120 protein-coding genes, 4 pseudogenes, 1 riboswitch and 1 other annotated feature (2 of these 126 cut by a window edge) are annotated in these 115343 nt (G+C 34.6%); of the genes and pseudogenes, 81 read left to right on the forward strand and 43 right to left on the reverse strand.

From position 1 onward, the window contains the following. On the forward strand, positions 1–1827 hold the 3' portion of the coding sequence (locus tag BAMA_RS09065) for a S9 family peptidase (protein WP_034638473.1). Its footprint begins 147 nt before the window's first position; 1827 of the gene's 1974 nt are visible here — the last part of the coding sequence; its start codon lies off the left edge, out of view; it ends in the stop codon at positions 1825–1827. Positions 1828–2217: 390 nt separating this feature from the next. Here BAMA_RS09065 and BAMA_RS09070 read toward each other — a convergent pair whose 3' ends face one another. Then, complete coding sequence (locus BAMA_RS09070; protein ID WP_034638474.1) at positions 2218–3129, reverse strand: DNA glycosylase; 912 nt, start codon at positions 3127–3129, stop codon at positions 2218–2220. Between the two features lie 207 nt (positions 3130–3336). On the opposite strand from BAMA_RS09070, the gene BAMA_RS09075 reads away from it, so the two are divergent. From BAMA_RS09075 to BAMA_RS09115, 9 genes are all read left to right on the forward strand, one after another. Next, positions 3337–4050: a 2OG-Fe(II) oxygenase gene (locus BAMA_RS09075; RefSeq protein WP_034638476.1), complete on the forward strand. Its 714-nt coding sequence runs from the start codon at positions 3337–3339 to the stop codon at positions 4048–4050. Positions 4051–4138: 88 nt separating this feature from the next. Continuing rightward, a complete protein-coding gene (locus tag BAMA_RS09080; RefSeq protein WP_034638477.1) occupies positions 4139–4759 on the forward strand; it encodes a bifunctional transcriptional activator/DNA repair enzyme AdaA in 621 nt (206 codons plus the stop codon). 1 nt (position 4760) lies between these two features. Further along, complete coding sequence (gene adaB / locus BAMA_RS09085; protein ID WP_034638478.1) at positions 4761–5300, forward strand: methylated-DNA--[protein]-cysteine S-methyltransferase; 540 nt, start codon at positions 4761–4763, stop codon at positions 5298–5300. A gap of 29 nt (positions 5301–5329) precedes the next feature. Then, a complete protein-coding gene (locus BAMA_RS09090) occupies positions 5330–6049 on the forward strand; it encodes a MerR family transcriptional regulator (RefSeq protein ID WP_034638479.1) in 720 nt (239 codons plus the stop codon). A 32-nt stretch (positions 6050–6081) separates the two neighbouring features. After that, entirely contained in the window at positions 6082–6939 is an 858-nt protein-coding gene (locus BAMA_RS09095; RefSeq protein ID WP_415782915.1) for an AAC(3) family N-acetyltransferase, read from the forward strand. A gap of 26 nt (positions 6940–6965) precedes the next feature. Further along, positions 6966–7649, forward strand: coding sequence for a phosphopantothenoylcysteine decarboxylase domain-containing protein (locus BAMA_RS09100; RefSeq protein ID WP_034638619.1), 684 nt, complete (start codon positions 6966–6968; stop codon positions 7647–7649). A gap of 24 nt (positions 7650–7673) precedes the next feature. Next, positions 7674–8147: a tetratricopeptide repeat protein gene (locus tag BAMA_RS09105; protein WP_034638481.1), complete on the forward strand. Its 474-nt coding sequence runs from the start codon at positions 7674–7676 to the stop codon at positions 8145–8147. Positions 8148–8157: 10 nt separating this feature from the next. Continuing rightward, positions 8158–9207, forward strand: coding sequence for a YdbT family protein (locus BAMA_RS09110; protein WP_034638483.1), 1050 nt, complete (start codon positions 8158–8160; stop codon positions 9205–9207). A gap of 337 nt (positions 9208–9544) precedes the next feature. Beyond that, positions 9545–10096, forward strand: a complete 552-nt coding sequence (locus BAMA_RS09115) for a GNAT family N-acetyltransferase (RefSeq protein WP_034638484.1) — start codon at positions 9545–9547, stop codon at positions 10094–10096. A gap of 181 nt (positions 10097–10277) precedes the next feature. On the opposite strand, the gene BAMA_RS09120 is transcribed toward BAMA_RS09115, so the two are convergent. Continuing rightward, positions 10278–11198: a VanZ family protein gene (locus tag BAMA_RS09120; RefSeq protein ID WP_034638485.1), complete on the reverse strand. Its 921-nt coding sequence runs from the start codon at positions 11196–11198 to the stop codon at positions 10278–10280. Between the two features lie 181 nt (positions 11199–11379). Further along, positions 11380–12162, reverse strand: coding sequence for a TrmB family transcriptional regulator (locus tag BAMA_RS09125; protein WP_034638486.1), 783 nt, complete (start codon positions 12160–12162; stop codon positions 11380–11382). 157 nt (positions 12163–12319) lie between these two features. On the opposite strand from BAMA_RS09125, the gene BAMA_RS09130 reads away from it, so the two are divergent. Both BAMA_RS09130 and lysS read left to right on the forward strand, forming a co-directional pair. Next, a complete protein-coding gene (locus BAMA_RS09130) occupies positions 12320–13096 on the forward strand; it encodes a sulfite exporter TauE/SafE family protein (protein WP_415782914.1) in 777 nt (258 codons plus the stop codon). A gap of 53 nt (positions 13097–13149) precedes the next feature. Then, positions 13150–13410 (forward strand) — a binding site (T-box leader). Between the two features lie 74 nt (positions 13411–13484). Beyond that, entirely contained in the window at positions 13485–15047 is a 1563-nt protein-coding gene (gene lysS / locus BAMA_RS09135; RefSeq protein WP_034638489.1) for a lysine--tRNA ligase, read from the forward strand. A 93-nt stretch (positions 15048–15140) separates the two neighbouring features. Here the strand turns inward: lysS and BAMA_RS09140 are convergent, their stop codons facing one another. The 4 genes from BAMA_RS09140 to BAMA_RS09155 all read right to left on the reverse strand — a co-directional run bounded on the left by BAMA_RS09140 (position 15141) and on the right by BAMA_RS09155 (position 18732). Continuing rightward, complete coding sequence (locus BAMA_RS09140) at positions 15141–16382, reverse strand: HAD-IIA family hydrolase (protein ID WP_034638490.1); 1242 nt, start codon at positions 16380–16382, stop codon at positions 15141–15143. Positions 16383–16427: 45 nt separating this feature from the next. Further along, the gene (locus BAMA_RS09145; RefSeq protein ID WP_034638491.1) at positions 16428–17195 is read right to left on the reverse strand and encodes a class I SAM-dependent methyltransferase; all 768 of its coding nucleotides are present in this window, start codon (positions 17193–17195) and stop codon (positions 16428–16430) included. Between the two features lie 74 nt (positions 17196–17269). After that, positions 17270–18265, reverse strand: coding sequence for a thymidylate synthase (locus BAMA_RS09150; RefSeq protein WP_157405977.1), 996 nt, complete (start codon positions 18263–18265; stop codon positions 17270–17272). Between the two features lie 11 nt (positions 18266–18276). Further along, positions 18277–18732 (reverse strand): nucleoside 2-deoxyribosyltransferase, encoded by a 456-nt coding sequence (locus tag BAMA_RS09155; RefSeq protein ID WP_034638494.1) that lies wholly within the window; start codon positions 18730–18732, stop codon positions 18277–18279. Positions 18733–18825: 93 nt separating this feature from the next. Continuing rightward, positions 18826–18936, reverse strand: a riboswitch (TPP riboswitch). 237 nt (positions 18937–19173) lie between these two features. On the opposite strand from BAMA_RS09155, the gene BAMA_RS09160 reads away from it, so the two are divergent. The 3 genes from BAMA_RS09160 (at position 19174) to BAMA_RS25160 (ending at position 20730) form a co-directional block, all read left to right on the forward strand. Further along, positions 19174–19827, forward strand: a complete 654-nt coding sequence (locus tag BAMA_RS09160) for a YdeI/OmpD-associated family protein (RefSeq protein ID WP_034638495.1) — start codon at positions 19174–19176, stop codon at positions 19825–19827. 26 nt (positions 19828–19853) lie between these two features. Then, positions 19854–20426, forward strand: coding sequence for a GNAT family N-acetyltransferase (locus BAMA_RS09165; protein ID WP_235184439.1), 573 nt, complete (start codon positions 19854–19856; stop codon positions 20424–20426). Between the two features lie 211 nt (positions 20427–20637). Then, positions 20638–20730 carry a putative holin-like toxin gene (locus tag BAMA_RS25160; protein ID WP_157405978.1) on the forward strand — a complete coding sequence of 31 codons (93 nt, stop codon included), beginning with the start codon at positions 20638–20640 and terminating at the stop codon, positions 20728–20730. 239 nt (positions 20731–20969) lie between these two features. Here BAMA_RS25160 and BAMA_RS09170 read toward each other — a convergent pair whose 3' ends face one another. After that, positions 20970–21797: an HNH endonuclease gene (locus BAMA_RS09170; RefSeq protein WP_034638498.1), complete on the reverse strand. Its 828-nt coding sequence runs from the start codon at positions 21795–21797 to the stop codon at positions 20970–20972. Positions 21798–21971: 174 nt separating this feature from the next. Here BAMA_RS09170 and BAMA_RS09175 point away from each other — a divergent pair, with 174 nt between their 5' ends. From BAMA_RS09175 to BAMA_RS09180, 3 genes are all read left to right on the forward strand, one after another. After that, positions 21972–23057, forward strand: a complete 1086-nt coding sequence (locus BAMA_RS09175; protein WP_034638499.1) for an AI-2E family transporter — start codon at positions 21972–21974, stop codon at positions 23055–23057. 71 nt (positions 23058–23128) lie between these two features. Next, positions 23129–23299, forward strand: a complete 171-nt coding sequence (locus tag BAMA_RS25165; protein WP_235184440.1) for a hypothetical protein — start codon at positions 23129–23131, stop codon at positions 23297–23299. Then, complete coding sequence (locus BAMA_RS09180) at positions 23287–23679, forward strand: ribonuclease FAU-1 family protein (RefSeq protein WP_235184441.1); 393 nt, start codon at positions 23287–23289, stop codon at positions 23677–23679. The genes BAMA_RS25165 and BAMA_RS09180 overlap by 13 nt, the downstream gene beginning before the upstream one ends. Positions 23680–23688: 9 nt before the next feature. On the opposite strand, the gene BAMA_RS09185 is transcribed toward BAMA_RS09180, so the two are convergent. The 9 genes from BAMA_RS09185 to BAMA_RS09190 all read right to left on the reverse strand — a co-directional run bounded on the left by BAMA_RS09185 (position 23689) and on the right by BAMA_RS09190 (position 25771). Then, positions 23689–24255 carry a GNAT family N-acetyltransferase gene (locus BAMA_RS09185; RefSeq protein ID WP_157405979.1) on the reverse strand — a complete coding sequence of 189 codons (567 nt, stop codon included), beginning with the start codon at positions 24253–24255 and terminating at the stop codon, positions 23689–23691. 178 nt (positions 24256–24433) lie between these two features. After that, a complete protein-coding gene (locus BAMA_RS23925; RefSeq protein WP_084157946.1) occupies positions 24434–24577 on the reverse strand; it encodes a YrzI family small protein in 144 nt (47 codons plus the stop codon). Between the two features lie 29 nt (positions 24578–24606). After that, positions 24607–24747, reverse strand: coding sequence for a YrzI family small protein (locus BAMA_RS23930; protein WP_084157947.1), 141 nt, complete (start codon positions 24745–24747; stop codon positions 24607–24609). Positions 24748–24778: 31 nt separating this feature from the next. Continuing rightward, a complete protein-coding gene (locus BAMA_RS23935; RefSeq protein ID WP_084157948.1) occupies positions 24779–24919 on the reverse strand; it encodes a YrzI family small protein in 141 nt (46 codons plus the stop codon). Positions 24920–24950: 31 nt separating this feature from the next. Then, positions 24951–25091: a YrzI family small protein gene (locus BAMA_RS23940; protein WP_084157948.1), complete on the reverse strand. Its 141-nt coding sequence runs from the start codon at positions 25089–25091 to the stop codon at positions 24951–24953. A gap of 31 nt (positions 25092–25122) precedes the next feature. Next, positions 25123–25263, reverse strand: coding sequence for a YrzI family small protein (locus BAMA_RS23945; protein WP_084157948.1), 141 nt, complete (start codon positions 25261–25263; stop codon positions 25123–25125). A 31-nt stretch (positions 25264–25294) separates the two neighbouring features. Next, complete coding sequence (locus BAMA_RS23950; RefSeq protein ID WP_084157948.1) at positions 25295–25435, reverse strand: YrzI family small protein; 141 nt, start codon at positions 25433–25435, stop codon at positions 25295–25297. Between the two features lie 31 nt (positions 25436–25466). Next, the gene (locus tag BAMA_RS23955) at positions 25467–25607 is read right to left on the reverse strand and encodes a YrzI family small protein (protein ID WP_084157949.1); all 141 of its coding nucleotides are present in this window, start codon (positions 25605–25607) and stop codon (positions 25467–25469) included. Positions 25608–25630: 23 nt separating this feature from the next. After that, complete coding sequence (locus BAMA_RS09190) at positions 25631–25771, reverse strand: YrzI family small protein (protein WP_034638500.1); 141 nt, start codon at positions 25769–25771, stop codon at positions 25631–25633. Between the two features lie 423 nt (positions 25772–26194). Here BAMA_RS09190 and BAMA_RS09195 point away from each other — a divergent pair, with 423 nt between their 5' ends. Then, on the forward strand, positions 26195–28270 hold the full coding sequence (locus BAMA_RS09195) for a hypothetical protein (RefSeq protein ID WP_034638502.1): 2076 nt from the start codon (positions 26195–26197) through the stop codon (positions 28268–28270). Between the two features lie 52 nt (positions 28271–28322). Here BAMA_RS09195 and BAMA_RS09200 read toward each other — a convergent pair whose 3' ends face one another. Further along, positions 28323–29531: an MFS transporter gene (locus tag BAMA_RS09200; RefSeq protein ID WP_034638503.1), complete on the reverse strand. Its 1209-nt coding sequence runs from the start codon at positions 29529–29531 to the stop codon at positions 28323–28325. Positions 29532–29785: 254 nt separating this feature from the next. On the opposite strand from BAMA_RS09200, the gene BAMA_RS09205 reads away from it, so the two are divergent. The 5 genes from BAMA_RS09205 to BAMA_RS09225 all read left to right on the forward strand — a co-directional run bounded on the left by BAMA_RS09205 (position 29786) and on the right by BAMA_RS09225 (position 34277). After that, positions 29786–30727, forward strand: coding sequence for an alpha/beta fold hydrolase (locus BAMA_RS09205; protein WP_034638504.1), 942 nt, complete (start codon positions 29786–29788; stop codon positions 30725–30727). 188 nt (positions 30728–30915) lie between these two features. Continuing rightward, on the forward strand, positions 30916–31974 hold the full coding sequence (locus BAMA_RS09210; RefSeq protein WP_034638505.1) for a DmpA family aminopeptidase: 1059 nt from the start codon (positions 30916–30918) through the stop codon (positions 31972–31974). Between the two features lie 26 nt (positions 31975–32000). Then, positions 32001–32516, forward strand: coding sequence for a 2'-5' RNA ligase family protein (locus BAMA_RS09215; protein ID WP_034638506.1), 516 nt, complete (start codon positions 32001–32003; stop codon positions 32514–32516). Positions 32517–32638: 122 nt separating this feature from the next. Then, positions 32639–33298, forward strand: coding sequence for a GntR family transcriptional regulator (locus BAMA_RS09220; protein ID WP_034638622.1), 660 nt, complete (start codon positions 32639–32641; stop codon positions 33296–33298). Between the two features lie 10 nt (positions 33299–33308). After that, positions 33309–34277, forward strand: a complete 969-nt coding sequence (locus BAMA_RS09225; RefSeq protein ID WP_034638507.1) for a DMT family transporter — start codon at positions 33309–33311, stop codon at positions 34275–34277. Positions 34278–34350: 73 nt separating this feature from the next. Here BAMA_RS09225 and BAMA_RS24495 read toward each other — a convergent pair. Continuing rightward, a pseudogene (locus BAMA_RS24495) lies at positions 34351–34523 on the reverse strand (IS3-like element ISBt2 family transposase); the annotation flags it as partial. 80 nt (positions 34524–34603) lie between these two features. Between BAMA_RS24495 and BAMA_RS09230 the strand changes: the two are divergent. Continuing rightward, the gene (locus BAMA_RS09230) at positions 34604–34831 is read left to right on the forward strand and encodes a hypothetical protein (RefSeq protein ID WP_034638508.1); all 228 of its coding nucleotides are present in this window, start codon (positions 34604–34606) and stop codon (positions 34829–34831) included. Positions 34832–35172: 341 nt separating this feature from the next. On the opposite strand, the gene BAMA_RS09235 is transcribed toward BAMA_RS09230, so the two are convergent. After that, positions 35173–36336 carry a DUF418 domain-containing protein gene (locus BAMA_RS09235; RefSeq protein ID WP_051758908.1) on the reverse strand — a complete coding sequence of 388 codons (1164 nt, stop codon included), beginning with the start codon at positions 36334–36336 and terminating at the stop codon, positions 35173–35175. Positions 36337–36595: 259 nt separating this feature from the next. Between BAMA_RS09235 and BAMA_RS23465 the strand changes: the two genes are divergently transcribed. The 3 genes from BAMA_RS23465 (at position 36596) to BAMA_RS09245 (ending at position 38746) form a co-directional block, all read left to right on the forward strand. After that, complete coding sequence (locus BAMA_RS23465) at positions 36596–37033, forward strand: potassium channel family protein (RefSeq protein ID WP_265182711.1); 438 nt, start codon at positions 36596–36598, stop codon at positions 37031–37033. Further along, positions 36991–37269, forward strand: a complete 279-nt coding sequence (locus tag BAMA_RS23470; RefSeq protein ID WP_162176059.1) for a TrkA-related ion transporter — start codon at positions 36991–36993, stop codon at positions 37267–37269. The genes BAMA_RS23465 and BAMA_RS23470 overlap by 43 nt, the downstream gene beginning before the upstream one ends. A 265-nt stretch (positions 37270–37534) precedes the next feature. Next, complete coding sequence (locus tag BAMA_RS09245) at positions 37535–38746, forward strand: MFS transporter (RefSeq protein ID WP_084157951.1); 1212 nt, start codon at positions 37535–37537, stop codon at positions 38744–38746. A gap of 53 nt (positions 38747–38799) precedes the next feature. Here BAMA_RS09245 and BAMA_RS09250 read toward each other — a convergent pair whose 3' ends face one another. Beyond that, on the reverse strand, positions 38800–39231 hold the full coding sequence (locus BAMA_RS09250; protein ID WP_034638509.1) for a VOC family protein: 432 nt from the start codon (positions 39229–39231) through the stop codon (positions 38800–38802). A 346-nt stretch (positions 39232–39577) separates the two neighbouring features. Here BAMA_RS09250 and BAMA_RS09255 point away from each other — a divergent pair, with 346 nt between their 5' ends. After that, positions 39578–40039: a hypothetical protein gene (locus BAMA_RS09255; RefSeq protein WP_034638510.1), complete on the forward strand. Its 462-nt coding sequence runs from the start codon at positions 39578–39580 to the stop codon at positions 40037–40039. Between the two features lie 176 nt (positions 40040–40215). Continuing rightward, positions 40216–40785 (forward strand): phosphate propanoyltransferase, encoded by a 570-nt coding sequence (gene pduL, locus BAMA_RS09260; RefSeq protein ID WP_034638511.1) that lies wholly within the window; start codon positions 40216–40218, stop codon positions 40783–40785. Between the two features lie 535 nt (positions 40786–41320). Here the strand turns inward: pduL and BAMA_RS09265 are convergent. Then, positions 41321–42196 (reverse strand): LysR family transcriptional regulator, encoded by an 876-nt coding sequence (locus BAMA_RS09265; RefSeq protein ID WP_034638512.1) that lies wholly within the window; start codon positions 42194–42196, stop codon positions 41321–41323. Between the two features lie 159 nt (positions 42197–42355). Here BAMA_RS09265 and BAMA_RS09270 point away from each other — a divergent pair, with 159 nt between their 5' ends. After that, a complete protein-coding gene (locus tag BAMA_RS09270; protein WP_034638513.1) occupies positions 42356–43399 on the forward strand; it encodes an aspartate-semialdehyde dehydrogenase in 1044 nt (347 codons plus the stop codon). A 228-nt stretch (positions 43400–43627) separates the two neighbouring features. Here BAMA_RS09270 and BAMA_RS09275 read toward each other — a convergent pair whose 3' ends face one another. Beyond that, on the reverse strand, positions 43628–44830 hold the full coding sequence (locus BAMA_RS09275; RefSeq protein ID WP_034638514.1) for an MFS transporter: 1203 nt from the start codon (positions 44828–44830) through the stop codon (positions 43628–43630). 230 nt (positions 44831–45060) lie between these two features. Here BAMA_RS09275 and BAMA_RS09280 point away from each other — a divergent pair, with 230 nt between their 5' ends. Both BAMA_RS09280 and BAMA_RS09285 read left to right on the forward strand, forming a co-directional pair. Further along, the gene (locus tag BAMA_RS09280; RefSeq protein WP_034638515.1) at positions 45061–45915 is read left to right on the forward strand and encodes a protein kinase family protein; all 855 of its coding nucleotides are present in this window, start codon (positions 45061–45063) and stop codon (positions 45913–45915) included. An 81-nt stretch (positions 45916–45996) separates the two neighbouring features. Beyond that, positions 45997–46785, forward strand: a complete 789-nt coding sequence (locus tag BAMA_RS09285) for a class I SAM-dependent methyltransferase (RefSeq protein ID WP_034638516.1) — start codon at positions 45997–45999, stop codon at positions 46783–46785. A 554-nt stretch (positions 46786–47339) separates the two neighbouring features. On the opposite strand, the gene BAMA_RS09295 is transcribed toward BAMA_RS09285, so the two are convergent. Beyond that, the gene (locus tag BAMA_RS09295; protein ID WP_034638518.1) at positions 47340–47717 is read right to left on the reverse strand and encodes a glyoxalase superfamily protein; all 378 of its coding nucleotides are present in this window, start codon (positions 47715–47717) and stop codon (positions 47340–47342) included. 185 nt (positions 47718–47902) lie between these two features. Here BAMA_RS09295 and BAMA_RS09300 point away from each other — a divergent pair, with 185 nt between their 5' ends. After that, the gene (locus BAMA_RS09300) at positions 47903–48412 is read left to right on the forward strand and encodes a GNAT family N-acetyltransferase (RefSeq protein WP_034638519.1); all 510 of its coding nucleotides are present in this window, start codon (positions 47903–47905) and stop codon (positions 48410–48412) included. Here BAMA_RS09300 and pdxR read toward each other — a convergent pair. Next, the gene (gene pdxR, locus BAMA_RS09305) at positions 48404–49852 is read right to left on the reverse strand and encodes a MocR-like pyridoxine biosynthesis transcription factor PdxR (RefSeq protein ID WP_034638520.1); all 1449 of its coding nucleotides are present in this window, start codon (positions 49850–49852) and stop codon (positions 48404–48406) included. The genes BAMA_RS09300 and pdxR overlap by 9 nt on opposite strands. 131 nt (positions 49853–49983) lie before the next feature. Here pdxR and BAMA_RS09310 point away from each other — a divergent pair, with 131 nt between their 5' ends. From BAMA_RS09310 to BAMA_RS09345, 9 genes and pseudogenes are all read left to right on the forward strand, one after another. After that, a complete protein-coding gene (locus BAMA_RS09310; protein ID WP_034638521.1) occupies positions 49984–50607 on the forward strand; it encodes a LysE/ArgO family amino acid transporter in 624 nt (207 codons plus the stop codon). 121 nt (positions 50608–50728) lie between these two features. Further along, a complete protein-coding gene (locus tag BAMA_RS09315; RefSeq protein WP_034638522.1) occupies positions 50729–51019 on the forward strand; it encodes a hypothetical protein in 291 nt (96 codons plus the stop codon). Between the two features lie 336 nt (positions 51020–51355). Beyond that, positions 51356–52348: pseudogene (locus tag BAMA_RS09320) on the forward strand (chitinase); the annotation flags it as partial. Then, positions 52343–52804: a carbohydrate-binding protein gene (locus tag BAMA_RS25530; RefSeq protein ID WP_338022286.1), complete on the forward strand. Its 462-nt coding sequence runs from the start codon at positions 52343–52345 to the stop codon at positions 52802–52804. The pseudogene BAMA_RS09320 and the gene BAMA_RS25530, both read left to right, overlap by 6 nt. A 124-nt stretch (positions 52805–52928) precedes the next feature. Next, a complete protein-coding gene (locus BAMA_RS09325) occupies positions 52929–53948 on the forward strand; it encodes a C45 family autoproteolytic acyltransferase/hydrolase (RefSeq protein WP_034638523.1) in 1020 nt (339 codons plus the stop codon). 16 nt (positions 53949–53964) lie between these two features. Beyond that, positions 53965–55085: pseudogene (locus BAMA_RS09330) on the forward strand (MerR family transcriptional regulator). Positions 55086–55202: 117 nt separating this feature from the next. Beyond that, a pseudogene (locus BAMA_RS09335) lies at positions 55203–56497 on the forward strand (MFS transporter). A gap of 387 nt (positions 56498–56884) precedes the next feature. Then, on the forward strand, positions 56885–58780 hold the full coding sequence (locus tag BAMA_RS09340; RefSeq protein ID WP_034638630.1) for a metallophosphoesterase family protein: 1896 nt from the start codon (positions 56885–56887) through the stop codon (positions 58778–58780). Between the two features lie 51 nt (positions 58781–58831). After that, a complete protein-coding gene (locus BAMA_RS09345) occupies positions 58832–59263 on the forward strand; it encodes a GNAT family N-acetyltransferase (RefSeq protein WP_034638524.1) in 432 nt (143 codons plus the stop codon). Between the two features lie 116 nt (positions 59264–59379). Here the strand turns inward: BAMA_RS09345 and hemL are convergent, their stop codons facing one another. Beyond that, the gene (hemL, locus tag BAMA_RS09350; protein WP_034638525.1) at positions 59380–60666 is read right to left on the reverse strand and encodes a glutamate-1-semialdehyde 2,1-aminomutase; all 1287 of its coding nucleotides are present in this window, start codon (positions 60664–60666) and stop codon (positions 59380–59382) included. A 303-nt stretch (positions 60667–60969) separates the two neighbouring features. Continuing rightward, positions 60970–61857, reverse strand: coding sequence for a LysR family transcriptional regulator (locus BAMA_RS09355; RefSeq protein ID WP_034638526.1), 888 nt, complete (start codon positions 61855–61857; stop codon positions 60970–60972). A 152-nt stretch (positions 61858–62009) separates the two neighbouring features. Between BAMA_RS09355 and BAMA_RS09360 the strand changes: the two genes are divergently transcribed. Next, positions 62010–62681 (forward strand): MOSC domain-containing protein, encoded by a 672-nt coding sequence (locus BAMA_RS09360; RefSeq protein ID WP_034638527.1) that lies wholly within the window; start codon positions 62010–62012, stop codon positions 62679–62681. Between the two features lie 205 nt (positions 62682–62886). Here BAMA_RS09360 and BAMA_RS09365 read toward each other — a convergent pair whose 3' ends face one another. Continuing rightward, the gene (locus tag BAMA_RS09365) at positions 62887–64035 is read right to left on the reverse strand and encodes a GNAT family N-acetyltransferase (protein WP_034638528.1); all 1149 of its coding nucleotides are present in this window, start codon (positions 64033–64035) and stop codon (positions 62887–62889) included. 833 nt (positions 64036–64868) lie between these two features. On the opposite strand from BAMA_RS09365, the gene BAMA_RS09370 reads away from it, so the two are divergent. Both BAMA_RS09370 and BAMA_RS09375 read left to right on the forward strand, forming a co-directional pair. After that, positions 64869–65633, forward strand: a complete 765-nt coding sequence (locus tag BAMA_RS09370) for a DeoR/GlpR family DNA-binding transcription regulator (protein ID WP_034638529.1) — start codon at positions 64869–64871, stop codon at positions 65631–65633. Between the two features lie 18 nt (positions 65634–65651). Next, entirely contained in the window at positions 65652–66275 is a 624-nt protein-coding gene (locus tag BAMA_RS09375; protein WP_034638530.1) for an HAD family hydrolase, read from the forward strand. 390 nt (positions 66276–66665) lie between these two features. Here the strand turns inward: BAMA_RS09375 and BAMA_RS09380 are convergent, their stop codons facing one another. Continuing rightward, positions 66666–67121, reverse strand: a complete 456-nt coding sequence (locus tag BAMA_RS09380) for a GNAT family N-acetyltransferase (protein WP_034638531.1) — start codon at positions 67119–67121, stop codon at positions 66666–66668. A gap of 247 nt (positions 67122–67368) precedes the next feature. Between BAMA_RS09380 and BAMA_RS09385 the strand changes: the two genes are divergently transcribed. Genes BAMA_RS09385 through BAMA_RS09400 form a run of 4 tightly spaced genes read left to right on the forward strand, consistent with a single transcriptional unit; the run spans position 67369 to position 70299 of the window. Beyond that, positions 67369–67707 (forward strand): PadR family transcriptional regulator, encoded by a 339-nt coding sequence (locus BAMA_RS09385; protein WP_034638532.1) that lies wholly within the window; start codon positions 67369–67371, stop codon positions 67705–67707. Next, entirely contained in the window at positions 67708–68226 is a 519-nt protein-coding gene (locus tag BAMA_RS09390) for a hypothetical protein (protein WP_034638533.1), read from the forward strand. A gap of 1 nt (position 68227) precedes the next feature. Further along, positions 68228–69691, forward strand: coding sequence for a serine hydrolase domain-containing protein (locus BAMA_RS09395; protein ID WP_034638534.1), 1464 nt, complete (start codon positions 68228–68230; stop codon positions 69689–69691). A gap of 17 nt (positions 69692–69708) precedes the next feature. Then, positions 69709–70299: an HD domain-containing protein gene (locus tag BAMA_RS09400; RefSeq protein ID WP_162176060.1), complete on the forward strand. Its 591-nt coding sequence runs from the start codon at positions 69709–69711 to the stop codon at positions 70297–70299. A gap of 209 nt (positions 70300–70508) precedes the next feature. Here the strand turns inward: BAMA_RS09400 and BAMA_RS09405 are convergent, their stop codons facing one another. After that, positions 70509–70964 carry a VOC family protein gene (locus BAMA_RS09405; RefSeq protein ID WP_034638536.1) on the reverse strand — a complete coding sequence of 152 codons (456 nt, stop codon included), beginning with the start codon at positions 70962–70964 and terminating at the stop codon, positions 70509–70511. Between the two features lie 198 nt (positions 70965–71162). Between BAMA_RS09405 and BAMA_RS09410 the strand changes: the two genes are divergently transcribed. The 9 genes from BAMA_RS09410 to BAMA_RS09450 all read left to right on the forward strand — a co-directional run bounded on the left by BAMA_RS09410 (position 71163) and on the right by BAMA_RS09450 (position 80405). Next, complete coding sequence (locus BAMA_RS09410; protein WP_034638537.1) at positions 71163–71342, forward strand: DUF3970 family protein; 180 nt, start codon at positions 71163–71165, stop codon at positions 71340–71342. Positions 71343–71552: 210 nt separating this feature from the next. Continuing rightward, entirely contained in the window at positions 71553–73145 is a 1593-nt protein-coding gene (locus tag BAMA_RS09415; RefSeq protein WP_051758911.1) for a serine hydrolase domain-containing protein, read from the forward strand. Then, complete coding sequence (locus BAMA_RS09420) at positions 73142–73735, forward strand: GNAT family N-acetyltransferase (RefSeq protein ID WP_034638538.1); 594 nt, start codon at positions 73142–73144, stop codon at positions 73733–73735. The genes BAMA_RS09415 and BAMA_RS09420 overlap by 4 nt, the downstream gene beginning before the upstream one ends. Positions 73736–73887: 152 nt before the next feature. Beyond that, positions 73888–74136 (forward strand): GlsB/YeaQ/YmgE family stress response membrane protein, encoded by a 249-nt coding sequence (locus BAMA_RS09425; protein ID WP_034638539.1) that lies wholly within the window; start codon positions 73888–73890, stop codon positions 74134–74136. A 111-nt stretch (positions 74137–74247) separates the two neighbouring features. Beyond that, positions 74248–74643 (forward strand): hypothetical protein, encoded by a 396-nt coding sequence (locus BAMA_RS09430; RefSeq protein WP_034638540.1) that lies wholly within the window; start codon positions 74248–74250, stop codon positions 74641–74643. A gap of 836 nt (positions 74644–75479) precedes the next feature. Further along, the gene (locus BAMA_RS09435) at positions 75480–76535 is read left to right on the forward strand and encodes a TauD/TfdA family dioxygenase (RefSeq protein ID WP_034638541.1); all 1056 of its coding nucleotides are present in this window, start codon (positions 75480–75482) and stop codon (positions 76533–76535) included. A gap of 191 nt (positions 76536–76726) precedes the next feature. Then, entirely contained in the window at positions 76727–77959 is a 1233-nt protein-coding gene (locus BAMA_RS09440) for an MFS transporter (RefSeq protein WP_235184442.1), read from the forward strand. A 300-nt stretch (positions 77960–78259) separates the two neighbouring features. Then, positions 78260–79258: a TauD/TfdA family dioxygenase gene (locus BAMA_RS09445; RefSeq protein WP_034638543.1), complete on the forward strand. Its 999-nt coding sequence runs from the start codon at positions 78260–78262 to the stop codon at positions 79256–79258. Positions 79259–79457: 199 nt separating this feature from the next. Further along, positions 79458–80405 (forward strand): alpha/beta hydrolase, encoded by a 948-nt coding sequence (locus BAMA_RS09450; protein WP_034638544.1) that lies wholly within the window; start codon positions 79458–79460, stop codon positions 80403–80405. Positions 80406–80533: 128 nt separating this feature from the next. Here BAMA_RS09450 and BAMA_RS09455 read toward each other — a convergent pair whose 3' ends face one another. Beyond that, on the reverse strand, positions 80534–81307 hold the full coding sequence (locus BAMA_RS09455; RefSeq protein WP_034638545.1) for an SDR family NAD(P)-dependent oxidoreductase: 774 nt from the start codon (positions 81305–81307) through the stop codon (positions 80534–80536). Positions 81308–82176: 869 nt separating this feature from the next. Between BAMA_RS09455 and BAMA_RS09465 the strand changes: the two genes are divergently transcribed. The 4 genes from BAMA_RS09465 (at position 82177) to BAMA_RS09475 (ending at position 85371) form a co-directional block, all read left to right on the forward strand. Then, a complete protein-coding gene (locus tag BAMA_RS09465) occupies positions 82177–83412 on the forward strand; it encodes an MFS transporter (RefSeq protein WP_235184443.1) in 1236 nt (411 codons plus the stop codon). A 57-nt stretch (positions 83413–83469) separates the two neighbouring features. Then, positions 83470–83604: a hypothetical protein gene (locus tag BAMA_RS25385; protein WP_265182710.1), complete on the forward strand. Its 135-nt coding sequence runs from the start codon at positions 83470–83472 to the stop codon at positions 83602–83604. 293 nt (positions 83605–83897) lie between these two features. Then, positions 83898–84686 (forward strand): SDR family NAD(P)-dependent oxidoreductase, encoded by a 789-nt coding sequence (locus BAMA_RS09470; RefSeq protein WP_034638548.1) that lies wholly within the window; start codon positions 83898–83900, stop codon positions 84684–84686. 208 nt (positions 84687–84894) lie between these two features. Beyond that, complete coding sequence (locus tag BAMA_RS09475) at positions 84895–85371, forward strand: 2,4'-dihydroxyacetophenone dioxygenase family protein (protein ID WP_051758912.1); 477 nt, start codon at positions 84895–84897, stop codon at positions 85369–85371. A 62-nt stretch (positions 85372–85433) separates the two neighbouring features. Here the strand turns inward: BAMA_RS09475 and BAMA_RS09480 are convergent, their stop codons facing one another. Further along, a complete protein-coding gene (locus tag BAMA_RS09480) occupies positions 85434–86339 on the reverse strand; it encodes a LysR family transcriptional regulator (RefSeq protein ID WP_034638549.1) in 906 nt (301 codons plus the stop codon). 434 nt (positions 86340–86773) lie between these two features. On the opposite strand from BAMA_RS09480, the gene BAMA_RS09490 reads away from it, so the two are divergent. The 6 genes from BAMA_RS09490 (at position 86774) to BAMA_RS09515 (ending at position 92854) form a co-directional block, all read left to right on the forward strand. Beyond that, positions 86774–87556, forward strand: a complete 783-nt coding sequence (locus BAMA_RS09490) for an SDR family NAD(P)-dependent oxidoreductase (RefSeq protein WP_034638551.1) — start codon at positions 86774–86776, stop codon at positions 87554–87556. A gap of 140 nt (positions 87557–87696) precedes the next feature. Beyond that, complete coding sequence (locus BAMA_RS09495) at positions 87697–88131, forward strand: Rrf2 family transcriptional regulator (RefSeq protein ID WP_034638637.1); 435 nt, start codon at positions 87697–87699, stop codon at positions 88129–88131. Positions 88132–88222: 91 nt separating this feature from the next. Beyond that, positions 88223–88876, forward strand: coding sequence for a DsbA family oxidoreductase (locus tag BAMA_RS09500; RefSeq protein WP_034638552.1), 654 nt, complete (start codon positions 88223–88225; stop codon positions 88874–88876). A 421-nt stretch (positions 88877–89297) separates the two neighbouring features. Beyond that, positions 89298–90899, forward strand: coding sequence for an SH3 domain-containing protein (locus BAMA_RS09505; RefSeq protein ID WP_034638553.1), 1602 nt, complete (start codon positions 89298–89300; stop codon positions 90897–90899). 256 nt (positions 90900–91155) lie between these two features. Further along, positions 91156–91557, forward strand: a complete 402-nt coding sequence (locus BAMA_RS09510; RefSeq protein ID WP_034638554.1) for an Rrf2 family transcriptional regulator — start codon at positions 91156–91158, stop codon at positions 91555–91557. 349 nt (positions 91558–91906) lie between these two features. Continuing rightward, positions 91907–92854 carry a nucleoside hydrolase gene (locus BAMA_RS09515; protein WP_034638555.1) on the forward strand — a complete coding sequence of 316 codons (948 nt, stop codon included), beginning with the start codon at positions 91907–91909 and terminating at the stop codon, positions 92852–92854. A gap of 103 nt (positions 92855–92957) precedes the next feature. On the opposite strand, the gene BAMA_RS09520 is transcribed toward BAMA_RS09515, so the two are convergent. Continuing rightward, positions 92958–94169 carry an MDR family MFS transporter gene (locus tag BAMA_RS09520; protein WP_034638556.1) on the reverse strand — a complete coding sequence of 404 codons (1212 nt, stop codon included), beginning with the start codon at positions 94167–94169 and terminating at the stop codon, positions 92958–92960. A 62-nt stretch (positions 94170–94231) separates the two neighbouring features. Here BAMA_RS09520 and BAMA_RS09525 point away from each other — a divergent pair, with 62 nt between their 5' ends. Further along, a complete protein-coding gene (locus BAMA_RS09525) occupies positions 94232–96004 on the forward strand; it encodes an SgrR family transcriptional regulator (RefSeq protein ID WP_051758913.1) in 1773 nt (590 codons plus the stop codon). Positions 96005–96487: 483 nt separating this feature from the next. Here BAMA_RS09525 and BAMA_RS09535 read toward each other — a convergent pair whose 3' ends face one another. After that, positions 96488–96808, reverse strand: coding sequence for a hypothetical protein (locus BAMA_RS09535; protein ID WP_034638559.1), 321 nt, complete (start codon positions 96806–96808; stop codon positions 96488–96490). Between the two features lie 154 nt (positions 96809–96962). On the opposite strand from BAMA_RS09535, the gene BAMA_RS09540 reads away from it, so the two are divergent. Further along, a complete protein-coding gene (locus BAMA_RS09540; RefSeq protein WP_034638560.1) occupies positions 96963–97823 on the forward strand; it encodes a DegV family protein in 861 nt (286 codons plus the stop codon). Positions 97824–97849: 26 nt separating this feature from the next. Here BAMA_RS09540 and BAMA_RS09545 read toward each other — a convergent pair whose 3' ends face one another. Both BAMA_RS09545 and BAMA_RS09550 read right to left on the reverse strand, forming a co-directional pair. After that, positions 97850–98266 carry a hypothetical protein gene (locus BAMA_RS09545; RefSeq protein ID WP_034638561.1) on the reverse strand — a complete coding sequence of 139 codons (417 nt, stop codon included), beginning with the start codon at positions 98264–98266 and terminating at the stop codon, positions 97850–97852. Positions 98267–98441: 175 nt separating this feature from the next. After that, the gene (locus tag BAMA_RS09550) at positions 98442–99413 is read right to left on the reverse strand and encodes an MBL fold metallo-hydrolase (RefSeq protein ID WP_034638562.1); all 972 of its coding nucleotides are present in this window, start codon (positions 99411–99413) and stop codon (positions 98442–98444) included. A gap of 213 nt (positions 99414–99626) precedes the next feature. Here BAMA_RS09550 and BAMA_RS09555 point away from each other — a divergent pair, with 213 nt between their 5' ends. Then, positions 99627–99860, forward strand: a complete 234-nt coding sequence (locus BAMA_RS09555) for a hypothetical protein (protein ID WP_034638563.1) — start codon at positions 99627–99629, stop codon at positions 99858–99860. Between the two features lie 51 nt (positions 99861–99911). On the opposite strand, the gene BAMA_RS09560 is transcribed toward BAMA_RS09555, so the two are convergent. Then, the gene (locus BAMA_RS09560; RefSeq protein WP_034638564.1) at positions 99912–101072 is read right to left on the reverse strand and encodes a tyrosine-type recombinase/integrase; all 1161 of its coding nucleotides are present in this window, start codon (positions 101070–101072) and stop codon (positions 99912–99914) included. A gap of 359 nt (positions 101073–101431) precedes the next feature. Here BAMA_RS09560 and BAMA_RS09565 point away from each other — a divergent pair, with 359 nt between their 5' ends. Next, positions 101432–102406, forward strand: coding sequence for a hypothetical protein (locus tag BAMA_RS09565; RefSeq protein WP_034638565.1), 975 nt, complete (start codon positions 101432–101434; stop codon positions 102404–102406). Positions 102407–103271: 865 nt separating this feature from the next. On the opposite strand, the gene BAMA_RS09570 is transcribed toward BAMA_RS09565, so the two are convergent. Further along, positions 103272–103523: a hypothetical protein gene (locus tag BAMA_RS09570; protein WP_034638566.1), complete on the reverse strand. Its 252-nt coding sequence runs from the start codon at positions 103521–103523 to the stop codon at positions 103272–103274. Between the two features lie 132 nt (positions 103524–103655). Here BAMA_RS09570 and BAMA_RS09575 point away from each other — a divergent pair, with 132 nt between their 5' ends. Continuing rightward, complete coding sequence (locus tag BAMA_RS09575; protein ID WP_034638567.1) at positions 103656–104792, forward strand: HD domain-containing protein; 1137 nt, start codon at positions 103656–103658, stop codon at positions 104790–104792. Positions 104793–104807: 15 nt separating this feature from the next. Here the strand turns inward: BAMA_RS09575 and BAMA_RS09580 are convergent, their stop codons facing one another. Continuing rightward, positions 104808–105569: a DUF1836 domain-containing protein gene (locus BAMA_RS09580; RefSeq protein ID WP_034638568.1), complete on the reverse strand. Its 762-nt coding sequence runs from the start codon at positions 105567–105569 to the stop codon at positions 104808–104810. A 244-nt stretch (positions 105570–105813) separates the two neighbouring features. Between BAMA_RS09580 and BAMA_RS09585 the strand changes: the two genes are divergently transcribed. Both BAMA_RS09585 and BAMA_RS09590 read left to right on the forward strand, forming a co-directional pair. Further along, complete coding sequence (locus BAMA_RS09585; protein ID WP_034638569.1) at positions 105814–106269, forward strand: hypothetical protein; 456 nt, start codon at positions 105814–105816, stop codon at positions 106267–106269. Beyond that, entirely contained in the window at positions 106257–106562 is a 306-nt protein-coding gene (locus tag BAMA_RS09590; protein ID WP_034638570.1) for a YxcD family protein, read from the forward strand. Before BAMA_RS09585 ends, BAMA_RS09590 begins: the two co-directional genes overlap by 13 nt. A gap of 47 nt (positions 106563–106609) precedes the next feature. On the opposite strand, the gene BAMA_RS09595 is transcribed toward BAMA_RS09590, so the two are convergent. From BAMA_RS09595 to BAMA_RS09610, 4 genes are all read right to left on the reverse strand, one after another. Then, positions 106610–107842, reverse strand: a complete 1233-nt coding sequence (locus tag BAMA_RS09595; RefSeq protein WP_034638571.1) for an NAD(P)/FAD-dependent oxidoreductase — start codon at positions 107840–107842, stop codon at positions 106610–106612. Continuing rightward, the gene (locus BAMA_RS09600; RefSeq protein ID WP_034638572.1) at positions 107839–108171 is read right to left on the reverse strand and encodes a (2Fe-2S)-binding protein; all 333 of its coding nucleotides are present in this window, start codon (positions 108169–108171) and stop codon (positions 107839–107841) included. Before BAMA_RS09600 ends, BAMA_RS09595 begins: the two co-directional genes overlap by 4 nt. Continuing rightward, entirely contained in the window at positions 108168–108440 is a 273-nt protein-coding gene (locus tag BAMA_RS09605; protein WP_034638573.1) for a (2Fe-2S)-binding protein, read from the reverse strand. Before BAMA_RS09605 ends, BAMA_RS09600 begins: the two co-directional genes overlap by 4 nt. Positions 108441–108510: 70 nt before the next feature. Continuing rightward, positions 108511–110148, reverse strand: coding sequence for a sigma-54 interaction domain-containing protein (locus tag BAMA_RS09610; RefSeq protein WP_034638574.1), 1638 nt, complete (start codon positions 110146–110148; stop codon positions 108511–108513). Positions 110149–110430: 282 nt separating this feature from the next. Here BAMA_RS09610 and BAMA_RS09615 point away from each other — a divergent pair, with 282 nt between their 5' ends. The 5 genes in view from BAMA_RS09615 to BAMA_RS09635 are tightly spaced (at most 28 nt apart) and all read left to right on the forward strand, a layout consistent with a single transcriptional unit that may run on beyond the window. After that, on the forward strand, positions 110431–111603 hold the full coding sequence (locus BAMA_RS09615) for an NAD(P)/FAD-dependent oxidoreductase (RefSeq protein WP_034638639.1): 1173 nt from the start codon (positions 110431–110433) through the stop codon (positions 111601–111603). Next, the gene (locus BAMA_RS09620; RefSeq protein WP_034638575.1) at positions 111603–112640 is read left to right on the forward strand and encodes a proline racemase family protein; all 1038 of its coding nucleotides are present in this window, start codon (positions 111603–111605) and stop codon (positions 112638–112640) included. The genes BAMA_RS09615 and BAMA_RS09620 overlap by 1 nt, the downstream gene beginning before the upstream one ends. Continuing rightward, positions 112637–113563: a proline racemase family protein gene (locus tag BAMA_RS09625; RefSeq protein ID WP_034638576.1), complete on the forward strand. Its 927-nt coding sequence runs from the start codon at positions 112637–112639 to the stop codon at positions 113561–113563. The genes BAMA_RS09620 and BAMA_RS09625 overlap by 4 nt, the downstream gene beginning before the upstream one ends. A gap of 28 nt (positions 113564–113591) precedes the next feature. Then, positions 113592–114488 (forward strand): 4-hydroxy-tetrahydrodipicolinate synthase, encoded by an 897-nt coding sequence (dapA, locus tag BAMA_RS09630; protein ID WP_034638577.1) that lies wholly within the window; start codon positions 113592–113594, stop codon positions 114486–114488. Positions 114489–114502: 14 nt separating this feature from the next. Next, a protein-coding gene (locus BAMA_RS09635; RefSeq protein WP_034638578.1) for an aldehyde dehydrogenase family protein crosses the window boundary here: on the forward strand, positions 114503–115343 show its 5' portion. 644 nt of this gene lie beyond the right edge of the window; only the first 841 of its 1485 coding nucleotides appear in the window; the start codon lies at positions 114503–114505; its stop codon lies beyond the right edge, outside the window.

Consider the following 115343-nt stretch of genomic DNA (forward strand, 5'->3'; position numbering starts at 1 on the left):
GTATGGATATATGAAAAAGATAAGGGGCAGAGTTACCCATTAACAACTGGGGATATAGATAGTACATACCCATTATGGTCTCCAGATTCTAGGAATATCGCATACCTTAGCCCAGTTGGTGACGGGGATAATAAGAAAAATCAGATCTTTGTTAAGTCAATAGATGGTTATAGTGAGGTTCAAATTACTGATGAGAAAGAAGGGGTCAGTAAATTTAAATGGGAGTCTACTGGAAAGGGTTTTTATTATGTTGCACAGTCAAAAGAATCTGAGGTGATAAAGAAACGTAAGGAACTATATGGGGATTTTCATCATATAGGTAAGGAATACGAGAATAGTTGTTTATATTACATTGAAGTAGAAAAAGTGATACAAAATGATAAAAATGAACACGAAAATAGCGTTGTGTATCAACTAACTGATGGGAAGGCTTTTCATATCCATGAATTTGATATTTCAAATGATGGGAAAAAGGTTGTATTTATGGCTACACCAAACCCAAATATGGGAGATTATATGAATGGAGATCTATACATACTAGATATTAAAGCTGGAGAGCTACAAAAGATGAATATAGATAAGTTGTTGGGAGGGAGCGTTTGCTTTTCTCCTGAAGGCAGCAAAATATGTTACTCAGCAAGCATAAGGGAAAAGGATTACTATAAGACCCACATACAAGACAATACATTAGAGATATATGATATTAATAATGGAGAGCTAATTCAACCTTTAACAGATTTTGATAGTACGGTTATTCCATTACGGTGGACAGATAAGGGGATTTTAATTAGATGGCAGAATAAAACTAATTATCTTATTGGGTTGCTATCTGAGGACGGCACTGTGGAAATGTTAAGCGAAAAAGTAGATGGCTTTATAATGGATGCTTCTATAACAAGGGATGGAAATCATATATCCTATAATAAGGCTATAACAAATGAAACCTTTGAAATCTATTTAGACGATAAAAAAATAACGAATGAAAATAGTTTTTTCAAAGGAAAGCTTAAAAGTAATAGGGAAATAATCTCATGGAAAAGTAGTGATGGTCTTGAAATAGAGGGTGTTTTATCAACCCCAGTAGAGTTTGACACAAATAAAAAATATCCCTTATTAGTGGTAATCCATGGTGGTCCGGCTTGGGCATCCTTTCCAATATTTTCAGACTGTTTTAATGAGAAATATCCTATTGAACAGTTTATCGAAAAAGGCTTTATAGTTTTAGAACCAAACTACAGGGGAAGTTCTGGTTATGGTAATGAATTCTTAAAAGCAAACTATAGAAAACTGGGAATTGCTAACTATGATGATGTTATATCTGGAGTGGATAAACTAGTTGACAAGGGGATTGCAGATAAAGATAGAGTAGGGGTTATGGGATGGAGCAACGGGGGATATATATCAGCTTTCTGTTCTACATTTAGTAGTAGATTTAAAGCTATTTCAGTTGGAGGTGGAATTACTAATTGGAGTACCTATTATGTAAATACAGATATACCTTACTTTATTAGGATGTATTTAGGAAATAATCCATGGAATGATCCAGAGATATATACGAAAACATCACCAATGACATATATTAAATCAGCCCGTACTCCCACTTTAATCCAACATGGTGAAAAGGATGCAAGAGTTCCAACTCCAAATGCATATGAGCTATATCAAGGATTAAGGGATATGGAAGTTGATACAGAATTAATTATATTTAAAGGAATGGCATATAGTTCTGACCAGCCAGGAATTAATGTGGCTATTATGAAGCAGAATTTGATGTGGTTTTCACACTATATTCTTGGGGAAAGTATGAAAGATTTTAAGGTTTTATAAAGGAAGCTTTTTTTCATATTTAGCCTGTGATTGTAGCTCTATGATTTTCGTGTGAATTTCTACTGTATAATACTCTGGTAACTACATTGACTTACAATTGTATAGCAACGTTATGACATTAAAATCCCTGTACCTTTGTAGGGGTACGGAAACGATTCGTGTAAAAACTTGCAATAGGATAAAAACGTGGCTCACATATGGGAAATTACATATTTGCCACGTTTTCTTCTTATAAAAGATTAATTAGACCTAGAAGACAAAGTAGATATAAAAAATGGATACTTCAGTACAACTGATTTATCTACGGGACAAAAAGGATATATGAAATAAAATGATCAAACTTTATTCTAAAGCTACAATTGAGTACATTCCGGTTTAAGTTGTAATTATTCAGTAAAGGACACGCCATAAATAAAAGGTAGCGTATGATTCCCAGTTTTTCCATGGAAACGATATTTCTAAGATTTCAGCTTTCGTAGGCTTTCGGTTCATATTACGTAATATTTTTATCGAATTAATAAGACCCACATCATCGATTGGAAAAGCTGTCTGGAACCTGAGGCAGCGCATTAGAACATAATTGGCTGTCCAAGGACCGATTCCTCGTATTTTAATTAAGTTTTTTTCAGCATCTTTAAAGTTCATTTTCATTAAATTTCCCCTCGATAATTCTCCATTTTCCATTAATTTGGCAATTCCAATGATATATTCACTTTTTTTTACCGTCATTTTAATATATGCTAGGTCGGTAGGTGTTAACTGTGCAATTCGTTCGTACGGTGGGAACACCCAATACTTTTTACCATTCCATTCGATGGAATCGCCAAATCCTTCTACAAATTGCTTCTTTAAGGAATATGCAAAGGTTAAGTTAATTTGTTGCCCTAAAACTCCCCAACATAAAGCTTCAAATAAATCGGGAATGCCGATAACTCGTAATCCATAGAATTTTCGGGCAGGCATTTTAAGTAATGGGTCTGCTTTTGCCATTTCATAAAATGGTGTTAAATCGTTATCAAGATCAAACCATTCATGAATATATTTTACAATCTCTTCCCGTTGCCACTTTTCAATAGGTCTAGAATCATTTAGGAATTGAACAACCATTTGTTTATTATTGATTACGCTTACCTGTACTAAGGACCGAATTTCCCCAATGGCTATAACTTTTGTAATTATATCGTTCTCTATTTCATACATGCATTCATTTTTTTCCCTTGTTAGATAGTCTAGGTTAGCATTCATGTCGAAACTTTCAGGTAATGTAATTACAATAACATCATTGACTTCATGCCATTTCACTTTTTCATTCTCCTCATCTTATTACGATTTTCTATACTATTTACAAAATAATTATAAGAAAACTCATACTGATTGAAATTTTACTTTATCACATAATAATCTTTAATAATTTTGTTATCTTGCTATTACATTCTAAATACCTTATTTTTTTCTATTTATGAGGTTATAGTGTTAGTTATCAAGAATGCTAAATAGGAGAGGATAAAAATGGTCCAAGATATAAAAACACGGGTTAAAAGCTTAAATTGGGATTCAATTCAAAATGAATTAGATGAGCGAGGATTTGCAAAGCTTCCAGTAATATTAACAAAAGAGGAATGCGACTTCTTCATAGAACTTTATAGTGAGGAGAATTCATACAGAACGACAATCAATATGACAAGGTACCGCTTTGGGGATGGGGAGTATAAATATTTTTCCTATCCATTACCTGAAATCATCCAAAGTTTAAGAGAGTCCTTTTATCCAGAGTTGGCCAAAACAGCAAATCGATGGTTGGATTACTTAAAGAAACGAGAACAGTTTTCAGATCATCTTCAAGATTTTTTGAAAACATGTGAAGAATATGAACAAATTAGACCGACACCCCTAATCTTAAAATATGAAACAGGTGGGTTTAACTGTTTGCACCAAGATTTATATGGAGATGTACTTTTCCCATTTCAAGTAGTATTTGTATTAAATCAACGAGATAAGGACTATACGGGTGGAGAATCCCTATTAGTGGAACAAATTCCTCGCGCTCAGAGTAGAGGGCATGTGATTACATTGGAACAAGGCAGTGCGCTTATCTTTCCTACTAATCATAGACCTGTTCTTGGTAAAAAAGGATATTACAAAAATGCGGTTCGTCACGGAGTAAGCACGGTTACTTCCGGAGAACGATACGGTCTTGGAATCATTTTTCATGATTCAAAGTAAATTTTAGATTTCAATATCTTGCTATTACACCTCTAGAATCATCCATTCTGAATTTATAGGGGATATAATGTAAGGAGAGGTGAAGTAAATGCCAGGCAGTATCAATAATAGATATAAAGAGAGTCATGATTATAGAATTTCAAATGACGTAGAAATCATGACAGATGAAAAGTGGCAAGCAATTATAGATAATGATGCATCGTACAATAATCAATTTTTCTATGCTGTAAAAACTACGGGGATTTTCTGTAAACCGTCTTGCAAATCTCGCGTTCCAAAAAAAGAAAATGTGCGTATTTTTCAAAACGCAAGACAAGCTCTCCATGCAAATTTTCGACCGTGTAAACGTTGTAAGCCTACTAATGAGAAATTGCCTGATAGTGAGTGGGTGGCTTTTATCACTGAATATATTGATAAAAATTTTACAGAAAAATTAAATCTAGAAACGTTAGCAGATATTGCTCACGGGAGCCCTTATCATTTGCATCGAACATTTAAAAAGATTAAAGGCATCACACCAGTTGAATATATCCAGCAGGTTAGATTAAATGCTGCTAAAGAGTATTTGATTCAAACAAATAAAGCGATTGCAGATATCGCCATATGTGCAGGTATGCCTAACACGCCCTATTTTATTACTTTATTTAAAAAGAAAACAGGACGTACACCAGCACAATTTCGTCAAATGAGTAAAATGGAGGAAATGTAAAATGGAATTAAAGAATAAACAAACCCTTTATTGGTCTTTGCTAAAGTTTAAGGATTTGAATTTTTATATTGCTTCAACATCTAAGGGACTTGTGTTTGTTGGCTCACAGAACAAGCCATTCGAGGAGTTGTCAGAATGGGCTAGAAAACACTTTACGGGAAGTCCTCTTGTTGAAGATGATGATAAGCTTGAACCCTATGCGGTTGAAATCACCCAGTATTTAGAAGGGAAACGGAAAACATTTACTGTCCCATTTGATTACAATGGAACAGCATTCCAGGTTGCAGTCTGGAACGCACTTTGTGAAATTCCGTTCGGGCAGACTAAATCTTATTCCGATATTGCAAATTATATAAATAAACCAGCAGCTGTCCGAGCTGTAGGGGCGGCGATTGGAGCTAACCCAGTATTAATCGCCGTACCATGTCATCGTGTAGTAGGAAAGAATGGATCATTAACCGGTTATCGTGGCGGATTAGAAATGAAGGCACTGCTTTTGGATCTCGAAAGACAAGGTTCATCTAGCAATGATTATAATTGACGTACAATGAATGGAATGGAGGGTGACAGATGAAACATTTCACAATTGGTCAGCTAGCAAAACATACAAACGTCACAATTCGAACGTTACGTTATTATGACAAAATCAATTTATTAATACCAAGTGATTACAAAGAAGGCGGACACCGATTATATAGTGTGGAAGATTTACAACGGTTACAACAAATTCAGTCATTAAAGTTTATCGGCTTATCTTTAAAGGAGATTGATGAATTTTTACAAAAGAAATCGGTTGAACAGGAGCACTTGGAAAAGTCCATTCGTTTTAAAAAGAAAGAATTGTTAGCAAAACGAGCTGAAATTGAAAAAATGATAGAGCAGTTGGATCATATGGAGACAATGATTGAAGATAGAGAGTGTGTAGATATAAGTATATTTTGCTTTATCATCCATTCAATCATTTGGGAGGAAGCGCACTTAGATGACTTCGCTTATCTTAAAGAATCAGTTTATGATTCTATTACAGCCCAGAAACGAAAAGAAATAGATAAGAATTTTTTTCACTTATATACAGAAGTAAAGGTCCATGTTGCAAATGAAGTGTCTCCATCTTCTTTGCAGGCACAGCAGCTTATAAAAGAGATTATGGAAAATGTAAAACAATTATCTTTGTTCGACAAAGAAAAAAGTTCTTTAGCAAAAGTGAAAGACACAAATATATATAATCCCTTTACAAAAGAAGAAGCATCTTTCCTGCAAGAAGCGCTAATTTACTTCACACAAGAATAATAGAGAATTCCGGATTAAAAAGTAAGAAAAATATGATAATATACAATTGTAATGTAAAAATATGTTTTTTGAATATCGGAGGGGTATGTATGTCAGCAAAGGATTTAGTTGCAGCAACCGCATTACCAAATACAGTAGATACGATTGCACAGGATTTACAAAAACTAGGTGTAACAAAAGGAATGACAATCATCGTTCATTCTTCGCTTCGTTCACTTGGCTGGGTATGCGGGGGACAAGTTGCGGTTGTAGAAGCATTAATGAAAGTCGTAACAGAAGAAGGAACAATTGTAATGCCAACACAATCATCTGATTTATCTGATCCAAAAAATTGGGAAAATCCGCCCGTTCCAAAAGAGTGGTGGGAGATTATTCGTAATAATGTACCATTGTTTAATCCGGAAACAACGCCAACGCGTAGCATGGGAAAGGTCGTTGAATGTTTCCGTACATATTCTGGAGTGAAACGAAGTAATCATCCGTTACATAGCTTTGCCGCATGGGGGAAATATGCGGATTGGATTACGAAAGAACAAGCGCTATTTCCTAGCTTTGGAGAAGATTCACCACTTAGAAAAATATATGATTTAGATGGATATGTGTTATTACTTGGTGTGGATCATGATTCTAATACATCTATGCATTTATCCGAAGTACGTGCTGGGGTTCGTGAACTAGTTGATATTGGTGCACCATTACTTGAGAATGATGTACGTATTTGGAAAGAGTATAAAGAGTTTGATTATGATTCTGATGACTTCGAACAAATTGGAAAGCAATTTGATGAAACGAGTTTCGTAACAATTGGGAACGTTGGGAATGCGACATGTAAACTTATGAAACAGCGCGAAGCAGTTGATTTTGCAACGAAATGGTTTTTAGAAAGATAATGTGAATGAGAAACGAGGCATATAATATGAAGGGAAAAAAAGTATTAATTACGAGTGGTGGATGTCTAGAAAAGTGGGATGACGTACGTGGGCATACGAACTTAGCAAAAGGGACGATTGGAAGATTAATAGCGGAAGAAGCACTTGCAGAAGGTGCACAAGTTATATACTTACATGGTTATTTCGCTGAAAAACCAAATGGTGATCATCATGCATTAGAATTGCATCCATTTGAAGGAATTATTGATTTACAGGAGAAGATGAAAAGTATTATTGTAAATGAACAAATTGATGTTGTCATTATGGCAGCTGCGGGGTCAGATTGGATTGTTGATAAAATGTATGATCAAGATGGGAATTTACTTGATGAACAAGGGAAAATTTCAAGTGATACCGCGCCGGTTATTCATTTTAAAAAAGCTCCAAAAGTGTTAAAGCAAATTAAAGATTGGGATGCGAACTTATTTTTAATTGGTTTTAAGCTAGAGAGTGGAGTACATACAGATGAGTTAATAAACCGAGCGAATACAAGAATGGATGGTGCAAGAGCAGATGTGATGGTTGCTAATGCAGCAGATTCTTTGTATACGCGTGCTGCTATGCATTACATCTTGCAAAAAGGTGAAGAACCAATTGTATGTAATGGAAAAGATGAAACAGCAAAAGCAATTGTTCGTGTTATAAAATCAGCGAATGTAGTGAGTCTGTAACAAGTTACAGAAAGGAGCGGGAGGATGGAAGGGTTACTAAAACAAGCAATTCAGCTACGAGAAGAGGGGGAACTTTTGCAATCCAAAGAGATATTAGTAGGATTAGCAAGGTTTACAAAGTATCCTGAGGTATGCTATCAATGTGCATGGACGCATGATGCGATGGGATTAGAAGTAGAGGCGGCACCTTACTATGAACGAGCGATTGAACTTGGACTAGAAGGTGAGAGCTTACGCGGAGCATATATTGGGTTAGGAAGTACATATCGTGTAATTGGCGAATATGATAAAGCGATTGCAACGCTGCAAGCGGGGTTAAATCGTTATCCAGATGATGATGTGATGAAAGTGTTTTTAGCAATGGCAAAGTATAATATAAATGAGAATGAAGAAGCGATGAAGCTACTGCTTGAGCTTGTTGTGAAAATTAAGGGTGTTGAAGAATTTAAAAAGCCAATCTTATTTTATAAAGACCATTTAAGTGAGGTATTTAAATAGGGGTGGAAATATGGAACAAACGCTATCAAAAAAAAGATGGATAAGCTGGTTTGCGATTATAAGTGTAATTGCTCTATCTAACTATCTTGCCTACACATTGCCAGTTATGGAACCTGTCCCAAAAGAAATGGCACTTGGATCTTTACTAGATTTCATGTTTGTCATTCCTGTTGTGACGTATTTTCTCGTTATACGAAAAAGATATTCATTAAAATATATGCTCCCAGTTGTTGTAATTGGTTACATTGCGGCGAAATTCATTATTCCAAGTGAATATATGCAGTCTTATCATTATCTCACGTATGCTGTGATAGCAGGGGAAGTTGCATTTGTATGTTTGCAGCTATATATTGTGTATAAAATTGCTCGTAAACTACCAAAGGTTATTCAAATATATAAGCAACATAAACAGCAGTCTCCTTCTTTTTCATATGCGATAGAAAAAGCTACCTATCAAACTTTACCACGAAATCGAACTGTAGATGTGTTGTTAGCGGAATGTAAGCTGTTTTACTATGCGCTTTTTTCTTGGAGGAAAAAAGTACAATTAAGTGAAAATACATTTACGTATCATCAAAAAACAGGTGCCATTGCGTTTTACATTATGATCATTCATGGTCTTGTAATTGAAACAATTGGTTTTCACTTTTTGATTCATCAGTGGAGTCCAGTTGTATCGTGGGTTTTACTCGCTTTGAACATATATGGATTCTTGTTTTTATTAGCTGAAATTCAAGCAATTCGTTTGAATCCTTATAGAATTACAGAAAACGAGATTATTTTACAAGTTGGACTAACGAAAAAAGTAACAGTCCCATTTCATAAAATAAAGAGTATCCATCGTTACAAAGAAACAGAGCAAGAAAAGAAAGATGTATTTGAGGCAACAATAAAAGAGTTTATAGAAGAACCACCAACATTTGAAATCACGTTAACAGAGCCAGTGCAAGCACATTTTTTATACGGAATTCAGCGTGAGATAAGTTGTATTCATTTGAATGTGGATGATCAACAAAAGTTTTTTCATATGATGAAAGAAAAAATTGAAAGTAATACATAAATTTTGTTTTTTCGGAATTTATGTATTATAATGTTATACAAAAGAAATGAACGGTGAAAATAAAAAAGCGAAAAGGAGGAGTATCCAAATGAAAAAACGATCGTTAAAGTTTTTAGCTGAAGGTGTTGGATACTCGTCTGCTGTTTTCTTTTCAAATGCAAATCACGGGAGAAGTGTGTCCAAAATTGGATAACTGCGACCTTTATCCTTTCGATTTGTCATAATCGAAAGAGGATACAGTGGAAATAAACAGCCACAGGTCGCTTCTGTGGTTATATATGTAACAGAAAAACCACAGGAAATCTGTGGTTTTTTTATGAAAAAGGAGTGGAATAGGATGAAATTAGACGGAGAAAACATTTATGTGAAATTTGCTGAGGAATGTGAAGCTGAAGCGATGTTAAAGCTTGAAGTGGATAACAGAGATTTCTTTCAAGCATTTACTGGTTTAAGAGATGAATCATTTTACACATATGATGGGCAAGTAAAGCGAATAAAAAAGGCAGCGGAATTAAGAAAAGAAGATCAAGACTATTTCTTCGTTATTTGTTCAAGAGAATCAGGAGAAGTCATAGGAGAAGTTCACCTTTTTGACGTTATAAGAGGAAATATACAAAGCTGCTGGATTGGTTATTTTTTAGATAAAGAGCAAAATGGAAAAGGATATATGTCGGAAGCGGTGAAGCTTGTTGTAGATTATGCTTTTTCACAGTTAAAATTCCACCGCATTGAAGCAGGTGTGATGCCACATAATATCGGCTCTATAAAGGTACTGTTAAAAGCAGGGTTTCATAAAGAAGGGTTAGCCAAGAAAAATGTGAAGATTAATGGGCGATGGGAAGATCATCAAACGTTAGCAATTATTAATCCGGAAGATGAAGAAAATTAGCACAAAAAATAAACAGAGATGATTGTTTTTCCATCTCTGTTTATTTTTGTGCCTTTGTCTATCATATGCGATTTTTTTACAATCAAATCAGATGAAACTAGTTTTGCACCAAGTTCTCTTGACCATATTGATAGCTGTCTAATGTAATGAACTTCATATGTAATGGTATGATGTTAATTCTTCACTCCCACCAATGTTTCATTTCAGTGAATTCAACATCCCATAGTTTAGCATTTCCAGAAACGATAATCGTAATTTCATTTACCTTTTCAAAAAATGGTAATTCCAAAAATTCTGCCCCGTTATTGAATTGTTCATTATACTGAGCTCTTACGTTTCCATCTGCTAGTATAGTAACTTCTCCTTTGAAATCACCTTTGTCTAGAATGCCATAATAAGAATATAACGTCACACCTTCCTTGTTCCCTAAGATGTAAGTATATGATTTGCTTTTACCACCTTCACTGTTATACACGTTCATTTTTGGTTCTATCTTCTGGCCTGCTACAGTGAAACTTGGAAGATTTTCAGTCATAGGCATGGTTCCATTTATTTCTTTTACATCATGTAACGCTTGAACTGGGCTTTCTCTTTTCATTACAACATAATTGATGGTTTCTGAGATTGCGATTATCCCAACTAGAAGAACAACAATAGATAGGGCCGAAGCAATCAATTTTTTATAAGAGATTTTTGAAGAAAATCCAACGCTATAGGCGATAAATCCTATCGCTGCACCTAATGTATTAGATATAACATCATCTACATCAAAACTGCCAAGATAAGTTAAAGCCTGCAGCAATTCTAGAACGAGAATTGTCAAGACAAACAAGGATATGAACTTCCTAAAGCTGAAACGATACAACAGAGGAATTACTATTCCAAAAGGGATAAAAGCAGCAATGTTTCCAAAGTCGTATACCCATGAAAAAGTTGGTTTTGGAAATTTCAGCGGAACTCCTTCCGGAACAAGCATGAATGTGTATCCATAATCGCTAGTTGCATGATCTACTCTATTAAAAGCAAAGAACAAAAAATATAAAATTAAAATCGTATATAAAATGGTTCCTGTAAGGATGAATTTCTGTAATTTCGTTTCCATAATCTCTCCTTAATTCCGATATAGCATTTACCATAAATCTTATCATCTTAAAATATCATTCAAAAAACGGAAATATGATAATTCCGGTTCGTTTTTTCGCACCAAGTAAACCAATCTTCTCTCACTTGCCAGTTATATCGAAACAAATGTAGCAAGTTCCTTCACCCCTTATAAGTATGTACTACAACGCAAAAAACTTTTTCCTTTCAGCAGAAATCCAAGGTTGTAACTCCTTTTGATTTTCGTCTACTAATCTGTTGACGAGAACATCATGCCACACATAATTTTCAAGTAATGATATATGAACGGCATCATCTGTGTAAAAGGCATGTCCACCTTGATTTGCAGGATGCCCGTATATCATCTCTTTCCCATCAATAGAAATAATGAACCACTTTTTTTCACCGATGCTATCTATGTAGTCTGTTTGGCGGTGAATTACGAATTGTGGTAAAGGATTTTCTACACCCAAAACAATGCCTTTTAAGCTGCAAGTTTTTTGTTTTTCTTGGAAGTCATGAGCGAGTTGTGCGTACATAGAATCCCAGATTGATATAATAATTCGTTTTTCGGCGCGGCGGAGTAAAATGCGGCAAAAGGAAAGAATGTTTTCTTCACCTTTTAGTGTTGTAACGTACGTATTTGTTTTTGGTTCTTTATTTTCAAGTTGCTTTAACTCATGTTGGACATATGTGTACGTCTCTTCCCACTTTTGTTTTACAGAATTTAAAAATACTTCAACAGGGAGGGGAGAGTATTGGGCAGTCCCGTTAATTTCCTCTTTCATCACAATCCCTTTTTCCTCTAAAGCTTCTAATACTTCGTAAATTCGAGTACGTGGGACTCCCGATTGTTTACTAATTTGATAAGCTGTAGACGGCCCTAAATACACTAACGCTACATATGACTTTGCTTCATATTGGTTAAACCCAAGTGCTTGAACATTTTGTAAAATTTTATCCATATAAATCCATCCTATGTATATATTTAACTTTAATAGTATCGTTATCTGGAAGTTTCGTAAATAAATGTTTTATTGGACAATGAAAATATTTTTACAAATTTGTGACAATTTGCTATAGTAACCATTATAGGGGTTACTATTTTATAGGGATGGAGAGATGAAGTTGGAAGAACTGAGTTTGAACACATTATTATTTTTAGTAATGGCAGGCTTTCTCGCGGCATTTATAGATTCTGTCGTAGGGGGAGGCGGCTTAATTTCATTTCCAGCATTATTGTTTACAGGATTACCACCATCAACTGCGCTTGCAACGAATAAACTTGCAAGTACGATGGGCTCTTTTACGAGTACGGTCGCATTTATACGGTCAGGGAATGTGAATTTTCGGTTAGTTACGAAATTATTTCCGCTAACGATAATAGGTTCTTTAATAGGTGCCTATATTGTAAAACATATATCACCAGAAATATTGAAACCGCTAGTGCTAGTGTTATTAGTTGCAGTTGCCATTTATACTATCTTTAAAAAAGATTGGGGAAAAGATGCAAAGTATAAAGGGATGAACTGGAAAAGGGGCATTATTTTTGCTGTTCTTATATTTGCAATCGGATTTTATGATGGCTTCTTTGGTGCAGGTACAGGGTCGTTCTTATTATTCTCTTTCTTACTTGTTGGATTTGATTTTCTTCAATCGGCTGGAAATGCAAAGGTTTTAAATTTTGGGAGCAACATTGCAGCACTTGGTATGTTTTTATATTTAGATGCAGTTAACTTTGCATACGGTATCCCAATGGGAATTGCAATGATATTTGGAGCGCTAGCCGGGTCAAACTTTGCAATTAAAAAAGGGGTTTCTTATGTTAGAGGATTATTTATTGCGGTTACCCTCATTTTGATTTGTAAAAATGTCTTTGATTATATGAAAGAAATTTAAAAAGTATTTGACTATTTTAATTATTCCGGGTATTATCGGTAACAATACAAAATATAAAGGCAATGAAGAGAAGAGTAATTAAGAATGTTTCATGTACAGAGAACTCCGGTAGCTGAGAAGGAGCGTGATCATCTTAATGAAAAAAGACTTGGAGCTTCGCACGGAACTAAGCTTTTTGCTTACGGATAATGCGACGGGTTCTCCCGTTATAGAGATAGAGTATCGCAATATATTGCCGTACTTGAAGAGGTTAATATGGTGACATATTAACAAACTGAGGTGGTACCGTGAAGTGAACAACTCTCGCCCTCAAGATGAAAAATCTTGGGGGTGGGAGTTTTTTTATTTGGGTGAGAAGGGTGGAAAATTTTGAACGAGGTGATGGGATATGCACTGGGCATATAAAATAGCAGAGGAATTGATTGAAAAGTATCCAAACAAAGAGATGTATGTATGTGCATCTGGAATTAGTCCTTCCGGCACTGTTCATATCGGGAATTTTAGAGAAGTTGTGACAACGTATTTTGTTGTTCAGGCTTTGCAACGTTTAGGAAAGAAGACGCGGTTCATTCTTTCATGGGACGATTATGATCGGTTTCGAAAAGTTCCTCAAAATATAGACGTATCTTTTGAGCAATATGTAGGCATGCCATACTCTAAGATTCCAGATCCATTTGGCTGTCATGCAACCTATGCGGAGCATTTTGAAAAAGAATGTGAAGTTACTCTTGAACAGTTTGGAATTGAAGTGGAGTATATTTATCAAAGTGAGGAGTATCAAAAAGGACGATATAATCAATATATATTAGAAACACTAAAAAGACGAAAAGAAATTTACGATATTGTTATGAAATTTAAAACGGCTGAACGTAACGAACAAGATCGAGATGCTTTTTATCCTATTTCTTTATATTGTGAGCAATGTAAAAAAGATACAACGACAATTCACATGTTTGATGAAGTAGCAGAGTGGCTTCAATATAATTGTAATTGTGGTCATGGAGGAAAGCTTTTTATTATGGAGTCGCAAAATATAAAACTAAGCTGGAAAGTCGATTGGCCAATGCGTTGGATGGTGGAAGATGTCGTTTTTGAGCCTGGTGGCCGAGATCATTCTTCAGAAACAGGAAGTTATAATGTATCCAAAGAAATAGCGCAGGAAATTTTTGGATATGAAGCACCGCACTATGCAGCTTATGATTTTATCAGTATAAAAGGGGATAATCAGAAAATGTCGAGTTCGTCTGGCAATATCATAACGCCAAGTGAACTATTGCAAATTTACTCCCCAGAAATGATACTGTTTCTATTTGCAAAATATAAACCAAATGCATCATTTCAAATTGGATTAGATGAAGACGTGATTCGAAATTATACGGAGTATGAAAGGTATTATGAAGCATATAAAAATGGTGTTTTACAAGATGAAAGTATTTATCATTCGATTAGATTAGCAAGTGCACATACTGAGACGGAACTGTTACCGAAATTTAATCACGTAGCGAGTATACTTCCGTTAGTTAATTTTCATGTATCGGAGCTAGAAGGTGTGCTACATCAATTAGGAGAAACGTATAAGAAAGAAGCGGTTGCCACTGTGAGTAACCGAGTACGATATTGGATAGAAAATTGGCATCCAGAAAAGGCGCTTCGAGTTAATGAGAAGAAACACGTAGCGTACTATGAAACGTTACAAGATATAGAAAAAGAATGGGTAAAGCAGCTCTGTAATGTGATTCGTAATAACTCACAGCTTAGCAATGAAGAAATGTTGAGAGAAATATATGCAATTTGTCATCTTGAAGATAAAAAAGAGATGAAGAAAAATCAGAAGCGTTTATTTACGATTGTATACAAGCTTGTTTTAAATAATCAAAGTGGTCCGCGTTTGCCGGTATTATTAAAGGTAGTTGGAACGGATAAAATGCTGTCTTTACTAGAGTTTGAGTGATGAAAGAAATTAAAGAAAAGCTAGTATAAATGAGGGCAAGATAAGTATAAAAAAGGTGAGGGCTACGATTATATAAAGCTCTCACCTTTTCTATTAGCGAATATAAGCTACACTTGTTTGATCTAAAGCGTCTTTCAGCCACCTTGGATGCATATGTAGAAGGTCCTTTGGTAGTTGATTTATAGGGAAATATTTTGCATCTAATGTTTCATCATTTTCGATTTGTAAAGCCCCGCCAACTACTTCACATTGAAAACAAGTTGTGATGAAATGATTGACTCTTCCATCAGGATATTCGAATACTTGCGAAGTAGGATCAGAGTATACACCAATTAATCGAGTTACTTTCACTTGAAGGCCTGTTTCTTCATAAATTTCCCTCATGATTGCTTCTTCTACAGTTTCACCTAGTTCAACATGTCCTGAAGGAATGCCCCATAATCCGTTATCAGCACGCTTCATTAAAAATACTTGTTCCTCTTGATCGAGTATAATTCCAGCTACACCAGCTTTAATGTCTTCTGGCCAAGCGAAGGGTGGCTGATTCCATCCTTTAATTCGAATTTGAGTATTAAATAAATCTTGTAAGGTTTGTATTTTGGCATCGGGATTACGAAAGTCTGTCGTTGATGGGAAATCTATTGTTTTTTCGTTACATACTAAAATGGCCTGTAATCCAGCTTGGTGTGCTCCTAAAATATCAGTATATCGGTTATCACCGATCATTACTGTTTTAGAAGTAGAAGGCAATTCTTCCAGTGCAATTTGGAACATATAAGAATATGGCTTTCCAACAATAAAAGGCTTTTTCTTTGTAGAGACGCGAATAGCTTCTACAATTGCTCCAACAGCAGGTAATGGTCCATCTTGAGTTGGAAATGTTAAGTCAGCATTTGTTGCTACAAAAGCTGCACCGTTATGAATGAGCTTGGCAGCTTTTTGTATGTCATGGAAGGATAAGTTACCATCCCATCCAACAACAACAGCTTCAACTTCTTCAGAATCAGTAATATGAATGCCTAATTGTTCGCACTCCCATTTTAAATTTTCGTCACTTAAAATAAATGCTGTTTTGATTTGCTTTTTGTATAAATGCTGTGCTGTTGCCCAGCTAGAAGTAATTACTTCATCACTGTTAGCTTGTATACCAAAGTTATTTAAGCTCTTTGCTGTTTTTTCACGTGTTGTACATGGATCATTTGTTAAAAAACGAATTGATTTGTTTTCTTGTCGTAGTCGCTTTAGAGCTTCTACTGCTCCTGGAAGAGGTTTATCGCCTATATAAACTACGCCATCTAAATCAAATAGAAATGTATCAAAGGAATTCACTATCATGTTATTCTCTCCTCAAGTTGTTATCGTATTTTGCTTAAAGAAAATTTAGTCTGTTAGTGGTTTAATAGATCGATAAATAATGAAGGGAGGGGAGTCCCATTCGTTTTTCCACTTCGTAAATTGATGTTTCTGTTCAATTGTTTTTAATTCCATGCTCGGAATGTGATGTAACGTTGGTTCTAGTTTTTCGATTTGTTGAAAACCGACTTTATGTAATAATTCTTCATACATAGATTTTGGCCAATGAAAATCATGTAATATAAGATCTTCTCCATTTTCTATATGTAGAAATTCTTGCCTTGCTTCCCCGTATGCATAAGTCTTTCCTTGTATTCCATTTTGAAAAGTTGAAAATGGAATACCTGTTGAATCTGGATTTGTATCTAAAATAACAAATGGTGCGTTTGGTTTTAATACTCTATAGACTTCTTTCATAATCCGTTCAATTCTATTTTTACTTTCCGTGTTAATAAATACGTAACAAGTCATAGCGCCATCAAGTGAACAATCTTCAAGAAAAGATAATTCGTCATGTTGAATAAGGTGATAATCTACTTGTGCGTGATGCCTTTTTTTAGAAGCAATGTCCAGCATTTCTTGCGACTCATCAACGGCGATAACGTGTAAATCACTATTTTCAGCCAATCGATATGCTACTTTTCCTGGACCGCATCCATAATCAAGAATGGTCTTTACATTGGTATTAGAAAGAAATGTTTCAAAGACAAAACGAAATCCTAAAGTTTGTTCTAATATATCATTATAAGCTTCAAATTTATTAGCGATATTTTCTTCTTTAAAAGAGGTTTTCATTATATCGTTCTCCTTTTATGAAATTTACTATAAACCAGTGGGAAAGCTCCCACTGGTTATAAATAACGCTCTACTTATTTCGTAAGTGCTTGAAAATGTGATGGCCATTTATTAAAAATAAAATGTTGATAAACTGGTAACAAGTTGTCATATAAAGAGATATCAATTGGTCTTTTATAAGCAATACATTGATATAAACTAAAAAGTAATAAAATTTGTTTCCAATATAGTGGTAATGGTAATTGATCAATGTCTGTGCTAGATAATTGTATATGGTCGTTTCGTAGTAAATTTTCATACTTTAAAACGGCTTGAATGAAAGGCCAATTATCCATAGAAGGCATTTCAGGAAATGTAAAGTTATACTGATCATTACTTTCTGCTTCATGAAGTACTCTTTTAACCCAATCATTATCTGGTTCATATATATGAACAGACCCTACATTATGAAAATATTCTCCTAGTTCTAGTCCAAGCTCTTTTGCCATTAGTTCTTGTATAAATGTGAAGGAGAAAAGGTCACTAACCATTCCGCGGAAAGCATCATTTGCCCGCATATAAGATGACATATATAATTTGTTTTCTCTCACAAAAAGCTGCAACCCGATTGTGCAAGATACGTCAATGTTATTTGCTACCACAAGCTCAGTTGCATCAAAAATTTGGATAAAGGCTCTCTTAGAATCTGGGTCTTCTTTTGTTAATAAGTCTTTCATCTTTTGCCATTGATTGATTTTTGCATTACCAAACTCAAATATTTTTGGTCCGTAAGCAGTGCCAGTTAATGTTTTTTGATTCATAGAGTATGCTGGCATTTTTTTATTGTAATAGCTAATAAAATCAAGGCCATTGCTTCCTGATAAATACCATAAAACTTCGGCAAAATTAAAGATAATATTTGTTTTTCTACTTTTCGAGTAGCAAACTCGCTCTACAGGGTTTTGAACATGAAAATGATAGTTTAATTTTTCGCGACTATGATTACCACGTGGTGCGTTAAAAAACTGTGGACGATAATAAGTTTCTCGTAACGTTTCTATATAAGCTTCATGAAAGGTATTGTAATGCACATGCATTCCTCCTATACAAATTGCGAATATAATTGCTCAAGTTTTGTTAAATAGTCGGATTCTTCTTTGAAGTAAATGAATGTTACATTTGCAACTGTCGCAAGTCCTTTTATTAAAAACGCGTAGTCTTTTCCTTCTTCTAGTAATAAAATGATTGGCTTATCTAAAGCTGAAGCCCATCCAATTTCAATGTGTGTACCTGGAGATGCTGGTGAACCAGGGAAAGCAACAAATAAGTCGCAAGCGCGAATTTCTTTAAAATCAATGGCTGTACATTCATCTGGTGTCATAAAATCTTTTCCCCAGCCTTCTCGCTTATGCGCATTATGTACGGAAAAATCTCGTTTCTCAAAAAATGAAATGAGATTTAGTAGTTTTTGTTTTTCATGTTGTTCCATCATACCTGTTTCAGGGTTTACTAAATTTTTAAAAGGGCCAGCAAGAAACATTTTTTTATTTGCATTCATGTGTATATCACTCCTATATAAAAAATAAAAACCACTTCAAAATAGGAAGTGGTTTTGTAAACGAAATAATAAAACTAGCTTTATTTGCTCAGTATCATAACGTTTTCACTTCCCTACGCTGGTATAAACAAGATCAGGTTCAAAGAGTTGAAGACTTATAGCCTTCTCTCAGCTTTTCATTCAAAAGCACCTCTAGTGACTCTTTATGTAATTGTAAGAACATCAATGTTAAAGTATCACAAATAAATAGAATAGTCTATATATAAGAATTATTTTTATGTTGATAAAATATATGAGTTTCTTGTGAGGTAGGTATAATGGTTTTAGGAAAGTTCTAAAAAAGCACTCCTATTAAATTCATGTTTGTAAGGTAAAGTATATAACTGTACAATGGCTACAGAGGTATTTAAAAATGATTATGTGTAAGGTAAGGAGTTTCCTATGACAATTATAGATAAATTAAAACTGAAAAAATTTACAAATATGGCTGTATTGAACCAACCAAGTGATTATCACATATTTACTGAACAGGTAACGAAGCTTTCAGAAAATCATGATGCGATTTTTATATTTGTAGAAACAATCGATGAAATGGTTATTCATACAAAATATATATTAAGTCATGACGCGTTATTACTTGAAAATGGATATGTATTTTTTGCATATCCGAAAAAGGGGAATAAGCGTTATAAAACATTTGTTCATCGAGATGAAATGTTTCCAGCTCTCGAAGTTGGAGAAGATGGTTATATCGGTAATAGCGACGTGAAATTTGCACGTATGGTAAGTATGGATGATGTTTTTACAGTAGTAGGATTAAAACGTGAGAAAAAGAAAGTGAAGAAAACATCAGCTGCGAGTCAGTGTGTTGCCGATTATGAAGAGAAAGTAAAAGATATTGAAGCGTTATTAGCAGATCATCCAGAAGAACTTGATTTTTATAAAAGTTTAACACCGGGTTATCAAAAGGACTGGGCACGTTACATTTTTTCAGCAAAGCAACAAGCAACGCGCGATAAACGTTGCAAGCAAATGATCGACATTCTTTCACAAAAATATAAGACTGTAGATCTATTTCGCCGGAAAAAGAAATAAAAAGCGAATGAAGTAAGGGGGATATGATGAAGATACTGAAAATGTTACAAGAGGAATGTACAATCGAAATAAAAGAACAAATCTTCTCATTAATGAAGGAAGAATGGCCAGAAGCATTTGAAGGACTTGATGAGGAAATATTATGGCCAGATTCACTTGAGATAAATCCAGTTTCTTTTGTTCTTATTCTCGATGGAATTGTAATGAGCCACGTGGCTGTCGTATCAAAAGAAATTGAGCATGAAGGAGAAAAGTATACAGCGTATGGTCTTAGTGAAGTCATGACAAATTCGTTATATCGTAAGCGAGGATATGGCTTATTACTTATACAGACAGCCTACTCTTATATAAAGCAGCAAGGTGCAGATGTGAGTATATTTACTTGTGACCCACATCTTGTTCCGTTTTATAAGCAAGGTGGATGGGAGCAATTACAAAGCGCTTGTCTTGTAGGAGGGACAAGAAGAAAACCGTTTCGAAGTGATTCTTTAGAAAAATGTACAATGGTGAAGTTCTTTTCAGAAAAGGCTCAGAAAAATCGAGATACGTTCGAGGAAGCAGATATATATCTTGAATTGAGGGAAAAGCAGTTGTGGTAACGTGAGACACATAGGGGTTTTTCATTGTTATTTTTAAGCTACAAAAGGTTGAAGAAATTAGTTTAAAAAAGAGAATTTCTCACGAGAAACAGCGGAAAAAGACGCCTATTTTTCATCGTCAGTCATCTGGAAATATGGTAAAATGAAGGAGTAACTCATGGTGCGGGTTGTTCATTTATCACTTCTCAAGTAGAGGGGAGGTGATAAGTGTATGAGTGAAATTGCGTTGCTATTGCAAGGCGGAATGTTCCTCATTGCATTGCTAACGTTTGTCGTGTTGTTAATTGACAAGCTCAAAAAATAACAACCCACCTATGCTAATAGAATGTGGGTTGTTACATTCATAACAAACAAATAGGATAGTGAACAATCCAGTCTGCTGAGTTACGTTAGACTAGTGTGTTGCCGCACACTAGTCTTTTCTTATTTATATACAACTTATATTGATTTATGTGATTGTATTGCTCTTTTCACCGCTATTATAACACAGTTCTTTTTTAATACGAAAGACGATCGTATGTTCTTGTTTGTCTTAAAGTTACATTATTTTCGAATTGGTTCTGTACTTGAATGTTTAAATAAATTCTTCATATATTCTTTTAAAGTTGTAATATGAAATTGTTGTTTTTTTGCATCATTAATCCCAACGATAGGAGAGGTAAGGTTGTATTGCTGCTTAGAAAGATGTACAACAGTTTCAAACACATCGAATAAGCGGATAAAACAAAATAGTCCATCCTTATCACTTAGGATAATAAAGTAATGATTTTCACAGTCTGTATTTAATGTTCCCCATAAGGAGCTTTTATTTATATCACGAACAATATTCATTTCTTTTAATTCGCTAAAGTCAGCTTGGTATAAAATATTAGAAATATCAATTGCATCATTATCTTCAAAATATCCATCAACAGCATGTACTGCAAATGCATAGGCCATTTTTAATAAGCTCATTTTATATTTTCGATTATCTAATAGCAATTCACGTTGAATGGAACTTGCGACTTTTGTGACACGTTCTTCTTTCCAAATTTCATTATGAAGCGAGATATCGTGTCGTTTGCATAGTTTCATAATTAAAGAATTAGAATACCTCATCTCATCGCTCATAGCGATTTCTTCTGTTTCATTCAATAAAGTTTGTTCATATATATCTGCAAGAAGAGGGGAATCGATTTGGTGTTTCATTTGTTCAATTTTATATTGAATGAGTTTATGTCTAATTAACGGGCGATCAATTTGTAACATTGCTTGTTCGTGGCAAGGTTCACATACTGTATTGATGTAGTAATAGCCGCATAAAATTTCTGGAATGACGTATTGTTCATTTAGTTGGTTCGTTTCTTTTCTGCATATTATGCACTGCTTCATAGTTATCACCTTTTATCTGCGATTTTGTATAAATTTATTGTATTGCATTTATTAAGATTTTGGAATGAGGAAGGTGAAAAATAACATGTGAAAATTTCCAATCATTTGATACAATACATATAGATACTAGCAAAAGTAGATATTTCATCGTATGTACACAAGAGGAGGATGTTCTTGAAATCGAAAGTTCAGTTTTGGACGTTAGAAGTGCTAATGGTTGTATTGATTATTTTCATTTGTACGAAAATATCATTTTTATTCCAACCAATTGGTATTTTTATTTCCACTTTATTTTTACCTATTTTAATTGCGTTATTTTTATACTTCATGTTTAATCCAATACTTGTATTTTTGGAGAGCAGAAAAGTACCACGTATGTTAGCAATTTTGCTACTGTATGTATTAATTATTGCATTAACAGCAATTGGAATTGGAATTGTTGTTCCACTTATTTCTCAACAGCTTATGGATTTAGCTAAAAATATGCCTATATATATTCAAGATGGAAGAGAATATATAGAAGAACTAGAGAAAAAAGGATTTTTTGAATGGATTGCAACGCAAGATTATGTCTCTTTAGAGACAATTGAAAAGAATGCGATAGGGTATTTGAAAGAGTTACCAAATACGTTAACATCAAGTGCGACAGCTATCGTTAGTTTTATTACAAGTCTTGCATTAGTTGTCTTTACCGTTCCATTTATTTTATTTTACATGTTTAAAGACGGTCATAAGTTCCCAGGGCAAGCTGTTAAGTTTTTACCAGTATCGTATCGTGAAGAGGGGCTTCGCATTTTAAAAGAAACACATGAAACATTGTCTGCTTACATTCAAGGGCAAGCACTTGTTTGCTTGTTCATTGGAATTTTTACCTTTATCGGTTATGTAATCATTGATTTGCCATATGCATTTGTTTTTGGTATTATCGCCGCGATTACGAATATTATCCCGAACTTAGGTCCATTTATTGGAGCAGCACCAGCATTTGTTGTTGCCTTATTTATTTCACCAATGCAAGCTGTGTGGGTTGTGGTTGTTGTAACGATTGTACAGCAATTTGAAAGTAATATTCTTTCACCACGTATTATGAGTGAGAAGTTAAATATCCATCCACTAACAATTATCGTTTTAATTCTTGGGGTAGGAAACTTTGCTGGAATTATCGGAATGATCTTAGCTGTACCAACGTATGCAGTAACAAAAACAATTGTTATAAACATAGTTAGATTAGTTCAAATGAAACGAACTAGTAAGAAGTAACGAAAAGGAGTGAACGATAGAAATGTTCACTCCTTTCTTTATGCTTATTTTCATGTGGTGGGGAGGTATGTATGTTAAAAAGAAAGTACGGAAACCGTCCTGGGTGGAAACGGATTTTGGAGAAAGAATATGCACAAATGTTTCTCGATACAAAAGAATTTAAAGGTTATATTTCGTTATTACATGCTGTTCAAGTTAGAGAACCACTATTTATTATGGTGAAAAGAATGTGTGTATTGTAGATGACGGATACATGTGGTTACAGAAATTTCCTACTGAAAAACCCCATTCGGTTACAACGATGTTTGATAATAAGGGGAATGTTGTACAGTGGTATATTGATATTTGTTTTAAAAATAGGGAGGAGGGTGGCTTCGCTTGGATGGATGATCTCTATTTAGATATCATTGTGTTACCTACAGGGGAGGTCATTCAACAAGATGCGAATGAGTTAGAAGAGCCTCTGTTAAATGGAAGTATTGATAAGGAGTTATATGATTTGGCTTGGAAAGAAGCGAATAATCTTATGGGTCTTATAAACAATGGAGAGTTCAAATTGATTGATTTATCAATAGAATATAGAGAGTTATTAGTACATACTTTAAAAAGACTCGTCGATTGACGAGTCTTTTTAAAGTGTCATTTTTTCATTATTTATATAGTAAACAAGATGATCAGTCCATTCACCAAACTCAAAAATAAATCCTTTTCGTACACATTCAAACTCCATACCAACGCTTTTTGCTAGATGAATAGATGCATCGTTATCTGTATTAATGTGAGCTTCAATGCGATGAAATTTTAGGTCATGAAAGGCAATATGTATCGCGGCCTTTACAGCTTCCTTTCCGTATCCATTACGCCAATATTGATTATGGATAGTATAACCTATTCTGCACCATTGAAAGTCATCGCGCATTAATGTTGAAAAATCTATCATGCCGATATGTCGGCTGTCCTCTTTTGAAAATATGCCGAAAATATGAGCGGCATCGTCTAATGCTAATGTTTGATGTTTTTTCACTAAATGTGCAAACCATTCTTCTGTACATTCACTCATATCTATTTTTCCTTGATCGTGTCTATATTGGGAGGGAAGGCGATTGTTAAATCCGCTGAGCCAAGAAGTATAATCTTGTTCTCGTAATGGCCGGATTATTAATCTCTCTGTTTCAATAGCAATATCAAATGTTATCAATAAAACACCTCATTATTATTTATCTCATATTAATCGTTTCACAATTAGCGGGGGACAAGTCCCCGCTAATTAAAATGCTTATTAAGTTACTACGTGGAGTTGCCTCCTATGACAGAAATCATTTCTTTATGTTGCATCATCATCTTAATCATCCTCTCTTTTCATTGTTTGTGTTACTTTAAGACATATAGTTGTAGTATAAGCTTTTATAATCACGCATTTTGTTAACAGCTTCGTTATATTGCTCTTCACATCGTTTATCGGTTTTACGGTTTGTATTTCTTTCAATTGTGACCGTTAAAAAGAAAATATGAAAAATCATGTGTATTCCTCCTTTTGTAAAGGATGAATTTACATATGGTTACAGTAAGGTGCTTGCTTTTCCTTTACTTCATCTATCATGCTTTGAATATGTTCTTTATGTGCAAAGTTTGTTTTAGAAAGTTTATCTTTTTGAATCGTAATTTTAAAAGAAAAAATTTGAAATATCATAATGTAATCGCTCCTTTAGGTTGTTTTCGTATTACATATGGCTAGAGTAAAAGCTTTGTCGCTCTTTTACTTCATCCATCATCGTTTGAATTTTTTGATCGTGTAAAGCTTCGGTTTCAGAAAGTTTATCTTTTTGAATCGTAATTTTAAAAGAAAAAATTTGAAATATCATAATGTAATCGCTCCTTTAGGTTGTTTTCGTATTACATATGGCTAGAGTAAAAGCTTTGTCGCTCTTTTACTTCGTCCATCATCGTTTGAATTTTTTGATCGTGTAAAGCTTCGGTTTCAGAAAGCTTATCTTTTTGAATCGTAATTTTAAAAGAAAAAATTTGAAATATCATAATGTAATCGCTCCTTTAGGTTGTTTTCGTATTACATATGGCTAGAGTAAAAGCTTTGTCGCTCTTTTACTTCGTCCATCATCGTTTGAATTTTTTGATCGTGTAAAGCTTCGGTTTCAGAAAGCTTATCTTTTTGAATCGTAATTTTAAAAGAAAAAATTTGAAATATCATAATGTAATCGCTCCTTTAGGTTGTTTTCGTATTACATATGGCTAGAGTAAAAACTTTGTCGCTCTTTTACTTCGTCCATCATCGTTTGAATTTTTTGATCGTGTAAAGCTTCGGTTTCAGAAAGCTTATCTTTTTGAATCGTAATCTTAAAAGAAAAAATTTGAAATATCATAATGTAATCGCTCCTTTAGGTTGTTTTCGTATTACATATGGCTAGAGTAAAAGCTTTGTCGCTCTTTTACTTCGTCCATCATCGTTTGAATTTTTTGATCGTGCAAAGCTTCGGTTTCAGAAAGCTTATCTTTTTGAATCGTAATTTTAAAAGAAAATATTTGAAACATCATAATGTAATCGCTCCTTTTTATTTTTACATATGGTGGATATAAAAACTTTGTCTTTCTTTTAGTTCGTTTCGCATTTGTTTAATTTGTTGTTCATGTTGTAATTCATTCATAGATAAGTGTTGCTTTTGAATAGTGATCGTCAGAAAGAAAACGTGAAACTTCATAAATAAATTGCTCCTTTCTTAATGTGAGAGTGGCAGAGAAGCTGAAAAACCGCACAAAAAGGCCACAGGAAGACACGGTGCTCCTGTGGCAAGGCATGAAAAAGCCACAGGAAAGCATACGACCTCCTGTGGCAGAATTGTTAGTTAAAGTAAAATTTGAACGGTTTTCAATTCTCCATATCGGTGGTCGAATATATATTTAGTTGTGCAGCAAAAACAGAGTTATTCAAAATGTTCATTCTCATCATTTCATTCGACCTCCTTTGGTAAATTTTTCTTACGTTAATAAGTATATACAATTGGGAAAGTTTTGTAAACCGGAAAACATAAAAAAATATAAAAATTCATAAATTTAACTAAATTACCTAATTGAAAAGAGATTGGAGCTTATATACGGTATAATGAATGGAGGGAGGTAGAAACATGAAAGATTGGAAAAATGATGTTTTAAAATTACTCGGAGTATGTTCTCTACTAGGTGCGTATATTATTTTAACAATGACAATGCGTTATTCATGGAGCACGGTGTATCAAAGTTTAGCTGTATTAGGTGTTCCTGCAATTGGAATTGTATGGTATGGATCAGTGAAACATGCACTACATATAGATTCTTTTTTCATAAGAGGAATGCGTGTACTTGTCTATATCGCTTATGCATGGGCGTGTTGGATGCTTCAAAATATTTACGGTGTAGGAAATGGAGAACTATGGCTTTCAATTAGTTGGTTATTGCCAGCTCTATATTTATATGTGGTAACGAAACGGGCAGAATGGTACGTAATTGGAGGTAGCTCGTTACTTATATTTTTATTAAACATAAACACAACAACATGGTTTACCGTTTCTAGCGGATGGCAATCAATTATGATTACTGTTGCTGCACTGTTATGGTATCGTTTAGGGACAAATATATGGGGACGATATTTGTTTTTCATCGTTAGTTTATTTGAGCTTTGGTTGGTGTATCTTACACACATATATGAACATGGAGAACCGAGATTTTTTGTGCAAGTGATTTGTATCATCGTTGTAACAGCTATATATGTCATGGTATTTAAAACGATTGAGGAACGTAATTTATATAAGGTGACAGCAGGCGGAGTATTAACAGTTTGGTCACTTTATGCATTAGTTGATGTGACAAACTTATTTGCCAATTTAACAATGAGTGTTGCGTATATTTTGATGGGAGTAGTTACGCTATTTGTTTTGCTGCTGAATCAAATTCTTGTGTGGCGTGAGAAAAAAGAAGAACGAAATGAGCAGCGCTATAAATTGGGCGAATATATATTATATGGATTGATTAGCGCAATTGGAAGTTTATTATTTCTTGCCAGCCTCTATTTTATTTTGTGGGAGGAGCTCCAGGAACGAAACCTTATTATGATTATCGGTGCTTCGATAAGTGTACTAGCAATCTTTGGTTATAAAAGGTTAACAGCGAAGTTTTTACGAGTCTTTTTATTTGTATTTGGAGTAATGGCCGGGATTAGTACGCTGTTTTCTGATCATCATTATGTATGGGGTATTATATATGGACTAATTATTTTTGCGTACTGGATATTTGCGACAAATAAAATAGAGAAGCATAGCTTATGGTGGCTGTTAGAAGGGATTCTTATAGCTGAGTTTATGAAACATGTAGATGAAACAGAGGGTATGGGTTATCTTGTTCTTATTCACTTGTTGTTTTTTCTTTATGCAACTTGGAAAAAACAAAGGTTTTTATTGCGATATAGCTTTAGTTTTGGAATGATATATCTATTCTTCTATTTACTTTCACATTATCAAACAGAAGGTTCCACTTTCATTTTAAGTTTACACGGTGGTTATACACTGTTGCTTGTTTTTATTATGTTGTATATAAAAGACGAGATGATAAAGCGGATAGGAATAGGTATTTATGTGTTCAGTAACGTAATGATGTATCAGTCCGAGTATATCGGAAATTATGAATTGTCATGGCTTTTACTTATCGCGGGAATTTTACTGTTACAAACAAGGCAAAATGAACAGTATGTTATCACTTATGCTAAGAGGATGAAGAAACAACATGTTTGGCTTATCGGTATGCTCACGGCTGGAATTTTAATTAGTACAGTTGCATATGAAGAATGGAATTATGATAATGGAAACACCGTGTTACTTGAACTTGGCCATACAATAGAAAAGTCTGATTATAAGAGGGACGTTTGGATTTCTTATAAATTAGAAGAAGAGGTTTTTACAACAATGCGAACGCATGAATTAAGTAAAGAAAACAAGGCAGTTGTATATATAAAGTTAAAAGAAGAGAATGGAACGTACCATGCAGAAGAAATAAAGTATAACGAATACCCAAAAGAAGAAGGGATTTGGATAAAAGGATATACAAGCTACGGATATATTACAATTGGGGGTACGAGGAAAGTTCCGTTAGAACTTGTAACAGGTAAGGGGATGTATGCAAAAGTGCACATCGGAAAAGATGGTAGTAGTAGAGTACTTCGCATTCAGTAACATATAATAAAAAGAGGCTAGAACTTATGTGAATAAAGTTCTAGCCTTCTTTTTATGCTTGTTTTGCTTTTGAGTGTGAAAGTTGTTTTTGAGAACGTTTTTGCCACACAATCGTAGTGAATAACGTTACAACTAAAAGGATAAGACCTAAAATGAAAGGATAAACAATTTGAATATCGTATAACATACCTGCAAGTGTCGGGCCTAATACGTTTCCGATGCTCATGTACGCATTATTCATTCCCATAGCAAATCCTTGCTCTGTACCAGCCATTTTAGAAATAAGTGTATTAAGTACAGGACGAAGTATAGAAGTCGCAAGGAATATAAGCATTGTGATTCCGAAGAATGCTACGTAGCTAGAAGCGAATAACGATAAGAAGAATCCGATTGCAGCTACTCCAATAAAGATGTTTAACACAGTCTCTTCTCCAAAGTGTTGTACAATGCGACCGACAATAAATAGTTGCACAATAACACTAATAATACCAGTTGCTGTAATCATTAATGCAATTTCTTGCGGAGATGCACCAAATTGGTTATCTACGAAAAGTCCAAGGACGGACTCGTACGCCATTAAACCAAAACTCATGACAAGTGTAATAATAAGTGGAATGAAATACGGCTTTTGAACGGATTGAACCATTTTTTTGAGAAGTGATTCATCTTCTTGCTTTGCACCCATTGTTTCGGCACTTTCAATCGTTCCACTTTCTTCAAGTACAACAATCGAAAAGATTACGGCAATAAGAGATACAATTGCAGAAACTAAAAACGGTATCTTTAATCCGAAATCAGCTAAAAATCCGCCAATTCCAGGCCCAACAACAATACCAAGTGACATAGCTGCTGATACGAAGCTGTTTCCTTTCGCTCGTTGATCAAGTGTTGTAATGTCTGCTACATAAGCGAAAATTGCTGGAATAAGAAGTGCTGCTCCAATTCCTCCAATAATACGTGAAGCATATAGCCACCAAATTGAATCAAATGCGTAAAAAACGAACATCGATAAAGTTAATCCTGTTAACCCGTATATAATCATCTTTTTACGACCGTACTGATCAGTCCATTTTCCTGCAATAGGTGAGAAAACAAGCTGTGCTCCTGCAAAAATAGCAATCATAAGACCAGCAGCTGTTCCTCCTTGATTAATAGACTCTAAATATGATGGTAAAATCGGAATAATAATGCCGAAGCTTCCGATTGCAATAAACATATTGATCATTAAAATGATCATTTTTTTTCGTTGCTCTGCTGACATGTAAAATAGCCTCTCTTTCTTAAGATGTACATATATTTTTTGTTTGTTAGCATGACTAAATATTTTGGCACGATAACTACCATATAGCGGGAGTAGTACATTTGTCAATTAGAAAGAATTGAGTACTATTATTTCGGTAGTAGCTACATCACAATTAGAAGTTTTTATGAAAATAATGGTATGAATGTAGGTATTTAGGAGAGCGTGTAGAATTTTTATAATGCAAGAATTTTAAAGGAATTAGGAGGGACATCGTGAGTAGTCAAAAGGATGTATTTTATAAAAAAGCATTAAGTACTATATTATTCCCATGCACGATTACAAATTTGTTGATAAACAAACAGAACAAAGTAAAGGAACCAGGAAAAATTGTAAAAGTGAAAAATCGTGATTTTCATTGTATCGTTTCTGGAGAAAATAAAGGAAATCCAACTGTTATTTTAGATGCGGGTTTAAGTGGGAACTGTTTAGCGTGGTGTCTCGTACAGCCACAATTAGCGAAGATGACGAAAGTAGTATCATTTGACCGACAAGGTTATGGATGGAGTGATATTGAAGATGGTGAAATTACAAGTTTATCAGCGCTAGAGGACTTAAAATTAGCATTACAGGAACTCAACATTGCACCGCCATATATTTTAGTTGGACATTCATTTGCAGGATTACATATTCGTTTGTTTGCTAGTAAATATCCTGAAGATGTAGTTGGTTTAGTGTTTGTGGATGCTGTTCATCAAGATAGGTATATAAAAGAAAAAATGGATTCTAATCGTTTAAGACAATATGAAAAAAGTTTAAAAATGATGCGAGTTGCAAATTTGACTTCTCTCATTGGATTGCCAAGGTTACTTAAAATGCCCGTTGGTGGCAGAAGTTTACCTAAGCAAGTGCAAAACTATGTAAAGTACGTAGGGTACACACCTAGTGCATATGAAGTTTCTTATAAAGAAATGTTATATAGCGAAAAATCTGCAAGACAGGTAGAAGCCACACAAAAACTGAAAGAAGATTTACCAATCGTAGTGATTAGTTCAAATAATAAAGATGAGGCGTGGAAAGAACAGCAACAAAAGCTCTGTCAGTTAACAAATAAATCCGTGCATATTCAAACGGAGAATAATCATTCTATTCAACTGGAAAATCCAGCAGTTGTGGTAGAAGCTGTGGAGAAGATTATAGGTGATATAACAGAATAGAAAAAGGTAGAAAGCTGGATTTCACATTTTGCAACATAAAAAAAGCGGAGGGGCAAACATGCCATTTGAAGCAGTGATTGTTGCTCAAGTGAAGAAGTGATAGACAGGATTGCTTGCTTATATTACACCTTAAAAATTGAGCCAAGTTCACTGGTAATATGGCCTATTTATCATATATGGGGGTATTTATGTTTAATCAAAAAAGAATAAGAGATTATGGTGTGAAGATAGGGAACTTAGAAACGGGTCATTACAACTCTATTACAGATGTTGAAGGAGTTACTGTCGGTCACCTAACTCTTAGTGATAAGGACATGCAAACAGGTGTTACAGCCATTCTCCCGCATCAAGGAAATGTATTTAAAGAAAAGCTAATTGCTTCCAGTCATGTAATTAACGGGTTCGGTAAGACGATGGGGACGATACAAATCAATGAGTTAGGTACATTAGAATCTCCCATCATTTTAACAAATACACTAAGTATTGGAACAGCTGCAGATGCATTAATTGAATACATGTTAGAACGTAATCCAGAGATTGGACGGACGACAGGAACTGTTAATCCAATTGTATGTGAATGTAATGATATGCTATTAAACGATGTGCGCGCTAGATTTGTAACGAAAGAGCATGTTATGCAATCCCTAAACAATACCGCGGCCGAGTTTCAAGAAGGAACCGCTGGTGCAGGAACGGGGATGCTATGTTATTCCTTAAAAGGTGGCGTTGGTACAGCTTCTAGACGAATGAAAATGGAACATGGAACGTATACGATGGGTGTTTTCGTATTATCAAACTTTGGCATTTTAAGTGACTTAAAAGTGAATGGAAAAGCTGTTGGAGAGGAACTGAAACATGTACTTCTTCAAGAGGAGAAAGATAAAGGTTCTATCATTATAATTGTTGCAACAGATCTTCCTGTATCAGAGAGGCAGCTAAACCGAATTATAAAAAGAGCGGTAACAGGCTTATCACGTACTGGATCCATCATTACAACTGGTAGTGGTGAGGTGGTCATTGGATTTTCCACAGCTACAAAAATACCTCATGAAAAAACAGGACATTGTATTTCGATGCCGATGATTCACGAAGAAGATATAGATGTAGCATTTCGAGCGGTTGGTGAGGCTACTGAAGAGGCCGTTTTGAACTCATTAGTGACTGCAACACATGTTATTGGACGAGATGGGAATGAAAGGCCTGCTTTTAAAGACCTAATAGATAAATATAACATTCAATTAATATAGAAAGTACAAATAAGGATGAAAATGCTATGAGAAGAACAATTGTAATTTTTCTAAATGGTACCGTGGTAGATGAAATTGAAAAAATTAGAGAAGTGCATGACCCATTATTTGGACTTATTCCACCACATAGTACATTAGTATTTCCGTTTGAGAGTGATGTATCAAACGGAATATTAAGGGGTCATATTATTGAAAGTATACAAGGTATTGAGTCGTTTTATATTAATCTAGACCAAATTGTAACAAGTCATGGTGAATATCTATTCTTGCTTGTTCGAGAAGGAAAAGAGAAAATTATACAATTACATGATCGATTGTATAGTGGCATATTAGCGGATTTTTTATATGAAGATATTCCATACATACCACATGTTACAGTAGGCAGAAAAGAAGATGAAAAACTTGCAGCAAAAGCAGTGCAAGATATCCCGTTGTTATGCAATAAGATAGAACTTTACATTGAAAAGATTGTAGTGGAGAGTATTGGGGAAAATGAGGAATCGATTGTAGAATTTGAAATTGGACTTTTAAAACTGGAATAGAGAGTGCATGGTGTAGAACCTAAAAGTATTCATGTTATAACCTCTTTCTTTTATAAGAAAGAGGTTGTTTTTATTTAGAAAATTCAGTTGAATATAAAACCAATATGCGATATATTGGTTTTATGAAAAATAAAATGATAAAGCCAATTAAACGTATGTCACTTCGAGATGAAGTATATGCAACTTTAAAAAAAGCAATTGTTACATTAGAACTAAAACCAGAGCAACGTTTGAGTGATAAGGAATTAGCTGAGCAATTTGGGATAAGTCGTACTCCGGTTCGAGAGGCGTTAAAAAGACTTGAAGATGAAGGGCTTATTGAGTCTATTCCAGGTTCAGCGACGCGCGTTGCACCATTACATTTAGAGGAGGCGAAACACGCATTTACTGTTGTGGCAGCTTTGCATGCTTTAGCAGCTAAGTTAGCAGTTCCTTTATTAAAAAAGTCACACATTGAAGAGTTGGAGTTTCATAATAAAACTTTATTTATGTCGCTTGAAAAAAAAGATAGTATAGGAGCAATTGAAGCTGATGAGCAATTTCATAATGTATTTTTAGACGCGGCAGGAAATCCTGAAATCATTCGTGCGTTAGAGCGTAGTATACATAAAATTCAGCGTCTTGAAATTGCTCAGTTCACATCTAGAAATGGCTTTAAGTCAGTAGAACAACATAAAGAAATGATAGAAGCTTGTAAACATAAAAATGTCGAACTGGTAGCACATCTTATGGAACAAAACTGGTTAAGTCTTGGAGAGCTACTAACTCAGCAGACGGATTGAGGTGAGGGAATTGCGTCCTATTTTGTTAGGGATTTGTGCTGCTTTCTTTTTTGCGTTTACGTTTATTTTGAACCGAGCGATGGAGTTGTCTGGGGGGAGCTGGATTTGGAGCGCTTCATTGCGGTTTATTTTCATGGTCCCATTTCTTCTATTGATTGTATTAGGAAGGAAGAATTTACGCCCCTTATTGAAAGTGATGAAAGAAAACATGGGCGCGTGGTTTTTATGGAGCTTTGTAGGATTTGGTTTATTTTATGCCCCGTTATGTTTTGCAGCTGCACACGCACCTGGTTGGATTGTTGCTGGGACATGGCAAGTTACGATTATCGCAGGATCTTTACTAGCTCCGCTATTTATCCAAACGATTCAAACATCAAATGGACTTGTAAGGAAAAGAGGAGAAATCCCATTAAAAGGTATGGGGATGTCTTTCATTATTTTGTTTGGCATTATTCTTATGCAAATAGAACAAGCAAAAGGATTAGCGATAAAAGATATTTTATTAGGAATTGTTCCAATTGTAATTGCCGCATTTGCATATCCACTTGGCAATCGTAAAATGATGGAAGTTTGTGGGGAACGTTTAGATGCGTATCAACGAGTGCTTGGAATGACATTAGCTAGTTTACCATTATGGCTGTTACTTTCCATATATGGTCTTTTTACAACAGGGGTACCAAGCAAGGAGCAGACGATACAATCACTTTTAGTTGCTATTTGTTCAGGCGTTATTGCAACTGTTTTATTTTTTAAGGCAACTGATCTAGTAAAAGGTGATATGCAAAAGTTGGCTGCAGTTGAAGCGACGCAGTCTATGGAAGTTCTTTTTGCAGTTATGGGAGAACTTATTTTATTAGCTGTTCCAATTCCTTCATTCGTATCATGGTCTGGTATGTTTATTATTATGATTGGAATGGTTGCGCATAGTTATGTTTCTCATAAGCAGCAAATACCCCATAATAAAAATGTAAGTGCTTAACATAGAAGACGCTGTAAAACCAATAATGATTTTAGTGAAATGCCCCCTAAAAATGGGACGCATTTTAAAATACCTAAACCACTTGTTCTCTATTTTCTTTGGGGGATAGGTGGTTTAATTTTCTTGAATTTTCCCAGTTGTGTTTGATGCTTTTGTTATCTTTTATGAATAGAAAGATTCATTTTTCAAATGATTAAAGAAACTATCCATTAAGGTATTATCATGACTATTTCCTTTGTGGGACATACATATTTTTATTTGTATTTACGGGAATACATGCACCCATCTTTTCAAAAGTAATATGTTGGAGTTGAGGGAGTGATACTATGCCATGGCAACAAAAAATTAGACATTTAATTGGGCAACCTATCGGAATTTCATTACAAAATGGTCAAGGAACATCAGGTGTTTTGTGCGGAATTTCTGATAATAAACTTCTAGTCATTGAATATTTGTATCAAACACAATTCGCTTTAAAACAATACGATTTTAATATGATTCAAGATATACATGGATTTCCGCCTTGTAAGAACCCGCAACCAGTATATTACTGAATTATTGACTTACCACTCTACTATTTGAACCTCCCATGTTAAATAGGCTAGATCCATGCTCGAAGTGACCTCAAAAAGATTAACATGATATTTTTTTAAACAGGTTGGGCATAAGTTCGATATTGAAAAAATATCAGCTTATAAAGTGAAACTTTAATCAGTGGGGGTTTTCTCCATCCCCCACTGATTATTAGTTGAACCAATCGGGCTTTTACGTGCTGTAATACTCCTCAAGTTTTGAAGTGGGAGTATTACAGCACGTTAATGCGGGATAAAAGTTGAGATTTTTTCATGAAGTGATTAATAGTTAGGAAACATATTAGTCGCTTTTACAACTATATTTAATTTTTATAAACAAGTCGGCGCATGAAAGCATCAGCAGGTCCACGTAATCCTTTACGCTCTAGTATTGTAGCTAAGAAGAGGCTAGTAAACCAAATGAGTACGGCGGTAACAAACGCTCCAGTAGTGTGTAAAACATGCCCTAGGCCGAACGCTACGGGCGACATAATAATAACAAGCATTGCCTCGTTAAATAAGTAGAAAGTTAATGATCGTTTACCTAATGCTGCTAATGAATAAGTAACAAACCCTGTACGATTTACAAAGGAACCAATTAGTCCAAATAATACTGCGTATCCAAATCCACCAGCAAGCCCAGTTAAGATTTGGAGAGAGGTCATCAATCCAATTGTTGCTGGAGAAGGAATCCATAGTTTTGTGCTAATCATAGCAAATGGAAGAGCACCGATAATAGAAATAGCGATTCCTGTTATTGCGATAAGAATGAGAAGCTTACGATGTTTCTTTCCGTTTAACAAGTCATTTCGGGCTGCCCACATTCCAATTAAAACAGGAAGTAGCATAGGGTACATGAAAAGTTGAGCCAAAATCATGAAAGGAAATCCAATAAGTTTAGTTAAAGCTGCTTCTCCATATGAGCTTGTATCAGAGAAACCAGCACTTACTCCATATCCGTTCATGTCTATTGAAATTCCAGTCCATACGAACAGGATGAAGATAATAGAAAACAGGCTAACTAATAGGATGCCTCGTCTAAGTGTTTGGTCTCCTCGGAATAGTAACCAGCCAATAAGTAGTCCAGCTGTTCCGTAGAAAGCAAGAATATCGATACCGCCAATGATAACAGTGTGTACGAGCCCAAATAATAGAAGAAATAGCGAACGACGCTTTAATAACCTTTTAGATTCTGTTTCTAACATACCAGCGCTGAGTTGACGCTTTACCATCATGGTCATTCCGTAGCCAAATAGAGCTGCAAACAACGGCATTCCACGATTATCAACAAATAAAATGCAGAAAAAATTAATGATTTCGCCAACGGTACTACCGCCTTCAGGACGACTGAGTAAATTTGTGTTCGTAACACTTAGCCATAATGGAGCATGAGCGATGGCAATAATTAAAAGCATAAAGCCACGAGCTAAATCAGGAGCCAGCGATCGTTCATGATTAGAGATAGGTTTTATGTGTAGTTGTTGCATTCTATATTTACCTTTCTTTGTAAATATTTTTGATTGATTAATCAATCAAAAATATTGTATATGATTTTACTATGTATGTCAAATGCATAAAGGTCGGTAGTTAAATAGTGTTGTTAAACAGGAATTTCTATAATCATAAGAGAATAAACAAGAAGATATGAGAAAAAGCACTAGGGAAGAAATTGTCTATAGGGGGCTTATTGTTGCTTATTTTTCGCATGTTATTGAATAAGATAGGTAAGTTAAACAATATATTTTTATTTATAATGACGTCGTTTGTTATCATAGCAAGTTCGTTTGTTATTCGGCAGCTAGAACCGGAAACATTCCCGAGTTTTTTGATGCTTTTTGGTGGGGCATGACGACAATGACAACGGTTGGATATGGTGACTTTTATCCGGTCACGATTGAAGGAAGGATATTTGCTATATTTTTATACATAGTTGGAATCGGTATTTTAGGGGTTGTTATTGGTAAAGTTGTTGACTCCTTTGGTCATTATAGACGCTTGAAAGGGGAAGGGAAATATAAAGGTCGGAATCATATTGTCATTGTTGGCTGGTCAAAAAAATCAGAGTATACGTTAAAAGAAATTTTAACTACAAAAGATTGTGAAGTCTCGTTATTATTGACGAGTTATCACAGGAACCGCTTGTGCATGATCGAGTACATTACATTGCCGGTAATGCAGCAATGAAAACAACGATAGATATGGCAAATATAAAAGAGGCACATTCCGTTATTATATTCGCAGATGATAAGATTGATAGTCCATTATTAGTAGATGGTAAAACGATGATATTAGCGGCATCGATCGAGCAATACGCTCCAAATGTAAAAACCATTATTGAAGTGATAAAAGAAGAACATGTAAGGAGTTTTGCACATGTAAAAGCAGATGAATTTATTTTATCCCGCATTAACGGGCTGTAAGACTCCCACCTCAAAACTTGAGAAAAAGCGAAGAAGTTTAGGTGGAGATTAACAGCCCGTAAAAGCCCGATTGGTTCAACTAACACTCAGTGGGGGATGAAGAACCCCCCACTGAGTGAAGTTTCACTTTATCGAATGAAGTAATGTCGAAGATGGCTGTAAAGTCGTTATAGAAAATAGTATATCTAAAATAAGAAAGGAAGAGGCCAATGTGATACTTCTCCAATTTATTTGTATTTTATGATTCATAAAGGAGAAGTTACAAATGATAAAGACAAGATCGTTTCACTTTTTATGGTTAAGCCAAGCATTTGCGAATATTGGGGATGTATTTTATATTGTTGGGATTATCAGTATATTATATGGAATGACTAGTTCCGTATTTATTACATCTTTAGTACCATTTTTCATTACATTTTCTCGTTTTTTGGGTGGTCTAGTAGCACCTTTATTAATAGATAGAATGTCGTTAAAACGAATTTTAATGGTTTCACAGTTTAGTAAAACAATATTACTGTTCCTTTTAGCAATTAGTATGTTTCCTTTTCAAACACTAAACATGCAGATCCTATTTTTAATTATCAGTTGTATTTCTTTTTTAGATGGCTGGGCTACTCCGGCGCGCAATGCGATGCTTCCTAGATTAGTTACAGAAAATGAATTAATGAAGGCGAATAGTTTTGTTTCAATTGTTGATCAACTCATTCAGTTCGGAGGTTGGCCGCTAGCGGCAATACTTGTTGCAGCCTTTAGCGGAGAAAGGGTTATTTTTGTAACGATTATCACCTTTATCATTTCAACTATACTAACGATTTTCATAAGGGATCAAAAAGAAGAAAAGACAGCGAAAACAACTCATCCATCGAAATGGAATTCAATGAAAGAAGGGTGGCTTGTTATTTGGAAAACCCCATCTTTAAAAACGATTACAATTATGGATTTCTTTGATTCTATTGCTAGTGGTGTTTGGATTGCGGCTATTTTGTATGTGTATGTTGAAGAAATTCTTTATGAAGGAGAAGCATGGTGGGGGTATATTAACTCAACTTTTTTTGCAGGGCTTGTTTTAGGTGGCATTTTTGTTATGAAAAATGAAGGGAAATTAAAATCGAAATTGCATCTGAGTATAATAGGTGGTTCTATATTCGTAGGGATTTTTACTTTTTGGTTTGCTTTTCCTTATAATAGTTTACTAGCATTGTTTTTATCAGTGCTGCTTGGATTCGCAACAGAAGTGAAAGAAATTAGTCAAACTACTATTATCCAAACTGCTACGTCTAATAAATATTTAGCTAAAGTCTTTTCTGCTAGGGATATGATTATAACAAGTATGTTTGGTATTTCATCTGTATTATTAGGAGCAATCGCTGAAGAATTTGGGATACGTACTGTTTTTGTTATAGCAGCTATCGTATCAATCTTTTGTGGTGTTTTGGTTTATGTGAGAAGAAATGATTTCACCAAAAATGTAGAATAACAAAGAAAAACGGGCCGTATTCCATTGTATAAAGGGTACGGCCCATTTTATTATTACTTATTCTCAGCAGGTAATGTAGAAACTTGCCACTCTATACCAAACTTATCTTTTACATTTCCGTAAGCTGGACTCCAAAATGTTTCTTGTAGTGGCATAATGACTTCGCCACCGTCCTGTAACTTTTCAAAGACTTCTTTTGCTTTTTCTGCATCGCTAATTCGAATCGCAATTGTTACTTGTGATCCTGTTTCAAATGGCTGACCTGGGAATATATCCGAAATCATCAAGTCAGTATTACCTACTTTTAAATGTGCATGTAATATACGATCTTTTGCTTCAGCTGGAATAGGATGTTCTGGGTTTTCAGGCACTTCTCCAAATGTTTGGCGTACTTCTACTTTTGCATCCAATGACTTTTCATAAAATGTAACAGCCTCTTGCCCATTGCCATTTAAGACTAAATAAGGATTGATACTTAAGATCATATAAGCACCTCTTTTTGATTTTTAGTAAAACGAACATTTGTTCTATTTAATGATATCATATCTTATATGTATGTGCAATAAATATGTGAGGTATAAAAAATAAAAGAGTTTATGTGAATGGTGCGAAGCTTGTTGTTTTACCACCTTATATGTTCTATTTATTTTTTTATTTTCCTGCAAAATGAGTATAGGTTTGAAACAAGAGGGAGTTGTTTGATAGTGTGTATCAAATAAGACTTAAGACGGATACATATTTAAGTTCTAAGTTTGTAGGCGAAATAATTTTAAAATGTTAAAATTTACTTGTAATGGTAAATTTACAAAAAAGAGGAAGGGGAAAACGGTTATGAAAAAAGTTTGTATGATCTTTCTATTTATTTTTAGTATGTCTATTTTTTTAATCGGATGTAATGCAGAGAAAAAAGAAGTGAAAGCAGAATTTGACACTGAAAAAGTTCAAAAGATAGAAGTATCGTCAGTAGAAAATCCAGAACAGATTTTACATGTAATGGAGACTAAAAAGGATATGAAAGAATTTACTGAAACACTTCAGATTGATAAGTGGGATACAGCAACAATTCCTTCAGATGCGGTAGAAGAGTATACGTATAAACTATATCAAGAAGATACAATTAAGCTTGGAGAATCTAAGGCGGATAAGAGAGAGTTGAAACATGTTGGTACCATTATTACATATAAGAATAGTCCTTACATCCAATTGAAATCGAAAAAGCTAACTTTCAATTTTAAAGTTCCAAAAGATGTGACAGAACAGTTATCGAATGATGTATGGACTTCTAAAGAATAGAGAAAAAAGATAGAGCGAATCAAATATGCTCTATCTTTTTTAGTGTAAATCGTTCTTAGCGTAAGTAATAAATTTCACTTACCGTATTAATTTAATAAAATTAAAAAATAAAATCTTATTATCACATGTAATCAGGCAATACTACATGATGTATATAAATAAAAGGAGCGAGTGCAATGAAACAAATTCCGATTGGTGTTTCAAACAGACATATACATGTTACGCAAGAAGTATTAGAAAAGCTGTTTGGTCAAGGACATGAACTGACTGCGATAAAAGAACTTACACAACCGGGGGAGTTTGCAGCTGAAGAAACAGTTACAATCAAAACCGAAAAGGGAGAAATTACGAAGGTACGGATTTTAGGACCGGTACGTAAATTTACACAAGTCGAAATTTCCAAAACAGATGCACGTAAACTTGGAATTAATGTACCAATTCGTTCATCAGGGAATATTGAAGGGACACCAGGTATTACAATTATCGGTCCTAATGGTACGCTTCAAATTGAACAAGGCGTAATCATAGCTGAGCGTCATATTCATATGACAACAGAAGATGCAAAATATTTTGGTGTACAAGACAAGCAATATGTCAATGTGAAAATAAATGGGGAAAGAGCGTTAACGTTTCATCAAGTATTAATTCGGGTGAAAGATACGTACGCGCTAGATATGCATATCGATACGGATGAAGCAAATAGTGGAAATATTAAAACGGGTGACTTCGGTGAGCTTATATTGTAGCTAACTGTATGAAAAGTAGATAGGGGTACCTTTGCACATCCAATTTTAAAAACCCAGCTATCTTCACAGAAGATTAACTGGGTTTCTTAGTTATTTACACCCAATCATTTATAGAACAATTCGGAACTGCCTAGTGAAAAAGAGACTGCACTTTGTGCCGCAATCGCGCCCTATAACGATATTTTTTGAAATCAAAGGTTGATGAAGGTGACTTATACTTATTGAACTCAAGTTTGCAATATCATTTTTGACTCGTATGAGCACAAATAGAGGGGGTAAGTCAGTCTCACGGAAAGCCTTAATCATGGATTCTTCTTGTGGTGTAATATTCATTAAGCGTTCTCTTCCTTTCCAGTTAGATTATACACAATACCATCCTATAGTCTTCTTTGCCATGCCTTCTTTTCCATTACTCGCTAGTCTTGAAACAAGGATCATTTCGTATCTAGTTATTTATGTTGTTAACTTGATGGGCATACCATGGTACCCCTAGATAAAGAAAATGTTATTGCCTTATCTATCTTGAAAATTTGATTTACAAAATATTTTGTTCCTCTAATAAATCTAAGAAAGATTGTAAAACAGGAGAAATCCATCTCGACTTATGGTAAATAGCGTGGCTTTTTATAGATAGTGTTGTTTCAATTTTTTTAAATAATAATTGTTTTTTCTCGACATTTTCCTTTACTACAATATAAGGGAGAATAGCAATACCTAATCCACACATAACTGACTGTTTGATAACTTCGATGCTTGAACTTTCAAAAGTTCTTTTAGGAATTCCTCCGTTCATGCGTAAATAACGCTCTACCATTGGTCGATACCCACATGTTGGTTCTGTATAAATAAATTGATAGTTTCGTAGTAAGCTAGAAGGATTTTCAGGTAGCACAATATCTGCGGGTAAAATCCAGCCGAATGTTTCCTGGAATAATGTAGTTGTTACAAATTCATCAAACTCTCTTGACTCACCAATCAAAAAAACAATATCTGTGTCACCATCTTGCAATTTTCTAAATGCTTGTTCATTTTTAACTGTCTCAAGAATAATGTTTACTTTCGGGTTTTTTTGTTTATATGTTTGCAGTATGCGAGGCAATCGATAAACAGCTAAAGATTCGTTAGAAGTAATCGTAAGTGTTCCTGTTAAATCATTACCGTTTTGTGGTATTTCTTTTGCTTTTTCATATATAGCTAACAATTCTCGAGCATATGGGTAAAAGTGGTGCCCTGCTTTTGTAAGAAGTACTTTGCGCCCCAATCTATCAAAAAGGGGAGTGTGTAAATCATTTTCTAAATTCTTAATATGAGTTGTTACTGTTGACTGGGCATAACCTAATGCATCAGCAGCTTTGGAAAAACCACCATATTTCACAACAGCACAAAATGTTTTAATATGTCTCATTTCCATATATATCCCTCTTTTTTAGTATCATGATTCGCGAACGATTATATCATATTTTTCAATTTTTCAAATAATAACTTCTCCTTTAAAATAAAATTAAGAAATCTAACATTTTATTCCTTTTGGAATCTGAGTCAGGAATTTTAAAACATGGAGGAGAAGTATATGAGTATAAGAGGCTATCATATAGCTATTGTAGGAGCGACAGGTGCAGTGGGACAGAAAATTATTGAATTATTGGAGCAAGAAACAAAATTTTATATAAAAAAAATCACCCTTCTTTCGTCAAAACGATCTGCAGGTAAAAAAGTTATATTTAGAGATCAAGAAATAGTGATGCAAGAAGCAAAGCAAACAAGCTTTGAAGGTATAGATATTGCTTTTTTTAGTGCTGGGGGAGAAGTGTCAAAGCAGCTCGCACATTATGCAGTTGCTAGTGGCGCTATTGTAATTGATAATACAAGTGAATACCGGATGTCACCTGATGTTCCTCTTGTTGTTCCAGAAGTAAATGCACATGCTTTATACAATCATAAAGGGATTATTTCTGTTCCGAATTGTTCTGCTTTACAAATGGTCACAGCGCTTCAACCAATTCGGGAAGCTTTTGGTTTAAAGCGAATTATTGTATCGACATACCAAGCTGTATCAGGATCAGGAATTCATGCAATCCATGAATTGAAAGGACAGACAGAGGAAATGCTTGTAGGAAATGAAGTAGAGCCATTTATATTACCGGCCAAAAAAGATAAAAAGCATTATCCAATTGCGTTCAATGTATTACCACAAGTTGATGTATTTACAGATAATGATTACACTTTTGAAGAAGTAAAAATGATTCAAGAAACGAAAAAGATTATGGACTACCCTTCTTTAAAAATGGCAGCAACTTGCGTTAGAGTTCCAGTAGTATCTGGTCATTCTGAATCTGTCTATATTGAGTTAGAAAAAGATACAACTGTAAATGAAATAAGAAAAGTTTTATGTTCAGCACCAGGTGTTACACTTCAAGATGATCCAAATAGTCAGCTTTATCCTATGCCTTTATATGCAGAAGGAAAAAAAGATACCTTTGTTGGTAGAATACGAAAAGATCTCGACGAACCAAAAGGATTTCATCTTTGGATTGTATCTGATAACTTGTTAAAAGGAGCCGCTTGGAATTCAGTACAAATTGCAGAAACAATGATTGAAAAAGATATCATCTAAATATAATTTTATCCCGCATTAACGGGCTGTAAGACTCCTACCTCAAAACTTAAGAAAAAGCGAAGAAGTTTAAGTGGAAGATTAACAGCCCGTAAAAGCCCGATTGGTCGGGTTGACACTCAGTGGGGGATAAAGAAAACCCCCACTGAGTGAAGTTTCACTTTATTAAGCAAAAAAGTACATCACTAAAATTAGTGATGTACTTTTTGTTGTGTAGGACTTTATAGTCTACATATTTGATGTTTGTGATGTTGCTTTATTCGGCTGATCATGTTGGATTGATGAAATAAAAATAATTAGTAACGAAATCACACCGAAAATTAATACCATGTATTGTAATCCGATTGTATCAAGGAAGAAACCAGTTCCTAATAAGACAACTTGGAACATAACGCGGTCAAACATGTTACGGAATGAGAAAATACGTCCATGATAACTTTTCTCAATCTTAGTTTGAAAGATAGTTGCCATAACCGGAAAAAAGCCACCAACACTAAAACCGAAAAATCCGAATGAAACAAGTGCCATCCATTTTATATCACTGAAAAATAGTGATAAATGAGAAAAGGCAATTAAGAATGAGAAAATATACAATAGTTTATAAGGTGAAATATAATCGGACAGACGTTTAATTACAAATGCACCGAGCATAAACGCTACACCCTCAATTGTATAAATAAATCCTTTAATTGTTGGATCGTGTTGCATTTCACTAATGTTAATAACCATTAAGTTAAAGCCACCGATAAATAAGAGTGGAATAATACTTAAAATTAACGCGCGAAATGCGATTGGTACTTCCTTTAAAATGCGGAATACTTCCATGAAACTTGTATTTTGAGGTTTTTGCTTATCTGTCATTTCTTGTTTTGTATCTTCAAAGTTTAGTAAAAATGTAGAAAGGAAAAGCAATGCGTATGCTAACATTGAAAAAGCATACATATATTCCAAACTCATGACAACGAGAAGAACCCCGCCTAATGAAGTACCAACAATACGAGAGATTGTTGAAATGTTCATATGAATTCCGTTCATTTGAAGTAAGTGATTTTCAGGAACGATAAGGGGAATAACTGATTGTAATGCTGGAAAGTAAAAGGCTGCGGAAATTTGAATTGCAACCATAAAAAGAATCATGTAAAAAATACTGTCATATTGAATTGCTAAAAACATGAAAATGACGCTAACAACACGCCCAAATCCTGAATACAGTAAGATTTTCTTTTTCGAATATTGATCAATAAATCGACCTGCCATTGGACCAACAAAAACACCTGCTAATAAGCCAGTAAATAAAATTAATGATTTCATAAAATCAGATGGAACATGGCGTTGTAAAAATTCAAGATTGCCAAGAATACCAAGCCATAAACCGAGACCAGCGATAAATTCGCCAGCAAGAACGACCCATACATTTTTATTGCTCCACATACAAATATCCTCTCCGTCTTCTATTAAAATGAAAGCTGTATAAATTTCCTCCTTACGTAAAGAGTTTTTGAGTCTGAATCTATATTACGCCTTTCGATCAGGAGTTTCAAATAATTTGAACGAAAATATAGAAAGATTTTTTCTCCATAAAAATCAAATTAATAAAAGGAATTTTTCAATATTTGTAGAATATGAGTTAAGTTCATTTCACTATGTTACGGAGGAAATATATGCATACAATTACGCTACATAACGTGTCATTTCAAGTTAAGGAAGTTCATGATTTTAGTTGGCTCCAAAAATTAGGAACGGTATTTACAGTATTTGATCAACAACATTCTGGAAACATTAGTTTTGGTGTTGAGATACATGGAGAAAAGCGATTTGTAAAATATGCTGGAGCAAAACCAATGGGTTACGAAGGAGATGAGGCTGCTGCTATTTTTAAACTAAAAGAAGCAGTAGATGTATATTACGAACTAGCTCATGAAAAATTAATTAAGATTGTTGACCATTTTGAAACAGCAAATGGTTATGCTGTCGTATTTGATTGGTTTGACGGAGAATGCCTTCACTCTCCTTGGGCATTTTCACGAACAGAAAAATATACAAATCCCAATTCACCATTTTATCGATTCAAGAGGTTATCTGTTACAAAGCGATTAGCAGCATTAGATTCAGTCTTTCTTTTTCATTGTCATATAGAGAGAAAAGGGCTTGTTGCCATTGATTTTTATGATGGCAGTATTTTGTATGACTTTAAAAGTGATACAACAAAAATTTGTGACATTGATTTATATGAAAAGCGGCCTTATACAAATATGATGGGAAGGCTTTGGGGGTCATCAAAGTTTATGTCACCAGAAGAATTTCAATTAGGTGCAACAATTGATGAAAGAACGAATGTGTTTACAATGGGGGCAATTGCTCTTTATTTATTGGGCCAGGGAAAAGACTGTTCAATAGTAGACTGGGAAGGCAGTAAGAGATTATATGAAGTAGCTCAAAAAGCAGTAGAACAAGATCGGGAAAATAGATATGAATCCATTGCGGCCTTTTACCGAGCTTGGCAGGAAGCTTTGTAAAATTGTTTATTAAAAATAAAGGGATTTTCTCTCTCATTCTATAAGTAATGAAAAGAAAAGAGAATAGAGGAGAGGTCTGATATGAACAATAAAGAACTAGTTGTTAATCAATTTGGAAAAAATGCAGCAAAATACGTCACAAGCAGTATACATGCAAAAGGAAAAGATTTACCAACACTTTTAGCTTGTATGGAAGGGCGAGAAAATAAACGTTTATTAGATATAGCGACAGGAGGCGGTCATGTCGCAAATTTATTGGCACCACAGTTTCAAAGTGTAGTTGCCCTTGATTTAACAGAGGAAATGCTACAAGGAGCGAAACAATTTATTGAATCAAATGGTCATACAAACGTATCTTTTACAAAAGGTGATGCTGAAAATTTACCGTTTGGTGATGATTCATTTGATACAGTAGTATGCCGAATTGCTGCGCACCATTTTACAAATGTTCCAAAATTTATTGAAGAAGTACATCGTGTACTAAATGAAAACGGATTATTTATATTAATTGATAATGTTTCACCTGAATGGGATGAATATGATACGTTTTACAATTTTGTTGAAAAAAAGCGTGATCCAAGTCACAATCGAGCATTAAAGAAAACAGAATGGCTATCTTTCATGGAGAAACAAGGGTTGCAATTACAATCATGCTTCACATTTGATAAACAGTTCAATTTTAAATGGTGGTGTGACATGATGAATGTCTCAGAGCAAGATCGTACCGAACTTGTACATTATATGCTATCCGCTTCAGAAGAAACGAAAGAGTTTTTTAAGGTTGAAGTAGAAGAGGGTTACGTACAATCTTTTTATACGGAAATGGTGCTGTTTGTGACTACAAAATCAAAGACATTACAGCGAGAATAAATAGAATGGATTACAAAAGTTGTATCAGATATTAAAGGTGAAATTATGTTAATAGATGTTTTTGTACTTTTATTGTTTGTTGGTATGATGGGATATTTGTTTATAGTTGCGACGGGACTAGGCACGAAAAAAAGAAAGTGATAAGAAGAGGGAAAAATAAAGCTAGAAAAAGAAAAGGAAGAAGAAAAGAAATAAAGGTTCTGGAGTAAGTGTATATTCTCCTCGTTATTATTCATGGGGAGGAGATAGTTCAGGGTGTAACACTGCTAGTGAATCTTCTAGTTGTGATAGTGATGGAGGTGGCGGTGATTAAGCATGGAGAATTTTATGTATGTAATAAAAGAGTTAGGATAGAAAAGAATGCTTCCCTCTGTAGGGGCACACTTTATCTCAAAGGTATAAGAAAGTTGCTAACTTAATTTCGGATTGAGATAACAAAGTTTCTGTAAATGAGAAATCAAATACAAAACAAAAAAATCACTATTCCTTCATTTTTGAGGAAATAGTGATTTTTTGTTTTATGTACAGAAATTTAGAAAGTAACTGTATTTCGTTTATTCAACTTTAGTACTCGTTTGTTGGGTTATTTCCTCATAAAATGTAATTCTATTAGAGAAAGGATCAATAACTGTTAATTCAATTGTATCCCAAGGTGTCTTTTCTAAAGCAGGTTTAGCATACGAATATTCTTTTTTTGATAGTGAAGAGTAATAGCTTTTCAAGTCGTTTATTTTAATTCGAATTGCACTACCTGGAGATGAATCACCGTGATGTTCAGAAAGGTGTATAACCGCATTACGTAAAGAGACTTGAAAATAAAAAGGCATATTTTCGGCATACTGATGTTTCCAATCCAGTTTAAATCCTAAATAATGCAAATAAAAGGAATTGGCTTTTTCAATATCAAAAATTCGAAAGATAGGTGTAATCATTTGAGATAGAACTCCTATTCATATAATTTATTACTTTTTATTTTAAAGTGTTTCTATGTAATTAGGTAGTGAAAATGATGTATTTATTCAAGTAAATTGTTGATTAGTCAAACAAGGAGTAATAGGAGGAATTTTATAAGTGTACCAAGAAAGTTCTATAAACAAGAGAAGGAGAGGAAACAAATATGAACTTTATTACACTAGACAAATTTCAATTTAAACTCGCAAAAGAAGAAGACAGCCATTTAATTATAGATATGTTAAAAGGCATTGCACAGTGGATGAAAAATAACGAGATTAATCAATGGCAATACCTTTTAAGAGGTGGTGATGATGAAGAAATCAAGCAAGCCATCTTAGATGAAAAAACTTATATTCTGTTAGATAGTAATAAGTTAATCGCTACATTTACACTAAGTTCTGTGCAAAGTGAATGGGATGAACATATTTTTGGTAAAGAGGTTGATTTAGATTCACTATACCTGCATAGATTTGCGGTAATTCCTACACATATGAAACAAGGTATCGGTGAAAGTATACTAGTTTGGATTCAACAAAATGTTCGTGATAAAAAATACTTAAAATTAGATTGCGTTGCAAATAATAAGAAACTTAATAATTTTTATAAAAATAATGGTTTTGAGTACTTAGGAGAAACAGATGGACACAGCAAATTTCAAAAGAAATTAAGATAATGTTTTGATAAGTGTTGCTAGCTTTATTAATCCTTCCTCTAACTCGTAAAGTGATGCGTATGAGTAAGATAAGCGAAGGTGATGTCCATCAGTGCGGTCGTATATATGACCTGGGTTTAATAAAATGCCACTATTCAACGCTTTTTTAAATAATGTTCGATTTGAAATTTGTTTATGAAGAGAAAGCCAAATGTAAAATCCTCCTTCTGGTGTATTCCACGTTGCAATATCTTTAAAGTATTTGTTTAGTATATTGAGAGTAAAGTCTCTTCGTAATCGTAATTCGTTTCTTGTTTTTTGAATGTGCATTTCATAATCCCCGCTACATAGCCACTCTGTAACAGCGAATTGAGAGATGGAACTTGATCCATAATCAGTTTGCATTTTTATGTCTGCCAACCGGTCAATAACGGGTTCAGGACCAATGACCCAGCCGATTCGTAAACCAGGTCCAAGCGTTTTCGACATGCTACCGATATGTAGCACAAGTCCTTGGTTATCAAACGATTTTAATGTATTTGGTGGTGGATTTTCAAACCATAAATCACTGTACACATCATCTTCAATAATCGGTAATTTTTCTTTTTTACAAATGCCCAGTAATTCTGTTCTTCTATTGTGAGACATGAGAGTCCCAGTTGGGTTATGAAACGACGGTATCGTATAAAGTAATGCTCCGTTATGTAGCTTTTTTAACCGACTAATATTCTTTGTCACTATTCCTTCATTATCTAAAGGAACTCCAAACAAATGCATGCCAGCAGATTGAAATACATGAACGGAATGTAAATAAGATGGTTGTTCAAGAAAAATAGTAGAGCCACGATGTAATAATCCGAGAGAAATTAATTGCAATGCTTGAAGGCCACCTGAAACGATTAGTATTGAAGACGGTGAAGCTTCAATCCCTTTCTTTTTTACATAATGACTTATCGCCTGCCTTAAATGGATACTTCCTTTTGGTTCTGAATAACCTAAAGAGAATATGGCTGAAGAATGGGCTTGGAAAATATGTTTCATTTTTTCTGTAGGTAATAAATGTGGTGAAAGTTCTCCGGTACCAAGCCGAATAATATTTTGATTTGTTTCCGCTTTATTGATATCTTGAATGGTTTGTATGTTAGGGTGATAAGAACCAGACTTTACATAGCTGTTCCAATCTGGTGGTGGAGTAGAAGCAAGTAAGTTCCATGTATTATTGATGACAATAGTACCTTTTCCTACCGTTGCTTTAATGAGTCCATCAGCAGTTAACTCATCTAAAGCATAAACAATTGTACTGCGGTTCACTTCAAACATTTTAGCTAATGCACGTTGCGTTGGAATTTTTGTTCCAACTGTCCACTCACCGTTCATAATTTTTTGTTTCATATATTCATAAATTTGGTGATGTAGTGGAATAGGGGAAGATTTAATAGGTGTCCAGTTTTCTTCTCTCAATAGTAGTCTTTCCTCCTGTATTTTTCTAATAATTATAAACATTGGTTGGGTAGAAGTCCATCCAATTGGTTGAAGACACATGTCTTAACTCTTTATACAATATAGCTAGTAAGCAAGTAGGAGGGAGATACATGTTACAAGCAATATTTCATGGTTTAATTTTAGCATTTGGATTAATTTTACCACTTGGCGTACAAAATGTTTTCGTATTCAATCAAGGGGCAACGCAGCCTAAGTTTATAAGAGCGCTTCCTGTTATTATTACAGCAGCTCTTTGTGACACTTTGTTAATTTCGCTAGCTATATTAGGAATTTCAGTTGTTGTTCTTGGATCATATTGGGCAAAAATGGTCCTCTTTATTGTAGGGATTATTTTCTTAGTGTATATGGGATTTGTTACATGGCGAAGCAAACCAAGTTCCATGGGAGAGGGAGAACAAGTATTGTTGACACCAAAGAAGCAAATTATGTTTGCGATGTCTGTTTCACTACTAAACCCTCATGCAATTTTAGATACAATTGGGGTGATTGGAACGAGTTCTTTACAATATGATGGGATGAATAAACTTGGCTTTGCCGCCGCATGTATTATTACATCATGGCTTTGGTTTTTTGGATTAGGAGTAGCTGGGAGGATGACAGGAAAGCTCGACAAATCAGGAAGGTTTCTAACAATCTTAAATAAAGTTTCAGCGTTGATTATGTGGGGAACGGCTATTTATATTGGGGTAACTCTTTATACTACAACATTCTAAATTTAATAAGATGGTTTTCTCATCTGGTTTTGCTACATGAAAATATGGTAATTTATTCCTGGATTATTCATACTTAATTATAGAGATAGGTTACAAATGAATAAAGAAAGCAGGTGGGGGGATGGGCAGTAAAGATTTTTTTCGATTTGAGAGACCAAATGATGATTTCCCTTATTATGATGAAGAGCCGTCTTTAATTCGTTTGCCTCAAGGTATTTTTTTAGTAGTTGCTCTAATTGTTAGTTTTTTAATATTTTCACACGTCGCATTCATCCCAGATTTTCTTCGTCCATTTATAAATCTTATTATTCCTTTGTTGGCTTTAATGGTAGTTGTTGGACCAAAATGGAAATGGTTATTTAGAAGAGTTGTACCAAAAGATATTTTACCAGCTTTGTTAGCTTTAAAATAAATAGAAAGAAAAAGCGAAAATCTCGGTTAAAGATTTTCGCTTTTTTACGTAAGAATGATATAACATCACCACTAGGTGTCTAGTAGGCTAGACACCTAGAATAAATTTCTCAACGTGGTAATAGTTAGTAATTTGCGTTTTTCTATTAAAAATACAGCAGAAATGAATTATTATAAACACTACATCAACTGTTCACTTTGTACATCCGAGTCTAGTAATGTATTAAATTATGACAAAAGGAGTAGAGGGATGAAAAATAAAAATTATTTTGCTAGAAGTAAAAAAGCTTTAAAGACATCATTAGCGGTTAGTGTTGTTGCGATAGGGATTGGATATATGATTGAGCCAACAGCTTTACATGCTGAAAAAAATGTAAAAGGCGTTGACGCTGCCTCTGAAATGCCATCTATACAAAATAAAGATGTTTTAGTTGGTTATTGGCATAATTGGCAAGGAAAAAATGATGGTTATCAGCAAGGAACTTCTGGAAATGTGAAGTTATCGGAGACACCAGAAGGGTATAATGTCATTGATGTTTCCTTCATGAAAGCGGATACAAATGAACGTATCCCAACATTTAAACCATATAACATGTCAGATAGCGAATTCCGAGGGGAAGTTGCAAAGTTAAATGCACAAGGGCGTTCCGTTTTAATTGCATTAGGCGGTGCTGATGCTCATATTCAGTTAAAACAGGGAGATGAAAAGGCACTTGCTGATGAAATTATTCGCCTTGTCGAAACATATGGATTTGATGGACTAGATATAGACTTAGAACAAAATGCAATTACAGCTGGTGATAATCAAACTGTCATTCCGGCAGCATTAAAAACGGTAAAAGATCATTACCGAGCAAAAGGGAAAAACTTTATTATTACGATGGCTCCAGAATTCCCATATTTGAGAACGGGCGGTAAGTATACCTCCTATATTCAATCATTAGAAGGATACTATGATTTTATTAATCCACAATTATATAATCAAGGTGGAGACGGTGTTACAGGTACAAATGGAAAATGGCTTGCGCAAAATAATGACGCAGTGAAGGAAGAGTTTTTGTATACGATATCTAGTCATCTTATCAATGGGAATGGCTTTGTTCAAATTCCAGCACATAAGTTAGTTCTTGGTATACCAGCTAACAACGATGCTGCGGCAAACGGATATGTAAAAGATCCAACAGCCGTTCAAAATGCATTAAATCGATTAGAAGCAGACGGAAATCCAGTAAAAGGTTTAATGACATGGTCTGTTAACTGGGATGGTGGAGTTGATAAAAATGGGACGTCATATAATAACAACTTTGTTAAAACATATGCTCCAATGATTCATAATGGAAATAAACCAGTTGATAGCGAAGCACCGTCTATTCCGGGAAATCTTCTATCTACAGCACAAACCGGTTCAAGCATTTCGTTACAGTGGCAAGCATCTACAGATAATGTAAAAGTGAGAGAGTATGAGGTTTATAGAGATGGGAGTAAAGTGGGGACGTCAAAAACAACGTCCTTTACAGATCAAGGATTAACAGCAAACAAAACGTATTCGTATTTTGTTAAAGCTGTTGATACAAGTGGGAATCCATCAGGAAATTCAGCAATCATCAATGTAACAACAAAAGATAGTGGACAAGCTCAGTACCCTGAATGGGGAACTCAAGTTAGTTATAAAGTTGGAGATAAAGTAACTTACAACGGAAAAGTATATGAGTGTACATATGCTCACACATCTCATGCTGGATGGGAACCACATGCGGCATTTGCGCTTTGGAGGGTCGTGGGATAAGAGTAATTTTTATAGACTAATCGGATTGTTTACCGGTTAGTCTATTTTTATTTTATGTTACAATGGTTTTATTGACTGAATTTTAAGAATTATACACCTTATAGATATAAGGGGGGAAGAATATATGCCAAAATTTGAGGTACCTATAATCCAAATGAGAGATAGTTCATTTTATATTGGTTTAAATATGAGTCGTCACATTCAAAATAGTTCAATCCTTAAAACTTTAGATAGAGTAACAAAACCTGAAATAGACTATAAAAATATGAAAGCTATCTACTTTGCTTTTGCACCTCACATATTGGATGAACTAGAAGGGTTATGTGAAGGGTTAGCTATGACACAAAACAAAGCAGCAGCGCTATTTAGTGGATACGACGTACCAAAAATGGAAGCGATGGGCTGTTCAGCGATTATAACAAAAGATTATTATGTACGAAATTATGATTTTTCTCCAGTTTTTTATGATGGCTATTTTAGTTTATTTCAACCAAAAGATGTTTTTGCTTCAGCAGGTTATAACTTGCAAGTAATAGGGAGACATGATGGGGTGAATGAACATGGTTTAGTGATTGGGTTACATTTTGTAAGTAATCATGACTATTCGGTAGGAGTCTCTGCCTGGACTGCTGTGCGAATGGTACTAGATACATGTATGTCGGTAGAAGATGCTATTCATATGTTAAAAGAAATTCCTCATGCAGCTTGCTATAACTTTTCATTAGGTGATAAAAAGGGAAATATTGCAGTCGTAGAAGCGAGTCCTACTAAGGTGATTGTAAGAAAAGACGACACTGTACTCTCTTGTGTAAATCATTTTCAAAACCCGGAATTGATTAGAAAAAATAGGGTTTCAATAGAAGGTTCTCAAAAAAGAAATGACTATTTACAGAGCTTTCAAGATGGAAATGTAACACAAGTTGAGATGTTTCAAAATTTCATTAATGAAAATTCACCGGTCTTTTTTACTGATTATGAGAACTTATTTGGGACGCTTCATACATTTTCATACTCTTTTCATGATGGGCGAATTTTAACAAATCTTGCTCGGGGAAATGAAATTTTAGATATTAACTTTAACGGTTGGATTGAGGGAGAAGACATAGAGCATAAGTGTTTGACTGGAATCATTGAAAATAAATAATATTGGTCGTGATTGTATGAAAATTAGGGAATTTGGAAAAAGAAGCGGATTAAGTATAGATACAATTAGACATTATATGGACCTTGGATTGATTGTGCCTGAAAAGAAAGGTGGTCATTATTTTTTTGATGAGCGCTGTCAAAAAGACTTAGAGCTTATTTTACAGTTTAAAGGTATGGGGTTTCAATTAAATGAAATAAAAATGATTTTTCTTTATGAAAGATTTAGTCAATTAACAAATTATGAAAAGAGTGAGTATTATCAATCTTTATTTATGAACAAATACAAGAAAATCGAACAAGAAATCAAGAATTTAAAAGCACTTGATTTATTGAAATGTTTACAATGCGGAGAGAAGCCACTTTTGCAAGATGGGATGATTCATCGAAATCAAATTACAGAGGGAAAGTTAGTTTGTCATTGCGGAGAAGAGTATTCCGTTCAAGCGGGAATTTTAATTGTAGATAAGCCATTTCAATCGAATATGAAGTTTTTATTGGAGGAATATATTGTAGAAACGGATTTATCGTACTTAGAAAATATTCATATAACAGCAGAATGGTCAAAGAGAAAACTTGTTCAATTAGATTTAAATCATAAAGTATTGATTGAGTTAGGATCGGGTAGTGGTTTTTTTCTACGCAATGTTTATGAAGAGTTGCCAGAGAACTGCTTATATATTGCGGTTGATCACAATTTAGAACGTCACCAATTTTTAAAAAGTGTACTAGAGCGATCTGGTGTGAAAAGAAATGTTCTTTTTATTTGTGCTGATTTTTTACATATCCCATTACAGGACGCTACTGTTGATATTGTAATGGATCAAGCAGGTACAAGTAATTACAGCTTTGAAAACGAGGGATTTTTATTACAGAAACTCATCTCTCTTTTTAAACAAGATTCTTACTTATTAGGATCATTTATTGCTTTTGAAAAATTTAGTAGCAAAAGCAAAATTGAGCTTCTATATAGAGATAACTTCTTATCAGGGAAAATTAAGAAGAACCTGAACGAGTTAGGGTATGCTGTGCTTGATGAAAAAACCTCTAAGCCGAGTGATAAAGGAGGGGGAAATATGAAAATTTCTTTGTGCAAGGCGAAACGGTATATTCTTATTTGTTTTTCGGTAAAAGATAGGGTCAACCCTATCTTTTTTTATTTTCCATTTAAAATATGAGAAATACATATATTGATATTGGGTTTACCCTGTAGCTTATGCTTTTTATAGAAAAGCTTAAGCGAGGAGGAGTATTCATGGGTGAAGTACAAATGAGCATCAAGTATGAACGAGATAAACAGGAAATAAAGAATATAATCCTGTACTCTTTTGGGAAAATCATATCTGTATTTGGAACCGCTATTTATAGTTTTGCGTTAAGCCTATATGTTTTAAAGATCACAGGTTCTGCGTTCAGCTTTGCGATTACTCTCGTATTAGGAGTGATTCCAGCGATTATTATGAATCCATTTGCAGGAGTAATTGCAGATAAAGTGAATAAAAAGACGTTAGTTGTTGTAATGGACTTTCTAAGTGGAATATTGTTAGTGATTGTTTACTTCGTTTGTATGAACTACGAACTAAACTTAATTATCATTTATAGTACCACCTTTCTTTTAACGGTGTTTAGTAATTTCTTTGGAATTGGTTTAGAAGCAGCGAAGCCAAACGTTGTATCAGAAAGTATGTTAATGAACATCAATTCTATTAGTAGAATACTTGACTCAGTCTCCTTAATTTTAGGACCAATGTTAGGTGGAATTGTCTTTGTCATTTTTGATATAGAAACATTCATTATTGTGAATGGAGTTTCTTTTATACTTTCTGGACTCTTAATGATGTGTATTCATTTTAAGTTGTTTCAAGATCAATCTAATGAAGGGTCTTCAAATGGAAAAATTCATTGGATCCGGGACATAAAAGATGGATTTTACTATTTAATAGAAAGAAAACGTATTAAGAACATGTTTATCATCTTCATTTTCATTAATTTCTTTCTCGGTTTTGCGGTGACAGTTCCGTTATCGTATATCATTAATATTGTGTTGAAATTAAGGTCAGAGGAATTTGGTATCATCCAAGCGCCTTTCCAGTTGGAATGATAGTAGGGGCTTTATTCGTTAAGAAGATTACAGAGAAAATCGCCTATTATACTATTTTAAAGTATGTAAGTATTTCGTTATCAATTTGTATGATAACTTTAGGAATACCTGTTATAGATGTAAGTTTGCAGTTTGCTTCTATTGCTTATGTTTGTTTCTATGTAGGAATCATGCTTTGTTTAGGAATATGTATTGCATGTATTGATATTCCGTTAATGTATTTCATGCAAAAAGAGATACCAGATGAGTATAGAGGAAGAGTGTTAAGTATTGGTTTTAGTATTGGAAAAATGATGTTTCCTGTGGCAATGATAACATCTGGGATTTTGTTAAAACTTCTTCCTGTTTATGTGATACCAATTACAGGAGGGATGGCATTTTTATTGGTTCATATGTGCTCTGCTAAGAAAATGAAGGTTGAGTTACCTTCTAAAAGTATGAATATTTGATTTAGAATTTCTCAATTATTTTTGCTTAATTAATGATGTAAGTTACTTTTCATTATAATAAAAATAGAGTATTTTAGAAGTAGATATAGGTTATTATTGGTAATCGAATGAGAATTATATGATCTTTTTTTGCTTTATCCCGCTATTTGTGGGCTGTAAGACTCCCACGCCAAAACTCAAGAGGAGCGAAGAAGTTTTGGTGAGAGATAAATAGCCCGTTAATGCCCGATTCGTTCAACTAACACTCAGTGTGGGATAGAGAAAACTCCCACTGAGTGAAGTTTCACTTTATCCAAAATATTATCTTGGATATCGCAAAGTTAAGTAGTAGTAACATTCATGAAGAAAAACTGAAAATCCTTAGTGAAACGAGGTACTGTTTTTATTATGAAATTTATACGGAAAATTTTGTCGATGATAGTAGGTGTTACTGTTGCTTTTATCGCAATACCAAAACTGTTTTTTATGCAAGATGTGCAAGCAGCAGGGACACAAGTAGTCAAAATGGAAAAGGAAGTGTATTTGTATAACGAAGTGATTACTTTGTCTTTTACAGGTGCTTCACAAAAGGACTGGATTGGAATTTACAAAGAAGGAGAAACTCCACAAGGTAATACCCCTGCTCTTGTCTGGCAATATACTAGTGTGACTACTCAGCCAAATGGAAACATGAGTTTCACAAAAACATTAGCTCCAGGAAAATATGAAGCGATTTACATGGAGAATGATGGTTATAATGTTTTCCACCGTGCTTCATTTTCTGTCATTGCATTAAATCCCCCAGAAAGGATTTCTTTTGAGGATCAAGATCCAGATGCGAATCAAATAGCAGGAGAGGTGAGAATCAAGATTCCTGCTGATTCCTCGAATATAACTGGATACAATTTGTATTGGGGAGACGAATTTGGTAGGGTGGCAAACGAGCCTGTAATCGCAACAATTCAGCCTCCTACAAAGTTTGGGGAAACTTATGTTACTTATATATTTCCGGATAATACAGTTATTCCAGACGGTGCTACGAAGTTGTTAGCTTATTCTGATTCAATTGCAGGTGAAACTCAGGACAGGGCCGAGATAGAAATTCCAGGAATAACAAAAGAGACTCCTCTGATTAGTTTTGAAGTTATTACAGACATGCATTTGTATGGAGATAAAAGGCATACACATAATAAAAATTTAGAAGACGCTTTACAAGATATAACGACTTTGAATCCAAGCAGCGACGGTCTGATGGTAGTCGGTGACAATACTGAAAGTGGAAGTGAAGCACAATATAAGGAATTGGATCGGATTTTTAATTTGTATGAGAATCAACTTCCCGAAACATATTTTGTGCAAGGAAATCATGATGTTCGCTGGGGAGACTGGGGTGTTTTTTCTGAATTATTCAAGAAATATACAGGTATGAAATCTAGCTATTACAACACTTGGATTAAAGGATACCAATTTATTTTTCTTGGGACAGAAAAAGGTTTGAAAGACTATTCTTACTTATCAGAAGAACAGTTACAGTGGCTTGATGAGAAATTATCTGAGGCTCAAGGTAAACCAACATTTATTTTTCATCACCAACCTTTAAAAAATACGGTAAGTGGTGCAAATGATAGTTATCTCAAAAATAACTATTGGTACGGTGTAAGGCAGGATAAGGAACTGAAAATGATATTGACCAAACATCCGCAATCTATATTATTTAGTGGGCATACGCACTGGGAGTTAGGCGCAAAGGATACGATGTATAACGCCAAGTATGCAACAATGTTTAATGTTGGTGCTACGTCTTATTTATGGACAGACAATAATACGAGTACAGCTGGCAGTCAAGGTCTTTTCGTCGAAGTATACGAAAATAAAGTATTGGTAAAAGGAAGAGACTTTAAAAATAATGCATGGATTGAAAATGCGAAATATAAAGTGAATTTGTTAGAAAAAATACCAGTTGTAGATCCAGCTACTGATCCGGACTTAACTTTAAGTAATCCAACTATTCAATCGGTGAAAGAAACATACGTTTCAGCAGAATCACTTGAAATCTCCTATACGGGTTCAGTAAAAGAAGACTGGATTGGCATTTTTCCTGTAGGAACAAAGCTAGGAAAAGATGTACAAGCTATAGCAAAACAAAAAACAAACAGTATTCAACAGCCAAATGGAACTATAACATTTAGTGGATTGGATTTACCTCCAGGGAAATATGATGCAATTTATGTCGGAGAGGCAGAGTATTATACAGATAATGATAATATTGAGCTTGATCGAGTTACTTTTGAAATTGTAGATTAGCAACTATTTACGTTACTTTGAATTTATGAAAAGCAATAAAAGGGGATAATCATGGGGATAAAATTAGCAACAAAAGCAAATCTGAATTGGGTTAATGGACAATATCAAAAAATAGGATTTATTCCAAGTGAGTTAGAAAATGAAACGGTTGCAATAGTAATGTATAACGAGCAATATGCAGGGGTTGGCAGAATTGTTTATCTTAATGAACAAGAGGCTGAATTAGGTGGAATATATATTTTAGATAAATTTAGAGGTTTATCACTTGCATATGAGTTAGTAGATTATTTAGTAACAGAAGCTGATAAGAGTAATTTACAAGCATTATACTGTTTACCATTTGAAAAGTTAAAATCTTTTTATAGTAAGTTTGACTTTAAAGAGGTTGAATACGAGAGTGAAAATTTGAATCGTGATATTTTAAAGAAGTATAGATGGTGTAATGAAACCTATGATGAAAATGTATTGTTGTTAAAGCGATAATCTTTTATTGCGTATGTATAGAAGTGCGTTATATCCGGAAATTCAATCAGTGGGATTTTCATACCCACTGATTGTTAGCATGCAAATAATGAGACAGATTCAATCAAAGTTAGAAACTATCGTGATATTATTTTAAATGCCTGTTCTGCTGCATCAATGGTTTTATCAATGTCTTTTATTGAATGTGCAGTGGATATGAAAAGACATTCGTATTGCGAAGGTGGTAATAAAATACCTTGTTTTAGCATTTCTACGTAAAATTGGCGAAATAGATTCGTATCAATTTTTTTAGCGTCGTCAAAATTTTGTAATGGGCCCTCTGTGAAGGAGAATCCAATCATCGTTCCGACTTTTGTTGCGGTATAAGGTATATGATATAAATCTGCCATTTGTGATAGTCCTGTAATCAATCTACTTGATAGATTTTCTATATACAGATAGCTATCGTGTTTTAATTTGTTTAATGATGTGTAACCCGCTGTCATCGCTAATGGATTACCAGACAAAGTTCCAGCTTGATAAATATTTCCTTCAGGAGCAATTAAGTTCATAATTTCTGCTTTTCCTCCATATGCACCAACAGGTAGTCCTCCGCCAACTACTTTTCCTAGACAAGTTAAGTCAGGGATAATGTTATACAGGCCTTGTCCGGAGTGATAATCGATACGAAAGCCCGTCATCACTTCATCGAAAATTAATAGTGCACCATGTTGTTTCGTTAAGGAACGCAAAGTTTCTAAAAATTGAGGGTTTGCTGGTATGCCAGCCATATTACCTGCAAAAGGTTCAACGATAACTGCTGCAACTTTTGCCCCCATTTCATGAAAGATGGTATGTAACGCTTCAATACTATTGAATGGAATCGATATTGTATTTTTAGTTATCTCTGCTGGTACTCCAGGGCTATCAGGAAGTCCTAATGTAGCGATTCCTGATCCTGCTTTTACTAAAAGGTGGTCACTGTGTCCATGATAACAGCCGACAAATTTAATAATGATATCTCTTCCTGTATATCCTCTAGCCAGCCTAATCGCACTCATTGTGGCCTCTGTACCAGAGTTCACCATTCTAACTTTTTCGATAGAAGGTGTTCGCTCTACAATTAACTCTGCAAGTTTGTTTTCTTGTAATGTCGGTAGTCCAAAGCTTGTTCCATCATGTATCATTTCACATAAAGCGTTTGAAATGTCTTTATCTGCATGTCCGTGAATGAGTGGCCCCCAAGAGAGAATGTAATCTATATACTCATTTCCATCAATATCGTAAATTTTAGAACCAGAACCGTGACTACAAAAAATTGGATTCGTACCTATCGATTTAAATGCTCGAACTGGACTGTTTACTCCGCCAGGTATGAACTTTTGAGCGATTTTAAAAGCTTCTATAGATTTAGTATTGTTCATAAGGAAACCCACCTTTGTTAGTTGAAATTTAGAAATTAAATATTGTAATGAGAGATTTTCAAAAGAATATACAGTGACAGTTGGTTTCAATATAAGCATCTCATCATTAATATTAGTTTCATATTTTATTATCAAAAGTTCAATCTAATTGTTTATATCAAAATGATAGGAAAAAACTATCATTTATTGTATGCCCATAAACTATTATTAGTAGATTTCTTAAAGGGAGCTGGTGAGAAGGGATAAGAGGATGTTTTTGTTTATTATATAAAAGTTAGAGGATAAACTTGTACCCTCTAACTTTTATAATATTTTACTTGTTTCAGTTAATTGAGCAATAAATGTTCTTGAAGCGGCGCACATGAATTTGTCCTTTCTATAAATGATGCCAATATCTCTTTTTGGGGTGGGATTAATCAATTTAACATGTACAATATCACTATTTTTTAAGGAATCAAGGTACGGTGCGGGTAAGATTGTTACACCAATACCTTCGGAGACCATGTGAACTAAAGATTCCATTGTAGTCATTTCTAAAGTTGGTTTAATAGATATTTCTAGTTCTTTACAATATTTATCAATTAGATTTCTCAAGAAATAATTTTTCGGTAATAATACAGTAGGTACATTTTCAATTGCTTTCATGTTCACTTCTTTCAAATTTGCAAAAGGATGATTTGATGGAACAGCTAGTGCAAGTTCTTCAGTGAATAATGGAGTTTCTTCAAATTCTTCATCCTTCATGGGAAAAAAGACAATACCTAAATCTAACTCATTTTCTAGTAATTTATTTCTAATTTCCCCAGTTCGCAGTCCAAAAACAGATAGTTCAATATTAGGATATAATCTTTTGAAATCTAAAATTGTAGGAGGAAGTAAATAACTAACACATGTTAAGAGTGAACCTATTGTAAGTTTCCCTCTATGTAGTCCATTTAAATCTCTTAAGGCAGAGTGAGCCTGTTCAATCTCATGGAAAATTCGCTGGCTATGAATTAATAAAATTCGTCCTGCTTCTGTAAGAGCAGTTTTTTTACCAATACGATCAAATAACGGTGTTCCAACTGCAAATTCTAAATTTTTGATTTGTTGACTTAAAGATGGTTGTGAAATATTTAATCGTTCTGCAGCGCGTGTAAAATGAAGTTCTTTACAAACGGCCATAAAACATTCTAGTTGTCTTAAATCCATTTTTTCACCCTTTCTGTTAATAATGATAGATTTTATCTATCATTATTATATGATTTATTGAATTGAACAATGATGAGAGCAGCGTATACTTAATTATATAACCAATCATTTTTACTTTAAACAATGATTGGATTATAAAAGGGGGGGTATTTATGGAGATTGTTTCGATTAACGTAGGTAAGCCAATCACTGTTGATTATAAAGGAAAAGAGATAAAAACAGGGATATACAAATTTCAAATACAAGGACCTGTATACCTAAGTAAATTAAATTTTGACGGTGATGGACAGGCGGACTTGGTCCATCACGGAGGACCTGATAAAGCAGTTTGTGTATATGCTGCTGAGCATTATCCTTATTGGGAGCAAGACTTAAATAAAAAATTAGTACATGGAGCATTTGGAGAAAATCTTACAGTGAAAGAAATGTTAGAACCCGATATTCATATTGGAGATACATTTCAAATAGGAGAGGCAATTGTCCAAGTAAGTCAACCGAGACAACCTTGCTTTAAATTAGCAAAGAGATATGATTTACACGATCTTCCGCTAAAGTTTCAAAAAACAGGATATACGGGCTTTTATTTAAGAGTGATAGAAGAGGGATGGATGAGTTCAGACTCAGAAATAAAATTGATAGAGAGAAACTTAAATGGAATCACTGTTGACTTCGCGAATGTAATTATGCATCATGATAAAAAGAATGTAGATGCAATTGAACGAATTTTAAATGTAAAAGAATTGTCGAGTAACTGGAGGAAAACATTTTCAAAAAGGTTAGATGGGAAAATAGAGGATATAAAAGCAAGAGTAGAAGGGATTTAACTTCTTAACAATGAATATTAAGAGGTGCTATTTTACTTAGGTATATAAAGGGGATGTTTATGAAAAAAGTGAGTTCGTTTACGAAAGAGAAAGTCGATTTCTGAGTATGTAGGAATCGACTTTTTTCTTTCATAATTATATGAATATCGTTTCGTGTTTGGTATAAAACTCCTATTTGTTCAAAGAGCCTGAGAGAGTGGAGTTCTTAATTAAGGATACGTGTGATTTCCTCGCTGTTAGGTTCTCTGTATACATATTCATGATAATGAGGAGAGTGGATATTGATCCATCCTTTTTTAAGTGCCTTTTTGTAGTATTGTTTTGCGCGCTCTTTCTCATCAATTAAGTAGAAACAACAAGCGGCGTTCCAATACAGTGCTGCATCTCCATTCCAGTCCCAGTCCTGATCGAGTGCTTGAGCATAACTCCAAGCTGCGCGGGCATAATCTTTTTGTACACCATACTTCATATCACCAAACATATAATGGTTTCCATTAACAAGAAGGTTGTTTAATGGATGGTTCCAGCCGAATAGAACTGGAAAATCAGTTAGGAGTTTAAAACCTACGGATAGTGCGGTCCGCTGTGAACCTATATTGTTAGCCCAACATTGCCAACCAACTTTTTTTATGCCTTTTTGCTTCGCAAGTGAAAGTGTAGCTAATGCGGTTTTTCGTGCCCATCCTTTACCACGACAGTTTTCATCTGTTTCAATGCCTAACTCACACTCATCTTCGACCACCCAATCTGTAAGACACCAACTAATAATCGTCGGACACCCGTTCATGTTTTGAATAGCAACGAATCCAAATCCTTTTTCCTCGTATGCTTCTAAAGAGGGCCAATTATCTAGAATTTCAGATGTTACAGCATCAATTCCTATTAAATTATGCTGTTTTAACAAGTTACAATCTATCGGATAAATATTGCTATCAGTAAAAGTGTTTATATCGCTCAAATCATGAATAAAAGTCATTCGGCCGCTTTTCATGGGCAATAACCCTTCCATAATTACATCAATAATTAACTCCCACTTTCTTCTTAGTGGATAAAAAAGGACATAATCTAATTCGCCATTGGATGCCAAGGTTGGTAATATCTCTTCTTTAAGTAATTTATTAATTTCTTGAAAGAATAAAGTGTTTTCCGCACTTCCTCCTAGGAAAATACCTTGGGGATTTGTTAATAAGACTGTTGAACAGTCGTTAGATAGAAAAACTCTACCAGGAACAACCCCAGTAATAACACCTTTAATCGATAAGTGATGCTTTAAATCTCTAAAAAGATCTGTTACTTTATAAAAGTTTTCACTAGTTAGTTCTGTTCCGTGAACTAGATTTTCAGAATACAACATACTTATTTACCTCCCATTACATATGAAAGGTTTTTGTTACATTATAAATATAAACCTCTCATATACTTTTTGATTTGTTTATTTGCTTTCAAACATCATCACTCCTTTGCACGTATTAGAGGATAGAAATCTAAAATTATGTTTACCTCTAATTTGATTATGAATAAAAAATATTCGGATTTCAACCTTAGTTATATAAATTTGGTTTTAATTAATGTTGGTTTTAAAAATCGTAGGGGATATGTATAAAGTACAAGAAAATTTCATTTATGAAGAAATCGCTTTTTTGCGCAAAATGTACATACAAAAGGTGAAGTATGGCAGGAAAGTAAGGTTAAAATTATAAAAGCATAATGAGAGTTGGAGAAAGGGAAATGAGACGTTTCAAGAGCTATTTGAGTACCATTGGCAAATTGCTAAAAGGGAAAATATGTTTTATGTGAAATGATAGATATAAATCTGTAGAGATGTTTAGTGACCTTCTTGCTGCTACTAACGTTTTAATAATGGGATAAAGAGGTACAAATAAACCAGTAGTGAAAATAATTGGTTTGTTAAGTAGAGTTCCAGAAGGATACTTAAACTCACTTAATAGTAATCAAGAATAGAAAGATAGATTTTTTATAAGCTACACTACTACGTATACATTGGTGATTATAATCAAGTAGTGTAGCTGTTTTTATATTTTCATTCATGAAGGTTTTACTGGTTCATAAATTATAGTGGCTTATGATGACTTAAATAACGCTTTTTTAAGTTAATTTAAGCATTTAAGTTAAAATAACTTTTATTTTAACTTAAAATAACTTATTATGTAGTTGAGGAGGTTGCAAATGAATCAAGAAGAACGTTTAACAAGAGTGCTGAATTACTTAGAAACTCATCAGACGATGAATATTAAGCAAATGTGTGACATATTTCATATTTCACGTGATACTGCGCGGAGGGATATTGTAAAGCTTTCACAAAATAAAACAGTAGTTAGAACATATGGTGGAGTTGCCTTAGCATCTTTCCACAAAAAAGTGGAGAATTATCAAGCGCGATCGCAGACGGAGTTAGAAATAAAGAAACAAATCGGAAAGAAAGCTGCAAGTATGATTGCTAATAATGAAATGATTTACTTAGATGTCTCAACTACAGTTAATGTGGTGGCACAATATTTACAAGCTAAAAACGCGATTATTGTGACAAACTCAATTGATAATGCCTATGTGTTAGCTCAATCGGAAGATGCGACGATTCATTTTTTAGGTGGAACATTAAATAAATCATCTCGGCACGTTACGGGATATGAAACGACTGAAAAGCTTAAAGATTACCATTTCAATAAAGTGTTTATTGGGACTGCAGGTATTACAGAGGAAGGGATATATTATGGATTTGGAGAAGACATCCACTTTAAAAGAGAGTTAATAAAGCGTGCCGATCAAGTTATTTTATTGGCAGATCATACGAAACATAATCAAAGACAAAATTATAAAGCTTTAGATTTTACATCTATTGATACACTTATAACTGATACATGTCTACCTGCTAACTTAGATTGTGTGATGAAAGAACAAGGTGTTGAAGTGTTAATTGTAAATAATGATTGAGAAATAGGGGGATTTATTTTGGTTACATCTATTATTTTTGATGTTGATGGTACAATTCTAGATACAGAACATGCCATATTAAAATCACTGCAGAAAATTTTGAAGGAAGAAGTCAATAAAGAATATGATGTGCAAGATTTAAGGTTTTGCTTAGGGATTCCAGGAAAAGAAACTTTAAAGCAACTAAATGTAGAAAATATAGATGTTGTTCACCCAAAATGGGCAAAAGCGGTATTAGACTTTTCACATGATGTTTCTATATTTGGACAACTAGAAGATACGATAAAAGAATTATCGACGCTTGATGTAAAATTAGGCATTGTTACATCCAAAACAAGACCGGAGTTAAAAGAAGAATTTGAGCCATTTGGTTTAAATGGTTACTTTGAACATATAACTTGTGCATGTGATACAGATAAACATAAACCTCATCCTGAGCCGTTATTAACTTGCTTGGAACAATTAAAGCTTCCTGCAAATGAAGCAATATATATTGGAGATTCAATATATGACATGCAATGTGCAAAAAGTGCTGGAATGAAATTTGCGCTTGCTTTATGGGGAGCAAAAACAAGTGAAGGGTTTGAGGAAGCAGACTACATTTTACAGGAGCCTAAAGATATTTTAGGGTTGCTGAAATAGAATATGTAGCAGTTATATCTGCTGCCCGTTATTTTCTGTTGAGGATGGCTCCCTCCTAGAGTTATTTGAAGGGGGGACCATCCTTATTATTCTTGAATTATAAGTTAAATGCTTTGTGAGATAAGCCCTGCATAGTATTTAGGATCACCAGTAGAATAATAGTTGTACCATAATTCAATACTTTCACTGGGAAACACATTCAAATACTGTATAATGTGTTTCGCCCACAATAAACCTCCTGCTGAACTTGCTGTAATGAAATTACGATCAACAAAAGATTGAGATTCAATATATAGCTCTTTTCCATTGTATTGCTTTGAGAAGTGAGAATATTCATATTAAAAAATCGATTCCTTTATAGTTAGGAATCGATTTTTTTCTTGAAAATTACTATTCATTTATAGATTTAATAACAGCCATTTCTCTCCCGAATCGATCACCATGATCAATGAAACCTAAACTTGCATATAAATGATGAGCCCCTTTATTATCTGGATGATAACCAACAATAATCTTTGTCGCATCCGGTAACTGAGTTATTTCTTCCATCATTAATTCAGTTGCAGCTTTTCCAACACCTTTTCCTTGGAATGCCTTATCGATCATGATTCGATATACCCAGTAACCATCTAGTTCTTCTTTAACAGAATTAAACATAAGAAAACCAGCTACTTTTTCTTCGTAATAAATTGCGTACGGTTTTAGTGTTGGCTCAAATTTTGATTGTGCGATGGAAATTGCATTTGGTTCCATATACTGCTGTTGCTCTTCGAATAACTCAAGTGTACAACACTCGTACCAGTTTTCCTCGTTTAATGGAATAAGTTTAACAAAATTTGTATTCATCTATTTTTCCCCTTCCGAATTGAGGGAAGACGCAAAACTATGTTGTTAATTCGGCGTAATCCCTTTGTATTGAATTGCATTGAAAAGCATTGTATGTTTCATCATGAACGCCTCCTTCAACAAATAGTTTTTACAGATAATCTGTACATTTAAGAGTATATCATTATATTAGATTTTTATCAAACTTTTCTGAATTTTATATCATTATATACTTGAATGAAGTATATAATTCTGTTAAATTTATCCTATGGATAGAACAAGTTTAATTAAAGGTCACTTAGAAATGTGTGTATTATCTATTTTATCGAAAGGAAAAAGTTATGGTTATGAAATTATGAAGGAGTTAGATGAACATAATTTAAAATTGAAAGGAGTAGGCAGTATTTATCCGATTTTGACAAAATTAAAAGATAAGGAGTGGGTAAATACGTACCGGGAAATGACGGATAGCGGAAAGGTTAGAGTATATTATGAAATTAATGAGAAGGGGAAGCTACATCTTCAGCAAAAGATTTCTGAATGGTTAGAGTTACAGTCAGATATTAAATCGTTACTACGAAATGGCGGATGGGAAGGAGACGTATAAATGAATATAAAATTGACCACGGCAGAGAAACATTTTTTAAATCAAGTTCTTACGGGGTTAGCACAATATGAAATAAGTGAAGCGGATAGAAAGGTTGTCGAGCAACAGTTATTAGAACACATTGAAGAATCTCGTGAATATGAGCAAGATAGTATGAGTCAGCTCGGAGATCCAGAAACATTTGTGAAAGATTTTCTAGAAATCCATGAAATAGATCTTCATTCAGAAATAAAACATATGCGCAAACCTACACATCAAACAAAAACATTAATTGCTACAGGATTTTTCACTTCAATTGTTACATACATCATGTCACAATTTCTACTTTCTATGTTTTTAACACAATCATTTAGTCCACTACAGACAAATCAATCGTTCAACTACAATGTTTTCTATCACATATCAGATAATTCATGGTGGAATGCCATGTTAATGCTCATTAGTATTTCAATTTCTTTACTTATTTCTTTATGTGTCGTTTTATATATGAGAAAAAGAGATTCAGTAAGGAGTGTGTAAGATGAAGCGAATAAAGAATCTATTTGCTTTTAACTTCTTCATATGTACGATGTTGCTGTTACTACCTACCTCAATAGTTTCTGCAGAACAGCAGATTAGCAGTAAACTAGATACTTATGTTGAAAATTTTTTAACAGAACAAAGCATTCCAGGAGCTGCAATTGCTATTGTTCATGAAAATGATATTATGTACTCCAACTCGTGGGGGATAACAGAAGAAACCGAAAAAAATGTAACGTTAGAAACTCCGTTTACAATTGGATCAATAAGTAAATCATTAACGGGTTTAGCAGTAATGAAATTAATGGAAGACAACAGTATACGCCTAGACGACCCCATCCAAAAATATATTCCCTCGTTTACGTTAAAGGATAAAGAAGCAGCATCACAAATAACAATTAAACATTTACTAACACAAACAAGTGGGATTAGTACGTATACCGGTTTATCTATATCAGATCAAGAATCTAAAGGGCCGGGTGCCATTCAGGAAAATGTAAAGGCTTTATCAAATGCTGAGTTAACGGCCAAACCTGGAGAAAAACATCAATATAGCAATGCAAATTTTTTAATTCTTGGTGCTCTCATCGAAGAAGTAACAAATCAAACGTATGCTGAGTATATGGAACAACACGTATTTTCTCGATTAGGCATGAAACATGAAGCAGCTAATCATGAAGCAGCCCATGAAAAAGGATATGCTTCTGGATATCAGTCTTGGTTTGGGGTTCCGCGAAAGAGTGAGGTAACATACGACGATGGTGGAGCACCATACGGATATATAACTGCAAGCGCAGCAGATATGATCCAATATATTAAATTTCTTAGTGGACATGATGAAAGTAATTTCTTAACGGAAGAGAATAGGGGGCTTTATGCAACTCCTTATGTACAAACAGGGGGAAATCGTTATTACGGACTTGGTGTACGAATCTCAAATCCAAATTCTAAAGATGAAATGATATGGCACTCAGGATCCACGCCCGATTCACGTGCAGAAGTATTTTACATACCTGAAACAGGATATGGTGGCATCATTCTTACGAACAAAAACCACATTTTAGAAGAAGAGGCGCTTATACATTTAAAACAAGGGATTATCAACGTTTTACATGGTGAGGAACAAGTTGAAATTCCGAAGTATAACCCTATTGTCCAGTTTATGATGGTTGGGGTCATATGCTTACTTTTCACAATATGTGTGTACTTACTAGTAAAAATGAAATCTTGGAAAATTCGTAGAAGAATTTTGTGGAGAGTATCCGGATCTTTATGTTTATTTTTATCTATTATGATGATTCCAATATTCACTTATAGTACAGGGTCTCCGTGGCACACGATACAAGTATTTGCTCCCGATGTCGCGTTGTTAAGTATATGTATCGTTACACTTTTAGCAGTAACAGGTTTATTATCGGTATATACTTCATTTAAAACATACAAGGAAAGAGAATTTAAAATGTGATGAGAGGACGGCTTCATGTGGAAAATCGAATTGGAAAAATGCTGGAGTTTTTACGAATAATTGATCAATTTAAATCAATTGAAAGAAGAACAAAAGTCTCTAACAATAATCGTCAAGAAAATGACGCTGAGCATACGTGGCATATGTGTATGTTTGCTCTTTTAATGAATAAAGAAGTAGAGGAAGAGGTTAATTTAGAAAAAGCGTTAAAATTAATATTAATTCATGACCTTTGCGAAATATATGCTGGTGATACATATGCACATGATATTTCAGCTAGAAGAAATAAGAAACAACGAGAAGATGAAGCGGTGAAACAACTATTTTGTAAGCTGCCAGCAGATTTAGAGTTTGAGTTTTACGAACTGTGGAATGAATACGAGGAAAATGAAACGAAAGAGGCTAACTTTGCGCATGCAATCGATAAAATACAAGCATTTGCGCAAAATGTACATACAAACGGTGAAGTATGGCAGGAAAATAAGGTTACGCCAGATAAAATTATGAAACATAATGAGAGTTGGCGAAAGCAAAACGAGACGTTCCAAGAGCTATTTCAGTATCTTTGGCAAATTGCTGAAAAAGAAAATATGTTTTATATGAAATGATAGAAAGGAATGAGAGAAATAGAGATTCTTGTTGTTTTTCTTGTTATATTTTGTATAAGTGCATTTTTGAATTTGCTGTTACATACGACCGCAAAGAAAGATTGGATTATATCTTTAGGGTTGAGTATGTTAGTAACAATCATGAGTATTGCATTGACGGCACATTGATAAAAATAAAAAAAGACACATCCTTCAATATGTGTCTTTTTTCAATTTCCTTTAGTTAACTTCTCCCAATTCTCAAAAGAATATCTCTCTGTAATATGCTTAAATTCATCTGGTACATCTATATAACACATTAACTCTAAACTATTACCATCTGGATCAGTAAAGTATACAGACGCATTTCCTTGATGTGGACGAATGAACGGATCGACAGGTGTGTTGTTGTCAAAAGGTTCAATCCCGATGGAACGAAGCCACGTTAACGATTCTTTCATATCTTCATATGAAACTCGAAAAGCAATATGCCGTAAAGAAGGGTGGTAACGAGTTCCATATTCCTTCCCCTCCCATAAGCCGATCCAACTTCTTCCTTCTTCAATCCAAAAGAAAGCTGTATTTTCATTATGCCACGCAAGTTTTAATCCTAATTTTTGATAAAACTTAATTGAATCTTGTAAGTTACGAACTGGTAAGTGTGCCTCATATAAACCTTGAATCATTGTATTTTCCTCCAAATTTTCTGTTCTTAAATAGTAATATAGCAAATTTTGCAGAATTCAAAATCCAATGAAAGTAGGAGTGATAGGTACATCTTTAGTATTAGTGTTTCTGAAATGAAATATAACAGTTTCTTCTTGCATGATAGCCATAAGCCGATATACTTAATAAGGTAAATATAGAGCAAGGAGCAAGTAATAATGATTCGTTTACGTATTGAAGGAACAGAAGAGGAAATAGCGCATTTTCTAAAACAAATGCCACATGTACCAGGTTATGAAAAAACATATGACCGTGAACCAAGAAGAGGTAATAACCCAAAATATGCAAATAGTAAAAATGTGTTAACGTATCTCACATATAAAAAACAAGAAGCTTAAGGATCCTCCTTAAGCTTCTTGTTTTTTTATCCCGCATTAACAGCTCGTAAAAGCCTGATTGAAGTTTCACTTTATTAGAAAGAAGGCTTTTTATATTTTATGTAGAATTTTTATGTTTTGAGAAAAGAACGAAAGGAGCCTTTCAGTATGCCAACTTATTTCATCATTTCCTTCAGCTAATATTTCTTAATAAAAGAGTGAGGTAATGATATGTTACACATAAAAGATATTGAATTACAAATAGAAAAAGATGTACGAAGCAAAGTTGTACCTGGTTTCGCATTATCTATTATAAATGAAAAAGAGATTTTATATAAAAATGCATGGGGAAAAACGAATTGGGAAGAATCTACTTCTTCTATTACAGCTGATACACTATTTCGCATCGGTTCCGTTAGTAAGACATTAACGGCAACATTAATGATGAAGCTTGTACAAGAGGGGGTTTTACAATTAGATGTCCCAGTTCGGAAGTATGTACCGCATTTTACTTTGCAACATCATGAAGCTGCTGAAACAATTACACTTCGCATGTTGTTAAGTCATACTGCCGGCTTACCTGATGGAGGTGAAGTGAATGGACCTCGCGATCAAGAAGGATGGAACAGTTATATAGAAACAATCGTTCCTAATTTACAATTAGTGAATCCACCTGGTGCATTATATTCGTATGGGAATCATGCTTACAATATAGCAGGGTATGTTGCACAATACGTATGTAACAAACCATTTGCAGAGCTTATGAAAGAATATATATTTGAACCTCTTGGAATGAATAGGACGATGTATGACCCACTAGCAGCAATGACATATCCGCTTGCGTTAGCGCATGAAAAGACAAGTGAAGGCAATTGGAATGTGCAACATCAATTTGCGGAAAACATAACAAATTATCCATCCTTTTTTGGGATGTCTACCATAACAGATTTATCTCGCTTTGCAATAATGCATGTAAATAAAGGTGTTTTAGATGGTAAAGTTTTTTTGCAGTCAGACATGATAGAAGAGATGCACACAAAACAAATTGATAATTATACGTTAAGTGAATTTGGTAGCTGCTTAGGTCTTATATCAGAACAAGAACACGGATATAAAATGCTTTGGCATAGCGGTGCGATTAGTACGTATAAATGTTTTCTTGTATTCTTCCCAGAGAAAAAGATTGGCTTCTTGACGATGGCAACGCAAGAATATGGATGGAGTATTATTGAGATGTTGATTGACCAATTTATCGGTCCAGTAGTAGAAGGAAATCTTCAAATAATTGAAGCTAATCCTGCATGTTGGAAAGAATATGAAGGCAATTATTTAGGTCCTAAAAGAGGATTTGCAGAGATAACAATTGAAGAAAATTGTCTTATGATGGAATGGAACGGTGAAAAAATGCTATTAGAAGCAACTCGAAACGACTTCTATATTGCGCACCATAAGGAAGATAAGATTTCAGTTGGGTTTCGAGTGATAGATAATAGCTTAAAATATGTCATTATTAATGGAAGTGCTTGTAAGAGTACAACTCTTCAGAGAGAAACGGTTCAGCAGACAGCGTGGACGGAATATGAAGGAACGTATTCAAATGGTGTCTTTCAGTTTTCGTTTACAACAGTAGAAGGAAAACCAGTATTTGTGGATGAAGAGCAACATTTTATGTGTACGCCTGTAACCGCTTCTATCTTTTATGCAGGAGAATATGGGTTACTTCGATTCACAAAAAATGCGGAAGGAGTGCGAGTTCTATCCATTCAAGATGCATGGAATTTAGAACATGTGGAAGAGAAGACGATTAGGAGGAAAAGTGAATGAAAGCCAATCAATCACAGGAGTTATTAATTATAGATTGCGATGAAATATTTTTGCGCGAGTTTCACGTTGAAGATACAGAAGATATTTACACAATTGCGAAACAGCCTGAAGTTTCTAAATTCCTTCCAGATTGGCAATCAACAAAAGAACAAAGAATGAATTGGCTTACAAATGATGATATACCAGAGAATAAAGCATTTTTGAAAGCCGCATCTCAAATGAATGTTACAGATGAGTGTTTACGATTAGCTGTAATTTTAAAACAAACTGGCAAGTTTATCGGCTGGTGCTGCTCTGGAATAAAAGAAGAATTACTACCTCCTAATCGGGAGGTTATGTATGCAATATCTAAAGATTATCAAAAAAGAGGGTATGGAACAAAAGCATGTAAAGGTTTAATTCACTATCTATTTACAGAAACGAATGTGAATCATCTTAATGCAATAGCGCTTGTACGAAATGCAGCTTCTAATAAGGTAGTCGAAAAAAGTGGACTTCAGTTCATGCGAAATATTGAAATTGAACATGAACTATATAATCACTACACACTTATAAAAAATGAATGGATAATTGCTAAAAACTTGAGATGATTTCATTATCCAACATATCGCTATTAATTATACCCAAATAAGTCCAGATCCTTATGCATAACTTTCCGTCACCTGAAACATAACTAATGGTGAGCCATTGTTTATTTTTTATTAGATGCAATGATATGGAAAGATAATAAGGAGGAATAAATATGGGATTTATTTGGTCTTTAATTGTTGGTGGTATTTTAGGGTGGATTGCTAGCCTGATTACAGGTAAGGATATCCCTGGTGGTGTAATAGGAAATATTATCGCCGGTATGATTGGTGCTTGGGTTGGTTCAGCGATCATGGGAGATTTTGGTCCGGTTATTGGCGGATATGCAATCATTCCAGCTTTAATAGGAGCAATTATTTTAATCTTTATCGTAAGTTTCATTATGCGTATGTTTAGGAAATAATTGATAATTATTAAGAAGGCTGTTTGTACTGATAAACAGCCTTCTTTCTTTATTTTTGTAATACGTTACATAATCTGTTATGCTTGTTACATACAACTTGGAGGTGTCAATATGAAAACTTTTACAGTCAACTTTCATCAAGAAGATAACGCAAAATCAACAACTGTACATAAGTTAAGTGAAGAAGATTTCAATAAAGCAACAGAGGGCGGAACTCGCCACTTGTTTGATTTAGATACAAATGTAGGATTCTTCGTATTTTTTGATGCAGAAGATGCAGAAGGAAATGAGCAATATTTAATGCTTCAATATGAAGGAGATCATGAGGAGCCAAGCGCTTGCTACGGTTTTGATCTGAAATTGTTCTATCAATTTTTAGCACTATACTTAAATGACCTTGAGTTCCAAGGTGAAACAGATGAAGAAGAGGAAGAACACGGTCCAATTCACCATTTAGCACATTTACTGTACCATATCGTTGAAGATGGAAAATCAGTAGAAGTATAAAATAGCTATACAAAAACGAGTGGAAAAGCTTTGCGCTTCCACTCGTTTTTTAATTCATTTAGGGGATACCGTTGCCTGATTGAATAGAATTTTGCAGTTTAGTTACATTTGCATCAGCTAAAGGTTTAAGTAGGGGAATCTTATTAGCTAATTCAAAAAAGTTTCTTTCTCACCAACACTGATTGTAGATTGAGTTGGACGAAGATTCTACGTTGCTATAGGAAGGAAACTGTGCTTTTAGGCTTTAACAATATAGTAATTATTAAACAGGAACAGTTGTAGCTCCTTTTCAAATATTAGTAATACTTACTTACAAATTAAAATCTTTAATTTTATTTAATTATAATTAATGAGTATACTTAATGTAATTAAATTTTTAATATTCTTAATAATTAATCATTTAAACACTTCCATGAGAGGAAAAGGGGGAATCATTTAATGAGTTATAATTTAGACAAAGTTTGAAAACAAGTATAACGTTTTCAATTTGGAAGCTACTCCTCTCGTCGCTAGTAATTCTTTAAAGGAAACCCGTAAGCAGGCTCTATTAGTCTAAATATACTAAGCATCAAGAAGAAAAGGTGTCAAAAGAGAACGGAAAAGAATTGCCAAGAGGAGAAGTTGGGGAAAACATAAAAGTTTATGTCGTAGTCTGGACGAGCAGATTATCATGAATGACATGATCCGATTCTGCCCGGCTAAGCTAATGAAGTACAAGTTTCCTAGACATAAAGTGTTATATAAGAGCTCAACAAGGTAAATTTTGCATAGAGAGTTCAGACAATTGACTGAAGTTAAATAAGAAACTAAAGATGATTATTGAAGGAGGAATATATATGTCGTCTATTTTAAAGGAAAAAGTTAAGGGACCAGTAGCGTGGAAAGGTATAGATCTAGCGAAAGATGATTCATGGGTTTATTATTTGTCCGAGAAAACGATCGCATCTCTTGAAAGCGCTTTATTTAATGTTAAACAAAAGGGTTTACAAGCACCTAATTTTAACAAGGAAGATTTCCCGATTCCGGATCTCGCTGACGAAATTGCTTACTTTGTTGAAGAGTTAGAGAGCGGGAGAGGATTCTTATTAATTCGTGGATTACGAATGGAACGGTATACAGATGAAGAAGCGAGCATCATTTACTGGGGTCTCGGACTTCACATGGGCATTCCGGTATCACAAAACGCAAATGGCGACCTCTTAGGGCACGTCGTTGATAAAGGACTTAGCTTAGAAAATTCAAATGTACGTGGTTATCAAACGAAACTGCACCTTCCCTTTCACGCAGATGGATCTGACGTTGTCGGATTACTAAGTCTTCGAAAAGGAAAATCTGGTGGGTTCAGTAGTATCGTAAGTTCGATGGCTGTTTATAATGAAATTTTGGAGAAGTACCCAGAGTATCTTGGAATTCTCTGTCGTCCATTCACATTTGATCGTCGTGGTGAGGAAGGGCCAGGTGAATCTCCAGTATTTACATCACCAATTTTTAGTTATTATGATGGTAAATTGAGCTGTAGATATGTCCGCACATTTATAGAATCGGCACAAGCGAAAACAGGTATCCATTTGTCAAAAGTTGAAATTGAAGCGTTAGACATACTGGATTCCCTCCTTCATGATGAAAACATGCATTATAATATGATGTTGGAACCAGGTGATATGCAATTCGTCAATAATTATACCGTTCTTCATTCACGTACTCAATACGAAGATTATGAAGAACTGGAACGCAAACGTCATTTACTAAGATTGTGGCTCACGATGCCAAATGGCCGAGAAATTGCACCCGATTTCGCGATGTTTATTGATGAGAAAACAGGTAAAGCGGGTCGCGGCGGTATTCCTGTCCGTGAAAAAACATCTGGTGGTATCGTAGAAAACTTGAAGTAATGAAGCTTAAATCCGAAAGGTTTACCTTTATAAATGGTTTTATAAGAACACCAATTGATTTATGGAATGGGGAGTACTTTTCAGAATTCAAACAAAGGTTTCCCTAAAATAGTAAAAAGTAAGGGGAGATTTTTATATTGAAGACCCCAAAATATTCTTGGATTATCTTATTATTTCTAGTTGTTTCCGGTATGATCAACCAAGTGGATAAGATTATTATTGGTTTGGTTTCCGTGCCGCTAATGAAAGAGTTCCATTTAAGTCCTTCACAGTGGGGATTGGTGGGAAGCTCCTTCTTTTGGTGTTTTACCTTTTCCTCTATCATTCTTGGTGGCATGGCCGATTCCAGAAATACGAAAAAAATGTTAACTTGGATGTCACTTATATGGTTGGCTGTTCAATTTGTCACACCTTTTGTTTCCAGTCTGTCTCTGCTAGTGCTTACAAGAATGATCTTAGGGGCAGGTGAAGGTCCAGCACCTGCCCTATCAACGGCAATAATGGGAAAATGGTTCCCAAAACATAGGCATGGTATAGGATTTGGGGCTGTTTTGCTCGGAACAACAGGCGGATCAGCGATTGCTTCGCCATTATTAATCTCTTTAATCGATCAATATGGATGGAGATCCGCTTTTATAGCCATGGGAATTGTTGGACTGATTGTGCTCGTTTTATGGGTCATTTTCGGTAAAGAAAGTCCACAAGAAATCGGGTTGCCTTCATTTCATCAAGAGGAGCAGCATGCATCAACCCTCTCTAAGGTTTCTTGGCGTCAGTTTCTCCTATATCTTTTGTCTAAAAATTTTGTTTTTATCGTATTATGTGGAGGTTGCGCCTATTGGTTATTATCCGTTCAAGCGATATGGTTTCCAGCATATTTTACGAAAGTTCAACAGTTTGATGGTCAAACATTAAAGCTAGCCGTGTCTTTACCGTTTCTTTTCGCTGCCATTAGCCAAATTGGATTTTCTATGCTATCAGATTGGCTTTATCGTAAAACGGGGGATATTCGCAAATCACGAATCAATCTTGCTGGTTCTATGATGGTGCTATCTGCTCTTTGTGTATATGTGGCAAATATCGTGAATTCAAGTGCTATATCCATCCTGTTCTTCACCCTTGCTCCAGGGTTTGCATATGTCATTCTTTCACTCGCACCCGCAATATTGATGGATTTTTTTTCTCCTCAAAACATTGGAAAAGCACAGGGGACGTTCATTGCTCTTGCAAGTTCAACAAGTATTATTGCTCCACTCGTATTCGGGTATTTTATCCAATATGCAGCGACTGAGGCAATGGGATATCGTTATGGGTTTCAAGTAACTGCTTTGGGGATGTTCGTGATCGGGTTATTGTTTTGGGTCATTGTACGTCCCGAAAAGCAAAATCACATAACGATAAAAGAAGAGCAGGTGAACATTTAAAAGATATACAGCAAGTAAGGGTACAGTTATCACTTTAACGAAGAATCTCCTGAATTGAAGCAAGATGACTAGATCACTAAAGTGAGAAAAAACAGAATAATCAATTAATTAATCGTTGTAAGCGTTAATAATATGCGGATTTCCAAACATTAAAAGAGGGGATCTGACTAAGTTTTAAAAGATGGCGAGAGGTCCAGGTCCAAGGGCAGTTAAGATGTTTCTCTTTTTTTCATTCTTCATGCTAAAAAATTCGGTCAGCTTAAGTAAGAAAATAACCAAATTAATAAAGGAGGATTATTTATGCCAATCATTTTAAAGGAAAAAATTCAAGGACGTTCAGCGTGGAAAGGTATGGATCTAGCTAAAAATGATTCATGGATTTATTATTTGTCCGAGAAAATGATTGCTGCACTTGAGAAGGCTGTATTACATGTTCAACATAAGGGATTACAAGCACCTAATTTTAACAAGGAGGATTTTCCAATTCCTAATCTTGCTGAAGAAATCACTTACTTTGTTGACGAGTTGGAGAATGGTAGAGGATTTCTATTGATTCGTGGATTGCCAATGGAACGATATACTGACGAAGAAGCGAGCATCATTTACTGGGGACTCGGACTTCACTTGGGACTGCCGATCATCCAAAGCAAAAATGGGGATCTTTTAGGGCATATCAAAAACATAGGTAAAGACTTTAATGATAATAAAAAAGTAAGAGGTTACCAAACAAATGTGCATCTTGACTATCACACAGATCTTGCTGATGTGGTCGGATTACTATGTCTTCGCAAAGCGAAATCTGGTGGTTTAAGCAGTATCGCTAGTGCAATGTCTATCTATAATGAAATTCTGGAGAAGCACCCAGAGTACCTTGAAATTCTTTATCGTCCATTCGCCCATGACCTTCGTGGGGAAGAAACACCAGGGCAATCTCCGGTAGTTCAATCACCAATCTTTAGTTATTACGATGGTAAATTGAGCTGCAGATATATTCGCCAATATGTCGAATCAGCACAAATGAAAACAGGCATTTCTTTGTCGAAGGAGGAAATCGAAGCATTTGATTTTATAGATTCCCTTACTCATGATAAAAACTTTCATATTGATATGATGATGGAACCAGGCGATATGCAATTTGTTAATAATTATGCGGTTTTTCATTCACGTACATTATTTGAAGATTACGAAGAAGATGACCGCAAACGTCATTTATTAAGATTGTGGCTCATGATGCCAAATGGACGAAAAATCGCCCCAGATTTCGAGTTTTATATCGGAGGAGCACCTGTAAGTAGATAAATAGCTGCTGGCAAGTAAAATCATTATTTTTTTCTTATACTAAGCGGTATGGTGATTTTATTCATCGAAATAAGGTGAATAAAATCACCATTGTATGTTTTTTAATGATGAAGTTAATGTGAGAGTTTCATGTCTGGAATAAAGGTTTAACAACTAGTCGAGTTAATTTTAAAATAAATTGAAGTGAGGGTGATGTTTCTTGGCAAATTTAGATCCGCAAGCTGTAAAGTATTTACAAGCATTTAATCAAATGCCACCTATTCATATGATGGATCCTAAGACAGTAAGAGATATGCTTTCCAATGCACCGCGCCCTGCTGTAAAATTAGATCCGCTTTCAAAAGTAGAGAATTTGATGATATCGGTAAGCAAAGACGAAGAAATTAAATGTAGGGTGTACATACCGGAGGGGCAAGGCCCTTTCCCGATATTTATTTACTACCATGGTGGAGGATGGGTTCTAGGAGACATCGAATCGACGGATGCAAGCTGCCGAATGATAGCAAATAGAACAGCTAGTATTGTTGTATCTGTCAACTATCGTCTCGCTCCAGAATATAAATTCCCGACTCCAGTCGAAGACGCATATGCGGCATTGGAATGGGTTTATGAACAGGGGGATTCCTTTAACGGGGATGTTACTAGATTGGCAGTCGGAGGGGATAGTGTAGGTGGAAATTTAGCGACGGTAGTTACTATGATGGCAAGAGACAGAAAAGGCCCTGATATCACTGCACAGATCTTAATCTATCCTACGACAAACCTTGAGTTCAATACGGAGTCTCATCAAACATTTGCAAAAGGATTTGGTCTAGATCGCGAACAACTGATTTGGTTCCGTGATCATTATTTAAGGAATGATCACGACAGGTATAATGAATACGCTTCCCCTTTGATTGCAGAAGATTTAAGTAGTCTTCCGCCAGCAATCGTAATTACAGCAGAAAATGATGTGCTTCGGGATGAAGGAATGGCTTATGCCGAACGTCTGAAAAAATTTGGTGTGCAAGTTGAATATGTATGTGAACTCGGTATGGTTCACGGCTTTTTTGCAAACATGGCTATTTTCTCTAAGAACATTGAATCAACGGTTTCTAAGATTGACAAGTTCTTGAATACCGCTAAATATACAATAGGGATAGATTGAACGTAAAAGTTCTAAATGAAACGAGCCTCAGCTTTTTTAGTGAGGCTCGTTTTTTTAATATCTTTTTTATTTTTAAATACACTATTATTAGAAATCTATGATACAGTTACACTATCAATCCTAGCTTTTTAGTAATAAACGGTATCTCCAATTCCGCCGGTGACCGAAATGACATCGCCAGTAATCGATGCCGCTAAAGGTGAAGCTAGGAAGGTAATAACATTGGCGATTTCTTCTACTGTAATTAAGCGGCCGAGTGCATTAAGCGATGCCATCTGACGCACAGCTTCTTCATTCGTGACCCGGTTTCTAAACATCTCCGTATCGACAATCCCTGGATAAACAGCATTGACGTTAATTCCGTGCTTTCCTAATTCCAATGATGCGGATTTTGTTAAATGGACAACAGATGCATTACGTGGACCGGAACTAAAGTAATTACCACCAATTCTGGCAGCCAGACCACTTATACTTATAATACGTCCCCAATTATTTTCTATCATATAAGGAGCTACAGCTCGGATACAACGAAAATAGCCCATATACTTTTCTTCAAAATCTTTCAAAATAAGTTCATCTTTAATGCTGTGAAAATCCTCTGGCTCAAAGCCGCCAACACGGGCTCCGCTGTTGATTAAAATATCAATGCTTCCCATCGCTGCTGCTGATTTTTCAACTAAATTTAAGATAGATTCAGGATCAGTGGTATCTGCCACAATCGGATAAATATTTCTTTTTGTTTCTTGAGCTAATTCTTCTGCAGTGATTTTTAGGGAGGATTCGTTTCTTGAACAAATCGTACAATCTACACCTTCTAGAGCCAACTGGCGGGCAGTAGCTTTACCTATCCCACGGCTTCCTCCAACAATAAGTGCTTTTTTTCCAGATAACTTTAAGTCCATAGTTCAACCTCCTATTTCGATTTAACCGTAAAATCTCAAACTTGAAAGTGACTTTTTATAATATTAATTCATTTCTATTTTTAATTTTACTGATAAATTATAATTAAATAAAATTAAAAATTTTAATTTGTAGTTAAGTATTACTAATATAAAATGTGAAAAAGCTAGTGAATTTGAGTTATTTAAGTCAATATTTTGTAAGAAATAGAAACCGTACTGATACCCCTTAGTAAATTTTACTTCTCTTGCACGATCGAATAGGCTTTGCATGAGAATAAGTCCACTCCTATTCACGTTTATTGAGGGAAGAGGAAGAGAACTGACTAATTAAAGTTTTATTTTAGGAAGGCACCTCTTTTTGAATATTAGTAATATTTACTTACATATTAAAATCTTTAATTTTATTTAACTGAAAATTATGAATATAATGAATTTAATAACAATTAATAAAATCACAATAGTTGTTATTCAAATCACTTCCATGTAAGTAAAAGGGTGGACATCATTTAATAAGTTGGAATTTGTCTGACAAAAGATTCGGGAAGAGAGGTGAAGTCGTTCTTTTTATGAGGGGACAAGCTACCGTATTTATGAAAGCCTTTTCACTAACAGGGAGACTTGCAGTAATTCCATACACATCAGGAACAATCGATAAAGAATATGAGGAGTTTAGTTGCAAGCTTAACCTTTGAAGATTTACTGTTACAAACTGTTTCATAAGAATACCAATTGATTCATGTGATGGGGAGCACCTTGCAGAATTTAAATAACGGTTTTCCAAAAAAAATAGTAAAAAGTAAGGGGAGATTTTTATATTGAAAACCCCAAAATATTCTTGGATTATCTTATTATTTCTAGTTGCTTCCGGTATGATCAACCAAGTGGATAAAATTATTATTGGTTTGGTTTCCGTGCCGCTAATGAAAGAGTTCCATTTAAGTCCTTCACAATGGGGGTTGGTAGGAAGCTCATTCTTTTGGTGCTTTACTTTTTCCTCTATCATTCTTGGGGGCATGGCCGATTCTCGAAATACGAAAAAAATGCTAACTTGGATGTCACTTATATGGTTGGCTGTTCAATTTGTCACACCTTTTGTTTCCAGTCTGTCTCTGCTAGTGCTTACAAGAATGATCTTAGGAGCAGGCGAAGGTCCAGCACCTGCTCTATCAACGGCTATAGTAGGAAAATGGCTTCCGAAACACAGACATGGTATAGGTTTTGGCGCTGTTCTTTGCGGTGCAACAATCGGGCCTGCAATTGCTTCGCCGTTATTAATCTCTTTAATCGATCAATATGGATGGAGATCCGCTTTTATAGCCATGGGAATTGTTGGACTGATTGTGCTCGTTTTATGGGTCATTTTCGGTAAAGAAAGTCCACAAGAAATCGGGTTGCCTTCATTTCATCAAGAGGAGCAGCATGCATCAACCCTCTCTAAGGTTTCTTGGCGTCAGTTTCTTCCATATCTTTTGTCTAAAAATTTTGTGTTTACTGTTTTATGTGGAGGCTGTGCCTATTGGCTATTGTCCGTTCAAGCGATATGGTTTCCAGCATACTTTACGAAAATTCAACATTTTGATGGTCAAACATTAAAGCTAGCCGTGTCGTTACCGTTTCTTTTTGCTGCCATTAGCCAAATTGGATTTTCTATGCTATCAGATTGGCTTTATCGTAAAACGGGGGATATTCGCAAATCACGAATCAATCTTGCTGGTTCTATGATGGTGCTATCTGCTCTTTGTGTATATGTGGCAAATATCGTGAATTCAAGTGCTATATCCATCCTGTTCTTCATCCTTGCTCCGGGGTTTGCATATGTCATTCTTTCACTCGCACCCGCAATATTTATGGATTTTTTTTCTCCCAAAAACATCGGAAAAGCCCAAGGGGCCTACGTTGCTCTTGCAAGTTCAACAAGTATTATTGCTCCACTCATATTCGGGTATTTTATCCAATATGCAGCGACTGAGGAAATGGGATATCGTTATGGGTTTCAAGTAACTGCTTTGGGGATGTTCGTAATTGGGTTATTGTTTTGGATCGTTGTACGTCCCGCGAAGCAGAGTCACATAACGATAAAAGCAGAAGAACAAGTGAGTATTTAAAAACCATTGATGGATTGAGAGGGAAAAATGAGTAAATATAAAAAGGAGGTTGCATTAATGGATCGTTGTGTAAATTGTCATAAAGAATCAACCGTTATGGAGCAAAAACGCAGTGAGTGCCGGAATTGTCAAGATAAGATGTCCGAGACTTATTCTGATAATCATATTGAAGTAGAAGATGAAGTAAAATAGTTCGTATAACAGAATTTGAAGCTTCACCGGTAGCAAAAAAGCAAAGGATTCTTTGATTGAACTAATCTTAAAGAAATATTTAAGAGCTTATAAATTGCTAAATCAGTTGGAATGATTTTACGCTTTATGACAGGGGGATGTTCATGACTATCCCCCATTTGTGAACATTAATAATATTTACTTACACATTAAAATCTTTAATTTTATTTAATTATAACTTATGAATATAATTAAATAACATAATAATATTTCCATAATTTTAGATGTTGCAAATATAAAAAAGGGGGTCTAGAATGTCATCTAAACAATTATTTGATTTAACAGGACAGACAGCAATGGTTACTGGAGGAGGTAGCGGGTTAGGTCGTGTAATGGCACTGGCGTTAGCTGAGGCTGGAGCAAACGTGGTAGTTTGTTCACGTCGTATAGAGGTTTGCGAAGAAGTTGTGAAAGAAATCGAGGCGTTAGGAAGACAAGCACTTGCTGTATCATTAGATGTAACAGTTCCTGAATCTGTCGTTCAAGGTGTGGAGAAAGCGGTTTCTCATTTTGGGAAAATCGAAATTTTAGTCAACAGTAGCGGAACGGTTTTTGAAACGCCTGCTACGGATATGCCTTTAAAACAATGGCAAGCTATGCTCGACACAAATGTGACAGGAACATTCTTAATGTGTCAGGCTGTAGGAAGACATATGATAGATAATGAATACGGAAAAATCATTAACATTTCTTCTTCAATTGGCTTTAAAGGTACTGACCCAGAAGCTGTAGATTCTGTAGGATATACAACAAGTAAGGGAGCAGTTATGACTTTAACGAAGGATCTTGCAGTTAAGTGGGGGCGCCATGGCGTGCATGTGAATTCCATTGCTCCCGGAGTTTTCACTACTGGAATGAATAATCCAGAAATACCGGGAACACTTGTACACAAGGCTGGCCCGATTATTGCCTCACAAGTTCCAGTAAAGAGGTTAGGTAGAGACAATGATTTAGTAGGAGCAGTTCTTTATTTTGCTTCAGCAGCTTCTGATTATTGTACAGGACAAATATTGACTCTTGATGGGGGACTTGGCGCTAAGTAAAGTTCACCGAAATAACCAATCTTAGCTCGTGAATATACTAAGTTGACAGTATATATTAATACAACTTAATTATAAGTTAAAAATATTAATTTTATTTAATTAATAACGATAAGTAAAATGAAAATATAAAATTCGTAATATTTGATTAATGTATTAGAGTGAACGTTATCAATATGCGAATTTCAAAAAATCGAAAGAGGGGATATAAGTGAGCAACGTAAAAAGTGTAAAAGAGGTAGTAGCATTTCATGCTAATAATATTTGTCCAGATGATTTACCTTGGATTCCTTATTTTGGGGATGCGAAGTTTAAATTGCTTAAGGCTAATCCAGTGACAGGACAGACGGTTACGCTATTAAAAGTTCCTGCGGCTATGCAACTTCCCGCTCATTTTCATCCTGGTACGGTCATTGTTTATACTATCCAAGGTACTTGGAGATATCTCGAGGATCCTTGGGTCTCTAAAGCTGGTGATGTCGTTTATGAGCCAGCTGGCTCCTCACATACACCTCAGGCTGTAGGGGAGGAAGAAGTTATTACGCTTAATATTGTTGAAGGAACATTAGATTATTTAGGTGAGAATGGAGAAATTATTGCCAGAGATAACTGGGAGTCATTCATGAAAAAATATCATGAACATTGCGCGGTCGAAGGAATTGAACCGGTAGATGTGACGAAATTTTAAAAGATAGATTCGTAAAAAAGAGAAGCTCGACGTTCATGTGACGAAGATGCTTCTCTTTTTTCTTAACTCTTAACAATGTTGGATTTTAGAGAATGAATATATTTGTTAGCAAAAGTAGATAAATGTTTATTCTCTGCTCGGACCAATCCTAAAGAAATATTTACAGTTCTATGATTTACCAAATCAATCGGAATGATATCACCATTGATAACAGGAGAGTAATTTTCCATGACGAAATCAGGAGCAAATGTAATAGCTAGACTTTCAATAATGGCTTGGAGAACTCCGTCCATATTATTTGATGTAAATAGGATTTTTAAGGGCTTATATTTGTTAAAGAAATCTTGAACAAAATACTGCATAAATTCACCGTTATATGTGACGAGAGTTTGATCAAGTATATCCTGCGGAGTTATGGTACCAAGAACCGCTAAGGAAGAATGCTTAGAAACATATACTTTTTGTTTCCCTTCAAATAGTGTTTCAAAAATTATTCCTTCCATGTTTATGTTCAAATCAGTTGAATATGTAATCAATCCGATATCGGTTTTATGCTGTCGAATATCTTCAATCACAGCAGGTCCACTTTTTTCAGAAACCTCCACATTTACGTGTGGATATTCATGTCTAAAAGTGGCTATAGCTTTTACTAGAAACGTCGTTAATCCAGGTAAAGAAGATAATCTTAGTTCCCCAACTTCCATAGAATTAAATAAGTTGGCTGTTTCTTTTATTTCTTCAATTTTTTTCAGTACTCCATAGGAAAGTTTTAGAATGATTCTACCTTCATCGGTTAGTACAGCACCGTGCCCCCGGGAGCGCTTGAAAATTTTAATCCTTAATTCCTTTTCTAAGTTGGTAATGGATTGGCTGATTGTGGATTGAGTCACATGAAGATTCTGTGCTGCTATAGTCAAAGAACTGTGTTTTGAGACTTCGATAACGTATAGTAATTGTTCAATATTCATAAATGTACCCCTTTTTGAATATTAGTCATACTTACTTACAAATTAAAATCTTTAATTTTATTTAATTATAATTTATGAGTATAATCAAAAACAATAATAGTATTTATAAAATTTAGAATTTTTAAAACCAAAGGAGGTCTAGAATGCCATCTAAACAATTGTTGGATTTAACAGGACAGACAGCAATAGTTACTAGAGAGGGTAGCAGGTTAGAGAGTTTAATGGAGACTAGTCGCGTTTACGCTGGCAGAAGAAGATACAAACTTCGTAGTATGTTCACGTCGCATCAAGGCTTACGAGAAAGTTGTCAAAGAACTCGAAGTGTTAGGGAGATAAGCACTCGCCCTAGCATTGGATGTAACAGATTTTGAGCCTACCGTTCAAAGTGTATTTCTTAATTGAATAAATAACACATAGGGAGGGCGAAACGACGGATGACAACAGAAACTGTTTTGATTACAGGTGCTACAAAAGGAATTGGTTTGGAATTCGCTAAAATTTTCGCAGGCCATAGCTATAACTTGGTGTTAGTCGCCAGAAACGCAACGTTGTTGGAACAACAAGCTGAGAATTTTAAAAAGGATTATGGCGTACAAGTGAATGCTTTTGCAGGCGATTTGAGCAGCTATACAACGGTAGAGAGTTTGCATGGACACTTGAAAAATAAGGGAATTGACATCGATATTTTGATTAACAATGCCGGAGCTGGCGGATTCGGGCTCATGACGGAAGTGGATATTCAGAAAGAAATGGGATATCTACAGCTTAATATGATCGCACTTACGTATTTAACCAGACTTTTTGCGGATGACATGGTGAAACGAAAGAAAGGTAAAATTTTAAATGTGGCTTCACTAGCGGCCTTTCAGCCAGTTCCGCGAATGTCGATGTATGGAGCAAGCAAATCGTACGTCTTATCTTTTTCGGAAGCGATTGCGGAAGAATTGAAAGGAACCGGAGTTCAAGTTTCCGTATTATGTCCTAGCTTTACGAAAACAAAGCTCACGCAGCAGTTTGCCGGAGCAGGCACGAAAGTGTTTAATAAGAACATGTTGGATCCACAAATGGTTGCTAAGTGTGGCTTTGAAGGGTTAATGAAGAACACAAGGATAATTATCCCGGGCTTTAAAAATAAACTTATGGCTAAATCTGTAGGACTGCTGCCAAGGAAATGGATAACCATCTATACTCGAAAACTTCTCGAGCAAAAATTGTAAATAAAATCTTTGGAACAGCTATGTGCTAGTCTATATGATGTTTCAAAAGTGAATGTGACAGAAGAAGGATGAAATCAGCAGTTCAATTTGACTTTTTATTTAGTTGTAACTATAATTGTTACAACTAGGTGGTGATCAATATAAAGATTAGTAGTCGTTTTACAATTGCCGTCCATATATTATCTATTATACAAAGTAACCCACCTTCTATTTGTACTTCAGAGTATATGGCGGGAAGTGTAAATACAAACCCAGTTATCATTCGCAAAGTGCTAGCATATTTAAAAAAAGCAGGATTTGTTCAAGTAAAGCGCGGTACAGGTGGTGCGTACCTTATGAAAGATTTAAGTGAGATTACGTTACTAGATGTGTACCGAGCTGTTGATGTAGTAGAAGAGGAAAAGTTATTTCATTTTCATGAAAAACCAAATCCAAAGTGTCCAATAGGAGCAAATATACAGCTTGTTTTAGATGTCATTTTAGTACAAGCGCAAGAAGCGATGGAACAAGTATTAAATAGCGTTACAATGAAGCAGCTCATTACATCACTAGAAGATCAAATCCGTTCTTCATAGTGATTCGTGCCTTTTATAGGCACATATTTTTCAAATAAGTTGTAACCACTATAGTTACAACTTATTAAATGATAAGAGGGGAAGTATATATATGACAGTAAAAGTTAAAGTGTATTCAGATTTTGTATGTCCATTTTGTTTTTTAGGAAAAGCACCTTTAGATGAAGTGATTAAGGAAAAAGATTTGGAAGTAGAATGGATACCATTTGAATTACGCCCTAGCCCAACACCGAAGATTGATCCATGGAACGAGCCTGATAAATTAGGGGCATGGAATTCATTTATTGCCCCAGCAGCAAAACAACTTGGTGTTGAAATGCAATTACCACGTCTTTCTCCGCATCCTTACACACACTTAGCGTTTGAAGGGTGCCATTTTGCGAAGGAACATGGAAAAGGAACTGAGTTTCATAACCGCGTATTTAGCGCCTTTTTCCAAGAGGAACAAAATATTGAAGATATCGAAGTATTAACAAAACTAGCAGATGAGGTTGGACTACCAAAAGATGACTTTAAAGAAGCGCTTGTAACAAGAAAGTATAAAGAAGTACACGAAAAAGCTTTAAAGCATGCTTATGAAGAAGCACAAATTAGAGCGGTACCAACATTTGTTATTGGTGATGAGGTGATTCAAGGATTAGCGAGTAAAGAAAGACTAGAAAAAGCGATTAATCAGGAGTTAGAGAAAAGTAACGGAAATGATTTAGAAGGATTACAGTGTAATACAGATGGTTCTTGTTATTAAACTAGTGTTCATTTCACTTTAAATAAGCTTTGAAATAAATCTTTAAGGTTAGATGCATATTTTCACACGATGTGTAAGAGGTGAGATTTCTATTATATAGGACTCACCTCTTTTTCTTTTTAATGTTATGTTATTTGTTAAATTGTATTTGACCTTTCGCTCCTTTTACACTACAATTTGTAGTGTAAAAGGAGCAGTGCCAAAATTAGAAGTTGTTTAGCCTGTAGAATACATTACGATTAAAGAAGTGCGTACAATTTAACTTTTAAACTTCAATGAGATAAATAGAATTTTAGCAGGATTAATGAAAGAATCTATTTTCGAATGGTTAAGAATAAAAGAAATGGAGAGTGATATGAAAGATAATGTACAAAAGATATGAAGAAACTTAAATGTATTTATAGAAAGGTGTTTTATACTTATGAAAAAAATTATAGCTAGTATGGCGGTAGCTTCCGTTACGGGCAGTGCATTTATCGGTACTGTTCAAGCACAAACCGCTATAACGTCAAAAGACACAAAATATGCGCCGTCTAATGGTGAAGCAACATATGAAAAGCAAGTAACAGTAAACACGAATGTTTTGCGTGTTCGTACAGGTCCGGGTATTTCTAATTCTATTATGGGGCGCGTATATGAGGGGCAAGTTTTACAAGTCATTAGTGAAGAAAATGGCTGGTTTAAAATTAATCATAATGGAAAATACGGTTACATAAGTAGTGAATTCGTCTCGGAAAATGGAGCATCAGCGAAAGTAAGTGGTACTAAGACAGTAAATGCTGATGTATTACGTGTTCGTACAGGACCGGATACCTCTAGTTTAATTATAGGGCGTGTGCATGAAGGGGAAAGTTTACAAGTCATCAGTGAAGAAAACGGTTGGTTTAAAATTAATCATAATGGAAAAACAGGTTATGTAAGCAGTCAGTTTGTAGCAGATGGTAGCGCAATTGGAAGTGGCAATTATACAGTTAACGTATCTTCTCTACGTGTTCGTACAGGTCCAAGTACTTCTCATACGATTTTAGGGTCTGTTCGCAAAGGACAAGTGGTACAAGTAACTGGTGAAGTACAAGACTGGTTCAAAATTAACTATGGTGGACAAGTTGCCTATATTAGCAAAGATTATGTTTCAAAGGGTGGCTCCAATGTAGGACAAAACAATAATGTTACGGTTCAAACTGATGGCACATATGTTGTAAACACAGCTTCTTTACGTGTTCGTACAGGTCCTGCTACATACCATAGTGTAATTGGTGGAGTATTAAATGGCCAAACACTACAAGTAACCGGTGCTCAAAATGGTTGGTTTAAAATTAACCATAACGGAAGAACAGGATATGTAAGTAGTCAATATGTAACGTTCATGAAAGGGAACTCATCTATTGGAACTGTAGTTGATGACTACTATATTAAGGCAAGTGCATTAAATGTAAGAAGTGGCGCTGGTACAAATTATCGTGTGATGGGTGCATTGCCAAAAGGAACAAAAGTACAAGTGCTGTCTGAACAAAATGGCTGGAGTGAAATTAATTACAATGGTAAAAAGGGTTATATATCAAGTAAATTCCTTTCAAAAACAAAGGTGACGGATGCAACCGAACAGCAAACCCAAAATGACAATAAAGCAAGTCATTTTATTAAACCAGCTGCAGGAAGCTATACTTCTGGATTTGGAAAACGCGGCGGACAAATGCATCACGGACTAGATATAGCAGCTTCAGGAACAGTACCAGTTGTTGCCGCTGCAGATGGTGTAGTTACTCGCTCTTATTATTCAAATAGCTATGGCAATGCGGTGTTTATGTCTCATAATTTAAATGGAGAGACTTATACAACTGTATATGCACATTTAAATAACCGTTCTGTTTCTGTAGGACAAACAGTAAAGCAAGGACAACAACTTGGATTTATGGGGAATACAGGTCAATCTAATGGACAACATTTACATTTTGAAGTTCATAAAGGCGATTGGAATGCTCAAAAAAGTAATGCAGTAGATCCAAAACTATTTATTCAGTAAAATTGCTAGGTTTTAATAGTAAATAATATTAAAACCCTCAAAGATTAATTGCTTGCTGTTGGGATTTAAAAGTTCTTAATTTTGAAAGGGATCATTTAGTACAAAACATTCCAAATCATCCAAATGCTATCCCTAACAATTACAGTTAAATGAAGATGTTGAATCATTGAGGGGAAGACACCAAATATTGACGAAATAAGTTAGTAACCATTATTATAGACATGTAAAGTCTTTAATTAGAGGTGACTGGATTCGCATGAAATATTCAAAAGCTACAAATTATGCGCTTCATACCGTTCTTTTTCTTGCAGCAGCACCGCCAAATAAACGAGTTGGCGTACAGCAATTAGCAGAAATGCAAAAGGTCTCTCCAACATATTTATCAAAAATTTTAACGAAGTTAGCAAAAGAGGGGATCATTAACTCTTCTTCAGGTGTAAATGGTGGCTATTCGTTAAATCGTAAAGGAGAAGACATTTCATTTTTAGATATCATTCATGCAATAGAAGGAAAAGCTTCTTTATTTGACTGCTGTTTAAATGATAATCCAGCTTGTTTCATACAGCAAGCAATGTTGGCGGCAGAGAAAAAGATGGAAGATGAATTACGTAATCAAAAGATATCAGAGCTTGCTAAAAAAATAACAGTGGATTTTTAATCCGCTGTTATTTTTTTAGTTAATTAGGGTCTTTAATATCTTTTATAATCGTTATAACATTACAAAAATCATTTATGGATGTATTATTGACTATAGAAAAATTCGATTGTGCAATTATAAGGGCAGGTCTTGCTGGGTAAGTGCAAGCTTAACATTAGGAAGAATACGCAAAAAGTTGTTGTTATTTCATTTTATACAAAAGGAAATTGTTCATTTTTCACGAAAGTGTATGCTAATAGATTAATTCGTTAGTAGACATAGCTACGAAAAGGTATAAGAACAATCTTATATTATAATCCCTACTTATACTCATTAGAAAACTACTGCTAAAGTTAAGGAGAAATATTGTATGGGAAAAAAAGTATTGTTTTTTGGAGATTTTGGAATTGATGATACGATAGCTCTTACGTATGCACATTTAACAAATGAGATTGATGTTATAGGAATTGTCGCAGATTATGGGAATGTACCTAAAACAGACGTTATTAGAAATGTTCGTTTTTTACTTAAAAGTGTAGGGAAAGAATATATAGAAGTTTTTGGTGGGGCAGAACATTCCATGACTGCAGAGGTTGAAACTTTTTATCCAGAAGTTCACGGTACATTCGGGATAGGACCCATTCAACCAGGGCTAGAGCCTAAAATGTTTGAGAATTTCTTTGAAGTTCTCAAACTTATTAAACAGTACAAAAATGAAATTATTATCGTAAATACTGGAAGGTTAACTTCTCTTGCAACTTTATTTCTCCTTTATGGGGATGTCATGAAAAATGTCCGTTCTTATTATATTATGGGAGGCGCTTTTCTATATCCAGGAAATGTTACTCCAATTGCCGAAGCTAACTTTTATGGTGATCCAGTAGCGGCTAATATTATAATGAGATATGCAACAAACTTATCAATTTATCCTTTGAATGTTACACAGTCAGCTATCGTAACACCAGAAATGGTTAATTATATTCACTCTAAAGGAAAGACTAAGTTTTTAAAGCCTCTGTTAGACTATTACTATTATCAATTTTATCAAAAGAAAGTTCCTGGGATACAAGGTAGCCCGGTTCATGATGCGCTAACTTTGATTGCTCTTAATCGTGAAGATATTTTTACGTACTATCAATCTTCTGTGATGGTCAATATATTTGATACTATAAGAGGACAAAGTATAGGAGATTTTAGGCCTACTTTGGAACCTGAAACGTTTGGTAATCGTCCTAAACATAGGATTGCAATAAATATGAATTACAAACAGTTTTTTAAGGAGTTTATGACTGTAATGACTGGTGAAACATTTTCATGAAAAATTTAATGTAGGACTATGAAATCAAGAAGACATTTTATAATAAAGTAACCACAAAATATTACAAAAAGGTGTTTTCTATATGTAAAAACACCTTTTTTGTTTATGATATCTTTTGAGTGTAGGTTTTTCTATTTTGTTCTAAAATATAAGTGAAAATCGTCTGTGAAATTCCTCCGATAATTAAAAATCCTGCACATATAAGAAATAAAACGGTACCACCATATTTTTGTAATATAATTGCACCAATGAATGGTCCACATGTTCTTGAAATATCCCAGTGTAAACCATATATAGAAAAATAGCGCCCGCGCATATGACTTGGGGCAATGTTTCCAACAAAACGAAGTAAATGATTTAATGCGATACTTTCGCCAACTGTTAGGATAAGAAGTGTGAAAAATAATAGCCATAAGCTGTTTGAAAATCCATAACCGATTGCTGCGAGTGTAAAGCAACTATAAGACATTATCATAATCTTAGGCATTGAGAAAGCTTCTGACCATTTTACAAGAGCAATTTGTAATGCAATTTGCATGACTGCTTTACATGTAGCAAGAAAAGCAAGAACAAATAAGAAGTTCGAGAAAAGATCTTCAGCGAATATCCGATAGTTTGTCTCTGTTTGCGCATAGAAAAAACTAATTGGCAGTGTACATAACATTAGTAGAAATATAGCATGATGATTCAAGAAAAAGCTTTTCCATGTTATCTTTTCTAGTTTTTCTTTGCTGCTTTCTATTATTGGAGCAGTTTCAGGTAATTGTGTCCATACAAGAATTGCGTATGAAAAGAGAGTAACAGATTGTAGTAAAAACAAAAACATTGGATACGTTTCATATAAAAAAGCTCCGAGTAAAGGACCGATAACTGCACCAATTGCGGTGATTGTTCCAAGAAGTGCAAATATTTCAGCGCGTTTTTCTTCTTTTGTAAGGTCAGTAATTTGAGCACGTTGCGCCGGAATATATAGTGATCGACCAATGCCATTTATTATATAGAGCATCGCAAATAACAATGCTGATTCAAAAAATGCAAATCCTCCAATTGCAATAGCTTGTAGTATTAATCCAATTACCATCAGTTTTTTTCTTCCATATCGATCTGTTACCCCGCCTGCAATCAATGTGAAAATAATATCAGTAAGTGGCTGCAAACCAAAAAGTAACATTGTGAGAGTAATGTTCCCATCTAATGTTTTGTTAATGTGTACAATAAAGATAACAGTTAACATAGAGGTTGTAATACTCGTTAATAATTCACCAATCATTCGAATCCAAATCGGTTTACTATAATGCTTTATGAAATATGTCATACCATACATCTCCTTCCTATATTTGAAGTTTAAGATGGAAGCATATTTCTAAAAAGGGTAGAATGAAAGAAGGGGATTTTTCACCTTTTAAAGGGGGAAGAAAGATGGTCATTTTGGAGCAGTACATACAGTTATGGATTAAGTATATGAATAATGAGCGAACAGATAAAAAATTGGAAATATCGATACAAAACATAAGTGAAACATTATTTTGTACAACTCGAAATAGTAAATTCATTATAAAAAAGTTAGAAGAGCTAGAGTGGATTTGTTGGAAACCGGGCCGTGGAAGAGGTAATCGCTCTAATATTGTATTTTTGAAACACCCGGATATAATTATTTTAGAAATGGGGAAGGAGATTACGAAAAAAGGGGATATAAATGGTGGAAGAACATTTGTAAAGCAGTACAACTCGTACTTTCCGTATCTATCTCATCAATTTGACAGTTGGATAGACACACTTTTTGGTCATCAAGTTGAAGTAACAAAACAAGGTCGACAAGATATATTACGGTTGCAAACGAATATAAAATGTATTTCAAATTTTGATCCTACACTTGTTTCGTTAAGATCTGAATGTCATATTGCCAAACATATATATGATACGCTTGTTTATTTTAATATTTATACAGGTGTGATAGAGCCTAGACTTGCGTTTCATTGGGAATATGATGATAAGAGAATAGTATGGACTTTTTATTTAAGAAAAGGTGTCACTTTTCATAACGGGACTATATTTACAGCAAAAGATGTTATGTATACATTTGAAAGATTTTTAAATAAAAGAGATAACCCATACATATGGATGTTGGAACATATAAAAGAAATACGAGAGCTTAATGAATATACTGTAGAAATACATTTACATAAAGAAAACGTGCTCTTTTTGCAAATTTTAAGTACTGAACAATGTTCCATCATCAAGAAAGATAACAGGCAAAACTTAATTGGAACAGGGCCTTTTATCATACAGACACATAATGAAAAGAAGCTTATATTAGAAGCACACCATTCGTACTTTCGGGAGCGTCCATTTCTAGATTGTATTGAGTTTTGGAAAGAAGCCGAACAAAAAGAGGAATATGATATTTCTTCAGCAGCACAGTATAGAAATGAACAGCATTATCAAAATCTGTCTGAAGTCGAAAGAAATGTAACGTATGTAACTTTAAATGTAAATAAAGTAAGCCCAATGCAAGATAAAACATTTCGAAAAGCACTACATCAAATTATCCATACAAATAAACTGATTGAAGATTTAGCAGGTAATCGAGATGAAATTGCAAATGAATTTTTACTAGGAAAGAAGTATAAAGCAAAAAAAGAAGATATTCATGAATTAATAAAAAACAGTGTCTATAACGGAGAAACATTATTATTATATACTTTTATGGATAAAGATCATGTTGAAGATGGGGGATGGATTCAGCAGGAATGTAAAAAGTATGGTATCTCTATTGAGCTTCATTTTTTGGATGCAAAGGAGTTATTGCAGGAGAAAACAATACAAGAAGCCGACATCATTCATGACAGCGCAACGATTAGTGAACAAACTGAGATAAGCTTTCTTTTTTTATTTTTAGCAAAGAATAGCTTTATACATCAACATAGTTCAATTCTTTTTCAAGAACAACTCTCTAGTTTCTTTACGGTACAGAGTAGGGAAAAACGTCTTACAATATTAGGTGGAATAGAAAGCAAATTACTCGAACATATACATGTTATTCCTTTATATCGTAATAAACAGGAAGTTATTACACATGAAAAAGTACAAAATGCAGTAATTAATTCTCAAGGTTGGATTGATTTTTATAATATTTGGTTTAAATCATGAGTTTTCACATATCAACATCCATAATTTTGTATAATGTATGTAATTATATTCGGGGGGAGATATTTTGGAAATGAATAAACATATAGTTCATTTTTCTTTATTCATATCTTTTGGAATTGCAGTTTTGTTCTTAATCACGTATTTTAAAACGGGAAATTTTTTTTTGATGATTGGTGCACTTTTTTCATGTCTTATAGTGTGTAGTTTAGGGTTCATGAAAAAGAAAAGTACATTAGGGAAGGCTATTATATTTGTTTCTATTTTATCTTTAGTGTTATTTGTATTATATTTTGTAGGAATGTCGCTCTTTTGGAATACACCATAATATCTTTAACAAAGATGGTTCATATATGTAGACCATCTTTCTTGTTTTTAAAAAGGATTTGAAGTTTTGAGTATAGAAGTTTTAAGAGATAGGATACCAATGAAACAAAAAGAAAGCCCCAAGATTTCATTCTTGGGACTTCATCTTACCGGAAATTATTATCCTTCAATAACTTCGTACTCTTCGTCAGCTAATAGTAAAATTTGAAGTTTCTTGCCCTTGTTATGTACTTCAATCATGTCATAAACGCCTAAGTTTCTTACTTTACTTTGAGATGCGTTTACCATTCCTTCGACAGAGTCGATTAAAATGTCTTCTTCAACGTAAGAATCTGGTAAGGGCATATCTTCAGTTTCTAATACACATGCATATAGATTTTCTAAATCAGTAGCTGTTGGGTTTTGTTCTTCCACATCAATCAGATTTTTTACTGCATCGATATTTTCTTCTTTTGGTTGGTATACTTTAATTTTAGCCATAGTTTATTCTCCTTTATTACGTGATCGTAGAGGCTACAATTTATTATAACGCTTTTTGGACAAAACATGAAATTGTAATTACAATTTTTTAGTTGTTATTGTAAAAGCTTGAATATACTTATAAAAAATATTGTATAGAAATGAGGTTAAAATAATGAGTATTCAAATTATTACAGATAGTGCCGCAGACTTACCAAAAGAGTTGGTGCAAATGTATGATATAGAGGTTATTCCAATTAGAGTATATGATGAAGAAGAGACGGAATATTTAGACGGTGTAACATTACAAGCTGAACAGTTACTTAGAAATATGAAAGAGGGAAGACGATACAAAACGTCACTACCGCCATTACAATTAATGGAAAATACTTTTGTGAAGTATGCAAAAGAAGAAGTTTCATGTATTTATTTAGCTGTCTCTGCAGAACTTTCCGGTACCTATCAGTCCTCTGTACTTGTTCAAAGTGAAGTAAGAGAAACATACCCTCAGTTCGATATAGAAATTATTGATACAAAATGTGCTTCACTTGGGCAAGGTATTCTCGTATTAGAAGCAGCAAAGATGGCAAAGGAAGGTAAAACAAAACAAGAGATTATGGAACGTGTTACTTTTTTAAGTAATCATATGGAACATATTTTCACAGTTGCCGATTTACAATATCTTGTTCGAGGCGGACGTTTAAGTAAAACAGCAGGGTTTGTTGGTGGACTTTTGAATATAAAGCCATTGTTACATGTGAAAGATGGAAAAGTTTCACCATTTGAAAAAGTACGTGGTGAAAAGAAATTATTAAACCGCCTTATACAAATTATCGGTGAACGAGGAGACAATTTAAGAAATCAAGTAATTGGTGTTGGTCACGGTGATGATTTAGAAAATGCAAAAAAATTAAAAGAGGCGCTTACTGAAGCATATGGATGTGAAGTGTTTCTTGTTCATACAATTGGAGCGGCAGTTGGTGCACACGTTGGACCTGGTGTGTTAGGCGTGTTTTTTGCAAATAAAACAGAGTAAGGTTTGATCGAATCATGATCAAACCTTTACCGATTTACGTGTAACTTTTTCAGTAATTCTTTAGGATTGTTTTTTACATAATAAAAGTGAGGGGTATTTTCATCATCATATATCATGATATATGGCGGTTCATGTTTCGGTAACAAAATCATCACCTCATCTATGTGTGTATAGATCCAGCGATTTTGTATAGGGATTTGAGAAGAGAGGGGAACTTTTATCATAAATCCATCTTTTGGAATCGCGTTAACATTTTTAAATACACCTGTAATTGACTTAGCATATAAAATAGCGGCCTCTTCAATGTGAGGTTGTAAGGAGTATTTTGCAATTACGGCTTGTTTTGTACAGTCAAACACTTCAACTTGTTTATTCGTTTTCGCTATTCCGATTGTTGATAAACTACAAATACATAAGGTAATCAATAATATTTTTTTCAACATGAGGTAACACCGCCCGATCCCTATACTGTCTTTGCAACTAGTTATATGTATTTGCACATAGAATATACGAAATAGATAGGATTTGGATGATTTTGTTTTATCGATTTATATTGTGTCACTCCAATATAAAAAAACTTACTCAACATATGTAACGAGTAAGTTTTTTATTAAGATTTTATTGTTCATTCCACCATGTTGTCTGTGGAATATTGGTTGAGCCAATTATAATTGTTTCTCCTAAACGCGGAGTAGCGATAGATACGCCGTGTTTTTTAGCTTCTGATGTAACACGATGAATTGGATCACTCCATTCATGTAAGGAAAGTGTAAAAGTACCCCAATGTATAGGAACAAGTATGTTACCTTTTACATCAATGTGTGCTTGTACAGTTTCTTCTGGAATCATATGAATTGAAGACCATCTATCATTATACTGTCCACATTCCATAAATGTTAAATCGAAGGGACCATACTTTTCCCCAATTTCTTTAAAATGAGGAGCATAACCACTATCTCCGCTGAAATAAACTTTTGTATTTTTTCCTAATACAACCCATGAACACCAAAGAGAGCAATCACGATCGAATAAACCTCTTCCTGAAAAGTGTCTTGCAGGCGTGCAAGCAATTGTAAGTCCATTCCATTCGAATTCATCCCACCAGCTATATTCGCTAATTTTTTCAGGTGCAACGCCCCACTTTAAAAGATAACGTTTCACACCTTTTGGTACAAAGAAATATTTTGTACGATCTTTTAATTTTAAAATACTTGAATAATCTAGATGATCATAATGGTTATGTGAAATGAAAATTGCATCAATTTCTTGTAACGCTTCATGTTCCATTGAGAATGGTCCACTATAACGTTTGCTTGTAAATATAGGGAAAGGGGAAGAGCTAGGTCCAAACATTGGATCAAATAGTACTTTTTTCCCCTCGATTTCTAATAGTACAGCGGAATGTCCAAACCATATTGCTTTTGAAGACTGTTTATTATCATGCACCTTTGTGGTAGATGGCATAAATGGAATATGAGATTTTGGACGTAAGTCATTTTTTATTTTCATATAATCTCTCACAAGAGTTAGCACTGAATTTACGCTAAAGTCATTATTAGTTGGAATTTCATTTTTATATCTTTTGCTCATTGTAACTCCTTTTTGTATCATTCAATTTTGTATGCACTATCATAGTGTATCCTATAATGTGCTTTTTTTCATGTATTAAGACTTTATCATTCAGCAATAAAAAGATATAACAGTTTTAAATATATATTGATGAAATTCATTATTTATTATATAATTTCAATACAATAAATATAGCTATTTTATGAATTTAAAAATATATGAAAAGGTATTGTTATGAAAAACATAGATTATATTCTTGAAAGTGACGAAGCATTAAAACCTTCTGAACGACTGATTTTATTATTACTAGAAAAGCATTACGTATTGTATACAAATGATTTACTTGCATTATCGAATTTGTCATATAAAACATTAAATGATGCGTTAGTAAATTTAGTCGCAAAGCAATATATTCGAAAAGATAGAGGGGAAGGAAGAAATCAAAACCGTTATTCTCTAGCTTCATAATAAAATTATTGTAAACGAAAGAGAGCAACCTATGTGGTTGCTCTCTTTCTATTAAAATTCATTTTCATCAATTAAATTACCAGCATCGTGATCTTTTAGTAGTCGTTGCTTTAAATAATTTTCTTTCGTTGTTCGATCATCTTTATGACCAACAGCTGCGGCAATCACATGAGGTGGCAATTTTTTATAGTCATATAAGTATTGTACATAAAAATGTCTGAAGAAATGAGGTGTTATTTTCATATCTTTTGTAAACGGTAAGTTTGTATCTTTTATAATTTTGGTAATGTATTGAGATAAATAGTTTTCTTTATATACTGTATGATGTTTTGTTTGAAAAATTGTGCCTCCGTTTTCAACCCCTAACTGCACTGGCAAACGGCGTCGAGTCCGAAAATCTACAATGCGCCGATACACTTCTTTATTTATTGGAACGATGCGCTCCGAATCACCTTTTGTATTTACATATAAATAATAACGATCACGAATCGTATCATATTCTAAATCTGCCCACTGTGCATTCGCAACTTCAGCAACACGTAAACCAGTTGTCGCTAATATAGAAAGAAGGGCATAATTAATAGGGTTATTTTTATAAAAATTCAGCAATTCCGTCACTTCTTCATATGATAATTCTCGCTTTGGCTTATGCTTTTTCGATATAGTAGTACTCAAAAATTCAATATACAACGGCTCTTTTATATATTGAATTTCATAAAGCCATTTTAAAAAGGAACGGATAATTCGTAGTTTTCGGCTAATAGTTGCTGGTTTGTATGTTTCTTTTGATTGATCTGAAATAGCTTCTTCCGATAACCAGCGTTGATAATTTCGGATATGTCGTTTTCGTAAATTCCCCCAAACTTGTCCTTCTATATAATCTTCTACATCACTTTGTAAAAAAGAGTGATGCTCACGAATAAAGAAATAAAACTGAGTTAAATCACGCGAATATAAAATTCGGGACGCATCTTTTATTCGTTTCTCCTTATCAAAATGTGTTTGTCGGTTCAAGTAATAATATAGAATTTCTTCATCAGAAAAATCATCGTATGAATATGTATCATTTCGTTCATTTGCTTCTTTGCGGTATTCCGCTTGTGTTAAGAAATCTTCATTCCATAATGCAATCGCATTTGCGAATTTCTCTTTATACTGTAGATTGGTACGTAAAGAATTACTACTGTGTTTTGGTATTATATTAGATTCCAAAGTCCATCAAATCCTTATTTATTATAGATAGTTTTTGTTTATATTTAATATGAAATGTACTTATATTTTATTTTAAAGGTCATCTTATTAAAATACAATAGCAGTAGTTAACCATAGAAAATCTCACATTTTCTATGGTTAACTTTTGATTTGTAAAATTAAATTTTGCTTAGTCGAATAAAAATGATATATATTTGAAATTAAAAGTAAAAAGAGATTACTTATTTGAAAACTGTAAAATTAAATTCCTTGTTATATATGATATAATAAAATTAGTTTTTATAACGTTTTATTTTATATTTCAACTTTTACTAGAAATAAAATAAATGTTTAATATAAATAGAAAGGGTTTGTCTTACATGTATGATCAGCAATATATGGATACTAATGAAGTTAAAGAGTTTTTAGAAATTACAAGCTTTACATGTAAAAAGCTAATGACAGAAGAGAAGCTTGTTCCAATTAATAAAGAAACGTGGCGTCTTGATGGAAGTTTCTTATTTCGAAAAGAAGATGTGGTGAAACTACAAACACAACTACAAATTGATGGGATGACATTAAATCAAGCGAGTAAGAAATTTCAAGTGAGTATGTATCAATTGTATAAATGGGTAGAAGAAGGCGAGTTAACATATAAAATTCGAATACATAGAAATAAAGAAACGAAATTTGTGAATGAAGAAGATGTAACTCGTTTAGTAGCACAATTAGATGATGCCAATCAACTATATACATATTCAAGAAAGTATCATGTTTTATTATTACAAAAGTTTGCTTATGGAAATACAATTGCTCGCGCGACATCCATTCCAAAACGTGGAGATATTGTACTAACGGATGAATTTGAGAATAAGATGACATTACAAGAGGCGAAAGAAAAGGGATTTACCCCAGTTCACACATTAAGTGAGCAACCTAGAAGTCACCATCAAGGATTTATGAAACTACGTTTTCCAAAAGTACATTATTTAAGACATGATGTATTCCAGCGCATAGATTTATTATTACAATATGTATCACCTCGAAACATCCGTATTTCAGAAGAGCATAACTTTTGGATTATTGATATTCGTCAATCACTAATTGAAGTTCCTGTATCTATGCAACAAGAATGGATGGATTCGCTTACGCCGTATGTTATTGAAGGAAAAATAGTAAAAAGACGAAATGATAGTATTTATTTAGATAGCAATAGTGTAACAAAAAGCTTTGTATTATCATCATCTCAATATCAAGCTGTGAATGAAATTGCGAACCGAGAAAATATTACAATTGAAGAATTTATTACGAGTGCCATTCAAGAGAAGTTGATTCGTCACCGAGACACATTTTAAATCCTTATTTTGTAAAAAAACAAGGGAGTTTCGAAAAAAAGACTCTTCAGATTCATCTATAATCTATCTTAAATAAAAAAGAATACTATAGGATTCAATTCGATAAAAACATCATTATGGAATTGTTATGGTGTTTTTATCAAATTTTAGTTATTTTTATTTACATAATCAAGTTATAGTTAATTAAAATTGTTGAAACAAATGATGTATGAAGTGAAGTGTAAGAAAAGAATAAATTTCACATAAAGTGAAACTTCACTCAGTGGAGGGTTCTCCATCCCTCACTTTTACGGACTGTTAATCTCCCACCTAAACTTCTCTGAATCCCCTAAGTTTTGAGGAGGAGTCTTACAGCCCATTAATGCGGGATGGATAAATATTTATTCTTTTTTATGAATCTATATTCACTTTAAGTGATAATAGGAATATGTAAATTAAAAATCTAATCAATGGGATTTTCTTCATTTACTACTGAGTGTTAGCCAAATCAATCGATCTTTTATCATTTGTTAAGGCGAAAGGGGTTACAAGAAACAGTTTAAGTTAAAAATTCGGAAACACATACAAATAAGCTCCCAAAGATATAAGAGAGGACTGTTTGTTGATATAATGATTTAGATGAGGAAATATTAGAGAAATTTCAATGTTATAAACATCAGGATATTTCACAAAAAATTGGTTTGTGAATTTGCTTTAACATATATATTCAAATGTAATATTGTAACTGTTACATATTTGTTTTTGTTTCTTGCATATTCATTTTTTATACATGTTAATTTTGTAGTTATAAAAGTGATTCTTTAAGTCAGTGGAGGAAAGGGACCTCCACTGACTTAAATTTTAGTTCATTGAATGAGTGCTCGAACTATTTATTATTGTCCATGTCAACGTCGTTGTCTTTTCTCATGTCTTGTTCCATTTGTTCAGAAGGTTCTTCCGTTGGATCTGGCTCTTCTTCGTCAACGCCATTGTCTTTTCTCGTGTCTTGTTCCATTTGCTCAGAAGGCTCTTCTGTTGGATCTGGTTCTTCTTCATCAACACCTGGGTTACACCCGAATAATAAACCAGCTGAAACGAGAGTAGATAAAAGTGCAAAAGCAAATTTTTTCTTCTTCATTTTCTTTTCCTCCTTTCATGTTTATATCTTTTAGCATGTCCAATTCAAAAGAGCTCATAATGGAAAATATCGCTAGTAAATATTTTGAAATTTCTTTATAATAGAATAGCTAATGAATCGAAGGAGGATATTATGAAGATAACAGATGCGATTTATGGAACGATTACAATTGAAGATGAAGAAGTAAAAGCACTAATCAAAACAAAAGCGTTTCAACGGTTATCGCTTATTAAACAACAAGGGCATACATACTTTCTACATCCTAATGCTGTTCATACAAGAATCGAGCATTCCATCGGTGTATATCATTTAATGGACAAGGTGATTACACACCTTATGGAAAAACAAGATATTACCATATCACCTTATGAAAGAAAAGTAGCAATGATTGCCACAATACTTCATGATATCGGTCATGGACCTTTCTCACACTGCTTTCAAAAAGTATGTCAGCAAGATCATGGCGATTTAACGATTCGAATTATTCGAGAAAACCTAGAGATTCGCTCTATATTAGAGAAAATACCAAATTTATTAGAAGATGTTGTGAACGTGCTACAAGGAGAAGGGAAATTTCAACTTATTGAGGATATTATGTTTTCTTCACTCGGAGTCGACCAGTTAGACTTTTGGAATCGTGATTTACATTACTCATCATTATCGCTTGAGTTAGTTCCTATTGATAAACTAATTTCTACAATCCGTTATATAAATAAACAACTTATTATCGAAGAGACTGGTATTCCGTTTATTGAACATCTTGTTCATATAAAGCAACATTTGTATCATGAAGGCTTTGGTCATCCCTTTGTCATCGGAAAAGATTTGTTATTCCAAGAAATTTTTCGAGAAGCGAGAGAAAGTGATACTGCGTTTGTAAATCCAGTTTTATGTAACTTTTTTATGGAGGAAGATGTAAATATACAAATAGAAGATTTTCTGCAATTACACGATGAGATGATTCACGATGAAATTAAGCAATTTGCATCTAGAAATAACGGGAGATTAAGCTATTTAGCAGCGTTATATCTTCAGTCTGAGCATAGTTTAAAATGGGGGGAAGGGTTTAAAAAAATAGAGGGCATGCATATTGTTCATAAGGTAACTGAGAAAAAGAATTATAGTTCTTATACAGGTGGTATTTTCATTAAGAAAGACACTTTTATTGAAGATATTAAACATTTATCAGTTTATATTCAAAACATTGTAGATATTCCAGCGAAAGAGTATATATGTTATTTGGAAGAAAACCTTATAGAAAATAAATAGGAGCGAAAATCGCTCCTATTCGATGTGTAATTCTTGTAAAAATAACGTAGCTGATACATAGCGCTTTGCTAACATTTGTACGTATGCCGTATGAACCGATAATGTTGCAATGATGATTGCGTTTCGGATTGCTTCTCTTTGAGCGCTTGTAATATGCTCAAATGTGCTAGCGATTGCATCTGCTTTTTCTTTAATAATTTGCTCGATTGTATGGATTGTGTCGGTTTCTTTTAATTGTGTATAACCACTTGCGTTTAATTCTTCAAATAAAGAAGAGTAGGCTGCATACAAACGGACCGGGTTAATTAAGTCATCACTTCGGTCTGCAGGATCGTTTACAATTAATCGAAGTAACTTTCGGATGGATTCAAAATCAAGTGCCGTTTTTAAGTCTTCTACAATAAATAGTAATGCTGCTTGTTCTACTGAGTATTTCTTTCCTTTTTGCGGTGATCCGATCATTTCTTTTATATCACGCTTTACCCAATTTTGCAGTGCCGTTGCTGAAAACTTTGTGTTTTCAATTTGATTACCAAGTGCAACAATTTCATTTAAAGAAAATCCGATATCAGTTTCTTCAATTTTAATTAATTTTTCAAATATTGGAGAGAGTGCAGTTGTAATAAATGCGGTTACACTTTCGCCACTTTCAATATCTTTTTTATGTGACTTCGCCCAAGCTTCTTGTAAAATTGCAAGAGGCTTATTTGTGTCCCATCCTCTTAATGAGAGAAGAAGTCTTGCCATTTCGTTTCGTGTGAGATGAAATGTTTCCATCTTTTTCACCTCCGTAAAAAAGTTCTTATGAACCTATGATATGTATTGTTCTTTTGAAAGTCAATGCTATTTCATGATTTTTCCTTCTTATTATATGTTTTATCTGTATTTTGTATAGAAAAATATAAATTTCTTCACAAAGTTAAGAAATAGCTCTTGATTATTCTCATGAAAGTTCATATAATAAGGTCATAAGAACTTTTCTTTTAAACTTAAATATATACTAAAAGGAGAACTCAAAATTATGATGAAAAAAATTGTTACAGTATTAACAGCATTTATGTTAATTTTCACTGCTGGTAGCTTTATTGGAGTAAACCATGTTGATGCAAAAGGGTACAAATCTGGTAAGAAATCTTATACTCCACCTTCAGGACAAACAGACAAATCAAAATTTGGCGGAACAAAATCAGATTCTAACGTAAACGTAAAAAAGACATCTCCAGATTCTAAAACGAAAGCAACAAATACAGCACCAAAGAAGAGTAAAAGTGGTTTAATGAAAGGTCTTTTACTAGGTGGTCTTGGTGGTTTACTACTTGGAAGTTTATTTGCTAACATGGGTGTACTTGGTTCGATTTTAGCGTTCATGGTAAATATGTTAGTTATGGTTGGTATTATCATGATTGCAATTCGAATCTTTAAACACTTTAAAGATAAACGTAAAAAACAGGTGGAAGAAGCGGCATGGAGACAGTAAAAATTTCAGAACAAGAATTAATTAATGCGCTTTGTGTATATATTGCAAAAAAAAGACAAGTTGGACCAGAAGAAGTACTTGTAGAGCTCGTCTATGATGATTACGGATTTTCAGCTGAAGTCGAAGTAAATGGACGTGAACAAATTTTAATTCAAGCAAACTTAATTGAAGCATTACGCTTATGGCTTGATAATGAATATAATATAAATCCATTTGCGGCAAGAATTCAGCTTGAACTAAACGACGAAGAGGGTATTATCGCGCTTGTAACATTAAATAATTCGTATGAATAAGGAAAAGAGCTGCTTGAGAACACTATCTCAAGCAGCTCTTTTTATATTTATACAATTTTGTTTTTATAATGTGCTAAGCAAAACTCTTCCCATAATTGATTCATTATGCCGCGGCCTATATGGATGTTTGGATGAAATTGAATCGGTGTTTGCTGCCTAACTTCATGAACTTTTCGCATTGCTTGCTGTAGTTGTTCTTCGACTGTTTTTGAATGGGTAAGTGCAGATTTCGCAATTGATAATCCTGCTGTTGTTCCTTGCATCATTGCAATCTTCCCGCTTTCAATACCTGTAATATTACCAGCTACGAATAAACCATGAAGAGGGGTTTCCATTGCTTCTGAATGAAGAGGGACATGGCCGCCAAGCTCTGGGATATACCGAAATGGGCATCCAGCTACTGCTGCTAGTTCTGCTAATGGATATAAACCACCGGCTATACAGACAAAATCCGCTTCATAAATACGTTCTGTCCCTAGGATTTGATTTCCATGTATATCGATATCGGCAACGCGAACACCTTCTACTTGATCTGTACCGATAATTTCAAGCGCAGCCTGTCGCAGTTTTAAAGGTGTGCCATTAATTTTGAATCCGTTTTTTGGGTAGAAGTGCAGACCCATGTTTCGTAACGTTTCATTTTTCATAAGTCGACTTCCCATCCGAAGTAAAGGAGACGGGGCAAGGTGTGATACCTGCAAAAGAGATTTCATGACTGATTTTGGCTCACCTGCATGTTTACTTAACTCATTTTTTTGAGGCAGGACAATATGGTGCACTTGAACACCAGCCAATTGCAGTTCATTTAAAATGGCAAATGCTAAAATGTTAGCACCGATAATCACACCATTATCCCCAACTTTCACACGATGGACATTTGTCATAACTTGAGCGGCACCAATTGACATAACACCAGGAAGCGTCCATCCTGGTAATGGAATCGGATATTCAGCTGCTCCAGTTGCAAGTAGTACAGAAGGTGTTTCTAATGTTCCAATACTTGTATGTACATACCATAACTTTTCGTTTGTTTCTAAATTATAAACTGATACACCACATCGAATTTCTACTCCGTAATCTTTTGCCTCTTCATGAAGACGTTCTGATTCTTTAATCCCATTCCACCATTCACCAGAAGGCTCTTGATGAAGTTGTCCTAACAATCTACCACCAGGCTTTATAAATTCATCGACAATCATAACTTTTAGACCAAACTTTGCACAAGAAATTGCACCAGCTAAACCTGCTGGGCCGCCGCCAATTACAATTACGTCCATCATCGTTTTTTAACCATTTCTCTTACGATATTCGGAAGTTGTTTTCCGCTTTCAACAACCATTCCGTCTTTTACAACTGTTAAGCATGCTCTTATATTCTGTAAGCCATCAACTGTAACGCGACACTCTACACAATGACCAATATTACAGTATATCCCTCTAGCTGTTCCGCTATCTTCATGAACACGTAATTTCCGTATCCCATTTGCTAGTAGTGCGGCAGCAATCGGTTCATTTTCATATGCTTCATATTGGATGTGATCAAAGGTGAAAGTTACTTTTTCTCTAGTTTCTAAATCTCCTAAAATGGGGTGGTTTACAATTCGCGTCATTGATTTTCACCTACCATTCCAAATGATATAGGCCGAATGGGCGGTTGATATTTGAGCGGGGGATTATGGTGATTTTCATGATGAGATAAACCTTCAAGCATTCGCTCAAGTGCAACTCTGCATGTACGGCCTCCGCAAAAGCCCATACCAGCTCGTGTTCGTAATTTTAATTCTCGTGCTGAGCATTGATGTTGTTCTAGTAGAGAGCGGATTTGTTCATACGTTACTTCTTCGCAGCGGCAAATAATCATGTTTTCGGTAGAACTCATATCGTTACCTCCTCTAAACACTTTTACAAATATAATCATGCAAAAACTATGCCAAGAGGAGATAAGGGAGTTATTGTAGCCCAAGACGTCTTAATCGGTTATATAACGTTGCTCTTGTAATTCCAAGCTGCTTTGCACATTCCGCTTTGTTTCCATGTAACAATCGTAACGCTCTTTCCAGTACTTCTTTCTCATGGCGATTCATTTCTTCTTCTAGCGGTAAAATCGTATATTCTTGAATGTCTTTAGGAGTAGGGTTGCTATGGAATTCAATCTTATTACTACTTGTGTGGAAAGGTAAATATTCTTTTCGAATGATGCCATCCGTTGCAAATACAACGAGCCGCTCCATAACGTTCCGAAGTTCACGAATGTTACCAGGCCAATCATAAGTAAGCAGCTCTTGCATTACTTCTGGAGATATTTCATGAACGGGCCTGCCGTAGCTCATAACAAAATCGTTCAAAAAGTGATGTGTTAACTCTATAATATCTTCACGTCTTTCTCGTAAAGGCGGGATATATAAACTAACAACATTTAATCGATAATATAAATCTTCACGGAACTTTCCTTCTTGCATGAGTGCTTGTAAATCACGATTGGTCGCCGCTATGATTCGAAAATCAATCTGCATTTCTTTTTCCCCGCCAACACGATAATATTTTCGTTCTTGTAAGACGCGTAGCAGCTTTACTTGCATATCAAGCGGCATTTCACCTATTTCATCTAAAAATAGCGTACCGCCTTTTGCAAGTTCAATTTTTCCTTTTTTTCCTTTCGTGTTTGCTCCTGAAAAAGCACCACGTTCGTATCCAAACAATTCGCTTTCGAATAAAGCATCAGGGATTGCACCGCAGTTAATAGAAATGAACGGAGCATTTTGTTTTTCGCTTGCTTCATGAATTGCTTTTGCAAACACTTCTTTACCAGATCCACTTTCTCCAAGTATAAGAACTGTCGATCTTACAGAGCATACTTTACGAGCGAGTTGAACAGCCCTTTGTAAAGGTTTGCTTGTACCTTTAATGACACAAAAAGGATCTTTTGCATCTTTATATTTTGCGACCTCTTGTTCTAAACGATGTACTTCGTGTGACATAGTAAATAATTTGTCATTTAATAGGATTTGATTCGTTACATCTGTTTCTGAAACAACAGCACCGATCTTCTTTTCTTGCAAATAAACAGGATTAGAATTAATTAACACAAAGAGATCTGAACGGGGCTGATGATATTTCTTTGTAATGCTTTTTCCTTTATAAAGGGACTGTAAAATTTCTAAATTGTTGTAATCGAAAAAGTGTGTAATCGGCTTCCCGATAATATCATTTTGTTTCACCGAGAAGATTTTTTCAGCACCTTCTGTCCATGTACGAACGCGTTCCTCATCATCGATTACAGTAACGGAGGCATCAGTTGTTTGAATCACTGTGTTATAGAATGCTAGCAGCCGATTATAGTGCATGTATAACATCTCCATGACTTGAGCCGCTGTTATTTGATACATTACATCCCCATTTTGATTGGTAATCGTTACGACAGAATGTTGATAACATGCATTGATTAAAGAAGGAAGCGGATTCTCCTCACTTACAATTGCACATAGAGCTGCTTTAGCCTGATCATACGATTCTCCATTTTGTCGATTATCATCTGTTTTCTCATAATATCTCATAAATTCTTTTATACTTCGTAATGAAAATGCCATAAGCCCCTCCTAAACTGTCAAAAGATATTTACACTATTAAAAAAATTATACACTTTCAATTTAAATAGTATAAATATTTTTACACTTATTTTTTACTAACATTTTATAGCGAGAAAAAATAGTGACTTTTTAGTTTGAACACAAAATTTTATCCCACATAAACTGCTTGACAATTAGCGTGGATGAAGAAAAAACATTGATTGAAGCTTCACTCTATAACTTGGCATATAAATTGCTTTATGAAAGATGTATAGAAATTTTATAAAGAAGGAGGTGGACACGATAAAGCATTGTGAAGTGTTAATCATTGGTGGAGGGGTTATCGGCTGTGCTATCGCATACTATACCGCAAAATCTGGAAAAGAGGTAACAATCATTGAGAAAGGAGAATTTGTGAGTGGTACGTCTTCAAGGTGTGATGGAAACATTTTAGCAATTGATAAGGACCCAGGGTTTGATAGTCAAATGTCACTATTTAGTCAACGTCTAGTAGATGAATTAAGCTCAGAATTAGAACATCCTTTTGAATATAGAGCACCAGGTAGTATTCTCGTTTGTGAGTCTGATGAAGAGATGGAAGCTGCAAAACAATGGGTAGAGCGACAAAGAAATGCAGGTTTGCCGTTTCGTATGTTAGACCGGCAAGATATACGGCAAGAGTCGCCTTTTTTTGCAGATGATTTATTAGGAGGATTAGAATGTGCAACCGATTCAACCGTAAATCCATATTTGCTTGCTTTTGCACTTCTTGAAGGAGCGAAAACATTAGGGGCACAAGCTTTCGCCTATACAGAAGTGAAAGAAATGAAGAAAAGGGAAGATGGTTCATTCGTTGTTGAAACAACAAATGGGAGCTTTACTGCAAAATATGTTGTCAATGCCGCTGGGATATGGGCTCCTAAAATTGGTGAAATGCTGGATCTTTCTATTCCTATTCAGCCAAGAAAAGGGCATATTATTGTTGCTTCTAGACAACAACACGTTGGTTCTCGCAAAGTAATGGAATTTGGCTACTTAATTTCAAAGTTTGGTGGAAAACGCCGTGTTGATTCATTAACAGAAAAATATGGTGTCGCGCTAGTTTTTGAGCCAACGGAGAGTCAAAATTTTTTAATCGGTAGCAGTAGAGAGTTTGCCGGATTTCATACAAATGTCAACAATGAAGTGATGAAATGTATTGCAAATCGGGCGATTCGTTTTTATCCAAAGATGGCAGATATGATGGTCATTCGGTGCTACACCGGCTTAAGGCCGTGGACTGAGGACCATTTACCGATAGTTTCACAAGTAGACAACATTCCAAATTATTATATAGCCGCTGGTCATGAAGGAGATGGAATTAGTCTTGCTGCAGTTACTGGAAAGTTAATGGAGGAGCTTATTAATGGAGAAAACACATCGATTCCAGCTGAACCACTTCGTTTTAATCGTTTTACAGAAAGGGTGTTGCACTGATGAGGGCACATAAGGTGTTTACTACAATTGATACACATACAGGTGGAAATCCAACAAGGACATTGATTAGTGGTCTTCCGTCGTTAATCGGGAACACGATGTCTGAGAAGATGTTATATATGAAAAAACATTACGACTGGATTCGTAAGTTTTTAATGAATGAACCACGTGGACATGATGTGATGTCTGGCGCGCTATTAACAGATCCGTGTCACCCAGAAGCTGACATTGGCGTGATTTACATAGAAACCGGTGGTTATTTACCAATGTGTGGTCATGACACGATTGGTGTTTGTACAGCGCTTGTAGCGTCCGGGTTAATTGAAGTGATGGAACCAATTACTACGCTCAAATTAGATACGCCAGCAGGACTTGTGCAAGTTGAGATTTTTATAGAAGACGGCACTGCAAAAGAAGTTTCATTTTGTAACGTTCCATCGTTTTTCATGCAGCGAGTTTCTGTTTTAGTTGATGGAATAGGAAATGTTGAAGCCGATATTGCATATGGCGGGAATTTTTACGCCATTATAGATGCAAAATCAGTTGGACTGCAATTAACGGTAGACAATGCTTCGCAAATCATTGAAACAGCGATTCGTATTCGAAATACGATTAATGAAACACATTCCATTGTTCACCCTGAGTATCCATTTATTCAAGGATTAACACATGTAGAATTTTTTACAGAGCCTACACATGAGCTGGCACATGTCAAAAATACGGTTGTTGTTCCACCAGGAGGAATCGACCGTTCTCCATGTGGTACAGGGACATCTGCAAAATTGGCTGTATTATATGCGAACGGAAAAATTAAAGTTGGAGAAACTTTTATCCATGAAAGTATCGTCGGTTCATTATTTACTGGACGTATATTGGAAACGACATCTATAAAAGAATATGAAGCAGTTGTAGCTAAAATTACCGGAAGTGCCTGGGTAATGGGAATGCACCGCTTTTTCTACAATGAAGAAGACCCACTAAAAGAAGGATTTCTTCTTATTCCGCCGATGGAGCATGAAACGGAGGAGGTAACATGAATGTTCAAAACATGTATACAGCTATCGATGTACATGTAGCTGGAGAAACTTTTCGCATTATAAAAGATATACCATTTATGCGTTACAGCAGCTTGGCGGAAGTACAAGAGAAGCTTTCATATTCTTTTATGAAAGAAATAAAAGTATTGCTCCAAGAACCAAGAGGCTTTGCAGGTATGAGTGGGTGTATTATTGTTCCACCAACTGACTTGCAAGCAGATGTTGCTGTTTTATTTATTAATCAAGAAGGCATAGTACCGTTACATTACGGGGGAATTGTTGCTAGTTTAACTGTTTTATTAGAGAGTGGTCAATTAAAACAAAAAGAAACAAACCAATATACGATTGAAACGGTTCTCGGTTTGTTTTCTGTAACTGCTATTGTAGAAAATCATACAGTTGTGTCTGTTACATTAATAAGTGCACCGTGCCATTTCGTTCAAAAGCAAGCGGCATATACTCTTATACAAGCGGATTACTTGTATGCTGTTTTTCAAAAACCTGAACAATGTGGGGAGATTGATGTTACAAATCTACCAATCTTAAAAGAATGGATGAGAACAATTTATGATACTTATTTCAAAACTAGTGAGGTACAGCGCATTGTATTAATGGATGACTCGCATATAAGTGAGCGGCGCATTAAAACGATTACGTTTCGAAATGATGAATACATCGTCCGATCTCCAGGATTCGGTTCTACGATGGCATGTTATATGAGCGCTCTTTCAAGTATAGATAAAGATTACACTCTATCATTTATAAATGAAAGTATATTTCATAGTTCTTTAGTTATACAAAAGGTAGAGAAAATAAAGAGTGGAGATGTTTTTGCAATACAAAGCCGAGGATTTATTACAGGAATGCAAACGTTTTTATTAGAAGAAACGGACCCGTTTCCAGAAGGGTTTCTATTAAAATAGAAATTTAATTTTGAAGGGGGATAAAGAGATGAAAATGATAAGAGGAGCATTTCCAGTATTAATTACGCCAATGAATGAAGCACAGGAAATTGATTGGGATGGTGTGAAAAATAATGTGAATTATTTTATAGAACAACATGTTGCAGGCATCATTATTAACGGAAGTACAGGTGAATTTGTTAGCTTAACAAAAGAAGAGCGGATGGAAATGGCTGAAGTTGTATTAAAAGAAGTAAATGGGAGAATTCCTGTTATTGTAGGTACGGCAGCTGAAACAACGAAAGAAACAATCGCTTATACACAACATGCTGAGTTGCATGGTGCAAGCGGCGCATTAATCATAAATTCGTATTATTGTAAACCAAAAGAAGAAGAGATTTATTTTCATTTCAAACAAATTTCAGATGCAGTAAATATACCAATTATGTTATACAACAACCCTTTTACTTCCGGAGTTGATATGAGTACAGAGCTTATGCTGAAAATAGGTAGAGAGTGTGAGAATGTGACTTATATAAAAGAGTCTAGCGGAGATATTCGTAAAGCAAGAGATCTTATTAGGCAAGCAGACGGAGCGTTTGAAGTATTTTGTGGATCAGAGGATTTAGTAATGGAATCTTATTTAGTTGGAGCAACTGGATGGGTGTCTGTTGCTGGAAATATCGTTCCGAGAATGGTTACACAAATGTACGAGTATGTTCAAAACGGTGAATTGGAGAAGGCTTGGGAAATCAATGATCGGATATTACCGCTTGGTACGTTTCTTGAAGAATCCGGAAAGTATGTGCAAATCGTAAAACGCGCAATGGAATTAAAGGGGCAAGTTGGTGGACCGTCTCGTCATCCACGTTTAGGACTTACAAAAGAAGAAGGTGAAAGACTAAAGAATCTTTTGTCACATATTACTGCGAAATCAACTGTATAAAAGGGGGAAAAGAGATGCTAAAAGCAACGATTGAATTAAAACCACGTGTTCGTGCATTTTTAGAGAAAGAAGCTCAGCTTTTTATTAATGGGAATTTTGTATCTTCTGTTAGTGGGAAAACATTTGAAACATACAATCCAGCTACAGAAGAGGTGCTCACGGTTGTAAGCGAAGCACAAAAGGAAGATGTTGATATTGCTGTAAGAGCTGCAAAGAAAGCTTTTGAAACAGGAAAATGGCCTGAGATGACAGCTGCAGAACGTGCACACCTTATGTATAAATTAGCAGATTTAATTGAGGAACATAAAGAAGAGCTTGCTCAATTAGAAGCGTTAGATAATGGAAAGCCATATCAAGCGGCACTAGAAGATGATATTCCAGCCACAGTTGAGAATTATCGCTATTATGCTGGATGGGCAACAAAGATATTAGGACAGACAATTCCAATTTCAAAAGATTACTTAAATTATACACGTCATGAGCCTATTGGTGTCGTTGGACAAATCATTCCTTGGAATTATCCGTTAGTCATGTCAGCTTGGAAAATGGGAGCTGCTCTTGCGACAGGTTGTACCATTGTATTAAAACCTGCTGAACAAACACCATTATCTTTACTATATACAGCACAGCTATTCCAAGAAGCTGGGTTTCCTGATGGTGTTGTGAACTTTGTCACAGGTTTCGGACAAGGAGCTGGTACTGCTATTGTTAATCATCCTCATATTGACAAAATTGCCTTTACCGGTTCAACTGAGACAGGAAAATACATTATGCGGCAGTCGGCAGATATGATTAAACATGTAACACTAGAGCTTGGTGGAAAATCACCTAACATTATTTTAGAAGATGCTGATT

This window comes from Bacillus manliponensis, assembly GCF_000712595.1.
GTDB classification, from domain to species: domain Bacteria; phylum Bacillota; class Bacilli; order Bacillales; family Bacillaceae_G; genus Bacillus_A; species Bacillus_A manliponensis.

Coding starts and splice junctions, on each gene's coding strand:
- BAMA_RS09075 (WP_034638476.1), top strand. CDS start 3,337: ATGGTCCAAGATATAAAAACACGGGTTAAAAGCTTAAATTGGGATTCA.
- BAMA_RS09080 (WP_034638477.1), top strand. CDS start 4,139: ATGCCAGGCAGTATCAATAATAGATATAAAGAGAGTCATGATTATAGA.
- adaB (WP_034638478.1), top strand. CDS start 4,761: ATGGAATTAAAGAATAAACAAACCCTTTATTGGTCTTTGCTAAAGTTT.
- BAMA_RS09090 (WP_034638479.1), top strand. CDS start 5,330: ATGAAACATTTCACAATTGGTCAGCTAGCAAAACATACAAACGTCACA.
- BAMA_RS09095 (WP_415782915.1), top strand. CDS start 6,082: ATGATAATATACAATTGTAATGTAAAAATATGTTTTTTGAATATCGGA.
- BAMA_RS09100 (WP_034638619.1), top strand. CDS start 6,966: ATGAAGGGAAAAAAAGTATTAATTACGAGTGGTGGATGTCTAGAAAAG.
- BAMA_RS09105 (WP_034638481.1), top strand. CDS start 7,674: ATGGAAGGGTTACTAAAACAAGCAATTCAGCTACGAGAAGAGGGGGAA.
- BAMA_RS09110 (WP_034638483.1), top strand. CDS start 8,158: ATGGAACAAACGCTATCAAAAAAAAGATGGATAAGCTGGTTTGCGATT.
- BAMA_RS09115 (WP_034638484.1), top strand. CDS start 9,545: ATGAAATTAGACGGAGAAAACATTTATGTGAAATTTGCTGAGGAATGT.
- BAMA_RS09120 (WP_034638485.1), bottom strand. CDS start 11,198: ATGGAAACGAAATTACAGAAATTCATCCTTACAGGAACCATTTTATAT.
- BAMA_RS09125 (WP_034638486.1), bottom strand. CDS start 12,162: ATGGATAAAATTTTACAAAATGTTCAAGCACTTGGGTTTAACCAATAT.
- BAMA_RS09130 (WP_415782914.1), top strand. CDS start 12,320: ATGAAGTTGGAAGAACTGAGTTTGAACACATTATTATTTTTAGTAATG.
- lysS (WP_034638489.1), top strand. CDS start 13,485: ATGCACTGGGCATATAAAATAGCAGAGGAATTGATTGAAAAGTATCCA.
- BAMA_RS09140 (WP_034638490.1), bottom strand. CDS start 16,382: ATGATAGTGAATTCCTTTGATACATTTCTATTTGATTTAGATGGCGTA.
- BAMA_RS09145 (WP_034638491.1), bottom strand. CDS start 17,195: ATGAAAACCTCTTTTAAAGAAGAAAATATCGCTAATAAATTTGAAGCT.
- BAMA_RS09155 (WP_034638494.1), bottom strand. CDS start 18,732: ATGAATGCAAATAAAAAAATGTTTCTTGCTGGCCCTTTTAAAAATTTA.
- BAMA_RS09160 (WP_034638495.1), top strand. CDS start 19,174: ATGACAATTATAGATAAATTAAAACTGAAAAAATTTACAAATATGGCT.
- BAMA_RS09165 (WP_235184439.1), top strand. CDS start 19,854: ATGAAGATACTGAAAATGTTACAAGAGGAATGTACAATCGAAATAAAA.
- BAMA_RS25160 (WP_157405978.1), top strand. CDS start 20,638: ATGAGTGAAATTGCGTTGCTATTGCAAGGCGGAATGTTCCTCATTGCA.
- BAMA_RS09170 (WP_034638498.1), bottom strand. CDS start 21,797: ATGAAGCAGTGCATAATATGCAGAAAAGAAACGAACCAACTAAATGAA.
- BAMA_RS25165 (WP_235184440.1), top strand. CDS start 23,129: ATGTTAAAAAGAAAGTACGGAAACCGTCCTGGGTGGAAACGGATTTTG.
- BAMA_RS23925 (WP_084157946.1), bottom strand. CDS start 24,577: ATGATTTTTCATATTTTCTTTTTAACGGTCACAATTGAAAGAAATACA.
- BAMA_RS23930 (WP_084157947.1), bottom strand. CDS start 24,747: ATGATATTTCAAATTTTTTCTTTTAAAATTACGATTCAAAAAGATAAA.
- BAMA_RS23935 (WP_084157948.1), bottom strand. CDS start 24,919: ATGATATTTCAAATTTTTTCTTTTAAAATTACGATTCAAAAAGATAAA.
- BAMA_RS23940 (WP_084157948.1), bottom strand. CDS start 25,091: ATGATATTTCAAATTTTTTCTTTTAAAATTACGATTCAAAAAGATAAG.
- BAMA_RS23945 (WP_084157948.1), bottom strand. CDS start 25,263: ATGATATTTCAAATTTTTTCTTTTAAAATTACGATTCAAAAAGATAAG.
- BAMA_RS23950 (WP_084157948.1), bottom strand. CDS start 25,435: ATGATATTTCAAATTTTTTCTTTTAAGATTACGATTCAAAAAGATAAG.
- BAMA_RS23955 (WP_084157949.1), bottom strand. CDS start 25,607: ATGATGTTTCAAATATTTTCTTTTAAAATTACGATTCAAAAAGATAAG.
- BAMA_RS09190 (WP_034638500.1), bottom strand. CDS start 25,771: ATGAAGTTTCACGTTTTCTTTCTGACGATCACTATTCAAAAGCAACAC.
- BAMA_RS09195 (WP_034638502.1), top strand. CDS start 26,195: ATGAAAGATTGGAAAAATGATGTTTTAAAATTACTCGGAGTATGTTCT.
- BAMA_RS09200 (WP_034638503.1), bottom strand. CDS start 29,531: ATGTCAGCAGAGCAACGAAAAAAAATGATCATTTTAATGATCAATATG.
- BAMA_RS09210 (WP_034638505.1), top strand. CDS start 30,916: ATGTTTAATCAAAAAAGAATAAGAGATTATGGTGTGAAGATAGGGAAC.
- BAMA_RS09215 (WP_034638506.1), top strand. CDS start 32,001: ATGAGAAGAACAATTGTAATTTTTCTAAATGGTACCGTGGTAGATGAA.
- BAMA_RS09220 (WP_034638622.1), top strand. CDS start 32,639: ATGAAAAATAAAATGATAAAGCCAATTAAACGTATGTCACTTCGAGAT.
- BAMA_RS09230 (WP_034638508.1), top strand. CDS start 34,604: ATGCCATGGCAACAAAAAATTAGACATTTAATTGGGCAACCTATCGGA.
- BAMA_RS09235 (WP_051758908.1), bottom strand. CDS start 36,336: ATGCAACAACTACACATAAAACCTATCTCTAATCATGAACGATCGCTG.
- BAMA_RS09245 (WP_084157951.1), top strand. CDS start 37,535: ATGATAAAGACAAGATCGTTTCACTTTTTATGGTTAAGCCAAGCATTT.
- BAMA_RS09250 (WP_034638509.1), bottom strand. CDS start 39,231: ATGATCTTAAGTATCAATCCTTATTTAGTCTTAAATGGCAATGGGCAA.
- BAMA_RS09255 (WP_034638510.1), top strand. CDS start 39,578: ATGAAAAAAGTTTGTATGATCTTTCTATTTATTTTTAGTATGTCTATT.
- pduL (WP_034638511.1), top strand. CDS start 40,216: ATGAAACAAATTCCGATTGGTGTTTCAAACAGACATATACATGTTACG.
- BAMA_RS09265 (WP_034638512.1), bottom strand. CDS start 42,196: ATGGAAATGAGACATATTAAAACATTTTGTGCTGTTGTGAAATATGGT.
- BAMA_RS09270 (WP_034638513.1), top strand. CDS start 42,356: ATGAGTATAAGAGGCTATCATATAGCTATTGTAGGAGCGACAGGTGCA.
- BAMA_RS09275 (WP_034638514.1), bottom strand. CDS start 44,830: ATGTGGAGCAATAAAAATGTATGGGTCGTTCTTGCTGGCGAATTTATC.
- BAMA_RS09280 (WP_034638515.1), top strand. CDS start 45,061: ATGCATACAATTACGCTACATAACGTGTCATTTCAAGTTAAGGAAGTT.
- BAMA_RS09285 (WP_034638516.1), top strand. CDS start 45,997: ATGAACAATAAAGAACTAGTTGTTAATCAATTTGGAAAAAATGCAGCA.
- BAMA_RS09295 (WP_034638518.1), bottom strand. CDS start 47,717: ATGATTACACCTATCTTTCGAATTTTTGATATTGAAAAAGCCAATTCC.
- BAMA_RS09300 (WP_034638519.1), top strand. CDS start 47,903: ATGAACTTTATTACACTAGACAAATTTCAATTTAAACTCGCAAAAGAA.
- BAMA_RS09310 (WP_034638521.1), top strand. CDS start 49,984: ATGTTACAAGCAATATTTCATGGTTTAATTTTAGCATTTGGATTAATT.
- BAMA_RS09315 (WP_034638522.1), top strand. CDS start 50,729: ATGGGCAGTAAAGATTTTTTTCGATTTGAGAGACCAAATGATGATTTC.
- BAMA_RS25530 (WP_338022286.1), top strand. CDS start 52,343: ATGATTCATAATGGAAATAAACCAGTTGATAGCGAAGCACCGTCTATT.
- BAMA_RS09325 (WP_034638523.1), top strand. CDS start 52,929: ATGCCAAAATTTGAGGTACCTATAATCCAAATGAGAGATAGTTCATTT.
- BAMA_RS09340 (WP_034638630.1), top strand. CDS start 56,885: ATGAAATTTATACGGAAAATTTTGTCGATGATAGTAGGTGTTACTGTT.
- BAMA_RS09345 (WP_034638524.1), top strand. CDS start 58,832: ATGGGGATAAAATTAGCAACAAAAGCAAATCTGAATTGGGTTAATGGA.
- hemL (WP_034638525.1), bottom strand. CDS start 60,666: ATGAACAATACTAAATCTATAGAAGCTTTTAAAATCGCTCAAAAGTTC.
- BAMA_RS09355 (WP_034638526.1), bottom strand. CDS start 61,857: ATGGATTTAAGACAACTAGAATGTTTTATGGCCGTTTGTAAAGAACTT.
- BAMA_RS09360 (WP_034638527.1), top strand. CDS start 62,010: ATGGAGATTGTTTCGATTAACGTAGGTAAGCCAATCACTGTTGATTAT.
- BAMA_RS09365 (WP_034638528.1), bottom strand. CDS start 64,035: ATGTTGTATTCTGAAAATCTAGTTCACGGAACAGAACTAACTAGTGAA.
- BAMA_RS09370 (WP_034638529.1), top strand. CDS start 64,869: ATGAATCAAGAAGAACGTTTAACAAGAGTGCTGAATTACTTAGAAACT.
- BAMA_RS09380 (WP_034638531.1), bottom strand. CDS start 67,121: ATGAATACAAATTTTGTTAAACTTATTCCATTAAACGAGGAAAACTGG.
- BAMA_RS09385 (WP_034638532.1), top strand. CDS start 67,369: ATGGATAGAACAAGTTTAATTAAAGGTCACTTAGAAATGTGTGTATTA.
- BAMA_RS09390 (WP_034638533.1), top strand. CDS start 67,708: ATGAATATAAAATTGACCACGGCAGAGAAACATTTTTTAAATCAAGTT.
- BAMA_RS09395 (WP_034638534.1), top strand. CDS start 68,228: ATGAAGCGAATAAAGAATCTATTTGCTTTTAACTTCTTCATATGTACG.
- BAMA_RS09405 (WP_034638536.1), bottom strand. CDS start 70,964: ATGATTCAAGGTTTATATGAGGCACACTTACCAGTTCGTAACTTACAA.
- BAMA_RS09410 (WP_034638537.1), top strand. CDS start 71,163: ATGATTCGTTTACGTATTGAAGGAACAGAAGAGGAAATAGCGCATTTT.
- BAMA_RS09415 (WP_051758911.1), top strand. CDS start 71,553: ATGTTACACATAAAAGATATTGAATTACAAATAGAAAAAGATGTACGA.
- BAMA_RS09420 (WP_034638538.1), top strand. CDS start 73,142: ATGAAAGCCAATCAATCACAGGAGTTATTAATTATAGATTGCGATGAA.
- BAMA_RS09425 (WP_034638539.1), top strand. CDS start 73,888: ATGGGATTTATTTGGTCTTTAATTGTTGGTGGTATTTTAGGGTGGATT.
- BAMA_RS09430 (WP_034638540.1), top strand. CDS start 74,248: ATGAAAACTTTTACAGTCAACTTTCATCAAGAAGATAACGCAAAATCA.
- BAMA_RS09435 (WP_034638541.1), top strand. CDS start 75,480: ATGTCGTCTATTTTAAAGGAAAAAGTTAAGGGACCAGTAGCGTGGAAA.
- BAMA_RS09440 (WP_235184442.1), top strand. CDS start 76,727: ATGATCAACCAAGTGGATAAGATTATTATTGGTTTGGTTTCCGTGCCG.
- BAMA_RS09445 (WP_034638543.1), top strand. CDS start 78,260: ATGCCAATCATTTTAAAGGAAAAAATTCAAGGACGTTCAGCGTGGAAA.
- BAMA_RS09455 (WP_034638545.1), bottom strand. CDS start 81,307: ATGGACTTAAAGTTATCTGGAAAAAAAGCACTTATTGTTGGAGGAAGC.
- BAMA_RS09465 (WP_235184443.1), top strand. CDS start 82,177: ATGATCAACCAAGTGGATAAAATTATTATTGGTTTGGTTTCCGTGCCG.
- BAMA_RS25385 (WP_265182710.1), top strand. CDS start 83,470: ATGGATCGTTGTGTAAATTGTCATAAAGAATCAACCGTTATGGAGCAA.
- BAMA_RS09470 (WP_034638548.1), top strand. CDS start 83,898: ATGTCATCTAAACAATTATTTGATTTAACAGGACAGACAGCAATGGTT.
- BAMA_RS09480 (WP_034638549.1), bottom strand. CDS start 86,339: ATGAATATTGAACAATTACTATACGTTATCGAAGTCTCAAAACACAGT.
- BAMA_RS09490 (WP_034638551.1), top strand. CDS start 86,774: ATGACAACAGAAACTGTTTTGATTACAGGTGCTACAAAAGGAATTGGT.
- BAMA_RS09500 (WP_034638552.1), top strand. CDS start 88,223: ATGACAGTAAAAGTTAAAGTGTATTCAGATTTTGTATGTCCATTTTGT.
- BAMA_RS09505 (WP_034638553.1), top strand. CDS start 89,298: ATGAAAAAAATTATAGCTAGTATGGCGGTAGCTTCCGTTACGGGCAGT.
- BAMA_RS09510 (WP_034638554.1), top strand. CDS start 91,156: ATGAAATATTCAAAAGCTACAAATTATGCGCTTCATACCGTTCTTTTT.
- BAMA_RS09515 (WP_034638555.1), top strand. CDS start 91,907: ATGGGAAAAAAAGTATTGTTTTTTGGAGATTTTGGAATTGATGATACG.
- BAMA_RS09520 (WP_034638556.1), bottom strand. CDS start 94,169: ATGACATATTTCATAAAGCATTATAGTAAACCGATTTGGATTCGAATG.
- BAMA_RS09525 (WP_051758913.1), top strand. CDS start 94,232: ATGAAAGAAGGGGATTTTTCACCTTTTAAAGGGGGAAGAAAGATGGTC.
- BAMA_RS09535 (WP_034638559.1), bottom strand. CDS start 96,808: ATGGCTAAAATTAAAGTATACCAACCAAAAGAAGAAAATATCGATGCA.
- BAMA_RS09540 (WP_034638560.1), top strand. CDS start 96,963: ATGAGTATTCAAATTATTACAGATAGTGCCGCAGACTTACCAAAAGAG.
- BAMA_RS09545 (WP_034638561.1), bottom strand. CDS start 98,266: ATGTTGAAAAAAATATTATTGATTACCTTATGTATTTGTAGTTTATCA.
- BAMA_RS09550 (WP_034638562.1), bottom strand. CDS start 99,413: ATGAGCAAAAGATATAAAAATGAAATTCCAACTAATAATGACTTTAGC.
- BAMA_RS09555 (WP_034638563.1), top strand. CDS start 99,627: ATGAAAAACATAGATTATATTCTTGAAAGTGACGAAGCATTAAAACCT.
- BAMA_RS09565 (WP_034638565.1), top strand. CDS start 101,432: ATGTATGATCAGCAATATATGGATACTAATGAAGTTAAAGAGTTTTTA.
- BAMA_RS09570 (WP_034638566.1), bottom strand. CDS start 103,523: ATGAAGAAGAAAAAATTTGCTTTTGCACTTTTATCTACTCTCGTTTCA.
- BAMA_RS09575 (WP_034638567.1), top strand. CDS start 103,656: ATGAAGATAACAGATGCGATTTATGGAACGATTACAATTGAAGATGAA.
- BAMA_RS09580 (WP_034638568.1), bottom strand. CDS start 105,569: ATGGAAACATTTCATCTCACACGAAACGAAATGGCAAGACTTCTTCTC.
- BAMA_RS09585 (WP_034638569.1), top strand. CDS start 105,814: ATGATGAAAAAAATTGTTACAGTATTAACAGCATTTATGTTAATTTTC.
- BAMA_RS09590 (WP_034638570.1), top strand. CDS start 106,257: ATGGAGACAGTAAAAATTTCAGAACAAGAATTAATTAATGCGCTTTGT.
- BAMA_RS09595 (WP_034638571.1), bottom strand. CDS start 107,842: ATGATGGACGTAATTGTAATTGGCGGCGGCCCAGCAGGTTTAGCTGGT.
- BAMA_RS09600 (WP_034638572.1), bottom strand. CDS start 108,171: ATGACGCGAATTGTAAACCACCCCATTTTAGGAGATTTAGAAACTAGA.
- BAMA_RS09605 (WP_034638573.1), bottom strand. CDS start 108,440: ATGAGTTCTACCGAAAACATGATTATTTGCCGCTGCGAAGAAGTAACG.
- BAMA_RS09610 (WP_034638574.1), bottom strand. CDS start 110,148: ATGGCATTTTCATTACGAAGTATAAAAGAATTTATGAGATATTATGAG.
- BAMA_RS09620 (WP_034638575.1), top strand. CDS start 111,603: ATGAGGGCACATAAGGTGTTTACTACAATTGATACACATACAGGTGGA.
- BAMA_RS09625 (WP_034638576.1), top strand. CDS start 112,637: ATGAATGTTCAAAACATGTATACAGCTATCGATGTACATGTAGCTGGA.
- dapA (WP_034638577.1), top strand. CDS start 113,592: ATGAAAATGATAAGAGGAGCATTTCCAGTATTAATTACGCCAATGAAT.